This is a genomic window from Brachyspira suanatina (assembly GCF_001049755.1).
GTDB classification, from domain to species: domain Bacteria; phylum Spirochaetota; class Brachyspiria; order Brachyspirales; family Brachyspiraceae; genus Brachyspira; species Brachyspira suanatina.
This window is the reverse complement of the sequence record NZ_CVLB01000003.1, coordinates 57,672-173,014: the sequence shown is the minus strand read 5'-3', so window position 1 is coordinate 173,014 and position 115,343 is coordinate 57,672. Positions and strand designations below refer to the sequence as shown.

Sequence of the window (115,343 nt, the reverse complement as noted above, 5' to 3'; positions counted from 1 at the left end):
AACTCCGCTGTCTATAAGTTTAATTATTTCATCAATAACAGTATCGGCTTCCTGTTTAGCACCGAATCCGGATATAAACTTTATTTTATCTTTATATTTTTTTATATCTTTATTTTCTCCAATTAAAGCCTTAGAAAAAATTGAAGTTTTATTTATTTCAAAATTATCAATGCCTTGATAGAATGATTTATAATTATTAAAATGTTTTTCCATATCATAAGGCATTACAACTTTTATATTTTTATTATAATGCTTTTTTAAAGATTCTAGAAATATCAAATGCAAAGGAGGAATTTTTTCAAAATTATAAATCGTTATAGATTTATAAGTATTTAAAAATTCTAATTCCTTATTTTCTATAGATTTTATAAAAAGCTCGAAAATATCAAATTCATCTAATAGATTATTTTCTTTATTGTATTCTTTATATAGATTTATTATTGCATTTATATCTTTAAGATTATTGTACTTTTCTAATTTAAATCCGTAAAATTTAGCCAATGTTATTTCTTCTATGAGTTTATATAAAGTATATGCTAGTTCATAAGTTGTATTTTGTTTTGATATTAATGCTTCTTTATTTTTTTCTTTATATTGAAATAATATATTGTGGATATTGATTATAGCTATTGATTCATCTATATCCTGAACATTATTTTCTATTTTGTAATTCTCAAAAAATCTTTCTTTGCTGCTTTTATAATATTGATGAAGTGTTTGATAATTAGTTATATCCAAAGTATATTTATTAAAATTATTTTTCAGATAACTATTTTTTGCTTTATAATTTGGAAATAAAAATAATTCTTGCATATATGTATATCTCTTTTTTTATTTAATTATACTAGAATGAATATATTTTGTCAAAATGAGTTTTTGAATTTGTTATTTGAATTTCATTAATCGCACGGTGAACTGATTTTAATTTATTATTTAAACTATTATTTTTAATTAGTATATATTTTAAATATTATTCTGCGTGCGTTGTATGCATTCTAAATTTAAAATAAGCTTGGGCGGGCAGCAAAAAATTCTAATTAGATAATAAGAAACTATAAGTGCAAATTTCAGATTTGAATAATAAGCCTAGAGGGCGGGCAAATGTAATGGAATTTATAAAACAAAAGACTCGAATCTAATTAAAGACTCAAGCCTTATATATTAATCACTTTAAAGAGATACAAAATGATAAAAGTTATGCCATTATTAATTGTCCGTTATTTTTTATTCTAATTTCTAAAGAATTAGTTAATCTTACTCTGTAGAACTCTATTCTTTTGCTGATTTCAAAAACATAAGCATTATTATATTTTTTCATTATGTTTTTAATTTTGCTAGCTATAGTTTTTGGAAGTATATTTTCAGATAATTTATCGTCGCTGCTTATATAGTTCCAACTTCCGTTTTTGTCAAAGTTGATATAAATACCATTGTTTAATTTAATTTCATATTGATCTTTTACTTTATCAATATAAACGATTTTAGCTTTGCTGTAATTAGAAGCGATAAATCTTCTAATATTCTCAGGTAATTGGCTAGGTGTAATTTTAATAAAAAGGTTTAAGCTATTAGTCATATTGTATCTCCTTACAGTGTATATTGTAAAATCTCTTTACATTTATAATTATAGCAGAATGTAAAAATTAAGCAATATTTATTTACGAATAATTTACAATAAATTTACAAAACTAAATAAAAAACACAGTATTACAATACGTATAATACATAAATAGGTAATATGGTAAGAATAAATGTAAAATATATTTACAAATACTATAAAATTGGCTGTAAATATAATATTTTGCTATGAAAATTAGAATAAAATTGGAAATTCTGGTTAAAAATTGTAATTTTTATAACATAGAATAATTTTTTAATATAAATATATTAGCTTTTACAGTTAAAAATTTTATTTACATACCCCGCCCTTTATTCTTTTGTATTTTACTGTGAAATTATTATTTTACTTTTCTTCAATGCCAATACAGAAATGTTAATACCCGCCCAAGTTTTTATTAGGTTTATAGCTAAATTCTCACTTGATTAATGCTTGATAATAAAAATCAAATGTAATATAATACTCTTTACTTTTTTGGGAAAATATTATGAATCAGAACGATAAGAAAATAGATATATTTGAAAATTATCCGGTATATAAAGCATTAATAACCTTGGCTCTTCCAACCATACTAGGAATGCTTGTTAACGTATTCTATAATATGGTAGATACTTTTTTTGTAGGTCAGACTAATGATCCTAATCAGGTAGCTGCCGTTTCTTTGACTATGCCTATTTATTTGGTTCTTATGTCATTTGGATCTATATACGGAATAGGTGGAGCTTCTTATATATCAAGAAGTTTAGGTGCAAGAAATTATGATAAGGCAAAGCAGGTTTCATCTTTTGCATTTTTTGCAAGTGTTATTACTGGATTTGTATGTATGATAGTTTTTTTGGTATTTTTAAATAAGATACTGAAATTATCAGGAGCAAGCCAAAATACATATAAATTTGCTAAAGACTATTTACTTATAGTGGCATTCGGAGCTGTATTTGTAGTTTGTCAAATGTCATTGGGGCAGATTGTACGTTCTGAAGGTTCTTCAAAAGAAGCTATGATAGGTATGATGCTTGGTACTATAATAAATATCATATTAGATCCAATAATGATTCTTTATATGAATATAGGTGTTGCTGGTGCTGCTCTTGCCACTATAATAGGTAATGCTTCTTCTACATTATATTATATTTGGCATATAGCTAAAAAAAGCAGTTTTCTTTCAATAAGATTTAAAGATTTTGCATTAACAAAAGATATACTAAATAATGTATTTTCAATAGGCTTTCCTGTGTTTATGAACAATGTATTAATAAGCATAGCAAATATTTTAATAAATAATTTTGCATCTAAATATAATGATAATGTAGTAGCAGGTCTTGGAGTTTCGCAAAGAATATTCATGCTTGTTCTTTTGGTATTCATAGGATTAGGGCAGGGAGTACAGCCTTTTATAGGATATAATTATGCTTCCAAAAACTATAAAAGAATGAATGCCTCAATAAAACTTTCATGCTTATTTAGTTTTGTGTCAGGAATAATATTTTTAATTTTTGCTTTTATATTCTCAAAAGAGCTTATAGCAATATTCATAAAGAATGATGAAGTTATAGAATATGGTTCTAAATTTTTAATAGCGGCATATTCAGTAGCTCCTATTATAGGATTTCAGTTCGTATTCATATCAACATTTCAGGCATTAGGAAAAGCATTGCCTTCTTTAATTTTATCAGTATGCAGACAGGGAATAGCATTTGTGCCTGCAATATATTTCGGTACAAAATTTTTTGGAATTAATGGTATAATATGGTCTCAGCCTATAGCAGATGTTGTTTCTATACTATTGTCAGCAATAATGTATATCTATATTTATAGAACAACAAAGAAGAAAAATATGATGGAAAATGAGATTAATTCATAATTGATTTTATAGCTTCATTCATCGCACGCAGAGTAAAATTTAAAATATAAATTAATTATGAATCATAATTTAAATAGTAAATAAAAATGCATTCACCGTACGTTAAATAAATTTTTAAATATAATAAATACTAGGGCGGGTGTTATAATTACAGATTAAATCTTTAAATATAAAAAAACTATAATTGCAAATTAATACATATAATAATAAAGGGTGGGGTATGTAATTAAGTTTTAAAACTTATTTTCATTCCCCACCCTCAAGGCTCATAGTTTTTATATATAATATAAACTTTTTAATTCTTTATTATCTCATTAGAATTTTTAGCTTCCCAGCCAAGAGTTTTTTAAATTTATGACTTTATACAACGCACTCTAAAATAAATTTTTAACATATATGCGTCCTGAATTATAATTTAAATAACAAATAAAAACGTATTCACCGTGCGGTAAAAAAGTTAAAATATATAAAAAATTTAAAGTCTTACCTTGATATTATTTTTTTGAAGATACTCTTTTAATTCTTTAATATCTATTTCTTTGAAGTGAAATATTGAAGCAGCAAGCCCAGCATCAACACCTTTAACCTGAAATACATCTTTGAAATGCTCCATGTTTCCTGCACCTCCTGAAGCGATTAAAGGTATAGAAACATTATCAGCTATTTCTTTAAGCAATTCTATATCAAAACCGTTTTTTACTCCGTCCGTATCAATACTATTTATTACAAGCTCTCCTGCTCCGTTTTTCTCGCCTTTTACAGCCCATTCAATTGCATCAATTCCAGTGTCTTCTCTTCCGCCTTTAGAAAATACAGAATATTTTCCATTAACTCTTTTTATATCTATAGAAAGAACTACACATTGATTTCCGTATTTTTCAGCGGCTTCCCTTATTAAATCAGGATTCTTTATAGCTCCGGAATTTACACTTACTTTATCAGCTCCGGATTTTAAAACCATGTCAAAATCTTTTATAGTGTTTATTCCGCCTCCCACTGTAAGAGGTATAAATATTTCATTGGCAACTTTCTCAAGTACGTTTACAAATAATTTTCTTCCCTCATAAGAAGCTGTAATATCATAAAATACGAGCTCATCAGCTAAAGAATTATTATAATATTTAGCAAGCTCCACAGGATCATCAACATCTTTTAATCCTTCAAAGTTAGTGCCCTTTACAACTCTTCCATCTCTTACATCTAAACATGGAATTATTCTTTTTGTTATCATATAAAAACACCCAATTAATTTTATAAAAATTATATAGTAAAAAATATATTTCGTAAAGCATAAAGAAAATTATTTATATATTCAATTTGAAAATTACATTATTGAAAAAACAGAAAAATAAAATATACTTAATAGAATTATTTTTATATAACGGATTTTATTTATGAATAATGATGTAGTTTCTAATCCTCTATACTATGAGAAACCATATAAACTTCTTTTTAAATATGCCACTCCAAGTATTATATCAATGCTTGTAGGTTCTTTATATAATATAGTAGATCAAATATTTATAGGCCAAGGAATAGGTATTAATGGAAACGCCGCCACTAATGTTGCTTTTCCTCTTACTATAATTTGTATGTCTATAGCATTGTTTCATGGATTTGGAAGTGCCTCAATGTACAGCATATTATTAGGACAAGGTAATAATAAAAGAGCTGCTACTTTTATAGGAAATGCTGTAGTATCTGCTTTGGCATTAGGTTTTATATTTACAGTGATAGTAAAACTGTTTAATAAAAATTTTATGGTTATGTTCGGCTCTACAAAAGAGGTTTTACCTTATGCAATAGAATATACAAATATAACAGCGTTCGGATTTATACCATTTATATTTTCTACGATGATGAGTCATATAATAAGAGCTGACGGAAGCCCTAAATATTCTATGATGTCAGTTCTTACAGGTGCCATTGTAAATACTATATTAGACCCTATTTTAATATTTAAATTTGATATGGGTATATCAGGTGCGGCACTTGCAACAATAATAGGACAGTTCATTTCATTTGCTATAGTTTTCAGATATTTATTCAGATTCAAACATATAACTTTTGAAAGAGATAATTTTAAAGTTGATCCTAAAAACATATTGAAAATATTTTCTTTAGGTTCATCATCAGGTTTTAATCAATTAGCAATGATGGCCGTTCAAATCACTATGAATAATGTACTCAGCTATTATGGTACTAATTCCATATACGGCGGAAATATTCCTTTGGCTGTGGCAGGCATTATTTCAAAAGTAAATATGCTTGTAATGGCTTTTATAATAGGTACATCTCAGGGAAGCCAGCCTATAATAGGTTTTAATTATGGGGCTCAGAATTATGACAGAGTTATAAAGACATATAAGCTTACTATAACAATAACAACTATTATGGCTTTTATAGCTTTTCTTCTATTTCAATTATTACCAAGACAGATTGTAGGAATATTCGGGGACGGAAGCGAATTGTATTTTCATTTTGCTGAAGAATACATGAGAATATATATGGCATTAATGGTGATAAATGGTATTCAGCCTGTAACAGGTACATTCTTTACTTCTTTAGGAAAAGCATTCAAAGGAGCATTTATATCTATGACAAGACAGATTATATTTTTACTTCCTCTTATAATAATACTTCCTAGAATATTAGGTATAGACGGAGTAATGTATGCAGGACCTGTTGCTGACGGAGCTGCTTTAATCGTTACTGTTATATTGGTAAGCAGAGAAATAAAAAATTTAAAAAATATGAAGAAAAATTATAATAATTAAATCCAATCTAAATATATATTTTTTATATTATTATATTCTATCAATTTTTTTATTTTATTTAGCCGTTCTTCTCCATTTTCGAAAAATCTTTCATGAGTTTCGACGAATATATAACCTACTTTTTTATAAATATTTTCATTTATTAGATCTTCCAAAACATTAAACTCTTCACCTTCTATATCAATTTTTATTAAGTATATAAAATCATGTTTTGTTAATATGTCATTTTTTATGAAATCAGAAAATTTTATCGAATCAACTTCAATATAATTATCTGTCATTTCATAGGACATAGTAAAAGCTTGATCATTAACATAATTATCACCAGATGTGAAAAATTTTACTTTTTCATTTTTATTAGATACAGCATTATTATATATATGTATATATTTAGAATCTTTATATCTTTTTGATAGATGATTATATAATGATGTATTTGGCTCAAAAGAATAGCATATTCCTTTTTGCACATCAACTAGCCTTGTAAAAAGCCCCATATTAGCACCGCAGTCTATACAAATGTCATTTTCATTTATATCTAATAAAATATTATAATATTCTTTTTTTATACCAAGTTTGTCCAGTATCAATTTAGACATTGCAATAGAATTGTTATATATAATAACATTTTCTAAACGTATGATATTATCATCAATATTGTATATTTTTAATAGAATAGCTCTAATTAAATTTCTGCAATTCTTAAAAGGTATCCACCAAACAATTTTATTTATAATTTTTTCTACTTCTTCACTATTAGGAATATGATACATTTATGCCTCCAAAAAAATAATTTCCAACTATGGTATTGGATATATAATTAAAGTATAATGATTTATTTGACTTAACTTGACTTGACTTGACTTGACTTGACTTGACTTGACTTGACTTGACTTGACTTGACTTGACTTGACTTGACTTGACTTGACTTGACTTGACTTTCATATTAATTAAATTATCCATATTATTTATTATATAATATATTATTATTTAAATCAAATATAGAATAAATAAAAATAGTTTATAATTATATTTTTATATATTAGTAAGCAGAGAAATAAAAAAATTAAAAATACTTGAAAAGAATAAAAGTAATTGAAATTGTTGAAAATGTAAGAAAAATAAATATACTTTATAATTATTGAGGTTATTTAATATATTTATTGGATTTATATATGTCAGTTTCATCAAACCCTTTGTATTATGAAAAGATACATAGGCTTCTTTTTAAATATGGAACTCCAAGTATTATATCAATGCTTGTGGGTTCTCTTTATAATATAGTAGATCAAATATTTATAGGACAAGGAGTGGGAATCAATGGGAATGCCGCAACTAATGTGGCTTTCCCTCTCACTATAATATGCATATTTATATCATTGTTTCTAGGTGTTGGAGGAGCTTCTCTTTACAGCATACTGCTAGGAAAAGGTGAAAATAAACATGCTTCTGTTATCATTGGAAACAGTATTACTTTATCATTTGTATTTGGTATTATATTATCAATAGTGGTAAAGATATTCAATACAAAATTGATGATAGCATTCGGATCAACAAAAGAGGTTTTGGATTATGCAGTAATATATACCGATATAACTTCTTTTGGATTTACAGCTTATATATTTTCTATGGTTATGAGTTATACCATAAGAGCAGACGGAAGTCCTAAATATTCTATGGCTTCAGTTTTAAGCGGTGCTATTGTTAATACTATTCTAGACCCTTTATTTATATTTGTATTTAAAATGGGTATTGCAGGTGCTGCACTTGCCACAGTTATAGGACAGTATGTATCTTTCTTTATAGCTTTTGCATACATATTCAAATTTAAAAATATTCAATTTGAAAAACAAAGCTTTATACCTGAATTCAAATCAATATTAAAAATATTTGCATTAGGTGCTTCTGCAGGATTCAGTAACTTATCTATGATGATTCTTCAAATTGTTATGAATAATGTACTTAGCTATTATGGAAGTAATTCTATATACGGCGGTAATATACCTTTAGCAGTTTCCGGAATAGTAGCGAAAGTTAACATGCTTGTAATGTCATTTGTTATAGGAGCTTCTCAAGGAAGTCAGCCTATAATAGGTTTTAATTATGGAGCTAAAAATTATGATAGGGTTATTGAAACATATAAATATACTATCATAATAACAAGTGCTATAACATTCATTGCATTTTTATTATTTCAATTCTTCCCTAGACAAATTGTTTCTATATTCGGTGACGGAAGCGAACTTTATTTTCAGTTCTCTGAAAAGTATATGAGAATATTTATGATGCTTATGATAATCAATGCGGCACAGCCTGTAACTGGTACATTCTTTAGTTCTTTAGGAAAAGCATTTAAGGGTGCATTCCTTGCTGTAACTAGACAGACTTTATTTCTTTTGCCTTTAATAATTATACTTCCTAGAATATTTGGTATAGACGGTGTAATGTATGCTGGTCCTATTGCTGACGGAGCTGCTTTGCTAGTTACTATTATAATGGTAGCTATAGAAATAAAGCATTTAAAAAGCCTTCAGGATAATACTAAATAAATTATAAATTTAATGAAAGCTAGGGCGGGTGTGCTTTTTTAATTAAGCAATAAAACAATTTAAATTATGATTAAAAAATAAATCAACAAAGAATAAAGGGCGGGGTATGTAAATTAAGTTTGAAAATTTAATTACATTTGCCCACCCTTTATATTTAAAGTATCACTTTGCAGTAGAAACTTTTAATTTCTCATTTACTTAATTAGAATTTTTTGCTGCCCACCCAAGCGGATTTTAAATTTATCGTGTATTCACCGCATCCAGAGCAAAGTTTTAAATATATGTTTGAATTATGAATTAAACAATAATAAAAATCAGCTTAACTAATTTTTGAAAGTTTTCCATTTGTTGTTGTATTATCAGTATTGTTGATTGTTAAATTCATGTAGGTGTCATAAAAAGCAAAAGAATATTTATTTCCATCTTTCTCTGCGGTATATGAAGCCTCATCAACTTTAGTTAATTCTTCTTTTGATATGGTTACTTTACTATAACGTATATTTCCACCTTCTATAATGATTTCTATTGAACTATCTTCATTAACAATTAAAGTGCCTTTGTTTGTTTCAAGCTGTCTAGTATTTTGTGTGGTCATTAAAGTTCCTTCATATCTAGCTGTTCCCTTTAAATTTTCTATAGGATCATTTTTATTTCCGCAGCTTAAAATAAATAATAATATAAAAGATAGACTTAGAATTTTAATACAATGTTTCATAATTTAGCCCCTAAATAATTTCATTATCTATAAATATTAATACTTTTTCTAATTTTGTAAATAGTATTTTAACAATTTAATTTTTTATCATTGTATTATCAATAATAATATATTCTGCTCTGTAATTAATAGTTCCATTTATATTACAGTTTGTGTTATTATTAATGAATACTCATTTGATTTTTTATTTTCACTGGAATTAGAACAGCTTTTCAATAATGTAATTACTAAAAAAGAAATAATTACTTTTATAATTTTTATATACAACTAATTTTATTATTTTTTTGAAAAACTATTTTCTTCGCCTTTGAGCATTCTTTTATAATTAGGTATATGTTTTATTACTATAAATATAGCAAGAAGTATAGCTATAGGAAGAAGAATAATATAGTTTATATTAAAAAATATTCTGTATAAAAAGTTAGCTTTGAAATATAAAAAACTTAAAACTATAGGAAAGGCAATAGCTCCAAAAGTTGATCCTATAGCAACAGTTTTTCTTGATGCAAATAAACCTATAAAGAAAAATACCATAGTAATAATTAAACTTACAGGTGCAAGCATAAACATAGAACCAGCACTAGTAGCAACACCTTTACCGCCTTTAAATCCTAAGAATATAGAAAATACATGCCCAAGTATAGAGGCAACAGCACATGCCACTAATATATAGCTATGAGTAGAAATAATACTTGATAATATGAATGCAGGTACAATAACAGCAACCATACCTTTACCTATATCGCAAATATAAGCAGCGATTCCAGCTTTTTTACCGCATACGCGAAGTACATTGCTGGCCCCAGGATTACCGCTTCCTTCTTTTCTAACATCATGTCCATTTATTTTTCCTATTATAAATGAAAATGGTATTGCTCCGATTATATATGAAACGAGTATGCTTACTATAATTTTTACTAACATATTTTTAACCTCCAAATTTTTTGCCTCTTTTTCTGAAATTAAGTATAATTGGTGTTCCTCTGAAGTCGAACATCTCTCTGAATCTATTTTCTAAATATCTTTTATAATGCGAATTCAATTTATGAGGATGATTACAAAATACAGCAAAAGCCGGAGGATTTACTCCTGTTTGAACTACATAGAAAATTTTGAAAGGATTTCCGCCTGCAGATATTGAATATTCTCTGGTTGCTCTTACCATAGTTTCTGTGAGTGCATGAGTTTCAAATCTTTGCATTCTAGTTTTTGCTACCCTTACTGCTAAAGATAAAAGTTTCTCAGCATCGTTTTTTCTATTGGCGCAAACTCTGGCATAAAAAGCATAATTAAGAACAGGGAAAGTATCTTTCATATATGCTTCATAATCATTCCAAGTAGTTCCTTTCTCTCTTATATCCCATTTGTTTGCTGCTATTACTATTCCTTTTCTTCTTTCTATTATAAGATTGGCAATAGTTTTATCCTGATCTGTAAGCCCTTCAAAAACATCAAGCATTAATATACAAACATCAGATGCTTCTATTGCCTTTATTGCTCTGTTTACACTGTAGTATTCAACATCAGTATTAACATTTTTTTTCTTTCTTATTCCGGCAGTATCTACAAGACAAATATCATCGCCTTTGAAATTAAATGTTTCATCTATGGCGTCTCTTGTAGTGCCTGCAATATTTGAAACTATGCTTCTATCTTTTCCTATTAATGTATTTAATAAAGTGGATTTTCCGGCATTTGGCTTTCCAACTATTGCTATATTGATTGTTTTCTTTTGTGCTATATATTCATCGAGTCTATATTGTTTTGATTTTTCTTTTTTATTATTGTAATTTTCTTCATCTTCTTCGTCTAAATCATCATCATAATATTCTTCTTCAAAATCTTCATCTATATCTTCAATTTCTATTGTATTATTATTTTCATCTGTTATATTAGGATTATTATTTTTATATATTTCTCTTTCAGCTTCTAAATCAAATCCGTTTCTTTCAAGAACTTCTAATATTTTTTCTCTTAAATCATCAATACCATTATTATGCTCGGCACTTATTATAGATACATCTTTTATTCCTAATGAATAGAATTCGCTTACTAAATTATTATGAGAATCAGCATCTACTTTATTTATAACAAGTATTATAGGTTTTCCGGATTTTCTTATTATATTAATGAAATGTCTGTCATCTGGGTGGCTTTGATGTGCATCTACTAAAAATAAAAGTATATCCGAATCTTCTAATGCAGTTTTTAATGCTTTTTCTCTTACCTTTTCATTTAAAGTGTCATCACTTACATCAAGTAGTCCGCCTGTATCAAAAACATTGAATGCAATATCATCAATATATGTTTTAGCTATACTTATATCCCTAGTAACTCCGGCCATAGGGTCAACTATAGATTTTCTTCTTCCTGCAAATCTGTTAAATAGTGTAGATTTGCCAACATTCGGTCTTCCAAGTATAGCGATATTTATCATTTATTTAAGCCTTTTATATTATTATGATGAAAATTAATCATATCATAATTTTTAATATATTGCTATTATATTTTTATTTTAGAATTATATGAAGAAGACAAAAATTGTATGTCTTATATTTTTTTAGTTATTACCGCTTTTCTTTAAATTATTTTGCAAGACCGCTGTAAATTCTATCAAATTCAGCAATAAATGTAATAATAACTTTTTGCGTAATATTATTTAATTTTGAAAAACAGTAATAAGGATCTTTTCCCTCATATTCTACATCTATTAAGGAAGAAGGCTCTATATCTGTTAATTTAGTTATATTATGCTTAGTTAAAAATTCTGATAAATATAAAATACTATGATTATGATTAATAGTAAGTATATTATTATCAAATGATAAGAATAAACCTATGAAAGTATATTCAGCATCATTTTTGAATTGAATACCTTTATTATTATAATAATAGTTAGTATTAAAATAATGTAAAAATCCCATTTTAAGCATAGTCTCATATACTATTTCATCTTTATATTCTTTGTTCAATTTAATGTATGTCATAATATTCCATCCTACTCCTAATAAAATTGTTAGATATATTATATCATAATTATATTTTTATTAAAACCAAATTTATAAAAAAATATTATGTTAATATGATAAATATATTAAAAAACTAATAAAAGCTTGGGCGGGTATGCTTTTTATTATTAAATTATTAAGATAAATTTGAATTATAATTTTAAAATTATGTATATAAGATAAAGGGGCAGGGTATGTAATTAAGGTTTTAAAGTTAAATTACATTTGCCCACCCTTTATACTTTTTAATTCATTATTATTGTAAATATAATATTTACTTCATAATAAGGTTTCAAATAAAATATATTTTTGCACTTTTGCTGCGGGAAAAGTTGATAAAAAATTTAAAATTTTATTTATATACACGCACTTTATGCTTTGTCACTATTTTTTGAATTTTAGTTTTAATTATATTTAAAGCTGAATCAGAAATTACGGCCCCCGCCCAAGTTTTTTAAAAAATTGTGAAGAATATACCGCACGAGTTAACTAGATTGAAAATATATGATTATGGATAATTGTAATTTTATATATTTAAGCCTATTTATATTATGATTACAGAATATTTACATAATATATGAATAAAATTTATCAAGGCTTTTTTTATTATTCCGAACATAAGGAAAGCGGAATTTTTATTCTTTAAAAGGCGGAAAATATATGTATAAATATGTGATAGAAGGTTCAAACAATATTGGGGGAGTATTAAAGGTATCAGGATCAAAAAATGCATCATTGCCTTTGCTTGTTGCATCCATTTTAACAGATGAGCCTGTTATACTTCATAATGTTCCTGATTTGGTAGATGTACATGTTCTTATAAATATATTAGAGCCTTTGGGTAAAAAAGTAGATTTTAAAAACAATACAACTGTAATAATATCTCATAACGGAAAAAGTGAGGAAGCTCCTTACAAATTAGTTAAAAAGATGAGAGGTTCTATAATAGTATTAGGACCATTACTAGCTAAAAGGAAACATTGTAGAGTATCATATCCAGGAGGATGTGCTTTTGGACCAAGACCGATAGATTTGCATTTGAAAGGGATGGAAGCATTGGGAGCTAAAATAGATATAACAGCAGGATATATAGATGCTAAAGTAGATGATAATTTAATAGGCGCTGATATGGACTTGTCAGGTAAATTCGGGCCTACAGTATTGGGTACTGATAATGTTATGATGGCTGCTACTTTGGCTAAAGGTACTACTATAATAAGAAATGCAGCAAAAGAACCTGAATGTACTAACTTGGTTGATTTGCTTAATGCTATGGGAGCGAAAATTACAGGCGGCGGTACTGATACTTTAACTATTGAAGGTGTTGACGGTCTTCATGGTGCTGAGTTTACTGTAATACCAGATAGAATAGAAACAGGTACTTTCTTGGCAATAGCTGCTGCCGGAAGAGGTAAACTGAAGCTTGAAAATGCAGAGCCTAAACATTTAACTTATGTATTAGATTTGCTTTCAGATATAGGATGTGATATAAAAACTACAGAAAATACTATAGAAATAGATGCTTCTGGTAAAGAGTTAAAGCCTTTTAAGGTTGAAACTTTGCCATATCCTGGCTTTCCTACAGACTTGCAGGCTATTTATACAACATTAGCATGCACTATAAAAGGTAAGAGTGAGCTTATAGAGGGTATTTATCCTGATAGATTCAGCCATGTACCGGAACTTGTTCGTATGGGTGCTGATATAGAGTTGAATACTTCAGATATAGTTGTAAACGGCGGTAAAGAGTTATCAGGTGCTGATGTACAGGCTAGCGATTTGCGTGCCGGTGCTGCTTTAGTTGCTGCCGGAGCTATAGCTAGAGGTACAACTAATGTTCATAGAATCTATCATATAGAAAGAGGATATGAAAATTTAGAAGAAAAATTAAAAAGTATTAATATAGAAACAAAAAAAGAAAAAGATGATATTTTATAATTAATAAGAAATAAAAATTAGGGGGATTATAGATGGTAAGAGGAGTTTATACAGGTGCCAGCGGTATGATGGCTGAACAGGCTAGACTAGATGTTGTAGCTAATAACTTGGCTAATGTTGATAAACCTGGATTTAAAAGAGATACAGTAAGTTTTAAGGCTTTCCCAGAAATGATGGCTGCAAGAACAGAAGATGACGGAGTAGTAATATTTCCGCTTGGTTCTACAGATGTAAGACCTTATGTAGGAAGAATGGGAACAGGTGTTGAAGTTAATGAAGTTTTCACAGAATGGGAGCAGGGTTCTTTAAGAGAAACAGGCAATCAGCTTGATATAGCTTTGGGAGATAAAGGATTCTTTGCTATAGAAACTCCTAATGGTGAAAGATACACAAGAAACGGAAGTTTTTTAATAGATAAAGATCATTATCTTGTAACTAAGCATGGTTATAAAGTTATGGGTGAGAATGGTTATATTCAGATAAAAACTAATAACTTCAATATAGATGAAGATGGCAGAGTAAGTATCAATAGAAGATATCAGGACGGCAATACATTTGTACAGTTTAATGATAATGAATGGGAAGATGAAGAGATACTTGATACATTAAAAATAGTAAGATTTGATAATGAAAGATATTTGAAAAAAGAAGGAGAATCTTTCTGGGTAGATACAGATATTAGCGGTACTGCTTATATAGCTCAGAAAGGCGTTGATAGACCTAAAGTATTATCAAGATTCTTAGAAATGAGCAATGTAAATCCTATAAACGAAATGGTTAGAATGATTGAAGTACAAAGAGCTTATGAACTAAATTCTAAAACTATATCTACTCATGATACTTTAGTTGGCAGAGTAATTAATGAGGTAGGAAGAGTATAATTTTTTAATATATGCTTCACTTTTTTATGAATAAATTTTGATAAAAAATAAACGATAATGTATAATATTATATTAATCGCATTTATTTAATAGAGGATATTATGGCTTCAGACAAGATAAAACAACATGTTATTAGAAAGCTAAAAATTTTAACTATTCCTATATATTTATTAGTGGATATTGTTATTTGGAATATAGCGTTATTCTTTATATATAAAGAAGTTCCGCCTATATATGGTTTGAAGATACTCTTTTCTGCAATTTCTTTTATATTCTTTTTCAAATATTTAAAGATGTGGAATAATAATTCTAGTATAAGGTTGGCAAGCAGAGTTATACTTACGTTTTTTATAATTTCTCTTGTAGGAAGTGTCGTAGAAATAATAGCATATTCTGTTATAAATGAAGTATTTTTACATACTATGACATTGGCTATATTTAATGCCACTATAAATGCTGTTTTATTATCATGCGTATTTATGCTGTTTTTCAAAATACTATCTAAGAATTTTGAATTAGATGAAAACATAGTAACCTTTTATATACCTCTCATTGCTAAATTAGGACTTATAGTATATTTGTTTTTCTCTACTATTATATTGGCTTTTTTAATGAACCATGTATCTGTAGAAGAAAATGTTTATTTAAACAACTATAGCAGTTTAGTATTAAATGAAATGACTTCTATATCTGATAATATGAGAAAATTTGATGATAATATTAAATCAGATATGATGTCTTATTCTGAAGCAGTTCTCAATATTTATTCTAATAAAAATATAATTTCAAGAGATGATATACAAACTCATTTTGTTAATAGATTATCATATATAAATGATACTTTAAAAAATAAGTATGATACAGTATCTGTTAATATTAATCAGGATTATTTAGATACTGATATTCCTTATTCTGTAACTATATCTAGGGATGCTTCCACAGACAGATATACAAGCAGAGCGTCAGATGCTTTAACTATTCATAACTTCTTAGAAAATGAAATAGAAAATAATTATGTAACTTTAGGTATGGATGTTTATGATAGAAATAATATATTTATATCTGCTTATACTCCATTAAAATTATTTGGAAGAGATATAGGATATATTATATCTGAATCTAGTGTAGCAAATATTGATAATATTATTAAAAATGATAATATACTTTCCAAATGGTCTTATATATATTATATAGCAGTAAAGAGAGATATAATACTTAGCTCAGACAGCAGATATATAGCTGAAAGTGCTTCTGAGATATTATCATCATCTCCAGAACTTGCAGAAAATATAGAGAATTTTGAAAAATCATTTGGGTCTAATAAAACATTTGAAATATTTTATCCTATTAATATTTTAGGTAAGAAATCTATAGCTGTAGTTTCATATATAGAAGAATTAAAAGTTATAGGTCTATATTATAAAGATGTAAACACAATAATAAAAGATTCAGATATAAATTTAACTATATTTAATTTTATATTCTTATTTATATCAATATTTATTTTATTCTTTGCTGTTTATTTAGTTATTTTGAAAATACTTTTATCTTCAATAAGCAGAGCAAATGAATCTACAAAAATGCTTTTGGGAGGAAATGGAGATTTAAGAAAAAGAATATTATCAAAGAATAATGATGAAATAGGAGTTTTAATTTATAATTTTAATTTATTCTTGTCTAGTTTGGATAACCTTATAGGAGATTTAAAAATAGAAAGTTATAAGGTATTTGAAGAGATAAAGGTAATAGAAAAAATTATTGATGAAAATACAAATAGAATAAATGATCAAAGTTCCAGCATCACTGAAAGTGTAGCAAGTGTTAATAATATTATTACTTCTATACAGAATGTTACTAATTCTACAGATCAGCAAAGGCATGCATTTTCATCAGCTTCCATTGCTGTAGAAGAATTGTTACAGACAATTTATAAGATCAATGATAATATGGAACGTCAGTCATCAGCTGTAGAACAGACATCAGCTTCTATAGAGGAGATGATATCCAACATTACTTCTGTGGCAAGAAGTGTTAATAAAGCGGATAGTTTCTCTAAAAAGCTTCTTGTTGATGCTCATGACGGAGGTGATACAGTAGATGAAGTTATTGAGGCGGTTAGAGGTATTGAAGAAAGCTCTGACCAGATTAAAGAGATAGTTAACGTTATTCAAGGTATTGCTGAACAAACTAACCTTTTGGCTATGAACGCAGCTATTGAGGCAGCGCATGCCGGAGAGCAAGGAAGAGGTTTCTCTGTAGTTGCTGACGAGATTAGATCTTTGGCAGAACACACAGCTGATAACACTAAATCTATCACTAACATCATTAAAGCTATTACTAAGAGAATAGAAGAAACAGTGGAATTAGCAAGTAATAGTGGTAAGTCTCTTGATAACATACTTGATATGTCAGAGAATACTGCTAGAGTTGTTTCTGAGATAAATACTGCCAACAGTGAATTAGAGGTTGGAGGAAGAGATATACTTGAAACTATAAGACACTTGAATAATATTACAACAGGTGTAAAAGACAGTGTAAAAGAGCAGATGAACAGTGGTGATGTGGTAGACAGCCAAATTACTTTGCTTGACCAGATTACTAGAGAGGTTTCTGATATAATTGAAGCTAATAGTTCAGGTGCTAAAGAAGTTATGCATGCTATGAGTTTCTTAAATGAATTATCTGTAAAAACAGTTGAGGGTAATAAAGAATTCTACACTGCTACATCTAAATTGAATGAAATATTTGTAAGATTTAATGAGCTTATGGGTAAGTTTATTACTAATGCTGATAGCTTAGAAGAAGCTAAGAATGATAATGTTATTAAGAAAAATCCGGAAAATTATTCTGTAGACGAAAGAATGGATATGGAGCTTAAGAGTCTTGAAGAAGAGTTCAAAAAAGATAATGATGAATTCAAAAAAGATGATGATGTATTAGAGATGCTTAAAGAAGACTTCAAAAATCCGGAAATGTTCAGCATGTAAATATTATATTTATGAATGTTAATGATGAGATATTATATCCGTAATATAATATCTCATTTTTTATATTTTTGACTTTATTACAAATTATAAGTTCTCTAATAATAAAGTTTTTAATTATTAAAAAATAAGTAGGTTAAGATTATGTCAAATTATACTATCGCTGAGATTGATTTATCTGTTTTGAATAAAAATATGCAGATTATACATTCTATAATAAAAGATGTTAAACTTCTTAATATAGTTAAGGCAAATGCTTATGGTCATGGTTTGATAGAGATATCAAAGGCTTCAGAGCAATTTGGAGCTGATGCTTTAGGTGTTGCTAATGTAGAAGAGGGGGTAAGAATAAGAGAAGCAGGAGTTAAACTTCCTATATTAGTTTTATTTCAGCATTTTAAAGATGAATCTGATTTGGTATGTAAATATAATTTAAGTCCTATTGTTAGTAATGATGAATGTTTGGAATATTATGATAAGTTTTTAAAAAAGAATGGCGGCAGTTTAAATTTATATATAAAAGTTGATACAGGCCTAAATAGAATGGGGGCAAAGCCTGAAGAAGTTTTACCTTTAGCAAAAAAAGTATTATCGTATAATACTTTAAATATAGAAGGCATCAATACTCATTATGCTGCTTCTGATATGGATGATGATTATTCTATAAGTTTTACTAATAAACAGATAGAAGTTTTTAATAATGTATTAAATAGTTTATATGAAAATGGAATAAAAATAAAGAATGCACATACATCTAATTCAGCTGCAATAATTTCATATAAAAGTACTTATTTTGATATGGTGCGTGCTGGAATTATATTATACGGATATAATGATGATTTTTTGGGTATTAAACCAATTTTAAATTTAAAATCTTATGTAGTTTTGGTAAGAAGTATAAAGAAAGGTGAAAGTATTTCTTATGGAATGACTTGGACAGCAAACAGAGATACTAAGGTTGCTGTAATACCTATAGGATATGCTGACGGAATACCAAGAAAATTATCTAACAATTGGGAAGTTAAAATTAATGGAAAATATTATCCTTTAAGAGGAAGAGTATGTATGGATTCTATTATTGCTGAAATAGGAAATGACAATATAAAAGTAGGTGATGAAGTATTGATATTTGGGAATGATGAAAGACTTAATGCTGATACTTTGGCGGCAAGAATAGATAGTATAAGTCATGAAGTGCTTGTTAATATAGGTGAAAGAGTAAAAAGGGTTTATATAAATAAAAATAATTGATTGAAATATCAAGGAGAGCATTATGATAGAGATGATAACTAAGATAAATAATGTGGTTAATGGTTTTGTATGGGGACCAATAATGCTTACATTATTAGTAGGAACAGGTATATATTTAAGTATAAGAACAGGTTTTTTACAGATAACAAGAATACCTTTATGGGTTAAGCATACATTTGGAGCATTGGCAAAAAAACATGATTTAGATGATAATATTACTCCTTTTCAGGCAGTAAGTACAGCATTGGCAAGTACTGTAGGTACAGGAAATATTGCAGGTGTTACAACAGCAATAGTAGCAGGAGGACCTGGTGCTTTATTTTGGATGTGGTTTGCTGCTTTTTTTGGAATGGTTACAAAATATTCTGAAGTTATTTTAGCAGTTCATTATAGGGTTAAAGATGATTTAGGACACCATCATGGCGGCCCTATGTATTATATATCTAAAGGTGCTAATATGCCTTGGCTTGGAAGTATATTCGCTGCTTTTGCTGCTTTAGCTTGTTTTGGTGCTGGAAATATGACCCAAACTAATGCTATGGCTGGAGTTGTTTATCAGAATTTTGGAGTGCCTCATATAGTTACAGGTGTAGTAGTTGTATTTTTAACAGCAATAATTATTATAGGCGGAATAAGAAGAATAGCCACTGTTACTGAAAAATTAGTACCTATTATGTGTGTTATATATATAGTTTCTGGAATAATAATATTATTTATGAACATGGAAAAGATACCTTATGCATTTCAGAGAATATTTGAGGAAGCATTTTCATTAAAGCAGGTTGGTGCCGGATTTATGGGATATACTATTATGATGGGTATGAAATTCGGATTTGCCCGCGGTGTATTTTCAAATGAGGCTGGTTTGGGTACTGCTCCTATGGCTCATGGTGCTAGCAATTCAAAAAATCCTATAGAGCAGGGATTATGGGGAATATTCGAAGTACTTATAGATACTTTCTTCGTATGTACTTTAACAGGTCTTATAGCCATAATATTTTTGGATGCAAATCAAGGTACTAAATTAAATGGTGCTGAGCTTATATCTGCTTCTTTCGGAAATAATTTAGGACATGCAGGTTCTGTAATACTTACTATATCTTTAATATTGTTTGCATTTTCTACATTTGTAGGATGGTCTCATTATGGTGTTGTTGCCTTAGGATATCTTACAAAAAGAAATAAAATAGCTTCATATTCATATAGAATAATATTTTTGATTATAGGTATAGTTGGTGCTGTAAGTCAATTAGATTTAATATGGGCTATAGCTGATACTTTAAATGGTCTTATGGCTATACCAAATTTGATTGGTCTTTTAATACTTTCTCCAAAAATAGCAAAACTTACTAATGATTATATAAAGGATCCTAATTCAACTACAATGAAAGATTAATACTCATATCAGTGCATTTTTAATGATAAAAATATAAAATATTTACGATTTTTTATTATTTAGTATTGATTTTTTATAGATATACTATATAATTAGTAATTATTATCAATAAGGATGCTGTGTATGGATACTTTTGCTTTGACTAAACTCTCTTATGGAATGTACATTTTGACAACTCTTGATGGTGATAAACCAGTAGGCTGTACTATAAACACTTCTACTCAAATAACAGCTACTCCTACTACCATTATGATTAGCGTTAATAGAAGTAATTATACTAATGAATGTATAAAAAAACATGGTAAATTTGCTTTATCTGTACTTTCAGAGAAGAGTGATCCTACATTAATAGGCGGATTTGGATTTAGAAGTTCAAGAGATAATAATAAATTTGAAAATGTTGCTTATGAGATTAAAGAAGGATTGCCTGTAATAAAGGCTGCAAATGCTTATTTACTTTGTAAGGTGACAGATAGTTTTGAAGTTCATACTCATACTATATTTATAGGTGAGCTAATAGATGCTGATATATTTGATAATGAAACTCCATCTATGACTTATGCTTATTATCATAATGTTATTAAGGGTAATACACCCGCAAATGCATCTACTGCTAATGCTTATAAAAAAGAAGATAATAAAGAAGAAGCTCAAAAAACTAAATCAGTATATAAATGTAAAACTTGCGGATTTGAATATAAAGGAGATATACCTTTTGAGGATTTACCAAGCGATTGGAAATGTCCTATATGCGGAGAGCCTAAAAGTAATTTTGAAAAAATCTCATAATAATAAATCAAACTAATTTTTACCCCAATTTTACGGCAGTGTGTAGCAATATGCACTGCCTTATATTTAAGGAAATTTATGATATATAATTTTTTTTATTATTCATATAATTTTATGGATGAAGAAGATTATAAAACTCTTATAGATGAATACAATAGTATTAAATATAACAGTTAATTTACGCACGGTAAATTCGTTTTATATATAGTTTAAATTATAATTTTCTATCGTTATATATTTAAATTCCATTCTACGTGCGGTGAAGTAGATTATAAATTAAAAAAATACTTGGGTGGGTTTTTAATAAATTTAAATTGGGTATTAGATGATTAAAAGTTTAAATTTTAAATTTAAATTATAATATTTAGGGGTGGGGAGTGAAAGTAAATTTTAAAACTTTATATATATACCCTGCCATTTATGTCTATTATTTTATTTATAATTATAGATTTATTTATATTTGAAGTTTAAAATTTTAAAGCATGCCCGCCCTAGTTTTTATTAGATTTTTTATCTATTTACCGCACGATTAGTTTATTTTAATAATATGATAAAAATTTGTATTATTAATTGATTTATATTTTTTGTTTAGCTTAACGTGCGTTAAAAATTTAAAAAAATTAAAAAATAAAATTATCTGTATTTTTGGATATATTATTTTTTAATATGTTTCTTTTTATTTTGATTTCTTTCAATATATCTGAAGCTAATTTAGCATCTTTAAGTGATTTTCTTATCTGCCAAAATCCGCTGTCCCATAAAGATATTTTGAATTTTTCTTTATTGATTTTTTCTATGTTTGAATAAAAATATTTATAAAGTTTTTCAGCATTATTGATTAGTTCAAATGCTTCATTTGATATGTATTGATTATTTTTTTCTAAATATTCAAAGCAGAATCTTTTTTCATTATCGTACTTAAATTGACTGCATCCGCAATACACTTTCTTATAATCGAAAGGATAAAAATGATTGATAATAGTATAATATTTTTCTTTATATAAGATATTATCCATAGCAGATGTTTGATTAGAAGTAGAAAATAAAGTCCATATTATGCAATCTAATATAAATTGTTTATCTAATTCCTTTTTAGGTATGCAAAATTGATCGCTTCCATTAAGCCAATCTACCTTAGTCGTTCTTCTAACGGCATGTATTATCATAGCTTTTTCAAAATTTTCTTTAGTGATTGAAAGAGATCCTGCAGAAGCCTGAGGCGCAGAAAATATTGCTGTAAGATTTTGTTTTTGTAAATCACTTCCGCAGCTCATAAGAGAACCTATAAATCCATCGCATACTTTATCCCTTATATCCTGACCTGAAGTTTTTACTTTTATAGCAGATGAAAGCGGTACAAATGTTGCTGAAGTTTTTATTCTTTTTATCCATTTATTAAGAAGATCATTACTATCTATTACATTATAATTTTTTTTATTTATTATATTGCAATCATTATCAAGTACATCGAGTATTATATTTTCAGTTTTTATATTATGGTTATTATTTATTTCCCAAACTATAAAACTTACAGGAAAAGGAGTGGTTTTTGAAGTATTGTCAAAATTAATTGAAGAAAAAATAAAACCGTTTATAAATTTATAATTGCATACCTTATTTCTAAATTTTTCATTGTTATTGTATTTGATATAATTAGTTTTAGAAAATATAGCAAGATAAACTTTATCATTATTTTTAAACTCTTTATGTATTCTAAACATAAACTGAGCATATAATTCTCTTGAAGCATCACCTAATTTTTCTTTATGCATCATATCTCTAATTTTGCTTATGCTTACATTTTTTTTGCTTTTAGAGTTTGTACCAGCAACCTGACTTGTGGCATATGGAGGATTAATTAGTATGATCCATTTCATATTTTTATTATTTAAATCATCTTGAAGTTTTTTAGGAAGTTTATTATATTCAAAATCATTATCTTTTATATCATCATTTAGATAATCATATTGAAACAGGCAGGCATTTTTAAATTTTTCTTTAGAATATTCTATATCATTTTGATCTATTGTGGACATATAAATATACTTATGATATTTTTCATCAATATAATATTCTAAATTTCCTGTTCCAGATGCCATGTCCCATATTCTATATTTACCATTTTCTAATTCTTCTTTATCAATTATATTAAAGATATAGGATAAAGATTTTTCAGCGAAATTTAAAGGAGTATAGAACTCTCCTAAATACCTTTTTTTAGAATCATGTTCATTCATATAATACTAGAGCAAAAAGATTTAATTATAAATTAGAACCTAGCACTCAAGTAAGGCATAGGATTTTTATGATCTCCTCCAACTCTAATTTCAAAATGGCAGTGTATTCCTGTAGTTCTTCCAGTATTTCCTATTAGAGCTATTTTTTCGCCTCTTTTTACCTTCTGACCATAATCAACAAGAAGTTTAGAATTATGTCCGTAAGCAGTTTGATATCCATTAGCATGAGTGATTAGAACGAACCAACCATATCCATTTCTCCATCCTGCAAATGTAACAGTACCATCAGCAACAGCAAGTATAGGAGTACCATAAGGACCAGCTATATCAACACCATAGTGATAACTTTTTTCCTGATTGAAAGGAGATAATCTTGCTCCGAATCCGCTTGAGATTCTTCCGCCGCCTGCAACAGGCCAGCCTAAAGGAATTTCTTTATGTATTTTTGGAGATACTTCCATAAATGAAAGGATATTTTTTTGGTATGTATTTAATTCACTAAGCATTTTCTCAATATTTACGGATTCATTATTATTTAAATTATTGTTATTATTGAATGTACCCAAATCATTGTAATCTATAGTATATGATATAGATTTTATAGTATTATTATATTCTGTTAATGCTTTTGAAAATCTATTTAAAGACTTTTTATAATCTTCTATTAAGGTATAAGTTTTAGCTTCTCTGGCTGATAGAGTATTATAAAATTCTTTGGCTTCTTTTTGTCTATTATAGGCATCATATCCTGTATAAATCAAAGCAGAAAATACTAAGATAAGAAATAAAATCATAAAGTTATTGATAGGAAGTCTTATTCCATGCTCATCATCATCATAAAATATTAGTATGCTTCTTTCATGATTTCCTTTTCTTTTGATTGCATCTATAACTAATTTAAATACATGTCTTATTCCGTATGTAGCATTATATAATTTATTTAGAACTTTTTTTGTTCTATTAAATTTTATTTTTGCTTTTGGGGCTTTATATCTTGAAGTAGGTTTTAACTGAACATTTTTTTTATAATTTATATCGAATCTTGAATTTGGATTATCAGCAGACTTATTAGCATCTTTAAAATTGCCTACAAATTTTTTAGCTAGATTTTTTACATCTTTTGAGGTTTCTTCCAAATAGTATTTATCCAACTGAGCATTGGACTTTTTTTCTTTTGTTGAAGTATCGTCTGTAATTAAAATAGTAAACTCCTTAAAAATCAAATAATCCTCTTTCTTCGTTATTATAATTATCGTCATACTTTGAAGAAAGATTTAAATAACCATAAGCCTTATTTGTAGCAACTCTGCCTTTCGGTGTTCTTTTTATAAAGCCGCATTGTATAAGATAAGGCTCTATTACATCTTCTATAGTTTCTATCTGCTCGGATAAAGATACAGATAAAGTATCTACTCCTACAGGGCCTCCATTATAATGTTTAATGATAGTATTTAAATAAAGTTTGTCAAGTGCTTCAAATCCGTTTTTATCTATTCCCAATTTTTCAAGAGAATCACAGGCAAACTTCCCGTCTATTTTTAAAACATCATGTACTGTAGCAAAGTCAAAAACTCTTCTCAAAAGTCTATTAACTATTCTAGGAGTTCCTCTTGATCTTGAAGCTATTGAAATAGCAGCCTCATCTGTGATATTTATATTAAGAAATTCAGAACTTCTCTTTACTATATTAGCCAAATCTTCGTTTGTATAAAATTCAAGCCTTTCAACTATTCCGAATCTATCATATAAAGGTGTACTTAATAAACCACTTCTTGTAGTGGCTCCTATCAAAGTGAAATGCGGTAATTTAACTCTGAAACTTTTAGCAGATGTTCCTTCTCCTACCTTTATATCCACAAAGAAATCCTCCATAGCTGAATAAAGTACCTCTTCAACTACAGTTCTAAGTCTATGTATTTCATCTATAAAAAGTATATCTTTTTCACCCAAAGTAGTAAGAATAGAAGCCAAATCTCCTGGACGCTCTATTATGGGGGCTGATGTAGCTTTTATATTGCTTCCCATTTCATTTGCTATTATTTGGGCTAATGTTGTTTTTCCAAGTCCTGGAGGACCGTAAAATAGTATATGATCTAAAGAAACATCTCTTTTTTTAGCACTATCTATAAATACTTTAAGTTTTGATTTTATATTTTTCTGTCCCAAAAAATCATCAAAACCTTGAGGCCTTATATTGTTATTGGGCTTATCATAAGAGTTTTCTTCAGCATTTGTTATGCTTTCTTTATCCATAGTTTTTGTAATTATATATTAAAATTCATTAAATAACAAATTTCTTAAACACGCGGTTAGGCGATACTATATTTAAAAATAGTTATTGTTATAGTATTATTCTATCATATACAGTCAACTAAACGCGTGCTGAATTAATTATTAATCTAATAAAATCTTGGGCGGGTGCTATATTTCTAATAAGGCAAAAATATAAAATAAAGTAAAAATTACATATTGTATAATGAAGGATAAAGGGTGGGGGTTGTAAATAACTTTTTTTGTAAATCTAATTATAAAAATTGTGAACCTCTGTCAAGTTTTACTTTGCAGAGCCTTTGCTATAGGCACACACAGCGGGTGAACAATTTTTATTAGCAACAATTGTATATAAATACATATTATTGTATAATAATGTAAATATAATTTATAATATATTTTGGGAGATACCTTAATGAAGATCTTTAACAGCCTGCAATTTAAAATAAGTATGGTTATAGTTGTACCTTTTATTATCATGCTTATTATATCAAATTTATTTAACATATTTTCTGTTAATAATGTTACTAAAAAACTTTCATACAAAGTACTAGAAGAAAGTGCAAAAGGAGAGGCAGCTAAAGTAGAATCTCTTGTTCAGGAAGCATTTGATAGTTTAAATACATTTGAATATACAATAAATAATTTATACCAATCCGGAGAAAGAAATAGAGAAGTATATAAAAATACAACTAAAAATTTTTTTGAAACTTTACCTGAAGGTACAGGAGCATTATTTCTAATATTTAAACCTAATGTAATGGGAAATGATGTTGATTATATAAATGATCCTAATTATTCAGAAGCAGGAGGAATGTTTTCTGATTATGTATATAGAAACAATGGTACTTCTGCAGATAGAGGTATGACAAGCGAAGAATTAAAAAGCGATTACTATTCAGTACCTGTAACTACAGGAAATATTAATATTACATCTATATATGATTTTGAAGTTGGCGGTAAAATGGTAAAAATGAATACCTGGTCAATACCTTTAAAAAATAAAGGAGAAATTATAGGTGTTGCAGGTGTTGATATATTTATTGAATCATTAGCTCCTATAATGGATAATATCAATCCTTTTGAGAATACTCTTACCTCTTTATTTGATCATAATGGAACTTTACTTTATAACAAGGAAAATGAATCCTATATAGGTAAAAATGTTTATGAAGCTTATCCTTATTATAGGGATAATAATGTATTAGAAAGTATAAAAGCAGGTCAAACTGTGATATTTGAGGATTTCAGCACATCATTAAATACCAAATCTGCATATATATTTGTACCTATAAAACTTGAAACAGGTCAGAATTGGGGTATGAAAATATTAGTTCCTAATTATGTAATACTTGAAGACAGTAATAATATAAGAAATATTATGATTATAATTTTAGCTGTAATATTAGTAATAGTATTTATTATTACACCTCTAATAATAAAAAAGAAAGTTGTATTTATCATTAAATTACTTGCTCAGGATTTAACTAAATTATCTAAAGGAGATATATCTTGGGATACTCCTCCAGGATTTACAGAACTTAAAGATGAATGGGGAGATATAGCAAGAGCAATAAAAAGCATATTAGATAATTTAAATAATGTTATGAATACTGTTAAAGAATCATCGGAACAAGTTGAAAGTGCTGCCAATGAAGTTCTTTCAGGAAATAATGATTTATCTAATAGAACAGAAATGCAGGCTTCCAGCTTGGAGGAAACAGCATCAACTATGAATGAAATGGCTTCCAATGTAAAATTTGCTGTTTCTGATATATATGATAGTACAAATATGGTTGTTGAGGCAAAAGATTATGTAGGAAAAGCAGGTAGAATAATAGAAGAAAGTGTTAATAAAATGGATGCTGTTTATGAGGCTAGTTCTAAAATAATGGATATAACTAAAATGATAGAATCTATTGCTTTTCAAACTAATATACTTGCACTTAATGCTTCCGTTGAAGCAGCACGTGCCGGAGAACAGGGAAGAGGTTTTGCTGTTGTGGCAAGCGAAGTTAGAAACTTGGCCCAAAATACGCAGGAATCAGTAAAAAATATTACTTCTCTTATAGTTGATAGTAATGATAAAATAAATTTAGCGGCGGCAAGTGTTAATGAGTCTAAAGATATTTTCAATGATATAGCAGATAGAATGGATAAAGTTTCTGATTTGATGCAGAAAGTTAATATAGCTGCGAAAGAGCAGGAAAATGGTATAGGGCAGATTAATATCGCCATAAATGAAATGGATTCTTCAGTTCAGCAAAATGCAGCTTTGGTTGAAGAGGCTAGTTCATCATCTCAATTACTTCTTAATGAAGCTAAGAATTTGAATAAATTAATTGATTTCTTTAAATTAAGATAATCTTTTATTGTTTATATATCAGTATAAATTAAATACAATATATTGTTTTAAGTGTTTTATTATTAAACAAATATAATAAAACACTTTTTATTTTTTGTATAAAAATATTTTATCTTAATTTTTTATTAATATATGTATATATCTAGCTATATATTATTTCTTTTATTGATTTTTTTATTAAAAAATAATCATATATTATATAAAAATAATGATATATTTTGAACAAAAAATATTTTAAGTTCATTTTATATATAAAATATTAAAAAAATATTATAGATTGGCATAATTATTGCATAGTATACTTAATATGATTTTATTTGACTTATAAGTATATTTTATATTATACTATACAATATTATTAGGAGTTTTTTAATGGCAAAAGAAAAAAACAAATTAGATAATAATAAAAATATCGATAATAATAAAAATAAAAAAGAGGATAATATAGTTGCTATAGTGGAAGATAAGTTACCTTCTAGATTGATAATTATACCTGTTATGGGGAAGCCTTTATTTCCCGGGCTTTATGCTCCATTTCCGATACCGGCCCATCATGCAGATGCTGTAAATAAGGCTATAGCCGAAAATGACGGATTTTTAGGACTTAATTTATATATTTCTGATACTCCGTCTGAAAAGAAAACACCTTCTGTTGATGAAATATACAAGGTTGGTGTTGTTGTAAAAGTATTCAAAAAATTGAACTTGCCTGACGGCGGACTTAATCTTCTTATAAATTCAATACGAAGATATAAGGTTATAAAATTTGTAACTACAGATCCAGTAATAAGAGCAGAGCCTCTTTATATACCTGATATAGATCCTTTCAGAAATGAGAAAGAAGCCAAAGAAATAAAAGCATATACTAGAGCTTTACTTTCAGATATAAAAGCCATAAGTGAGAATAATCCGCTTTTCACTGAAGAAATGCGTCTTACTATGGTGAATGTAGATGATCCCGGAAGATTGGCTGATTTTGTTACATCTATGCTTAATGTAGAGCGTGCAAGTCAGCAGGAAATACTTGAAACTTTTGATATTCAGGAAAGACTTGAAAAAGTACATCTTCTTCTTCAGAAAGAGAGAGAAATATCTGAAATACAGCAGAAGATTCAAGGCAGCATCAATTCAAAAGTACAAAAGCAGCAAAGAGAATATTTCTTAAAAGAACAGTTAAAAGAAATAAAAAAAGAATTAGGATACGATACAGATCCTAAACAAAGAGATATAGAGAAGTATAAAAAAACTCTTGAAGAGTTAAATGTTATAGATGAAGTAAAAGAGAGAATGGAGCAGGAGATAGAAAAAATTTCTACAATAGATACTCATTCTCCGGAATATACAGTTTCTAAAAATTATTTGGATACTTTATTTGCTTTGCCTTGGAATAAGGAAAATAAAGAAAGAGAAGATATATCAAAAAGCAAAAAGATATTAGACAGAGATCATTACGGACTTGAAGATGTTAAAGAGAGAATATACGAATTTTTAGCAGTGAGAAAATTAAATCCTGAGAAAAAATCTTCTATACTATGTTTTGTAGGCCCTCCGGGGGTTGGTAAAACTTCTATAGGTAAGAGTATTGCTGAGGCATTAGACAGACCTTTCTTTAGATTTTCTTTAGGCGGTATGAGAGATGAAGCTGAAATTAAAGGACATAGAAGAACTTATATAGGAGCTATGCCTGGTAAAATTATTGAGGCTTTGAAGATAGTAAAAGTTAAAAATCCTGTTCTTATGCTTGATGAAATTGATAAATTGGGAACAAGTTTTCAGGGCGATCCTTCAAGTGCATTACTGGAAGTTTTAGATCCGGAACAGAATGCATCATTTAGAGATCATTATTTGGATTTGCCTTTCGATTTATCAAATGTTTTATTTATTACTACTGCAAATACACTTGATACAATTCCTAGACCTTTGCTTGACAGAATGGAAGTTATAAGACTTTCAGGATACATTATGGAAGAGAAATTAAAAATAGCTTCTAAATATATTATACCTAGACAGGTTAAAGCTCATGGACTTGATATAAAAAATATAAAATTTACTAATAAGGCTATAAGTACGATAATAGATGGATATGCGAGAGAGGCTGGGGTTAGAAATTTTGAAAGAAGAATAGAGAGAATATGCAGAAAAATAGCTGCTGATATTGTAGAGCATAATAAAAAGACTTACAGCTATACAATAGATGGAAAAGATTTAGAGAAGTACCTTAAAAAGCCAATATTCACAGAAGACTTCACAGAGAAGGATTTAAAGCCGGGAAACTCTATAGGCTTAGCTTGGACATCTTTAGGCGGTGCAACTCTTACTATAGAATCAATAAAGGTATCAGAGAAAAAAGATTCCGGAAATATACAGGTAACAGGACAGCTTGGAGATGTTATGAGCGAGAGTGTAGAGATAGCTTATAGTTATGTAAAAAGCGTTGCCAAAGATTATGGTGTTGCTGAAAATTATTTTAATGATGCTATGATTCACTTGCATATTCCTGAAGGAGCTACTCCTAAAGACGGCCCTTCAGCAGGTATTACTATGGCTACTGCTTTGCTTTCACTTTCTATGAATAAAGTTATAAGAAATGATACTGCTATGACAGGCGAGCTTTCATTGAATGGAAAAGTTTTGCCTATAGGCGGACTTAAAGAAAAAACTATAGCGGCAAAAAGGCTTGGATTCATTAAGCATATAATAATACCTCATGAGAATATTAGGGATTTAGATGAGATTCCTGAAAATGTTAAAAAGGGTTTAACTTTCCATCCTGTAAAAGATGTTAAAGAGGTGTTTGACTTTATGTTTAAATTGAATAAGCTAAATAAAGCAAATAAATCAGAAAACCAAAAATCAGCTAAAAAAACAAACAAAAAAAGTAAATAACAATATTATATTAGAAAATAATAAAAGGTGCAGGATTAATTATTCTGCATCTTTTTTATTATTATTGATTTCATTTATTATTAAAATCTAATTTTATATAATTAAAAACATCTATTCCAGTATAATATCTCAATTCTATTTGATTAAAACCTACAGCGGTAAATTTAGTACCATCGCTGTAAGTATTATCTTATACAGCTACTTGTATAGTTATAACTACTCTCAAATTGTTATTCAAAATATTGAATACTAATGTTGGAGTATGTACCTGTACATATTGATCTATGTAAGTGAAGTTATATCATACTCTTATGCCAAATATATAAGAAGTTTACCCCAAACCTGCAGATAAAGTATGATTAAAATTAACCTGATTATTTCAGTCAGGAGTTAGTATAGATCCAATATATCTGTCGTTAGTTTTGAAGCCTAATGTACATTTGATTGTACCATTTCCTAAAGTGAATCCCAAATGTTACATTCTTGCTCTAAGTTGATTACCATTAGTAAGGAAATTAATCCAGTCATTACCGTCAGCACTATACATACCAAATGCTGAAACTGATGTTATTAATAAAGAACCTGTTACATAAATTAGAAACTTTATTTTTTTGTTAACTTTCTGTATCATAAAGTTATCTCCTATAAATACTTTTTATACTATTACTATTTCTGAGTATAAGCATCAATAGTATGCTGAACCAATTTCTTGGTTCAGCAAAGAGAAAAAAGTTTTATTAACTATTAGTGTTGTAAAAAAACAATATGAAAATATATTTTTTCAGAAAAATATATTTTCATTCAAGAAATATTGATGTTATTTATCTTCTATATAAAATATAATATACGATATTATATAATATAGAATATATAGTTGTGTATGCTTATTGAGAAAATAAAATCTATATGCTTATTTATTAGCATAATATATAACATATAAGTGATTTTGCGTATATATTTGTTAATAATTGTTAAATAAATTTTTTATGATATTACAGTACTTATCCATCTGGAAAGCTCATCAGGAGTAATAGCAGCAACTTTAGCTCCTATTTTTGCTAATTGCTTTGCCGCCTCTTTATCATAACTAGCATCGGCATTATAGTCTAAAGCAGGAAGCACGAAAAGTTTAGATCTTGCTTCTATTATGTCTCTTGCACTTTTATACATATGTTTGTAATCATTGCTGTCATATAAATCGCTTATAAGAAGTACTATAGTTTTGTCAGGTGCAGTTGTAATCTTTTTAGCATATTCCAAAGCCATAACAATATCAGTACCTCCTCCTAACTGAACTTTAAATAATACATCTATTGGATCTTTCACGCTGTCGCTTAGATCAACTATGGAAGTATCGAATATTACAAGTTTTATTGATAAATAGGGAAGATTTGAAAATATAGATGCCATTATTGCAGAATATATTACAGAGTCTATCATAGAGCCGCTTTCATCTATCAGTATTATTATATGCCAAGGATTATACTTTTTTATGTTTTGATTGAAATATAATTTATCTACAAATATAGTTTTATCTTCAATGTTATAGTTTTTTAAATTATTTCTTATTGTTTTTTTTATATCAAGGTTTTTGAATATTTTATTTTGAGTAGTGGAGTTTGGAAGTTTTTTACCATAGAAAACTTTTTTTATATCGCTTTCCATTTTCTTTTTTATATCATCAACAACTTTTCTTACTATATCATAAGCAAGCTTTTTAACGCTGCCATTCATCATATCTTTAAATGTGAGAATATTTTTTAAAAGCTCCATATTAGGCTCCATCTCTTTTAAAATATTCTCATCAGTGATCATCTCAGTAAGATTATATTTTTCTAATGCATGAGTTTGCATAATTTCAACTGTTTTTTTAGGAAATAACTTTTTTACCTTAGCAACCCAAGTAGGTACAGTTAAAGCGCTTTTATTTTTTCCGCCTCTCTGTTTATCATTATTTTCAAAATCAGCATATCCTGCTTCTCTGCTGTATTCCCTATCATATAAAAAACCTAATGATTGATCCATTTCAGAATACTCTCCGTCAAGCTCTAAATTATTTTCAGCGAAACTTCCGAGTATTAAACGCCATCTTGATGCATTTTTATAATCTATATTATCTTTATCCATTCTCTAATAATAAGATAAATAAATAAAAAATCAAATATTTTTATGCTTTAAAAATATTATTCTAATTCCCAGCTCTCTATATTTTATGCTTTATTTTGAAATCTTAGTATTTATTTTCTTATTTAATTTAATAAGAAAATACAGCACCCACACAAGCTTTTTTTAAGTTTTTTAATCTTTACATATTTTAGATTGTTTTGTTTTTATAATACTAGAGAGAAAATATATAAAAAATAAAATAACATGCTTAAAAAATTTACAATTGCCAATTACAGATCTTTTTATAATGAGGTTGTCTTGGATTTAAGCGTTGATATTTCCGAAGAAAATGAATGCCGATTTATAAAAAAGATGAATGATGAATATATATCAAAATTATGTCTTTTATACGGTTATAATGGTTCAGGTAAAAGTAATTTAATCAATGCTTTAAAATTTATTCTTTATTCTAATAATGGATATATAACTTCAAGTGATGACAGTATAAAGAGACTTTTAGATCCTAATATGATTTATGGTAAAGATGATAAGAGCAGATTCTGTTTGGAGTTTTATTCAAATGATGAATGCATATTATATCTATATGAATTAGTATTGGATAATCAAAATAAAAGAATATATTCAGAAAAATTGATAAAAAATCATGATATTACGGTATTTGAAAGAGAATTGAATTATATAAAAAATGGTATGTTTAATTATAATAAATATATTCCAGATACAAATACTTTTCTGAGTTTTATAAATGATGAAAAGATAGATGAGTACAGAGAAGAAGTAAATTATTATCTTTCATTATTTAAAAATTTATGTTTTTTATTTCCATTTACAAATGAAGCGGACTTCTCATCATATGCTATAGTAGAGGCTTTCGATTATTTTAATAAATATAATATTTGGTATATATATAAAAAACTACTTTCATTTATTGATATAGATGATTTGAATATAGAAGATGGTATGTCTGCTAATGAATTCTCTTTTATCATAGATAATAAAAGATTAGTATCCAAACATGATAGTTATAAGAATGATTTTGATGAGGTTGAATCAGAAGGAAGTAAAATTTACGCTATTAATTTGATTTATATATTAGTTTCTCTTCTTAATGGTACATTATCTATAGTTGATGAATTTAATGGGATACAATCAGAATTATTAGAATTTGTTGTAAATTTATTCGGCAGAAATTTTTTTAATAAAATTCACCCAATAGAAACAGATACTTCCCAGCTTATACTTTCAACCCATGATTCATCTCTTATGAGTATTGAAGGTACTATGCTTTATAATTATTTCATCACAAATAAAGAAAATAATATGAGCAGTATTTATAGAATAGATTATTTCAGTAAAATGAATAATAATTTAAATATTGGCAATTTAGAAAAAGAATATAGAAAAAATAGACTTGGACTTACAAAGAAAAAAATAAATATATTTTAATAATTAATATTTATATATGTATAATGATCCTCTGTTATCATAAAGAGCTTCAGCAGAATTAATTTTGAAAGCAGTATTACAATCTTCTATAGATTTGTCAAAATATTTTTTATCTCCAGAATTTTTATATTTGGTAAAATATAAAGCACTTCTATTGTTGAGAGCATATATATTATTATAATCAATTTTTATAAGCTCATCATAATCATTTATAGATCTTGCAAATATATTTTCATCTCCGCTTATTTTATATTTCACAGCATATAATGTGGCTCTGTTATTAAGAAGTTCAACATCTAAATGATTAGCAGATAAAGTATCATTAAGTATAATTAAAGCTGTTTCATAATCCTCTTCTGATTTTTTTAATTCATATCTTATAGAATATAAGATCGCTCTATTATTTGAAACATTTTCATTATTAGTGTATAAAGATAGAGCATATTGATAATACTCATTGGCTTTTTTGAAATACTCATCTTTATTTTCTCTTCCGTACATTTTAGTATATAAAATTCCAGCACCATTTAAAGCTAAATAATTTCTATCATCTAATTGGAACATTTTTTCTATTATTTCTAATGCCTGTTCATCTCTGGAATTTTTCATTTCTTTTACTAAATTTTTATACATTTCCTCTATTTCAAGCCTTATAGACTCACTGGATGATGAATCAATCACACTTCCTATCGGATTAGAAGGTTTATCATTATTTTCTTTAATACTCATAACGGTATTATTGCTACTGCTAACATACGATGTATTAGTTATATTGTTATTTGTGAAATTAATTACTAAAGTTAGTATAAACATAAGTACCGCTATAAACAATAAAGCATAAGTAGTGGTCCTTACATTGTTTTTCATTGTATAATCTATGGAAAATTTAAGTGAATTGAAATGTGGAGTTATTCCTAATCTTACTTGTTCTTTAACTAGATTTGTAAATTCATTTGCTATGGCATAATTATTTAATTCTTCTTTGAAATACAATGTCATCATATCCATATACTTACTTTCCATTCTCAAGGAAAGTGAGTTTGTAAAGTTTTCTAATTCTCTTCTAATTCTGTTTTCTGTACCTACGCTATATATATTATATGTAATAGAGAATACTAAAAGCATAATAGGAAATAGTATTAATATAACTAAATTGAGTTTTTTTATAGTTTTTTCTTTCATTTTTTATAAAAAACCTTTTTTCTATTACATTATTTATATTTTAACATATTTATTCAAATAATCAATTTTTATTCGCGTCTGAGAGGAATCGAACCCCCAACCGGCGGAACCGAAATCCGCTGCTCTATCCAATTGAGCCACAGACGCTTTTAATATTGTTAAAATTATCGGAAACTATGAACTATAGTTTACGATTTAGTATCAAATTCAGTTCTAATTTGTGGGCTTATATATTTGTTATTACGACCAATATTAAAAGCTGTTTATTTCTGTAAAATACAAGGTATAGCTAATATTATTAAAAAAGTTTTCATAAATATATATTATAGTATATTAATATACAAAAAAATATCAAGTTATATTGAAATTAATATTTTTTTTATATTATAATTTAGAGGCAAATCTTAATCCCAATTGAATACCTACATCAAAACTATCAACTCTGTAATTTTCTTTTGAATCTGATTCTTTATATGATAGACCTATATCATACCCAAAATACGCACCTAAATTGAAAGCTAATTTATCAGTAAAAAAGAAAGAATAATCGAATGTAACTTTAATATATCCGATAACAGATGATAAATAATCAGAAGATTTATAATTTTTTTAATATTCTCTTCTGATTTTATTGAATTGCCAAATATATTTATAGTTTTTATTGCTCTACTTTCGCTTGTACCTGCAATTGGTATTTTTACTCCGCCTCCCATACCTAAAGAAAATGCGCCGAGATTAAATTTGGGAAGAAGTCCTATCTGAAAATTATGCATATACAAGCTATTATATATATTATATTCTTCACTTCCTCCAAATGCAGAAATACTATGATATAATGAATATTTAAAGCTGTCATAACTGTAGCCTAAATCACCTAAAATACTTAATCCGAATTTTCCGAAAGCAAACATATAACCAATCTGTATATTTATTCCGGCATTAAATCCTGCTTTAGTATTTATTTGAGGTTCGCTTCCTATTGACTCAACCTCGCCATTGAATATTCCTAAGGACACCCCTAAAGGCACATTTAATATAGCTTCAAAACTGCCTTTTGCAAATAATTTTATATTGAAAGTTGTAATGATGATAATAATTAATAATATTTTCTTCATAAATAAATAATAATAAAACTATAAAATAAAAGTCCGCTAATATAACAATCAGCAGACTTTTTATTTAGTAAATAAAATAAAATATTAATAGCCAACTCTAGGACCGAATTTGAATCCTAAATTGACACCTATATCAAAACTATCAAGTCTTGAATCGTCATTGAATAATGGCTGATTATTTTTATAAGCAAGTCCAAAATCATAGCCAAAATATGCTCCCAAAACAAAAGCCATACGATCATTAAAGAAGAAAGAGTAATCAAATGTAGCTTTTATATAAGGTATTACTCGAGTTTTAAAATCAGAAGATACATATTTAGTACTACCATTAAACTGTGAAAAATCTATTTGTTGACCATTGACATTTGCTTCAGTTTTAGCTTCTATTGTTCCAGCCATAGGAATCTTAACTCCTGCTCCTATACCTATAGCAAAGTTTCCAAAATTCAATTTAGGAAGAATACCTATTTGAAAATTATGCATATACATACTGTAATATGATTTCATATCAAAATTATTTCCTGGAACACTGCTTGATAAGGAGAATGACATTCTGTAACTGTCATAACTGTATCCTAAATCACCTAAAAGGCTAAGACCTACGGCACCAAAATCAATCATATATCCTATTTGAGCATGTACTCCAGCATCAAAGCCCACTTCTGAATTAATAGCAGGTGCAATGGTGGATAATCCTGGATATGTGAAAGTTGTTTCTCCTATAAATATACCAAAAGATGCTCCTAATGGTACATTTAAAGCGAATTCAAAACCGCTTGCTGCAAATACTTTAATATTAGCTTCTAATACTAAAGCAATCACTAATGATAATTTTGTGATTTTTTTCATTTTTTATTCTCCATAAAAATGATTTTTAATAGATTTAGATACAATTTTTTAAGCTGTATAAAAAATAATCTATATATTAAGTTATAGCTATTTTATCTTAATGTCAATATAATTTTTATAAATAAATTTTATTAGAGAAAGATTTTAAAAAAGAAATGGGCGAAAGACGGGACTTGAACCCGCGACATCCAGATCCACAATCTGGCGCTCTAACCAACTGAGCTACATTCGCCATTTAAACATTAAAAAGAGTTATTATTTTTTATCATATAATAAAAACCGCTGACAGACGGCTTATATGCGCGCCAGACAGGAATCGAACCTGTAACCTACTGCTTAGAAGGCAGTTGCTCTATCCAATTGAGCTACTAGCGCATTCGGGATGGTGAGACTCGAACTCACAACCCCCTGCTCCCAAAGCAGGTACGCTAACCAATTGCGCTACATCCCGTTAAATTGTGTTTGCTAATTATATACTAATTATATTTTTTGTCAACATTATTTTTTAATATAATCATTTTTACTATTATATGTAGATTATATATAGATTTGCAAATATTTTTGTATATAATATTTAACTATATACATAATATTATATTGGAGTTATTTTATGAGAGATAAAGATTATTTAGAATTATTATCTAAAAAATACCCTACAATAGATGATGCTTCGGTAGAAATAATAAATTTAAAGGCTATATCTCAATTACCTAAAGGTACAGAATATTTCCTTAGTGATATACATGGAGAATCTGACGGATTTGAATATTTGCTTGGCACTTCTTCGGGAGTAATAAGAGAAAAAATTGAACTTTTATTTAAAAATACTTTACCTGAACATGATAGAGTTGAACTCCAAATATTAATAGTAGATACTAAAAATTTGATTAATAAAAAAGCAAATGAAAATGATTTTGCTGATTGGTGCAAAATAACTATATACAGACTTATAAGAATATGCAAACTTGTAACTAGCAAATACACAAGATCAAAAATAAGAAAAAAAATGCCTGCTAATTTTGCATATATATTGGATGAACTGCTTCAAACTGATGCTGAAGAAAACAAAGAAAATTACTACTTCTCCATAATTGAATCTATAATAGAAATATCTACTGCAGATAAATTTATCATTGCATTATGCCAGCTTATTCGTCAATGCAGTGTTGATAGGCTTCATATAGTAGGCGACATTTATGACAGAGGGCCTCATCCTGATAAAGTTATGGACAGTATAATGACTTTCAATGAAGTTGATATTGCTTGGGGTAATCATGATATACATTGGCTAGGTGCTGCTAAAGGAAGTTTAATATGCGTTGCTAATGCTGTTCGTTTGGCTGTAAGATATAACAATTTTGACTTATTAGAATATAGCTATGGTATTAATTTAAGATCTTTATCATCATTTGCTAATGATATTTATAAAGATGATCCATGCGAAGTATTCAAACCAAATACTTTAGACAAAAATATTTATGATGAAGTTGATAAAGATTTAGCTGCTAAAATGCATAAGGCTATATCTATAATACAATTTAAATTGGAATGTCAGCTTATCAAAAGACATCCTAATTATGGAATGGACGACAGAATTCTTCTTGACAAAATAGATTATGACAAAGGAACTATAACATTAGAAGGAAAAACTTATGAGCTTAGAGATAAGAATTTTCCTACAATAGATAAAAATAATCCTTTTGAATTAAGCGAAGGAGAAAATACATTAATACAAACTTTAGCATTCTCTTTTATGAATAGTCCTACACTTCAAAGGCATATGAATTATATGTATGCTAAAGGCGGAATATACAAAATATTTAATGGAAATCTTCTTTATCATGGATGCATACCTACTAAAGAGGAAGGCGGTTTTGATGATGTTTATATAGACGGTAAATATTTATCAGGAAAGAAATATTTAAAACAAGTAGAAGATAAAGTGAGAAAAGCATTCTACTGTGAAGTAGGAAGCGAGGAACAGCTTAATGCTTTAGATTACTGTTGGTATTTATGGTGCGGCCCTAAATCGCCTTTATTCGGTAAAAATAAAATGACTACTTTTGAGAGATATTTCATAGAAGATAAAGATACTCATAAAGAAAAATACAACCCTTATTATTATCATATAGATAATAAAGAATACTGTCAGAATATATTAAGAGAATTTGAACTTGATATAAATAAATCACATATAATAAATGGTCATGTACCTGTAAAGACTCATAAAGGAGAAAGCCCTATTAAAGGAGGAGGACTTCTTCTAGTGATAGACGGAGGACTTTCAAAGGCTTATCATAAAAGCACAGGCATAGGCGGCTACACTTTGATATCAAATTCGAATATGATGGTTATTGCAGAGCATAGGCCATTTACTGAAGTTGTAGAATCCGGATTTAAATTGAGTCCTAAATCTATAATAGTAGAACGTTTTATAAAGAGAATTACAGTAGGGGAAACTGATATAGGAAAGCAGCTTTCAAAAAGAATAGATGATTTACTAGAGCTTTTATCTGCATACAGAAGCGGTATTGTTAAAGAAAAAGTTGATTAACTTTATCATCTTTCAAACGCACGGTGAGTGAAGCTTTATTCATTAGCTAATTTATAATTCAAAATAATCAGCATAATTTTGAATTAGCTATAGTGGCGGTGTATGCATTATAAATTTAAATAAAACTAGGGCGGGCAGCTATAAATTCTAATTACATTATTAAAAAAATTAAAAATTATAATGGCAAATTAAAACTATAAATCTAAATGGCTGGCAAATGTAATTAAGTTTTAAAACTTTATTCACATACCCCAGCCTTTATTCTTTTTGTACAAATTTGAAATTCTAACTTTATTCATTTTTATAGTTAAACAAGAAAAAGCATGCCCGCCCTAGTTTTTATTAAGTTTAAAATCTACTAAACGCACGTTTAACTAAATTTTTAATATAGCTAAAAATTGAATTATAAATAAATCTATATTTTTAGCTTTACTATTGAGGCGGATTAATGCATTTAAAATAAAAATATTTTAATGAACTATTTGATATACCTAAATAACTATATTTTGTCAAAATAAATTTAATTTTTGTTTTTATATTTTGGGATTTGCCGCGAATGGAGTTGCCTGTGGTATTGACACAGGAGAAGCCCCCTACAGTGAGAAGCAGGCACAGCCCGCCTATGGCGAAAGGCTATATTTGAGCTTAATATTACATGTAAAACAAAGTTAGTATGATTTAGTACTAATTTCATACTTGCACTTTCGCGAAGCGTATCCGAGTTTATCGAGGATATAAGGTTCTTTGACGAAGTCCGCAGAGCGTATGCGGCGGTAAAAAGAACAACCAAAAATTGACAAACTTAAAAATTTTCAGTATATACTAAATATATAAAAAGCTTACAAAATCTATTAATACAAAACTATACCCAAAACGGCAGATATTAATATTATAGCAAGAATCGGAACTTTTTTTATTTTTAAAAATATTGATAAAGCAAATATAAATATTCCTATAGGACTTACATATTTAAAAATGCTCTGAATAAAATCAATATTTCTTAAAATAGAAGTCTCAGTAAGTTTTACAAAAAAAGCATCTTTAGTGAAAGTTACAACAGCAGAAGCTATTAAAGCAACGGCACATACTCTCAAAGCATTCATTATATTATTAAACTGCTCATTGTTTTTAACGGCATAGAAAAATTTCGATACTATCATAGTAATAATGAATGCAGGTATAAATATACCGAATGTTGAAACTGCTGATCCTAAAACTCCGGCCACTTTATATCCTACAAATGTTGCCGCATTAATAGCAATAGGACCAGGTGTTATTTGAGATATTGCCACAAGATTAGAAAATTCTGAATCTGTAATCCAATTATATTCTTTTAATATACCTAGAAGAAGGGCAATTATAGCATATCCTCCTCCATAAGTAAAAAATCCTAGTTTTGCAAATACATAAAAAAGTCTAGCATATATCATAATATCAAATCCAAATTAAGATTGTTTTTTTATAACGTATTTATTAATAAGATAATAAAGCCATCCAATAAATGCCGCAAGAAGCAAAGCGTATATAACATTGAAATGTAAAAACACAACTAATACAAAACTCAATATAAAAAGTGCTGCTGTGAATTTATTTTTTATTACCTGTTTTCCCATACCAAAAGCAGATAAAAGTATAAGTCCTGCAATTGCCCCTTTAATACCTAAAAAAGCTTTATTAACATATTCAGTATTTTGAAACCTTTCAAATATAGGAGCTATAATAAGTATTATTATAAATGAAGGGGCCATAACTCCAATACCAGCCATTATGCCCCCAAATATACCGGCTACTTTAAACCCTGTAAGAAGAGAAGAGTTTACAGCAATAACGCCAGGTATACTTTGAGCAAGAGCAAATATATCTATGATCTCATCTTTAGTTATGAATTTTCTTTTATTAACGAATTCTTCTTCCATTATAGGAAGCATAGCAAGACCGCCTCCTATGGTAACAAGACCTATATAAAAGAAAGAAAAAAACATTGTATACCAAGTAGGTTTAATAGAATTTGAAGAATTATCAGAATTTGTATTTTTTTCAGAATTACTTTCCATATATCGTCCAATATTTTTTTATATAATAAATTATATCATATTTTGTTATTGTCAATAGAAAAATACAGTATTATCTAATTTTTTACATTAAAAACCTATGAAATTTAACTGATAAACAATATTGAAAAACTTTAAAAATTGTATATAATTTTCCTATATTAAAAAACTATGACTATTGGCATCATTTTATTTTTACATATTTTTATTTTATTTATTTTATATAATATATAAATAAAAGGGGAGGCATATAGATGGAATACGATGTAGAGTATTTAAAAAATCAAACTTCAATTAATTATGATAAAACTCTATGCTACTGTAAAAATGTTTCATATAGAGATGCATATAGAACCATAGCTGAAAATAAATTAACAACATTAGAAGATGTAGTTGCCAAAACTCAAGCTTCTACAGGCTGCGGCGGATGTAAAGACCGTATTTTGAGTTTAATAGAATATGCAAAAAAGAACAATTATGAACCGCTTAATGTTTGATTTGGATATAGTATGAATGAAAAAGTACTTAATGCTTTAAAAGAACTCGGTATAGAATACAAAGAATTTGAAGAGGCCGGAGTTACAAAAACCGTTGATGATGCAGCTAAAACTCTTAATATAGAAAGAGGGCAGGTTGCTAAATCAATACTTGTAAAACCTTCAAAAAAGAATTTCGCTATGATTATAGCTTCCGGAGATAAAAAAATATCTTCCAAAAAGATGCGTACATATTTCGATTGTAAAACCAGCTTTGCAAATGCAGAAGATACTTTCAAATTAACAGGCTTTACATTTGGAGGAGTATGTCCTTTTGGCATAGATAAAGATATTGATGTTTTAGTTGATAAAAGTATGAAGAGATTTGATGCACTTTATATAGCCTGCGGAAGCGACAGCTCTTTAGCAAAAATGACTTATGATGAAATACTAGAAAAAATATCTAATGTAGAAGTAGATCTCACAGAAGATTAATTTGCGGATACATAATAATGAATAAAACAAAAACATCAGATAAAAAAGTATCATCAAAAAATAATATAATAGAAAATGTTAAAATATCTAATTTTACCGTTTTTAAAAATGCTGAAATAAATTTTTCAAAAGGTTTAAGTGTTTTTATAGGTAAAAATGGCACAGGAAAAACACATTTATTAAAACTTATAAATTGTTTAGACTATAATTTTTATGACGATAAATTAAAAATAGAATATAAAAAATCATATCCTATATCATTTAATTTAAATAAAATCTTCTCAAAATATTCCTGTAAAAATATAAATGAAGAAATATATAAAATTTCAGAAATAATTGGAACGAAAAAAAATAAAGAGCTAAATAAAAATATATTTTTATCTTTTACTGAACCAAATATTTTTATAGAATTTAATAATAATATAAAATTAAACAGTACTATGACTGATTTTGAAGGTTCTGGTTATGATAATCTATACAATATAATATATCATTTAAATGAAAATTCAAAAAAGTATTTAAATAAAAAATCTACATTTATACCATGCAAAGATATACTCACTTCTTCAAATGGATTTGCAGCACTTTATGATAAAAGAGATATAAATTTTGAAGCAGTATACTATAATACTATAAAAAAAACAGAACTTCCCAAGTTAAGAGAATTAGATAATGATTTACTTGAAATAGCTAAAAAAATAGAAAATGCTATAGGCGGAAAAACTATTTATAAAAATAATAATTTCTTTATAGACTATAAAAATATAGGTGAAGTTTCTTTTGACATAGTAGCTGAAGGTCATAAAAAATTAGCTCTTATATATATTTTAATTGTGAATGGTGAAATTGATAAAAATACTATACTTCTTTTAGATGAGCCTGAATCAAATTTAAATCCTAGTCTTACTGATTTACTTGTTAATATACTTTTAAGTTTATCAAAATTAGGATTTCAAAATTTATAGCTACTCATAATAGCTTTATACTTGATGATATAGAATTACAAAGAACTGATAAAGATTCTATTATGTATCATTCTTTTTATTTTGATGAAGATGATTTTAGTAGCGGAGTGAAAATAGAAAGCAAAGAAATTTTATTGGATTTAGAAAATAATCCTATAAATGAAAAAATAATAAAACAGAATAATGAATATATTGAAGAAATGATTAAATAATCGGATACATATATATGAGTATTATTGAAAAAGATAATTTTAAAATACATTATAGTGATGATTTTGAAATTATAGATATTGAAGAGCTAAATAGCAATGGCAAAGAAAAAAGAAATCAATATTCACACTGTATGAGTAATGTTGATTTAATGATAAAAGAAAATGATAAAATAATATTTATAGAATTAAAAAATTTACAAATTGAAGATAAAAATCAATTAGAAAATGAAATAAAGATATTAAAAATAGAAGAACCTTTAAATAAAGATTCAATTATTTATGAATTAATACAAAAAGGAAGAGGCCCATTTCTTAAAGAATACAGCTCAGGGTATATTAATAATAATATAGATGTTTATTATTTTATAATATTTCATTTTCCATTTAAAATAAGAAATATGCGATTCAAAACAAATTAAATGAGCGTTTAGAAAAAAATTTACCCATAATAAAAAAGACTCTACATATAAAAAGTCATTTATGAAAAAAGTTTTATTTATGACAACAGAGCAATGGGAAACTATATCTATACCAATAAATACTAAAGAAATTTTATTTAAACCGATAAGCAAAAGCTAATGCATACCTAAGCCATAGATATGCATTAGCTTTTCCCATATACTCATTTTTTAGGAGTTATAAAATAGCTAAAGTGCTGAAGATTGCTTTTATTAATAAAATGATGAATTAACTATCAAATATCTGTCCTTACCTTTAGTATTAACATCAGGATTATAAACAATATAAATATCATCGCCAAGTTCTACATATCTTAATAGAGTATCATCAGACATAAAATCACCCTTAACATAAATAGCAGAACCCGGAGCCATAGGACAATTATATTGGGTAGTTATAATTTTTGGCTTTGTTTCTATATAGCCTTTATAACCATAAAGTCCGCTTTTATCATTTTTATAATTAGCTTCAAGCCAAGTAGCATAAAGCTCGCTCCAATCCTGAAACTGTTTTATGTTTTTGTTGGCTGCATATAGTATAGCTTTATAAGTGCCTCTATATTCTTCAGGGGCATTTGCTATATCTTTATAAATTTCAAAACCATTTTTAGAATGAAGTCCTAACCAATACATGAATAATGAAACAGTTGCATATTTATGAACAGTGTATCCTTGATTCCAATTGATAAAATAATCACCTTTAGTTATTAAATACATTGAATCAGTATTATAGTAATTAAGCCTGTTTGAAGGTACTTTTCCTCTATATGATATTACTGCCGCTTCTGATAATGCTTCATCAACCCATACATCAAATGCATTGCTGTTTTTATTTTGTAACTGACTATAATGTATAACATGATGAAGTTCATGGGCTATAGTATTTACAACAGACTCAGGATTTTCCCAGCCATTTATATAATCCAAAAATATTATATTTTGAGTATCATTTTTTATTTCATTAAGTCCATCTAATATGGAATATCCTTGCATATAAGGCTTGTCGCCTGTATGTCCTCCATTAATATCCATTATTAAAAGAGTTAATTTACCTTTTAATTTTCCATATAGATATTCTTCCATCTCATATATTTTAGATGTTTCTAATATAATATTTTCTAATTCTCTTTCATTGATTTCTAAGCCATTTTCTAAATACACATCTATTTTTGATGTTGAATATATATTCTTTGCTTTGAATGTTTCTTTTGAATAATTATTTTTTATATATCTTACAGCATTGAATGATTTTTCTGTATTATTACCTTTGTATATATTATAACTTACAGGAGTTTTTAATACTTCGTTTAAAGTGCTGTATTCTCTGGCATTTAAAATAAATATATTGAATAGAAATATAATCAGTATAAAATATTTTCTCATTATTACAGCTCCTTATAAAATTATAATATTTGTAATTAGTATCGGAAAAATAATGAAAAACAGTTTATAAAAATAAAGGCTTGCTTAAAAAAGCAAGCCTTTAATGATATATTGAATTAATTTTCTAATTAATTATTTTCTATATTAGCTGTAGTATTTCCAGAATCATCTATATTATTCCATATAGAATTTAATTTATCCTGCATTATAGCACCTGCTGCAACATAAACTAATAATCCTAATATTACTAATAGACTTGTACTATCCTCGCTATTATCCAAACCTGCTTTTGCAGTCATTTCTAAATAAACAATTTTACCATATTTGTAATACCAGTATAAACTATATATGTTACAAGTTACTACAACTAGTATAAGCTCCAAAGCAGGATTTATATCTTCTCTTTCCATAAAATTTTTAATTTCATCTGTAGTTTTATAAATCCAATAAAGATAATAAATACCGCATGTAACTATACTTAAAACTACTAGCATAGGAACGCTTCTAACAGTGCCTTTTTTCATTTTTAATCTCCATCATATATTTTTATAGGTATATATTGTATATTGATTTTTAAAAATATACAATATATTATAAAAAATATTTTATAAATTATTTTAGAGTTATTAAATAAATTTGAACTTACATAAAAAATGTAATTATAAATTTTGCTCTTCAAAGAATGTTTTATATATACTCTTTATAGCTTTATTTAAATCATCATCTTTTACGCCTATCATAATACTTACTTCGCTTATACCTTGGTTAAGCATTTCTATATTGATATTGCATTTCTCCATAGCATGCATAGCTCTTGCAGAAACACCTACACATTGCTGCATTCCTTCACCTACGAGCATTATCAAAGCAAGTCCATGCTCAAAGTAAATATTATCTACATGAAGCTCATCTCTTACCCTTTCATATATACGTTTTTCTTTTTCAGGAGTAATAGCAGAATTTCTAACTATTACAGAAATATTGTCTATTCCTGAAGGAGCATGCTGATAAGGTATATTTTCATTTTCTATTATCTCTAAAAGCTTTCTGCCGAATCCAACTTCTCTGTTCATCAAATATTTACTTACATAAAGACAAGAGAAATCATCTTCTCCGGAAACACCAACTACAGGATTAACATTTTTATTTCTGCTTGCAACTATTCTAGTACCTTTAGCAGAAGGGTTATTGGTATTAAGTATATGAACAGGTATATTAGCTTCATAAACCGGCTGTAAGGCTTCAGCATGAAGAACATTAAATCCGCCGTAACTTAATTCTCTCATTTCTCTATATGTAAACTCGTCTATCAATTTAGGATTATCTACTATATTTGGAGCTGCAGCAAATACTCCGTCTACATCAGTAAAGTTTTCATAAACTTCAGCATTAACTGCTTTTGCTAAAATAGCACCTGTGATATCGCTTCCTCCTCTAGGGAAAGTTACTACATCGCCTTTTTCAGTATATCCAAAAAATCCTGGAAATATTACCAAGGCAGATTCATCTTTTAATTTAGATAGATTAGAATAAGATTTTTCTAATACAGTGGCATTTCCGAATTCTTCGGAAAGTAAAAGTCCAGCATCTTTAGGATTAACATATTTAGCTTTAACTCCTATAGAATTAATATATGCAGCTATTACCTTAGCACTTAAATCCTCTCCTAATGCTTTTACTCCGTCTACAAATTTTGTAGGAAGCGATTTATCTTCAGCTATTCTCTTTAATATATCGTTTTGAATCTCTTTCAAAAGTTCATGCGAAAGAGAAAGTTCATCTATTATATTTTTAAATCTTTCTATAATGATTTTTAATTCTAATTTTCCGTCTTTACCGGCAATGATAGTTTCAGCAAGAGTGATAAGCAAATCGGTTACTTTGGTGTCTTCTTTGAGTCTTTTTCCAGGAGCAGATACTACTACTATTCTTCTATCTTTGTCTGATAGTACTATGTCCACAACTTTTTTTATTTGACTTGCATTTGCTACAGAAGAGCCACCAAATTTTGCTACTTTCATCTTACTTAAATCCTCCATAAATTTAGTAAAATTTATAAAATAAATTACTATACATAATAACATAAAATAATTTTTATTTCAATTATTTTATATGTATTTTTTAATAAACCATTAATTTTCGATAAATAATTGAATATATTAAGTAAAATATTCATTATTGTATTAATTGATAAAATTATATTCTATAATCATGTAAAAATATAAATTCTAATGAAATCTTTTGGGCATGCTTTTTTATTTAATTTATAAAAATAAATGAGATTATAATTTTTAATGAAAGTAAAAAATATAAAAGGGTGGGTATGTAAATAAGTTTTTTAATATAACATATATACATTTTATTTATTTTATATTTAATTAGATTTTTAAAAGCATTAAGTCTATTCTGAATTTGTAAAGATATTATTAAAATTTATATAAAATATATGTTCATGCATAAAAATTATTGCTTGATTAAATTTCATAATGTTTTATTATTAATAATATAAATAATAGAAATAATAAAGGATTAAATATGAACATATTTGCTTTTACAAATAAAGGCACAGATACAAAAATAAATACAGATACTATTCTTTTTAATAGCGAATCTGTATCAGGAAATCCTATTCTTATTAATGAACAAAATAATTATAGTCATTTTATAGATAATATTGAAGGAACAGCAGTTTCAATGATTGCTGATGGGCTTGGAGATATTTTTGCTTCAAAACTTGCTATAGATGTTTATAATGAAAATTTCCTTGATTTGCTTGAGCTTGTAGGAGAGCAGGAAATAATGAATTGGATAATGCATAACTTTATAAAACTTGAAGTTGTTGCAGCAAGAGATTCTGCTGATGATAAAGAAAAAGCTATGGCTGGAGCTTCTATTGCCGGAGTTTTATATCATAAGTTTGCAGGAGTATTTGTATTTAATGCAGGCGATAGTAAAGTTTATGCAGTTAATAGAAATAAGGTATTTCAAATAAGCAGAGATCATATGAAAGGCAATGCATTAGAAAATTGTGCATGTGCCGGAGGCGGACATTATATTACTATTGAGGGTGCTAGAAGAAATCAGAATTATAATTATTTTATAGCTTCTAATTCTATGGTTGAATTATTATTAAATAAGTATGGAAATATAGAGGAAGCTATTAATGATATAATGGGTTCATCAAATACTGAAGAGGCAATTACTAAATTAAAGAGTATAGCAGAAAACTCTAAAGACAATGTAAGTGCTTTAGGATTGTCAAATCTTTTTGAGTAAAAATTTTTATATATAATAATTAATTAAAGTTTTTAGTTATTTAAAATTTAGTTTATGACTATAAATACTAATGTCATAAACGAGCATCTGATGACTTTACTTACTAGCTATTTAAAAGCGAGTTTATGACAGTAAATAATAGGAGTTTAACATGAAAAAAGGAACAACAAGACCAATACCAATAATGCTTTTATTAAATATAGTAACTTGCGGAATATACTATATTTATTGGATTTATCAAACATCAGTTGAAATAAAGATATGCAGTGAAAGAGAAGATTTAAATCCTACAATTGAAATACTGCTTGGTATAATAACATGCGGGCTTTATTTTAAATTTTGGTATTATAAATATGGAAAAATAGTTTATAAAGAAATTCCAGCAAAAGCAGGAATGAATTATTCAGAAGATAAAACAGTAGCTTTAGTAGTAATAGATATAATTATTGCTTTAATGTGGTGGGGTGGAATTATATTTAGAGCATTATTGTTTGCTATCACTTATGATACATATACTTCAAATGAAGAATTAATTACTTCATTTATATATATTATTCCATCTGGATTAATATACTTAGTTAATATATCTTCACTTATTATGCAGGATAAACTTAATAACATTTGGAAGAATATGCAGTAATTATTTCATTATTTTCTTATTTTATAGTTATATAATAAAAAAAGTTAAACGAAAATTTAATAAATGGCAGAGTATATTATTTCTCTGCCATTTAATATAATTTTATTATTATAACTTTTTTAATATAATTTTCTCAAGTATAAAAAACTTTTATTATACCAATAATATTTTAATAAAAAATAAATAACTATTATTAACAAAATTATCTGCAATCTAAGTTTTATAACTTCAATTTTATTTTTTATTTCTTTACTGCTTAATTAGAATTTACATCATACATCCAAGTGTTTTTTAATTTAGAATTCACATAACGCACGCTTAACAAAATTTAAAATATAGATTAATTAATAATAGAATTTTATTAACCGTGCGGTAATTGAAACATAATAATTAAATTATGCACTTACATCTATAAAATTAAACTCTTTCACATCGAAAAGCCCATTTGTTGTAAGTTTAATTTCAGGTATAACAGGCAAAGCCATAAATGATAAAGTCATGAAAGGGTCTATTTCTCTGTTAACATTAAGTTCATTGTAGGCAAGCTCATGCATAGAATATATTTTCTTTACTATGTCATAAGGAGAATCATCAGACATAATGCCTGCTATTTTTAATTGTAATCTATCAAGAACTTTTCCATTTTTTACAACAGTTATTCCGCCTGAACATTTTTCTATTTCTTTTATTGCAAGTATTATATCTTCATCATTGTCGCCTACAGCTATTATATTATGAGAGTCATGAGAAACACTTGTGGCAATAGCACCATTTTTTAATTTATAATTTTCTATTAATCCTAAGCCTATTTTTCCAGTAGCTTTATGTCTTTCTACAACAACCAATTTCAATATATCAACACTCTTTCTGTATTTAAAATATCCGTTCTCAAAACCTACTATCCTTACACTTTTCTCTGTAACTAGATCTTTATTAACTATCCTTATAACATTAGCTTCATCGGATTTTAATTTTATCTGTATATCATCAACTGTAATAGGTGCAATATTTATTGTGCTGAATATATTATCATTATAATTATCTTTTTCTACTTTAAATAAAGCTTTTCCATTTTCTGCAGCTAATTTTCCGTCTATAAAAACTTTATTAGCTTTGAAATCTTTTAAATCATTAAATAAAACAATATCAGCCTTGTATCCTGAAGCAACTAAACCAATATTTTTAAGTCTGTAACATTCGGCAGCATTAATAGTAGCCATAGCAATAGCATTAAATACATCAAGTCCATGCTCAACTGCTATTTTTAAATTATGAGATATATGCCCGTTTTCTATAATATGATCCAAATGCTTATCATCGGTACACATTGCACATCTTCTTGCATTGCTTTGATTAACTCCCTGTAATAGTGAAGCTAAATTTTGTGCTGCAGAACCTTGCCTTAAAAGCACATACATTCCATTAGATATTCTAGACTTCAAATCTTTTGCAGATACGCATTCATGATCAGTATAAACTCCGGCAGCTCTATAAGCATTTACAGTTTTACCTCCAAGCATAACACCATGCCCGTCTATAATTTTATCAGCATTGATTGCTGCAAGTAATTTTTTAAGCACATCTTTATCACAAGATAATACACCCGGAGCATTCATCATCTCAGCAAGCCCAAATATATCATCATCATTTATAAACTCTTCTATTATATTAGAATCAAGTACGGCTCCAGAATCTTCAAAACTTACAGCAGGCACGCATGAAGAAAGCATAAACTTACATTTAAGAGGGCTTTTTTTGGCAGACTCTATCATAAATTTAATACCGTCAATACCGCATACATTAGCAATTTCATGAGGGTCTGTTACAATTAAAGTAGTACCGAAAGGAATAACCACTTCAGCAAAATTAACCGGAGTACATAAAGATGATTCTATATGAACATGTGAATCTATAAGTCCGCTTGTAGCATAAGAGCCTTTAGCGTCAATAACTTCTTTTCCATTATAAGAACCCACCCCTACAATATAATCATCAACAATGGCAATATCGGCATCCGTAATAGTTGCTGATATTGGGTCTACTACCTTACAGTTTCTTATAACTAAATCAGCCAAAACCTTTCCGCTTGATACTTCAATCATTTTTGATAATTTTTCTATAGTCATTAATAGTCCTTATAATTAATATATATTTTAAATATAGTAAATTATAAGCGGATTTTCAAATTTGATATATTTTTACATAATAATTTTTCATATTTATATATTCAAATATTTTTTTAATTCATCATATAAAGCTTTATAAAATTCGTCATTTTCTCCATATTTTTCTTTTATAATTTTATTTAGAATATAGATGAAATTATCATAATTAATTATCTCTTCACTTTTTATATTTTTATTGAAGTTATAAAATATATAAAAAATTATTTCTTTTATTGTTTTGCTGTATTTATTATCCTTAAATCTATTAAGAATAATTATTATAGTATTCATATTATGATATTTTCCAACTGATTTTGGCTGTTCATATAAATCTGGTTCATCATCTACATTAGAATTTCAATTGTTAATTTTATCAAAAATATCATCATCTATATTTTGTCCTTTTAAATGGCTATCTAATGCTATTAAATATGATATATAGTAATAAGGTCTATTAATACCAATTTTAATTAAATTATTTATTTCTGTTATATCCAATTTTCCAGTAAAATAAAAGCATATAAAAAATAAATTCCAATTTTTATCCATTATAGTTTTATCATCACTCATATTATTGTCATTACTTATAGCATTTTTATTAAGTTCATCTAATACATTTTTTATATTAGCTGCATATTTAAATAATGCTATAATCATTAATAAATCTAAATTATCAATGTAAAAATATGATTTTTTATATAAGATAATGTTATTTAAATACAAATCAATATATCCGTCATCTATCAAAAAATGATAATCTTTTAATATATTATCAAAAATATCAAAATTGGTTAATTTAAAAACATCATTGTAATTAAATTTTTTTATATATATTTTATCAATAAAGCGTACATATTCAAAAATTACTTTTTTATTATCTATATTCTTATACTGATCTTTACATACATATTCAATGCAATATTTTAATAACTCTCTTAATCTATTAATATATTTATTTTTATTATTAGAAAAAACAAAAAATTTAAATATATTTACTGTAAAATTATAATCAATATCATTATTATTTATTTTTATTGCTTTATCAAGTACCATATCTGTTAATACTATTTACAATTCTTTTAAACTTTTCTCTATTGCTTATTAATTTTAATAGCATATCTTCATTATTAAATATTTGTACAGATGAAACAAATAATGATGCAACAAAAAAAGAATACTTAGTTAATATTTGCTTATCTTCAGTTAAATTTATATAACTATAATAATTTATTTTAATTTGATTAACGAATTTTTTTATTAATCTAGGTGTGTAATAATATGATGTGATATATTGCGAACTATCCAGTATATTATTCTTAGAAAAATTTAATAATAATATAATATTATCAATGCCTCTTACTCTTTTTATATCATCATAATATTCTAATTCATTACTCAATAATTTTAAAAAGAAATTATTAACCATATCATTATTCATCTCTGGTATGCTTACTTCATAAGGACTTAATTTATCATAAAATGAAGTATCTACACTACTATTATTTTTACCTATACTTTTTTTATCAACAGCTAATATAAACCAAGTATTAATATTACAGTCCTTTTTCTGCATACATTCTATAAAAGTATATAATGATGAAATAAATTTTTCTTCCTCATCTTTTGAAAGTCTATCCATATTGTCTATCACAATAATAATATCTTTGTCAAAGAAGTTTGAATATAGACTATAAAATTTTTCTACAAATAGTTTAAATTGATAAGGAGTTAAATCTTTTCCTTCTTCATACTCAGAATAATTATCTGAAGAACCATATAAAAAAGGAAATAATATTTTTGTTAATTTTGATGGAAAAATAGACAAAAATAGAGTAGATATAATAAACAAAACAATTGTTATTGGTAAGGTTATTGAAAAATGTTATATAAAAAAAGTTATAATCTTATTTATATCAATAGATTTTATTTTATCAGATGTTAAAATAGGAATTAGTATAAATATAAAAGAATAAATTATTATTGTAAAACGGCTGATATTTGCAGTAGTTTCTTTTTTTATTGTATTTATAGCTTTTATATTATGATCTATTTCCTTTTGCAATTTTTTATTACCATTATTGCTTATTACTCTATATAAACATCTTAAAAATTATTTTTTTAAACATCTTCAGGAGCATTCCAGGCATTTATTGCTATAAATACTTTATTTTTTTCATTTTATTTTATAAGTTTTTGTATTATAGTAGTTTTTCCTGTTCCTCTCACTCCGCTTAATAATATTACATTTCTTGATACATTTTTATTATTATTAATGATATTTAAAATACTATTATATGTTTTCCCATGAGGTAATGAATCATTCAATTCTTCAGCAGGGGATTCATCTAATAATTTTATAGCATTTTCATCAGACATAAATAACTCTTACACTATTATATTTTTATTATATATCAAAATAAAAAAGAGTTCCATAAATTAATATGAAACTCTTTTTATAATATGTACTTATTATATTATAATTATTCGCTTAAAATTTTTCTTAAAACTTCATTAACAAGTTTAGGGTTGCCCTGACCTTTAGTAGCTTTCATTGTCTGACCTACTAAGAAGCCGAATGATTTTTCTTTACCCGCTTTGAAGTCTGCTACTGATTTAGGATTTTCTTCTAAAACTTTTCTTATTATAGTTTCAAGTTCTCCAGTATCGCTAACTTGTTTAATACCTTTTTTCTCAACTATAGCAGAAGGAGCCTCTCCTGTTTCGCACATATCTTCAAAAATCTCTTTAGCTATCTTACCACTTATAACGCCTTCATCTATAAGTTTGAAAATCTCACCTATATGCTCTGCTTTAGGTTTGAAATCTTTTATAGTTTGAAGTTTTTTGTTTAAGTAAGCATTAACTTCAACCATTATCCAGTTGCTTATTTTCTTAGGCTGTTTAGGATAAGCTTTTACTGCTGCTTCATAATAATCAGCTAATGCCGCATCTTCTGTAAGTACAACTATATCCTGATCTGGTAAGTCATAATCTTTTTTAAGTCTTTCACGTTTTTGCTGAGGAAGTTCTGGAAGCTCTTTTTTAGCCTGCTCAATCTCTTCATCTTTAAGAACTAAAAGAGGTATATCTGGATCTGGGAAATATCTGTAATCTGCTGCCCCCTCTTTTGAACGCATACCTTTAGTAGTGTTTTCTTTAGCATCATAAAGTCTAGTTTCTTGTAAGATTTTCTCACCATTATTTAAAGCTTTAATTTGTCTTTTGATCTCATAGTCAATAGCAAGTCTTACATTTCTAAAACTGTTCATGTTTTTTACTTCAGTTTTAGTACCAAGTTCTGTACTTCCTTTAGGACGTATAGAAACGTTAGCATCGCATCTTAAAGAACCTTCTTCCATATTACAATCAGAAACATCAATATATTTGAAGATTTTTTTAAGTTCTGTTAAATATTGATAAGCTTCTTCACCAGTAGAAATATCCGGCTCGCTTACGCATTCAATCAAACAGCAACCTGCACGGTTTAAGTCTACATAACTTAAAGGTCTTCCTGTATCATCATGCACAAGTTTACCAGCATCTTCTTCCATATGTATTCTGTTTATTCTTATGCTTTTATTATAAGAAGAACCATCATCATTAAGTACAGTAATATCAAGATGACCTTCTGTACAAATAGGCTCGTCCATTTGAGTAATCTGATAGTAAGAAGGCAAATCTGGGTAGAAATAATGTTTTCTAGCAAATCTGCTTTTCTTTTGAATAGTGCAGTTAGTAGCAAGTCCTGCTTTTATAGTTTTATGCACCATTTCTTTATTAACTATAGGTAAAGTACCAGGGTGAGCCTGACATCTTGGACAAGTAAGAGTGTTTGCAGGAGCACCGAAAGTGTTTGGGCATGAACAGAATGCTTTAGTTTTAGTATTAAGCTGAACATGCACTTCTAATCCTATGACTGCTTCATATTCCATATTTATTAATCCTAATTATTAAAGTAATTTTTAAAATATTATGTTTATTTTATATGAATTTGCTTTTTTTTTCAATAGAATGATATTTTTTTATTTGATTATATATTATTAATTGCTGTTATTGTAAAATAATTTTGAATAAAAAATAGAGTAATAACTTCTTATATTTAATAGTTAAATTAAACAAAAAAATCTTGACTTAATCGTTTATTTATGATAGCATAATAGGTGAATTTTATATGTTCGCGTATAGGATATTATTTTAATTTAGGAGTATATTTATGGCTGTAAAAGTAGCAATAAATGGTTTTGGACGTATCGGACGTCTAGTTTTTCAGGCATTGGTAGAACGCGGTTTATTAGGTAAAGAAATTGATGTAGTTGGTGTAGTAGATGTTAGTACTGATGCTGAGTATTTTGCTTATCAATTAAAATATGACTCTGTTCATGGTAAAATGAAAGCTGACATAACAACAGAAGGCGAAGATGTATTAGTAGTTAATGGCAACAAAATTAAATGTATAGGCGCTACTAAAGATTTAAAAGATCTTCCTTGGAAAGCTTTAGGTGTTGAGTATGTAATTGAATCTACAGGTCTTTTCACAGAAAAAGAAAAAGCTGAAGGTCATATAGCTGCAGGCGCTAAAAAAGTAATCATTTCAGCTCCTGGTAAAGGTGATTTAAGAACTTTTGTATATGGTGTAAACCATGAAGAATATGATCCTGCTAATCATCATGTAGTATCTAATGCTTCTTGTACTACTAACTGTTTAGCTCCTATAGTACATGTACTTCTTAAAGAAGGTATCGGTATAGAAACAGGTCTTATGACTACTATACACTCTTATACAGCTACTCAAAAAATAGTAGACGGTCCTTCTAAAAAAGACTGGAGAGGCGGACGTGCTGGTGCTATAAACACTATCCCTTCTACTACTGGTGCTGCTAAAGCAGTTGGTGAAGTTTTACCTGCTACTAAAGGTAAATTAACAGGTATGAGTTTCAGAGTTGCTACTCCTGACGTATCTGTTGTAGACTTAACTTTCAGAAGTGAAAAAGAAACTTCTATCAAAGAAATCGATGTATTAATGAAAAAAGCTTCTGAAACTTACTTAAAAGATGTTTTAGGTTATTGTAATGAAGAATTAGTATCTAGCGACTTTATACATGACTCTAGAAGCTCTATATATGACTCTCTAGCTACTACTCAAAACAACTTGAAAGATGAAAAAAGATTCTTCAAAATTGTTTCTTGGTATGATAATGAATGGGGTTATTCTAACAGAGTAATTGATTTATTATTATATATGTATAACAAAAAATAATATTAGTAATAATTATAATTGTTAAGCTATAATAAAAGGGTGTTATATTTCATTATAGCACCCTTTAAATTTTTATTAATAATAGCAATAATAAAAAAGCGAGCCAAAGCCGCCCATAGAGGCACATACAAGCAAATAAATTTATTTATTTGCTAATTATAGGCGGAGGCGAGCATAGCAATAATAAGGAGTTCATAATGAAAAAATCAGTAAAAGATATAGATATTAAAGGTAAAAAAGTCATAATGAGAGTTGACTTCAATGTACCTCTTGATAAAGAAACAAGTTCAAAAATTACAGACACTACAAGAGTAGATGCTGCTATGCCTACTATTGAATATATACTTTCTCAAGGTGCTTGCTTAATACTTATGAGCCATTTAGGAAGACCAAAAGGCGAAGCAAATCCTAAATACTCTTTAAAACCTGTATTTGATTATTTAAAAACTAAACTTCCTAATAATAAAGTTTCTTTTGCTAATGATTGTATAGGTGAAGAAGTAAAAAAACAGGCTGCTGAATTAAAAGCCGGAGATGTATTACTTCTTGAAAACTTGAGATATCATGCTGAAGAGGAGAAAAATGATGCAGCATTTTCTAAACAATTAGCTGATTTAGCTGATGTTTATGTTAATGATGCTTTCGGTACTGCTCACAGAGCACATGCTTCTACTGCTGGTATAGTATCTGCTAAAGCTGGTATGCCTGCTGTAGCTGGTTTCTTAATGGAAAAAGAAATTAAATACTTAGGTGATGCTGTTGCTAATCCTGAGCGTCCTTTTGTAGCTATAATTGGAGGAGCTAAAGTTTCTTCAAAAATTTCTGTACTTAAAAACTTACTTAACAAAGTAGATACTTTAATTGTTGTAGGCGGTATGGCTTATACTTTCTTCAAAGCTAAAGGATTTGAAATAGGTACTTCTTTATGCGAAGATGATTATATAGCTACTGCTAAAGAAATTATGGATAAAGCTAAAGAATTAAACAAAACTTTATATTTACCTGTTGATAATGTTATAGCTGATAAATTTGATAATGATGCTAATATTAAGACAGTAGATTCTAATGCTATACCTGCTGGTTGGATGGGTATGGACGTTGGACCTAAAACTTTGAAAGAACTTGAAGACATACTTAAAAATGCTAAAACAGTTGTTTGGAATGGACCATTAGGTGTATTTGAAATGGCTAATTTTGCTAAAGGTACTTTTGAAGTAGCTAAATTTATTGCTAACTCTGGTGCTGTAAGTATAATAGGCGGCGGCGACAGTGTATCTGCTGTTAATAAATCTGGTGTTGCTGATAAGATGACTCACGTATCTACAGGCGGCGGAGCTTCTTTAGAGTTCCTAGAAGGAATAGAACTTCCAGGTATCGCAGTATTGCAAGATAAGTAATTGTAATTAATTATATATAATTAAATCAAAATAGTGAGCCCGTAGTAACTTTAGTTGCTGCGGGTTTTTTATTAGTAAAAAATAATGAGCCTATGGAGCTTTAGCTGTCATAGATTTTTTAGAGAATTATTTTGATTGTATGATAAAAGGAATAGAATTATCTGTAATAGGAGTATTGCAAGATAAGTAATTGTAATTAATTATATATAATTAAATCAAAATAGTGAGCCTTTAGAACTTTAGTTTTTATGCAGGTTTCTAGTTAACTTTTTATAAGATAGCATACTATAAAACAAACTTTTATTAAAATATAATAATATAGTTTAATAAGTATGTAATTAATTATAGAATATATTCATTTAAAACAAAAATAGTTTTATATATTAGTATATTTTTATAAGAAATATACTTTATTATTAAATAAATCAAATATAATTGATTTATTCAAGTGTTTATATCAATTTAATTAGTATGAAATTATCAAAATACTATCAATTTCCTATATTAAATAATTTTTAAAAATTAAATATATTTATACTTGACAAAAAAAACTTATGTATTATTATAGCTTTAAAATTATGAATTATGGAGCAAATGATGGAAGAATTAGGATCTATCTATTTTTTAGACGAACTCAATATATTAAATAATGGCTATTTTGCAAAATTAGATGATGATGATTATGAAGATGATTACGATGATTATGATGATGACTATGATGATGAAGATGATTATGACGATGAAGGCGATTTCGATGATGATGACGACTTCGACGATGACGACTTCGACGATGATGATGATGATTTTGATGACGATTATGATGATGAAGATGATTATGATGATGACTATGACGACGACGATGACTATGATGACGATATAGATGATTTTGACGATGACTTCGATGATGATTTCGATGACGATTTTGATGATGATGATGACGACTATGATGATGATTACGATGATGAAGATGATTATGATGATGATTTTGATGAATAATTAATTGTTTTTTATATATATAAAGCAATACTTTTATCAGTGTTGCTTTATATAAAAAGGTTTATGGATGTCAGAGAAGAAATTCAAAAAATTTAATAACAATAAAGAAAATAATAAAAAATTCTACAATAATAAGAAGAATAAAAATAACTTTTATAAGAAAAAATATAATAATCAATATAAATATCAAGAGAAAAGCATAGAGGAACATGAAAAAAATTATCTTAAAAAACGTATGAAAGAAGACGTTGAAAGACCTATATGTCCTATATGTAATGAGCCAATTTATATAGTAGAAGAAGCTATAAGGCATAATGCCAGCGGAGAATTAGCTCATTTTGAATGTATATTAAATGAAATCAAAGAGAATAACATTTCTGATATGGAAGAAGAAGATAAAATAGTTTATCTTGGTTCTGGAACTTTTGGAATTATACAAGAAAGACAAAATGGTAAGAATACTAGATTTTTTGTACGAAAAAGAATAAATTATGAGAATAGGAAAGTAAAAAGAATAGAGGATGATGCTGATCCGGAAGAGGAGGATTTATTTAATGTATGATATGCCTCTGGGATTTTCTTCTGCTGCAATGAAGTCAGGGCTTAAAAATAATGATTATGATTTAGCAATAATAAAAAGCGATCCTCCAAGCGTTGTATCTGCTGTATATACTCAAAATAATTTCCAGGCTGCTCCTATTATATTTTCTAAAAAAAACGATAAAAATGATATAGAGCTATTAATAGTTAATAGTAAAATAGCCAATGCTTTAACTGGTAAAAAAGGCTATGATGATGTTTTAGATGTTGTGAAATATGCTTCTGAAACTTTTGATATAAAGAAAGATAATATATTAATGGCTTCTACAGGAATTGTTGGTGTACCGCTTGAAACAGAAAAAATTAAAAAAGCTATTGGTATATCAAATAAATATTTCAATAATAGTTTTGATAATATTTCTAAAGCAATTCAGACCAGAGATAAATTTGATAAAATATATACTACACAATTAGAAGTATCTGCCGGAAAAATTGCTAATTTTTATGCTGTTGCCAAGGGAAGTTCTATTATACACCCTAATATGGCAACTGTGCTTCTTTTTATATTCACAGATCTTAATATAGAAAAAGAAGCTTTAGATAAAGCGTTCAGAGAATCAATAGATAAAACTTTAAATAGAATATCTGTAGACGGAGAAACTTCTACAAATGATATGGCTCTTATTATGGCAAATGGAGCTTTAAATAATAAAATCCTTACAGAAAAAAATAAAAAATTATTTAAAGATTTAAAATATACATTAGATGAAATATGTGCATATCTTGCCAAAATGATAATACTTGATGGTGAAGGTATAACAAAAACTATAATAGTTTCTGTAAAAAGAGCAAAAACACAAAATGATGCTTTTGAAATAGCAAAGAAAATAGCAACTTCTAATCTAGTAAAAATTTTATTTCTTTCTAAGGATCCTAATTTCGAAAAAATATTATCTGTTTTAGGTAATTGTAATATCAATATAAATAATGTATCTCTATTCGTAAATGACGTAGAGATTTATAAAAATGGAATTATAAATAAATATAATGTTGACACAGAAAGAAAGGAAAATTATATAAATATAGATTTAGGATATAATACAAAATACGAAGATTATTATTATTTCACTGATTTAACTCAGGAATATATATCTATACATTCTTCATATAATATATAGTATAGAATCTTTTTTAATTCCCCGCCCTCTATATTTAGAATAGTGATTTTCAAATATAAACTTTCAATTTTTTATTATCAAATTAGAGTTTACAAAACCCACCCTAGATTAGAATAAATTTATTATTTTCACACCGCACGGTGAGTAAAACTATGAATATTGATAAAATTATAATTTCAAATAATTTTATAATTAAAGCTTTCTAACCGTGCGTTAAAGAAGTTATAAATTTAATCAATATTTGGGTGGGAATGCTTTTATAAGTAAAATAAAAAGAAAAGTTAAATTATTGATTTTAAAAATAAGTAAAAAATATAAAAGGGCGGGGTATATGAGTAAAGCATTATATTTGACTTATAATATTTTTTGTATATAATTAGAAATATCAATATCTATGAAAATAATAAAATTTGTCGCCGGATAAATTTTTTTAAAACGTTTGTATTCATACCGTAGGCCTTAGAAAGTATGAACGCAAACGTTTTTTTATTATGGGGTATTTTTTATGAATGTGTTGAATATGTTTATCAAATATGTATCATTAAACGTACTTGGTATGATAGGATTATCATGCTATATACTCGCTGATACTTTCTTTGTGGCAAGAGGAATAGGGGCTGACGGACTTACCGCTTTAAATATAGCTATACCAATTTTTAATTTTGTTAATGGACTTGGTTTAATGCTCGGTATGGGATCTGCTACTAAATACGCAATATTAAAAACTCAAAGTAAAAATAATGAAGCTAATATTATATTTACTAACTCTTTAATTTATATATTAATAATATCTATTTTGTTTATAGTTGTAACTATTTTCTTTACATCATATATAGCCTATATTCTAGGTGCTAAAGATAATATACATAGTATGACAAATATTTATATTAAGATGATACTTTTATTTTCGCCTATGTTTATGCTTAATAATGTACTTTTGGGATTCGTTAGAAATGATAATCATCCAAGGCTTGCTATGATTGCTATGCTTATGGGAAGTTTATTTAATATAGTTTTTGATTATATATTTATATTTCCTTTGAATATGGGAATATTCGGAGCTGTGCTTGCAACAGTTTTCTCTCCAATAGTGAGTATACTAATATTATCAACATTATTCATAAAAAAGAAAAATACATTTTTTATTGTTAAGCCTAATATTAGTTTTAAGAAGTTTTTTGAAATATCTTCTCTTGGAATATCTTTTCTTATAACAGAATTATCATCAGGTTTTGTAATGGTAGTTTTTAATATAATAATATTAAATATTGCCGGTAATGTAGGAGTTGCAGCTTATGGTATAACCGCTAATATCGCATTAGTAATCATAGCAATATTTACAGGAATGGGGCAGGGTGTGCAGCCTATTATAAGTATGAATTATAATAACACAGAAAATATTAATAAAATATATAAATATGCTTTGATTTTATCATCTAGTATTTCTATTTTTATTTATATAATTACTTATGTGTTTGCAAATGAAATAACTTCGCTTTTCAATAGAGATAATATAGAAGAGCTTCAAACAATATCAGTTAATGGACTTCGCATATATTTCACTGCCTTTATATTTGTAGGCTATAATATTATAACTTGCGTATATTTTTCAGCTATGGATAAAGCTAAACCTTCATTTATAATATCAATATTAAGAGGCTTTATATTTATTATGCCATCAATATTTATTTTATCATCGCTTTTTAATATGACAGGAGTATGGCTTTCTTTTCCAACAGCCGAAATTTTAACAAGTATTTTTTCTTTTATATTTTTTATGGAAAATGTTAAAAAAATTAGATATTAATTTTATTTATATTGTTTTAGTTGCTTATTTATTTGTATTGTTGTATAATCCTTAACATAATTATATAAATGGAGTCTTTATATTCTCATAAATAATGTAAGAATTGTTTATGAGAATTTTTAGTATAACAATGAAAATATCATTAATAATACATTGTTGTAATGAAAAAAATATTATAAATTCAAAGCGTTATATAGAAAAAGAAATTATTATAGTAGATGATTTTTAAGGATAATACTAGGGTTTTAATTCATTAATCTATAATCATTATATTACGGAGTTTCTATTTATGATAAATAAAAAAATTAATATATTGATAATCGCTTTAATATTAATATTAATTATTACGACTTATATATTAGGTATTAAAAATAGATCAGCAGTATTAGAAGATTTAAAATTAGATAATTATATTACTTTAGAATTAAATAATATCAATATTGAAGATATAAAAAAGTTATTTACTATTAATGGTATTGTAGATAGTATAGCTTTAGTTGATTATATATTTACGAATGAAAATATTACAAACTATTATTATAGTTTTGCATTAAGATGTCATGATAAAGTTTTTAAAAATAATCATGTTTATAAATTAAATATAGAAACAAATAAAATATTAGAAAATAATAATTTTATTAAAGAAATAAATTTTGATAATAAAGAAAGTCTTTATGGAAATTTGATATCGGATAAAAAAATAGAAGAAAATAAAATTGATAATATTAATTATACACTAAAATTAAGATTATATTTTTTTATAGGTATTATTTTGTTAATATCTGTATTTTTTATAATGCAAAGAAATTATAAAAATCCTCCTATTTTTCTTGCAGAAAATAATAAGCAAAAAATATCTGTTCTCATTTTTAAATATTTGTTTTTTATTTTTTATATAGCATTTATAGTTAATGCTATATATCATCATGAACCTTGGAGAGATGAGGGGCAGGCTTGGCTTATAGCAAGAGATTTATCTTTTTTGGATATATTTTTACAAACAGGCCCTGAAGGACATCCTTTCTTTTTCTTTTTTGTCATTAAGCCTTTTACTTTTCTCCCATTTTATCCTACTTTGCATATAATAAATGCTTTATTTATAGTAATAGGTGTATATTTATTATTATTTAAAAATATTAAATATGGCTGGCTTACACAGTTTTTTATAATTTTTAATGTTATGGTTATGTATGAATATAGTGCAGTTGCTAGAAATTACGGACTTGCTTTCATGCTTTATATTTTAATTTTATATATCTATGAATATAGGTATATAAAAACTACTAGATATGTTATTTTAGTAGGGCTTCTTATGAATACTACTGTAGTTGGTACTTCAATAGCTTTTGTAGAATCATTTTTCTTTATATATAAAATATTTTCTAAAAAAAATAATCTTTTCTTAAAGAAAAAGATGAAAGATATAATAATATTATATTTCTTTTTATCTTTAATATTATATCAAATATTAATAATGATGTATAATAGATCTAGTATGTTTTCTTTTATAAAAAATATAGAACATTTCTATTATTTATCATTGTTTGTGGTTATTCTTTCAGCTTGTTTCTTTGCTTTACTTATATATCTAAAAATGCATAATAAATTTTTACTTCCAAAAATAGGATCTAAAAAAGAATTTATATTGAAATTATTTTTAACATTAGTGTTTATATTTTCTATAAATGCATTTTATAAATTATCAGATAGACATGTATTTTTGTTTATTATTTACATAATGTTTTTAATAAATTTCTATAGTAAAAATCAATCTCCATCATTTAGATTAAATTTGAATATATTATTTGTTTGCATTATCTGTTATTTATATTATTTTGATATTAACAGATATGTTTATGATATAAAAAATGATTTTTCTGGAAGTAAAAATGCCGCACAATATATAAAAGATAATCATTATGATGATAAAGAAAAGTATATAATAATAGTTAATAGTTCGTCTCATCTGGCTTCTTCTATATCGCCATATTTTAAAGATAAAATAATATATGACACAGGGCTTGAAAGATATGCAACTTTCTCTGACTGGATAGTAAAAAGAAAACAAAATAAATATAATAATACAAATTTTATAACTAATATGAATAATAAAACTATTATATCTTTAGATTATGAAAATAATGGATTAAAATATAGAGAAATTACTAATTTTTATGGAAAAACAGAGAGTATAACATTATATATTGTAAGTAATAAATAAAATTATAAGGATTGATTTATGAGTATCAATAAAATTATTATTATAGGAGCAGGACCTGCAGGTCTTACAGCTGCTTATGGGTTATTAAAAAATAATAAAAATATTAAAGTTGAGATATATGAAGAAACAAATGTTATTGGAGGTATATCCCAAACTGTTAATAATAATGGAAATAGAATGGATATAGGAGGACATAGATTTTTTTCTAAAAGCGATAAAGTCATGAATTTTTGGCTTAATATTATGCCTGAAGAATCTAAAGATTTAAATCCTGAAAATACTGATAGAGTTATGCTTGTAAGAAATAGACTTTCAAGGATATTTTTCTTAAAGAAATTATTTAATTATCCTGTTACTTTAAGCAAGGATTTAATATTTAATTTAGGACTAATAAGATGCAGCAAAATAGGATTTAGCTACATTAATTCTTCTATTTTTCCATATAAAAAAGTAGACTCTCTCGAAAAATTTTATATTAATAGATTTGGAAGAGAATTATATAATTTATTTTTTAGAGATTATACAGAAAAAGTATGGGGTGTAAAACCTTCACAATTAAGCCCTGATTGGGGAGCACAAAGAGTTAAAGGGCTTTCTGTTTGGAAAACTATAATTAATGCTTTAAAACCAAAAAAGAAAAGTAATGATATAAAACAAAAAGGTGTAGAAACTAGTTTAATAGAGAAGTTTTTATATCCTAAATATGGTCCAGGACAATTATGGGAAACAGTGGCAAAAGAAATAGAAAATATGGGCGGCAAAATACATTTTAATAAAAAAATAGATAAAATAAGAATAGAAAATAATAAAGTTATTTCCATCACTTCTAATGATAATGAAACTATAGATAATATAGATTATCTTATTTCAACAATGCCTGTAAAAGATTTAATACATTCTATATCATCAATGAGTGCAGTTCCTGAAGATGTAATAGATATAGCATCTAAACTTCAGTATAGAGATTTCATCACTGTTGGATTATTATTAAAAGATATATCCTTACATAATAAAGATGGAGTTGTAAAAGATAATTGGATTTATATACAAGAGCCTTATGTAAAAGTTGCTAGACTTCAGCTATTTAATAATTGGAGCCCTTATATGGTTTCTGATAGAAATCTTTATTATGTTGGTATGGAGTATATGTGTTTTGAAAATGATGAATTATGGTCTATGAGTGATGATGAGTTTATCAAATTTGCTATATGTGAAATGAAATCATTGAAATTAATAAAAGATGAAGATATAGTTTCTTCAAATATTGTAAGAATAAAAAAGGCCTATCCATCCTATACAGGAGTTTACAATGAATTTTCTAAGATAAGAGAATATACTGAAAAAATAGATAATTTATTTTTAATAGGCAGAAATGGTATGCATAGATATAATAATATGGACCATTCTATGCTTACTGCCATGGAAGCTGTTAATTGTATAATTAACAATAGTATGGATAAAAGTAATATTTGGGATATTAATACAGAAGAAGAATATCATGAAATAAAAACAGATGATAAATAATATATATAATTTGTGATAAAAGTTTAATTTATTAAATAAAAATAGGGTTAAAACTTAATTGTTTTAACCCTTATAATTTATTAATTATAAATTACATTTCTACAACTAAAGAAGTACCCATACCGCCGCCTATACAAAGTGTAGCAAGTCCTTTTTTAGAACCGCGTTTTTTCATCTCGTATAGAAGTGTAGTAAGTATTCTAGCTCCGGAAGCTCCTATAGGGTGTCCTATAGCAATAGCTCCTCCATTAACATTAACTTTATCCATATCGAATTTTAATTCACGAGCAACAGCAATAGACTGTGCAGCGAAAGCCTCATTACTTTCTATTAAATCCATGTCTTCAACTGTAAGATTAGCCATTTTTAAAGCTTTTCTGCTAGCTTCTATAGGACCTATACCCATTATTCTAGGTTCAACACCATGAGTAGCATAACCTAAAACTTTAGCCATAGGTTTAATTCCAAGCTCATCGGCTTTTTCTTTAGACATAACAACCACAGCTGAAGCAGCATCGTTGATGCCTGAAGCATTACCAGCAGTAACAGTACCGTCTTTCTTAAATGCAGGCTTTAATCTAGCTAAAGTCTCCATAGTAGTACCGAATGTAGGATGTTCATCTGTATCTATTACTACTTCTCCTTTTTTTGTTTTAATTGTAACAGGTACTATTTCATCTTTAAATCTTCCACTTTTTACTGCAGCCTCAGCTCTGTTCTGACTTCTGCATGCAAACTCATCTTGCTCTTGTCTAGTAATTCCCCATTTTTCAGCAATATTCTCAGCAGTAACCCCCATATGATAATGCTCAAAAGCACAAATAAGAGCATCATTAAGTAAAGTATCCTGCATCTTAGTCTCAGCCATTCTAGCCCCCATTCTCATAGCTGAAGAAGTATAAGGAGCCATACTCATGTTTTCAGTACCGCCAGCAACTACTATATCAGCATCTCCAGCTCTAATCATTTGTGCAGCCATTGATACTGCTCTTAATCCTGAACCGCATAATATATTGATAGTTAATGCAGGCTTATCTACAGGTATTCCTGCATTAATGGAAATTTGCCTTGCTACATTTGGAAGAAGTGCTGATTGTATAACACAGCCAAAATAAGTTTCATCAACTTGTTCAGGTTTGATATTTGCTCTTTTTAAAGCCTCTTTTACTGCTATTGTACCTAATTCTACGGCAGATACATTGGAAAATGATCCCAAAAATTTGCCTACAGGTGTTCTAACAGCACTTGCTATTACTATTTCTCTCATATTTTCTCCTTAAAAATTTATTTTTATGATTATAAGATTATTTTCTGAAATGTGACCTATTATACTATAGTATAGTAATTTAAAATTGCTTTTACAAGTTTATTTACAATTTTTTTATTATTGATATGAGAAACACACGATAAATACATTTTTATATATTATTTAAATTAAAATTATTCATAAGTTTATATTTTTAATTATACTAAAGTTGCGGTTAGAATACTATAAATTTAAAAAACTCTTGAGTGTGGTTTAAAAAATCTGTTTTGGCTATAAAGAATTATAAATGAAAAGGGCGGGCATATATAAATAAATCAACAATGCACAAATCCTAATGAATCAAAATGTATTTCTTTATTATTTATATCTATGAATCTTATAAATGTATTTGAATATTCTTTAACTTTACCTATTTTTATTAAATTATTTTCTTCTGGTATATTATCTGAAGTTGTAAAAATAACAGCATAATCTTCTCCACCTGTAAGAATAGATTTGAATATTTCTTTATTGTTGTTTTTATTATCCTTATCAAAAAATCTATTAACTAGATCCCAATTAGAGGATTCATATATTTCTATAGTTTTATTTGATTTTTCAGCAATATGTGAAGCATCCTGTAAAAGTCCATCGCTTATATCTATAGATGAATTTATTCTGTATTTATTAATTATCTCCTTCCATTTATCATAAAAAAGTTTAGGTCTTAAATGAGTTTTAACACTATCATCATTATAATCATAATTTCCAGATAAAAGTTTTTTAAGTCCTAAATCACTTTCCCCAACAAATCCAAGCACATAAACATTATCATTGATTTTAGCATTGCTTCTTAATATTGATTTATTTTTTTCTATAGTGCCAATCAATGTTACAGAAATAAAAAAGAAGTCATTTGATGAAGTGGTATCTCCTCCTGATATTTCAATATTGTACGGCTTACAGGCATCTAAAAAACCTCTATACCATTCCAATATATTTTCATCATTAATTTTTTTTGGTATTGAAAGAGATATGAATGCATTTTTGGGATTTGCTCCTTTGCATATTATATCACTAATATTTGCTTGAGCAGATTTATATCCTACATCATAAAAAGAATAATAATTTAAAGAGAAATGTATATTCTCTACCAATATATCAGTTGTTACTAAAACATCTTTATCTGTGCTTATGTTTTTTATAACGGCACAGTCATCGCCTATATTTAAATTATCTGTATTATTAGATTTTGTTAATTCTTCTATTTTACCTATAAGTTTGAATTCCTGCATATTCATTACTTCCATAATATTTTTTATGATTATAACATATAGAATAAAACTTTTAAATAATTAAAAATTTTATTTTCATTCCCGCCCTTTAGGCTTTTTATTTAGTATAGACATTTTTGTACTATTTTTCTTTTTAATTTTATTATGTTATTTTTGCTGCCCACCCAAGATTTTTTTAAAATTTGAAGCGTTATTAACCGCACGCAGAATAAAATTTTGAGTACGAGTGAATTTTTAATTATAATTAAATTAATAAATAAAAATCTGCTTACCGTGCGTTAAATTGATTACTTCATAAATAAAAATAAAAAAGGCTTATAAAATGATTAACATTTATAAGCCTTTTATTATATTCTAATTATTTAATTAATTTATTGATTTTTGAATAAATTAACAGCCTCATCTTTAGCACTATTAACAGCATTAACAACAGAAGTAGAAGATATTGTAGCACCGCTTATAGCAGCAATTTGGGCATCACCTGCTTCTTCAGGTTTAATTCCTTTTACAACAGATAAAGAAACGATTGTGCTTTGACCTTTGAATTGATCTCTGAAAGCAGGCTCAGTAATTTTAGCACCAAGACCAGGAGTTTCAGCTTGTTCAGTAACTACAATAGCAGTTATCTTTTCAACATTGGCATCTAAACCAACAAGCACTTTATTTTCACCATTGTATCCGCCTGCAGAAGAAAGCATAGCATAACCAACTACAGTACCATCAGCTTTTTTACCTATGTAGTAAGGATAAGTAGAATTTTCAGTTAAAGGTCCTTCCAATTCATCAGCACCCTCAATAACAGTTTTAACACCATTAAGTACTGTTTTTTCATTGTTAGCTAAAATATCTTTTTCAAAAGAAGAATATACAAATGAAAGTAAAAAACCAGCCAACAATGCAGTAATAGTAACCGAAATAACGGCAGTATAACCAACCTCTTTTTTCATAATTATTTACCTCCTTCTTTCTGAGCATTAGCTTTATTAATAGCAAGAAGCTCTTTTTTACCAACAGGCATAGGACGAGTAAGCATAGCAATTAAAGGCATAAACATATTACCTATAAGTATTGAATACATCATATATTCTGGAGAAGAACCGAAAGCTCTTAATATAGCAAGTACAGCCCCTATTAAAAGAGCATAAATCCAAGCCCCTAAATGACTTGAAGGGCAAGTAACCATATCAGTAGCCATAAAGAAAGCACCTAAACCGAAACCGCCTGCTAATACTTGATATATAGGAGAAGGGAATTTTCCAGGCATTCCTAAACAAAGTAAAAGACTAACAAACATTAAAGATAAACACATACCCAAAGGTATTCTCCAATCTATAGTCTTAGTAACAAGCAAGTATATACCGCCTATTAAAAGAAGTAAGAATGAAGTTTCACCTATAGCACCTGAAGTACTTCCTAATAACATTTGAAGATAATAATGTGATTCAAAGCCTATTTGTTCAGCTAATGAAGTACTTATATTAGCATTGTAAGTAAATTTCATAAAAGTTAAAGGAGTAGACTGAGTCAAAGCATTCATCATATCTATAGACTGAGTACCGCCTGTAACAGTATTAACCAAATTATGAAGTCCTGGAGCGAATAAATCCAAGAAAGGCACTCTTGCAGGAGCAGCATATATAGTCATTTGAGCAGGGAAAGCTACTTGTAAGAAAGCTCTTCCCACTAAAGCAGGGTTGAATATGTTAGAACCCAAACCTCCGAAAACTTCCTTAGCAAATACTATAGCAACAGCACTTCCTATTACAACCATAGTTATAGTTGAAGAAGGAGGAAGAGTCATAACTAAAAGTATAGCAGTAACAATAACCGCATAATCAGGTAATAAAGGTTTTTTTCTTACCTTTTTAACAATTACAGTTGCAAGTATACAAGTAATAATAGCAGTCAAATATAAAACTATAACTTTAGCTCCAAAAAGCACTATACTATATATAACAGCAGGTAAAAGAGCTATAATAACTCTTAACATTATCTTATTGGTAGTATCTCCGTCTTTTATATGCGGAGATGATTCTGTGTAAAATTTCATCATTATCTCCTTAAACTATCTTCTTAATAAATCTTTACCAAATCTAATCCACTGAACCAAAGGAATTTTTGAAGGACATATATAAGTACAGCAGCCGCATTCAAAACAAGTTGCTATATCTAAATCATTCAATTTATCTTTGATTTTAGCTTTTGCAGTATGAGCAAGCTCAGTAGGAGATAAGTGAAGCGGACAAGCATTACCGCATCTTCCGCATTTAATACAAGGATATTCTACTTCTTTAGGTAATTTATCTTTATCTAAGAATAGAAGTGAGTTAGTACCTTTATTAACACATTGTTCAAGATTAGGTATAGCAGCACCCATCATAGGACCACCTGAAAGTATAAGTACATTTTCAGCAGTTATTCCGCCGCATTCTTCAACAACATGAGAAATAGGAGTACCTAAAGGAAGCCATACATTTTTATGTTCTTTTATGGCATCTCCTGATATTGTAACAAGTCTTTCTATAAGAGGCTTATTTTTAGCAACAGCTTCATATATAGCATATAAAGTAGCTATGTTAACAACTATAACACCTACATCCATAGGAAGTTTGCTTACAGGTACTATTCTTCCTGTAGTAGCTTCTATAAGCATTTTTTCAGCACCTTGAGGATAGCGAAGTCTTAAAGGCATAACTTCAACATTATGTTCTTTACCTATTTTAGCCATTTCCTCTATTGCTTTAGGCTTATTATTTTCTATACCGATAATAGTTCTTTTTACAGAAGGAATTATCTTTCTTAAGATCTCAATACCTTTAAAAAGATCCTGAGTATATTCGATCATAAGTCTGTAGTCACTAGTGATATAAGGTTCGCATTCAACACCATTAATGATTAGAGTGTCTGCATTTCCTTTAGCAGCACCATCAACTTTAACATGTGTAGGGAATGTAGCACCACCCATACCAACTATACCAGCTTGCTGTATTCTTTTAGACATTTCTTCTACTGGCATAGACATATAATCAGAACTCTCAAAATAAGCCAAATTGTCAGCATTGCTATCAACATTGATAAGCAAAGCATTAGCACCTCTACCTAAAGGAGGGGAAGCAATTTCCACAGATGCTGCAGTACCTGTAACAGAAGAATGAACATTTCCTGATACATAACCGCCTGCCTCTCCAATAAGTTCGCCTCTTTCGATTTTATCCCCTTTATTTTTTAACATTTTAGCCGGAGCACCAATATGCTGAGACATAGATATTAGGACGGTTTTAGGGGACTTGGATAAAACTGATGAAGAAATATCAGCTGTATCCTTGCTGTCATGCGGATGAACTCCGCCAAAACGAAATCTACCTAAGTTCATATTATCAATCCTTCACTCAATTAAAAATAAAACAATATTTTTTAATTTTTAATAATATTAATTTATAGAAATAACAGCTACAGATTTGGTATAACCACTTCCATAACTGCATATAGCTACCTTACTGTTTTTCTTTATAGAACCATCTTCTAAAGCCATAGATAATGCCACTCCAGATGAAGCACTCAAAGATGAATGAGCATTTTCCATTTTTGAGTATACGATATCTTTGCTGACAGATAAAGCATCAACAAAGGCATTGTATGCATTAGGGCTTGAATAAGAAGGTATATATAAATCAGGATTTATATTATTAGAAGATAAAATATCTTTTACATAAATTCCTGCTTTTTTTGCTTCTTCTTCAAAAATACTGCTGTCTTTTATAGAAATAAAATGTTCTTTATTGAGTACGCCTTCTTTAGTATAAGGTTTAGCTGTTCCGCCCATAGGAATATAACAATTTTCTAATGCATTTCCGTCTGTTACTGAATCTATGAAATCTATTTGAATATCTGATTTTTCATTTGTTACTAAAGCAGCAGCACTTGCATCATCAAATCGATTTTCATCATCACATATATAAAATGATTCTGTTGCAACTACTAAAATGTTTTTATATCTTCCGCTTTTCACAAAGGCATAAGCTAATCTTAATGCTGACAAGAAACCTGTGAAATCACTTTCTATATCAAAACAAAAAGCATTAGAAGCTTTTATTTTTCCTGCTAATATACAAGCAGTGGAAGGATAGACATAATCTTTGGTAACTGTAGCACATAGAATAGCATCTATATTATTGGGATCTATATCTTTGATTACTTCATTTATTGATAGTAAGGCTAAATCTGAGGCTGCCATATTAGTTTTATTATTTTTATAAGTGCCTTTACAAGATTTAATATATACCATTACAAAATTCCTTTAAAAAATTCTTCTTTTAGCTCCTGAGTCATAAAGTTCTTTAGCTATTTTTTCATTTATTTTGGCGTCTAAAAATCTGTACATATTTAATACAGCATTTTTCATACCAACACCGCTTGTTTTGCCATGTCCTACAAAAGCTCCGCCATTTAACCCTAATAATATAGCAGAACCATAAGAATCGGAACTCATTTTTGATTTTAAATTATTGAATACAGGTTTCATCATAAGTCCACCCATAACACTAACAGGATTCTTTTTTACTTCTTCTTTCAAGAGATTAACAACAAAAGAAGCTGTTCCTTCTATAGTTTTTAATACTATATTTCCATCGAATCCATCAGCTACAACAACATCAACAGAATCAGATTTTAACATATCATTAGGCTCTATATTGCCAATGAAATTAATTTTTTTCATTTTTTGAAGACGTTCAAATGACTTTTTAGTATTAGCGTTACCTTTAGAATCTTCTTCACCTATATTCAAAAGACCTACTCTAGGATTTTCTATTTTTAAATATCTTTTAGCAAATACTCTGCCCATAACGGCAAATTGAACTATATAATCTGTAGTACAGTCTACATTTGCTCCCATATCTAACATACAGAACTCGCCGTTTATTTTTGGAAGTGTGGATATAAGAGGCGGACGCATAACACCTTTTAAACGTCCTATCTCTGTAAGAGCTGCTGCTAAAGTAGCTCCTGTGTTTCCCGGCGAGAAGAAACCATCTGCTTCATTCTCTCTAACCAAACGTGCAGCCAATAAAACTGAAGCATTCTTCTTATGTTTTATACCATTAGCAGGGCTTTCATTCATATCTATTATTTCATCTGTATGTCTGATATCTATACGATTATGATCATATTTAGTTTTAGATATGGCTTTTGATATGTTTTTTTCATTGCCTACTAAAATTAAATTTATATCTTTATTTTCTTGTAGGGCACTAACAGCACCTGAAACTAATTCTTCGAGAGGTTTCTCTCCGCTGGCTACATCTATGGCTAAGTTCATAATAACTTCCTAAAATTATTTTATTTTTTATCCTGCATTTTGAGTTTTTGGAGCTTTTATTACTCTATCTTTATAAAAACCGCATTCAGGACAGATTCTATGAGGCATTCTTTCTGCTCCGCATTGAGGACAGATTGATAATGAACCTAAAAATCTTTTATCATTAGCTGCTTGTCTTGATCTTTTTTTAGCTTTCGATTTTCTATGCTTTGGTACTGCCATTTTTTTCTCCTTATAATTTATTAAAGATAATTATTAAAATTAGGATAATTATCGCTATTATACGATGCAAAGTTTAAACTATCATACTATGAAGAATGAAATTTGTCAAGCAGAATTAACATAATATATAATCTATTTTTTTATTAGCTGACCATCTTTGATTAATAATGAACTTTTATTCAGTATTTCTTCTGTAAATTTTATATTATATGTTTTGGCAATGTCTTCATTAATAAGAATTTTATATGAATCTGACAATTTTACAAAATTAAGTCCTTCTGTTTTGCCATTATTGTTTATTACATCATTAAGTAGTAATGCCAATTGCCTGCCCATATAATAATAATTAAAATCTAAAGAAAATAATATTGCAGTATTTACAGCATCTGATATGTCTGTATTTATTAATGGTATAGAATATTTATCGCATAAATGTGCTATAGAGTATATATTATTATTTATATAATCTTCATTTGCTAAAATTAAATAATCTATATCTTTTGATTTTGATGTATTTTCTATTTCAAAAGTATTCAAATCTTCATCTATTATTAAAGGATAATATGTTATGTTTTCATTACTGCAATACCTCATTATATACTTTGAAATATTAGCTGACATTTCTGAATTTTTTGTATATAAATAGGCTATACTATCAACATTCTTATCGGAAATCATTTTTATATATTTGGTAATGTCTAAATTTATATAAACACCTGTTATATTGTTATTTTGTATCCTATTTCTAACTATATTGCTTAAAGATAAATCGTCAAAGCATCCAGCAAATACTATAGTTTGAGGAACTATTATATTCATAGAAAGCAAAGTGGCATTTTCTCCTATAATGATAGCTATACTGGAATTATCATCACGTACATTATTGGCTGTTCTTATAATTGATAAATCATCATTATCTAATGTATAAAAATTAATCTGAACATCCATTTTATCTGAATTCATTTGATCTAATAGACCTTTTTCTATAGATTCATATCTTCTTGTATTTTTTTCTTTTATTATACTTACAATTGTTGTATTATTTGAATTCTCTTTATTGCGGCAGGAAATGGCAAAAATCATTAACAGTAACAATATAATTTTTAATTGATTAATCATCTTATATTTTTAGAATGGGCAAAAAAGTATATATTATGTCCAATTGCCCTCATTTTTTCCTCATAAAGTGTAACTCCATATCCTTCCAATTTATGAACATAATCTTCATCTAGAATATTTTTAAAATTATTGGCTTCCTTATATATAGGGTTCATTATTTCCAAGGCGTAGCTGTCATCATCAGTAACAGAATAGAATATGCCATCATCTTTAAGTAAAGGATACATTTTATTTAAAAAATCATTATTGAATATTCTTCTGTGTGCATGTTTTTTCTTTGGCCAAGGGTCAGGAAAGTTTAAATATATTTTATCAAAATGATATTTTTCATTTAAATATTTGGATATCACATTATTAGCTTCGCCAAATATAATAGTGAGATTTTTTATATCTCTTTTATATGCTTTTGATACGGCTTTTTTGGCTGCCTTATATGAATACTCAATTCCTATAAAGTATTTATCTTTATTATTCATAGCAAGTTCTACTATAAACTTACCATTTCCGCATCCTATTTCTAATTCTCTTGTTTCATAATCTGACAATCTATTTTGTAGTTCATTTGTTATTATAGAACTATCTTCAGTATTAAAATCATCTAATAGATATTTGCTTAATATTTCTTCATCAAGATTTAAATTTCTCAATTATTATTCCCCATTAATTATTTCCTAATATTTTATGAATGATATATTACTTAATTTTTATGTCAATACAGCATAAATATTTTTTAACGCACGGTAAGATAAATTTCAAATATAATAAAAATGCATTGATTATAAATTGTATATTTTTAGTTGATATCATTCGTGCGGTTTATACACTATAAATTTAAAAAATTCTTGGGGGGTGTTATAATAACAGTACATACAAAAAGAAAAATTTCATAAAAATGACAGAATAAAATAATAAATCTAGAGGGTGGGCAAATGAAAATAATTTTTTAAACTTTAATTACATACCCCGCCCTTTATTCTTTATAGCTTATTTAAAAAATTTAATTTAAATTATCTTTATTACTTAATTGGAAATGTTAACACCTGCCCAAGTATTATTTAATTTTAAAATTACATTAATGACGATTAACTCGCTTTTATTATTATGACAGATTTGTATTGATAATTGACTTAATAATAAAATTTTATTTACCGTGCGATTATTAATTAAAATACAGCCTTCATAGCAATATAATATCTTCCGTCTGTTGAACCTTGGAATCCGAAATAAATAGGATCAAATTTAACATAAGCCGAATATTCTAAACAGAATACATCTTTTTTAGGATCAAATCTGTATCTATGATCATCGTTATCTTCATATTCGATAGGTATATAGAATAAAGGACGTATAGCAATATTAATCATTTTCCATTCTAGACCAAGTTCAAGCCTTACATAATGAGCATCATTATCTCTCCAAGTATATTCACCAAGCAAATTAAGCCATAAAGTTTTATCAAGAAATGGAATTCTTCCCATACCAGATAACTGTACTAAATGATGAGTATAATATTCTTTTCCATTATAAATATTATTATCATTATTATATCTGCTTTTAAAATTGTCTGGAGAAAGAGAAGTTTTATTATTATATTGATAAAGGAATTGTGCTCTGAAATAATCCCCATTAATTTTGAAAACAGCTGCTAAAGGATTAGAATCTTTTGAAAAACCTTGGGAATAAGACAATTCATAATAAGAACCTATAAATCCTGCTCTAAATCCCATTTCATTATTAACTCTAGGTAAGTACCAATGTGGAGCAAAACTAGCAGATTCGCTGTCTATAACAGAAGGTAAAAGCATAAATGTAGAACCATTAATATCATTAACAGCTTTCATTCTAAAAGATAATAATATTCTAGTTAAAGTAACTGTCTCTATACCAGCATCATATAATCCGATACTTCCTGTGGCATAATCTTTATTGAACACATCAAATTTAGAACTCATAGTTACAAAAGGAGTAGCTGAGAATATCCAATCAAAGTGAAAGCTTTTTCCAAGAGATAGATACATATTAGGCATACTAAAATGACCATCTGTTAAATTAACACCTATTAAAGTATTCATGTGAACTTCTATAGTAGAAAGTTCGTATAAAATTCTTGAAGGAAATGAATTTTTTACTCTATTTTCTCTTTTATGACTTTCATGTATATAATCAAAAGGCATATAACTTTCTGTTGGTCTTTCATATTCTATACCTATAAATGGCCAAGCATCTATAGCCCCTTTTAATACCTTTTGATCTTTATCTGTATATGGCGATTGTCCATATATTATTGGACAGGCTATTAGTACCAAATTCAGCACAATTAATTTTAATATGTTCTTCATAAAAACCTGTTTTTATATTATGTTTTATAAATTATATTGTATCATAAAATAAAAAATTGACAATTGAATTTATATGTGATATAATTTTTAATATACGTTTTTTTTGGGGGGAAATTTGAAAGAATTTACAATTTTAGAAGAAAAATTGAAAGATTTTTTAGATGAATACCAATTAATTTCATTCGATAATAAAGAATTACATCAGGTTATAGAACAGCTTAAATCAGAAAAAGAAGAATTAATAAATACTTTGAAAAATGTCAAAGATAGTTTTAATCTTTTGAAAGAAGAAAAAACTATACTTGAAGCTGATAAAAGAAATGTTACTGATAATTATAATTCTATAAAAGAAGATAAAGATAACTTAATAAAACAATTAGAAGCTACTAGAATAGAAAGAGATACTCTTAAATCTAATTTGGAAAATACAGAAAAAGATTCTATGACTTTAATAGAAGAAAATGATAATCTTAAAAAAGAATTAGAAAAAGCAATAAGAGCTATAGATTCTCTAAGTAAAGAAAATAATGAGCTTAAAGAAAAATTAAGTATTCTTATAGAAAGAATAGACAGCGTAAGAAAGTCTAGTTTTGAGTCTAAAAAATCTCATCATTCTGCTATCATTCATAATACAGAAAATACTGTTCATAATGATGCTATTGATAATGCAGCTGAAGAAAATAATAATAAAGAATTAAAAGAATCTCATAAAGAAATTAAAGAAGAAGTAAAAAGCGCTGAAGATGAGTTTGAAAGCAATTTAGAAGAAATTGATGAAGATCCTTTCAGTAATGATAACTCATCGTCTGAAGAATATGAAGAGTATAAATCTGAAAATAATGTTAATAAAAGCGATGAAGTAAAAGAAATAAAAGAAGTGAAAGAAATTACAAATGTAAAAGTTACTGAAGACGAAGATCCTTTCAGTAATGCTTCTGATGCTAGTTGGGATAATGATATAAAAGACGAGCAGATAGTAAATAAAACTAATGAAGCTGTAGAAGAAAACATTATTGAAGAAACTGATGAAAAAAATAAAAAAGAAGACAATTATGAATTCGATATAAATGAAGATGATCAGTATATGTTCGGCGATGATGATGAGGAAGAGTTTTTCTTTGATAATGAATCGAAATAACAGGTAAATAAATATGGATAACGTTACTATTGTAGAAGTTACTATATACGGCAGAATGCTAAGCATAAAATCTCAAGAAGGTAATGCTGAATACTTGAAAGAGGTTGCCGAATTTGTTAATGAAAGTATGAATGATATAGCAGAGCATTATGGCCCTAATTATCCAAGAGATACTATAGCTATACTAGCATGTCTTAATATAGCAGATCTTTTGAAGAGAGAAATGGCAAATAATAAAGCTGGAAAAGATACATTATTAGCATTAAAAGAAAGTATAGCTTCAAGATCCAATGAACTTATAAGACTGATAGATGAGACTAAAGAATCTAATAATAAAGAAAGCGAATAAGTTAAATTGATATCGAGAAATAAAGAGCTGATAACATAAAGTTGTCAGCTCTTTTTATTATACTAATCTAAATATAATCATTATATTCTGCTGTCTCTAAGCATATAATTAAATTGGTTTCTAGTATAAACTTTAATTTTATCATTATGAGTAGCATAACTTCTTGCACTATTTGTAAGCTCAAGAGGCAAAACTAATATTCCATTTTTTGCTCCTGCCTCATTAATAAGCAGCATAAAATCTCTTATTACAAGTTCTCCTACTTCAGTATTTCTCCAGCGTTTGAAAGATATTAATGTTAAATTTTTTTTACTCTTATTTACAGCAAATGCTAAATAATTAACCTCATCACCATAATCATAATCTATTAATTTTTCATTATATTCCTGTACTGCTGAATATAGAAGTTTTTTCTGTATTATATCCTGACATATGCTTTTAAAAGATGATAAACTTATATCAAAAATTTTATCCACTTTCTTACTGCTTACATTTTCTATAGTAGCATTATTTTCATTGATATTGCATTCTAATAATACTTTTTCAATATCTACATTTCTTTCTATTTCTATCAAATTTAATATTGTATCTAAGCTATTAAATGAATCTTCCCATAATCTAACAGAGTTTTCCCAAGATTCTATATACTGAGAATTAACATATTTTTCATAATTCTCTTTTACATATTTATCTTTGTTATTAAGCTGCATATCTCCTCTCAATTTTTTTAATTGAACTTCAGCTTTAGCAATTTCAGATAAATAAGTAAATATACTATCTAAATCATATATATCAAATTCAGGATCATTAAATAATCTTATATGCTCAAAATAACTCATAGCACTGTTAATATCTTTTATGAAATAATTATAAAAAGCAAAATCCAAAATTATAATACTTTCTTCTTTTTTTATTTCATTTACTTTATATTGCCTTGAATATTGATTATATAAATTTATGAATGCTTCATTATCATCTGATTTATATAATATATACAAATATATTCTGTTTATAAAGAAATGGTATTTATGATCATTTTTAATCGCTCTTGATGATAATATTGATTCTGTAAAAGTTCTAGCACTATTAATCTCATCAGTAATGATATATAGTGATATTAATATCTTTTCCACCAATATAAGCTCATCATAATCGTCTTCTATATTACTTATATTTCTGCTTAATCTTTTATGAAGCTCTTCAAGCATAGAAATAACTTTTCTATACTCTTTATTCATAAAATAAGATATAGCTGATATTTTAAGTTCATATATTTCAAAATCATTTTTATTATTTAAGACTCTATTAAAATATTCAGCAGCTAATTTATAAGCTCCTTCTCTTCCAAGTTCTGTAGCTGCTTTTATAGAGTAATATGTATTATTAATATCTATTTGAGCTATTTTTAAAGTGTATTTTAAACTTTCTTCTTTATTTTCTAATTTGTTGTAAAGTTCTTCAAGTTTTTTATATATATTTAATTCTTCACCTTCAAAATATTTAATATTTAGTAATTTTTCATATTTCTCTAAAGCCTTTTCAGTCATATTATACTGTTCTTCTATTACAGCTAATTCATATATAGAATTATAATCTTTAGGATTTATCTCTATCTTTTTTTCAAGTTCTTCTATTTTCCTTTTTATGTTTTTTGGTTTATATGTACTGCTGCTTCCTGTTATAGTTTTGAAAAAGAGAATAATTCCAAATAGTATTATTATAGATATTGGAACAATAACTATGTAAGTATAAGAGTCAAGCATAATTTTTTCCTATTAATTTAATTTATAAAATTACTTTTCAAAAATGAATTAAATTGGCTTCTTGCATAAACAGTAATCTTCTCATTATGTTTAGCATAGCTTTTAGCACTATTAGATAATCTTACTGGAAGAATCAATATTCCATTTTTTGCTCCTGATTCATTTACCATAAGTAAAAAATCTCTAATTATAAGTTCTCCTACTTCGGTATTTTTCCATCTTTTTATAGAAATCAATGTTAAGTCTTTTCGGCTTTTACCAGTGGGATAAGCCAAATAGTTAACATCATCTCCATATTCATAATTAATTATATTGTCTGAATATTCCTGTAATATAGAATATGACAATTTATTTTGAATTATATTTTGACAAAGTTTTTTAAAGTTACTCATACTTAATGAATATATAGAATCTATATTAGTATTACGGTTATGCTTACTATCATCTTTAAGTTGCTTTTCCATATTATATTCATTCAGTATTTTATCAACATCAATTGTATTTTCTACTTCAACTAGAGAATTAATATAGTCAAAATTATAGAAATTTCCTTCCCATAACTTTAATACTTTTTCCCATATTTCTATTAATTCATTATCTATATATTTATCATATCTTTCATTTATATATTTTTCATCATTTAATTTCATAGTATTTCTTAATTTAGTTAATTGTACAAATGCTTTATTAACTTCATTAAGATACTGCAATATTTGTTCTAAATAATAAATACTATATTCTAATTTATGAAAAGAATTCAATTTTGTAAAGAATATTATTGAAGCATCTATATCTTTTAAAAAATATGAATAAAAAGCAAAATCAAGTATAAGGCTTGCATATTTATAATTAGCATCTTCTAAATTATATAGACTTTTTATATTATTATACATTTCTCTAAATCTGTTATTATCAGAAAGTTTATATAGTGTATACATATACATTTTGTTTATATATAATCTATGATCATCGCTTATACTTTTATTTGATAATATTTGCTCTAAAAATACTATTACTCTATTAAGCTCATCTGCTGATATATACATAGAGATCATCAATATTTCAAGATTATAGATTTCTAATGCATCTATTTCTTTATTATTTGATATTTTTTTATACAATTCTTCCAAAAATATTATAGACTTTTTATAATCTTTAATCATAAAAAAAGATAATGCGGCTACTTTTGCTTCTTCTATATCTATATTTTCTTTTGATACTATTACTTTGTTGAAATGTTCACAAGCAAGTTTGTATTTGCCTTCTTTTCCTAATATAGTACCCAATTTGAGAGCATAGTAAATATTATTAGGTTCAGCTTTTGCAATTAAAAGAGAATACTTAAAGCTTTTTTCTTTATCTCCTAATTGATAATATGCCGGCTCTAATTTTTTATATATTTCTACTTCACTAATATCATTATCCGTAAAATATCGATAATTTAGCAACTTTTCATATTTACTTAATGCCCTATTTAAGTCGCCATATTTCTCTTCTAACATAGCTAATTGATAAATAGAATCCAAATCATTTTCATTTTCTGATATATTTTTTTGTAATTCCTCCATCATTTTTCTTACATTTTTTTTAGGTGAATTTGTGGTTTTTGAGAACATGTTTTTTATCATTATAATTGTAGCTATTAATATTATAATGAATATAGCAGCTATTATGATATATAATGTACTATCGCTCATATATTTATCCAGTTTTATATTATTATCTTATTATACACAAAAACTAAAAAAGTTTAAATATATTCTGTTTATGAAAAACTATATTTAGTATTATTTTTAATTTTTCTTTATATAATATAAATAACTATATAAATATAAGAGTTGTAAATATAATTTTCTATATTAGTTTAATTTATGAAATTAGTTTTCAAAAATGAATTGAATTGGCTTCTTGTATAAACTGTAATTTTATCATTATGTTTTGCATAGCTTTTAGCACTATTTGATAATCTTACAGGCAGAATCAATATACCATTTTTTGCCCCTGATTCATTTACCATAAGTAGAAAATCTCTGATTATAAGTTCTCCTACCTCAGTATTTTTCCATCTTTTTACAGAAATTAATGTTAAGTCCTTTCTGCTCTTTGTTACATGATATGCTAAATAATTAACTTCATCTCCATAATTATAATTTATTACATTATCAGTATATTCTTGCAGTATAGAATATGATAATTTATTTTGAATCAAATTCTTACACAATTTTTTAAAATTAGTTAAATTTAAAGAATATATTTTATCTATTTCATTTAAATTAATATTTTTGGTACTATCATTTTCCCTAGATGCATTTAATTCAGATAATATTTTATCTATATCTATTTTATTTTCTGGATTCGGAGCATTTGAAGTTATATAATCAAATTTAATAAATGTACCCTGCCATAGACTTAACACTAATTCCCATATATCTATTAATTCAGAATCTATATATTTTTCATAATTTTCATTCTTATATTTTTCATTATTAAATTTCCCATCACCTCTTAATTTTATTAATTGGATAGATGCTTTATTAACTTCATTAAGATAGTCTAATATTTGATCTAGATAATAAACGCTATATTCAAGCATATGAAAAGAATTTAATTTTTTAAAATAATTTATAGAAGTATTTATATCTTTTAAGAAATAGGCGTAAAATGCAAAGTCAAATATTAATGGTGCATATTCTTTCTTTGCTTCATCTAATTTATAATAACTTCTTAATTCATTATATTTAGAAATGAACTTATCATTATCAGAAAGTTTGTATAGTATATACATGTATATTCTATTAACGTATAGTTTATGATCCTCACTTATATTCTTATTAGATAGTATTTGCTCTAAAAATGTAATTGCTATATTAAGTTCATCTGCTGATATATAAAGAGATGCAAGTAATATTTCAAGATTATAAATTTCTAATATATCCATTTCTTTATCATTTAATATTTTTTTATATAATTCCTCTAAAAATATTATAGATTTTTTATAGTCTTTAATCATAAAAAATGATAAAGCTGCTGTTCTAGCTTCCTCTATACTTAAATTTTCTTTTGATACTATCACTTTATTAAAATATTCGGCAGCTAATTTATATTTACCTTCCTGTCCTAAAACATTACCTATTTTTATAGCATAGTCAATATTATTAGGCTCTAATTTAGATATCATCATTGCATATTTAAAACTATTCTCTCTATCTTCAAGCTGATTGTATCCTGCCTCCATCTTTTTATATATTTCTATTTCATTTATATTATTGTCTTTAAAATATCTTTTACTTAATAGTAATTCAAATTTAGGCAATGCCCCTGTTAATTCCTGATATTCTTCTTCTATAAGTGCTAACTCATATAAAGAATCTAAATCTTTAGGATTTAATGAAACAATTTTTCTTAGTTCATGCATTTTTTTCTTTGTATTTTTTGAAGGTTTATGAACTTTTTTATTAAATATATTTCTTATCAATATAATTGTAGATATTAATATAATAATAAATATTATTGCTGTTATAGTGTATAATGTAGTATCATTCATATTATTTATCCGGTTTTTATACTATTTTTTATAATATAATAGTATATACAAAAACTATAAAGTTTAAATAAATTTTTTAATTTTGAGTATTAATTATCACATTATTATTTAATTTTTTATTAAATATTGGATTTTTTCTACAAATATATCCATTTCTTCATCTGTTCCTATAGTTACTCTTATATAATTATTTATAATATCAGAGTTAAAATATCTAACTAAAATACCTTTATCTTTTAATTTTAAATAAATATCTTTGGCAAATACATTTTTATGTGATATAAATATAAAATTAGATTTAGAATCAAGTACATTAAATCCCAATTCTTTTAATTTTATTTTTGTTTTTTCTCTTGTATTTATTACTTTATTTACAGTATCTTTAAAATAATCTTTATCTTTTATAGCCTCAATTCCGGCTATTATAGAAAGCCTATTAATAGTATAAGAATTGAAAGAGTATTTAATATTTTTTAGCCCCTGAATAAGATTTTCATTACCTATAGCAAAACCTAAACGAATTCCTGCTAATGACCTGGATTTTGAAAAAGTTTGTACAACAAGAAGATTATCATATTTTTTTGTAAGTTTATATGCACTTTCTATTCCAGCAAAATCAATATACGCTTCATCTATTATAACTATATTATTCTTGTTGTTTATGATAATTTCTTCTATCTGATCTAAAGTGAGTAATAATCCTGTAGGAGCATTAGGATTAGCTATAAATATTCCTGAATCTAAATTTTTATAATCATTAATATCTATACTGAAATCTTCTTTTAATGGTATTTTTACTTCGTTTAAATCAAAAAGAGAAGAATATACAGAATAAAAACTGTATGTAATATTAGGATAATAAATTTTATCACCTCTATTAAAGAAAGCCATAAAAGAAAAAGCTAATATTTCATCAGAGCCGTTTCCTATAAAAATATTATTTGTATTTACATTATATAACTCAGCAATTTCTTTTTTTAAATCTGATACATTAGGATCAGGATAAAGTCTTAGATCATCAAAATTACTTTCAATTAAAACTTTTTTTACATAAGGTGATGGCGGATATGGAGATTCATTCGTATTTAATTTTATATAATTTTTATCTTTAGGCTGTTCACCGGGAGTATAAGGTTCTATAGATTTAGCCTTATCACTTAAAAATTTACTCATAACAAATCCTTTCTTTTTTTAATTTCACTAGAATATTATATATGATATTTATATAAAATCTATAATAAAATAACTTATAAATTCAGCATAAAAAAAATTGACTTACAAAATTTAATTGTTATATTAAAAGACGGAATATAAATATTTTTTACAGAGGTTTTTATAAATGAAAAAAATACATAGTTTATCTTTTAAAGTTCCTGTTATAATAAGTTCTATCATATTTATGACAATAGCTTTATTAGCTTTTATTTCTATTTGGTCTTCTTCAAGAGCTATAAGAAAAGCAGCATTGGAAGGTTTTTCTTCTACAGTTTCCGGATATGCCAATATGACAGATATGGTGCTTCATGAACAATTACTTGCAATAGCAACATACTCTCAATCCGGAACATTAATAAATGGTATTCTAAATATAGATGATATAGCTGTAAAAAATGAAGCAGAAAAAAGATTAAAAGATTTTGCTTCAGTAAATGGATATGCTCTTAATATGGGACTTGCAGATGTCAATGGAAGGATAATAGTTGATAGTGATAATGCATCTCTTGAAGGCACATCTATAACTGATTCTGACACTGAATTATTTACAAGATTAAAAGCAAATAATTATAATGCTACTTATGCCAATACTATAGCAAAAGATTCTCAAGCTATACTTCTTTGCAAAGGACTATTTAATTCTCAAGGAAATTTAATAGGTATTATTTACATAAATATAGATTTAGGAAAAGTAAATAAAGATTTCATTGATAATATTAACTTTGACGGTGATATAACAATAGCAAATGATAAAGGTATTATTATGCTTTCATCCGATCATAACAGAATAGGCACTTTATTACCTCAAGTTTATGAGATAGCAAAGACTACATCGGAAGGTGTTATAGAATCTTATGTGTTTGGAAATAATAAAAGCAAACGTTCTGCCGCTTATAAAAATATTAGTATAATGCCTTGGTCTGTTATATTTGCAAATTACAATAGTCAAATTTATAAAGATATAAGAGGCATAATTTTTAGAACATCTACAATAGTACCGTTCTTCATAATATTAGCATGCTTTGTAGTTGCTCTTTATATAAAGACTATAACAAAACCATTAATTTCATTAGTATTATTTGCCAAAGAAATATCTCAAGGTAATTTGGTTTATGAACATCAAAATATTAATAGAGATGATGAATTAGGTATGCTTGCTAATTCTTTCTTTAATATGCGTGATGTACTGCTCGATATTATAATGAAAGTTAGAGTTTCTGCCGATGAAATAACTAGTAGTGCAAGAGCACTTTCAAAAGACAGTGAAGATTTATCAAGAAGAACAGATACTCAGGCATCTAGTTTGCAGGAAACAGCTTCATCAATGGAAGAGATGGCCTCTACTATTGTATCATCTACAAATAAATCAGTAGACGGAAATAAAATGATGATAAACTCAAAAGCATCTATTGAACATGCTGGAAGTATAATATTAGATACTGTTCAAAATATAGAAGAAGTTAATGAAGCTAGTACAAAAATAAAAAACATCACAAAAATAATAGAAGATATAGCATTCCAAACTAATATACTTGCTTTAAATGCAGCAGTAGAAGCAGCTCGTGCCGGAGATCAAGGTAAAGGTTTTGCGGTAGTAGCTTCTGAAGTTAGAAATTTGGCGCAGACTACTCAGTCATCAGTAAAAGATATCACTAGTCTAGTAGATAATGCCTATGAGAAAATTACTAAAGCCACAGAATCAGCAAGAGAATCACAAGAGATATTTAAAGATATTCAAGATAAAATAGATGTAACTTCAAAACTCATGGACGATATAAGCACAACAGCATTAGAACAGCAAGCAGGTGTGCAGCAGGTTAATAAAGCAATCACAGATATGGATGCAGTAACTCAACAAAATGCCGCTTTAGTAGAGCATACTTCTGCATCATCTAGTTCTTTGCTCAATCAGGCTGAAGAATTAGTTAATGCTATGAGCTTCTTTAAAGTATAAAATTTATAAAATATAAAAATTATAATAAAAAATAATAGGCTGTCTTTTTAAAAAGGCGGCCTATTATTTTTTAAAGCATTATAGAAATTATGAAGAAAAAAAGAATATTATCTTGGATAGAGTAAAAGTATAAAATAGCATCATAAATCTAATTATAAAAATTGTGGGCGTATGGCAAATTTATTTAACATACAAATACGGCGAACAATTTTTATTTATTAAATGAGGTAAATTTTATAATGGATAAAGTAATTAATAAATATGAACGTTTTATATCAAGCGAAGATGAAATGCAAGTTTATAATGCAAGAGATGCTTTTTTATACAGTCAAAAGGTTATGCTTAAAAGAGAGTAGGAAGAAGGCATAAAAGAAGGTAAAAAATCTGAAAAGATTGCCATAGCTAAAAAATTTAAAAGTTAGGGTATAGATATAAATATAATAAGTGAAAATACTGGTCTTAGCATAGAAGAAATAGAGAATCTCTAATAAATATAAAGCATATATATAATATTTTATTATTATGTTACCTTTTGTTACAATAATAATAAAAAAAATGTAATTATTTTTTTTATAAATACGATAATTCTAATAATTAATTAGAAGTAAATTATTATTTTTAAGGAGCATAATAATGTCTACAAGCTCATTTTTTGGTATAGAATTAGGTAAAAGATCACTACAAAACTTCAAAACGGCTTTGGAAGTTACAGGTCATAATATAAATAATGTTGCCACTAAAGGATACAGCAGACAAAGAGTGGTAATGCGTACATTTGATAAGCCTTTAGAAGCACCTAGCTTGAATAGAGCTGAACGTGCCGGTCAAATAGGACAGGGTGCTGAAATAACTACAGTAGAGAGAATAAGAGATCAATTTATTGACTCTAAAATAATGATGGAGCTTGGTACTGACGGTTATTGGAAAACAAAATCAGATTATTTAAAGCAATTAGAAGCTATATATAATGAGCCAGGCAATGCTAATTTAAGAAGCGATTTAGATGCTTTCTGGGATTCTTGGCAGGAAATGGCTGCTAATCCTACTGAAAGAGGCACTAGAATGGTGCTTGTAGAGAGAGCAGACAGAATAAATAATTCTATTAATCAAATGTTCAATCAAATGAACGGTATGCGTAATAATTTGAATAACTTAGTTGAAAATAAGGTTAAGAGAATTAATGATATAGCTAATTCTATAAAAGATTTAAACGTAGAAATAGTAAAACAGCAGGCATTGGGACAAAGCCCTAATGACTTATTAGATAGAAGAGATTTACTTGTTGATGAACTTTCTTCTCTTGCTAATGTTGATATAAAATCTATGGATCCTGATGAAACTATGATTTATATAGGCGGAAGAGCATTGATTCAAGGTAATGTTGTAAGCGAATTAAGTGCTGAGAAAAATATCAATAATGAAGGAATGTATGATATTTATTGGAAAAAAGATCATGTTCAGGTTCAGTTTGAAGGCGGAGAATTAAAGGCTTTATTAGAACTTAGAGATGTTGATACTGTTGATGCTATTAATGATTTAGATACTTTCGCTATGAATTTAGCAGACAGCGTAAACGAAGTTCATAGAAGCGGTTTCGGACTTAATCAGGAAACAGGTATTGATTTCTTTACAGTTACAAAAACTACTCCTTCCGTAATAGGTAATTTTGATATTAATAATGATGGACAGGAAGATTCTACTATAATGTTCAAAGTAAGCGGTATTAATTCAGTAGATTCTACTGCCAGCATAGGAAGCAGCGGAACTTTAGTATTCGGTAATAAATCAAGAGAAGGTGCTGATGTTGCTATAGATTATACTGCTCAAATGAAAGTGGGAGAATTGATAGATAAAATCAACTCAAGCGAAGCTAATGTTTCAGCTTATTTAGATGATAAAAATAGACTTGTTCTTAAAGCAAGAGGCTTTGATGATTATATGAAACCTTCATATTTCATTAAGCATATAGAAGATTCAGGAGATTTCCTTGTAGGAATTACAGGTGTATTGAATCAGTCTGGGGCAGCTGGTGCTTACAATTGGCAGACAATAGATCAGGTTAATCAATTAGCAGGTGATTTTAGAAACTTCACAGTCACACCTGACAGACATCCTGCTTCAGCAATTGCTGTTAATGATATTATCAGAAATGATATAAATTATATAGCAGCATCTAAAGGTATAGATACTACAGGTAACGGCTTTAATGATAAATGGAATGGAATAGGTGATGGTTCTAATGCTTTATCTATAGCTAATTTGAAAAATAAAGAAATAATGGTAGACAGCAAATCTACATTCAATGATTTTTATACAGGAAGTCTTGCCAAAATAGCTTCAAGAACAGAAACAGCTAATGCTGAAACAGAAAAACAAACTGTTGTTATGGAATATCTTGAAAAATTAAGACAATCAGTATCAGGTGTTAACTTGGATGAAGAAGTTGCTCAAATGGCTATGTATCAGCATGGTTATAATGCTTCTGCTAGGGTGGTAAGCGTTATGGATCAGCTTCTAGATGTTGTAATAAATAGAATGGGTGTGTAAGTAATATATAGATTTTTTGAGGCGGTATCTACATTTTTTGATATCGCCTATTTTTATATATAAAATTTAAAAGTACAATAAAAAATATTATACTTTTTTATGGATATCTCTTTACAGCTATCAGTTTTAAATATATTATAGATATAATTCTTTAAAATATATACTTCCAATGCCGATATTAATTACACAGGAGCATTTTGAAATGGGTATAAAGATTCGTATAATTTTAATAATAGTTGGAGTTATGGTTTTGGTGGCTTTCAGCACCAATTTCTTAAGTAATACTTTAAATACTGAAACTTTTTCTGCCATTATAGAAAGAAGTTTAGATTATAGATTTAAATTAATAGAAAAAGAATTTGAATATAATATAATTTCAGCAAGAGAAGAAGCTGCTAAAATATCTACAACGCTTTCAGTTGATTATAATAATTTAAAAAATTATCCAATTGATGAAAGAGATGAATACTTTAAAAATTTCCTATCAGCTACTGTAAATGAATCTCAGTTATATTTTAATAGAATAGTTAGTGTTTTATTCCATCCTGAAGTTATGGGTAATGGAAATGAACCTTTTACAATTTATAGATACTCTACTTTCAATAAAGAATTCACAAAAATAAATACTACAAATAAGATTATGTGGGATACTTTAACAAATAGTTATGGTGAAACATATAAAAGTATATTACGCAGACAAATATTAAAGCCTTATATGATTAGTGAAGGTCCTCATATAGGTATAACTTTCAATATTTCATCTACAATACCAGATATGCAAAATGAAGAGAAAATTGTAGGACTTGCAAATGTAGGAGTACTTTTTAATTATTCTACGGAAAATATAAAAGATATACTTGATATAGAAGGTGCAGATATAATGGTAATTGATAAAAAGAATGCAGCCATTATCAATTCTAAAAATCCTGATATCGTAAATGCAAGAATAGATGTTCTGTTTCCAGAGTATTATGAAATTTTTAATTATAATTTATCTTCAGGATATAGCAGAACAGATGATATAGAGATAGATAATAAATTGTATAAATCGTATGTTGCTAATATAGCAGGACTTATAAATATAGTAATGCTTATACCTAATTCATATTATACAGCTCAGATAAAAGATATGAATAATGCTATATTCTATACTATTATAATAGCATTCTTAATGGCTATAGTTACTATAATATTCTTCATTAAATTGTTATTTAGTTCAATAACAAGAATATCAGATGCCATAGGTAATTCTGTCGATAATAAAGACTTAACTGTTAAGATACCTGCTATTTCTGGAAGTGATGAAATAGGAGAGATGACTAAATGGGTTGGGCTTTTAAATAATTCATTGCAGTCAGTTCTTTCAAGTGTCAAAAGAACAATTTTAACTTCCAAAAAGCAGAGTGATACTCTTTCTCAAAAAATCAGCGATAACTTAGAAATAATATATGGAATCAATAATAATATAGAAGTTATTAAAAATAATGTTAATGATGAATTAAATCAGGTAGAGATAGTAGAAAGCAGTAACCAGAATATGCAGGAATATATATCTGCAAATACTAGTAATATTGATTTAGTTGAAAGAGATACTAGAGAACTTCAAAGCAAAATCATTGAAGAAGGTGAAAATATAGAACAGATAGCTGCTTCAGTAGAAGAAATGAGTAAAACTATTGAAAATATAGACTCTATTATTTCTAAAGCTACAAATAAAGCTAAAGATTTGTCATTAGCTTCTGTAAAAAGTAAAGAGAAGATGCAGGCAACTTCTATGGCTACAGGGGACTTGAGAAATGCTTTAGGATTTATTTCTAATTTCGTAAGTTCTATTAGAAATATAGCGCATCAAACAAACCTTTTGGCTATGAATGCTGCTATTGAGGCTGCTCATGCTGGAAAATATAGTTCAGGTTTCGCAGTAGTTGCTGAAGAGATACGTAAATTATCTGAGGTTTCAAATGAACAGGCTGATAATGCTAATAAAGTTCTTCAAAACATAGAAGAGAAAATCATTATCACTACTAACGACTTAACAGAATCTACAGAACAATTTGATATACTTACTAAAGACGTACAGGAAGTTACGGAGATTATGGATACAGTGCATGTATCTTCTGTAGAACAATTAAAAGCTATTAATGAAATAGTTGATTCTATTACTAAGATTTCTCAATCAAGTGATCATATTAAAACTCAGTATATTGATATGGCTGATAAACTCGGTAATATAAGAAATAGTCTTGAATCTCTTAATAATATTTCTATTTCTACATCTAAAACTATGAATAAACTCAAAACTATATCTGAGTCTATACATACAAGTGTAGTAAATATTTCTGATAGTTCAAATGATCTTTCTACTTCTGCAAACATAATGAATAAATTTGCTAATGATAATAATAAATTGTTATCAGAACTTGAAACAGAAATATCTCAATATAAAATAAGAGATATCAAAACTAAGAAAGATACAGTTACTCAAAGAGTAAGAGGTATAACATTAATCATATTAAAAGAATTTATAAAAACAAAATTTGGAGAAGAAGGATATCAAAAATGGGTTACAGCAATGGAGCCTTCTTCTGCTCTAATATATAAAAATGAAATATCAAGTAAGGAATGGTATCCTTATATGACTTCATTCCATAAACCTTATAAATTGGTATGTGATTTATTCTATTCAGGTGCTAATACAGGTATTAAAGAGATTTCAGAATATCACTATAGACAAATAATACCTAAATATTTGACACCTTTACTATTCTTTATACCTAAGCATTTTACTTTAAGCTATGCTGCTGAACATATATTCCCTGATCTATTTGATCCGGCAAAAATAGAATTAATCAAAGCTAGAAAAAAATTATTGGTAGTTCATCTTACAAACTTTAATGAAGATCCTGAGGTTATTGAGCTTGCTATACTTGCTTGGTCTAGCCTTTTACTTGAATCTATTACTCATATTAGATCTAGTATGGAAATTACAAAGTCAATTAAAGACGGTGAGATTTATACTGAATTTATACTTAAATGGTAATTTGATATTAAATTATTGTAGAATACAAAGAGTTGAAAATTTATATTTTCAGCTCTTTTTTATTTATTGTTTAATTATATTGTAAAATAAAATACAATTTTATTTTTTACAAACTTAAAAATTTTAAGTATATATAATATATACTATTAATGGAGATTACATAATGATAAAAAATTTTAATGAGATAACAAAGACTTTAGGTTTTAAAATACTTATAATAGTGATACTAGGGCTTTTGCTTTTGATACCTATGTCTTTTATAAATAGTGTTGTAAGAGATAGAATAAGTTATCAAAGAGAGGCCGTATCTTCTATAATTGAACCTGTTGGAAGCAGTGCCAATATACAAGGTATAGTTGTTGCAATACCTTATTTAACCAGGGTTATTGATAGTGAAACTAAAGATATAAGCTATATAAGAAAATATATTTTTTATATGCCTAATGAATATAATGTTACAGGAGATGTTGAAGTTTCAAGTTTAAGCAGGGGAATATTCAAAGCTCCTATATTCAATTCTAAATTAAATATTACAGGAAGATTCGATAAGTATAATGCTGAAATATATAATTTAGATGAAAATAATGATACTATACTTTATGATGAAGCTATGATTATATTAGGTATAGGAAATAAAAAGAATCTTATGAAGCTTCCTAGTATATTAGTTAATGAAAATGAAGAGCTTAAATATTATGAGAAAAATATTAGTATAGCTTTAAATATGTTTAATAATAAATTCTTCTATACAATTTCAAGAGATAGAATATTAAATGGTTTTGATTTTAATATAACAATGGACATTCAAGGAGGAAACTCTCTTATAATAACTCCATTAGCTTCTGAAAACACTTTTAAAATATCTTCAAAATGGAAAGATCCTAGTTTTACAGGCGGATTCTTACCTACAAAAAGAGAAGTTAATAATGACGGATTCAATGCCGAGTGGAATATAGCTAGTTTTAATACAGCCTTTACTAAGTATTGGACTAGTGATGAAAATGCTAATAGAGCAGATAATATTGATGATACTCAATACTTCACTGCAGATCAGAATGTTAATAGATCATCAAACAATGTTTTAATATCTTTTTTACTTCTTAATGACAATTATCAGAAAACATCAAGAAGTGTGAAGTATGCAATATTATTTATATTCATTCCGTTTTTTGTATTATTTTTATGCGAGGTACTTTCAAAGAAGCGTATACACCCCGTTCAATATATATTAATAGGTATAGCTAATGCAATATTCTACCTTCTGCTTTTAGCTATATCCGAACACATCAATTTTAATATTAGTTATTTTATAAGTGCATTGATGGTAACTGCTTTGACTTCAATATATATAGGATACATTATCAAATCTCCTAAATACACTATTTCAATGGCTATTGTAGAGGCTTTGATATACATATTCTTATTTGGAATACTTCAGCTTACTGATTATGCATTGCTTATGGGAACTTTAGGGTTATTTGCTGTTATTGCTCTTGCTATGTACTTCACTCGTAATGTGGATTGGTATGGAGAAAATAATTAAAAGAATTCCTCAAACATCTTACCGCACGGTGAACTAAATTTTTAATATAATAAAAATTATAATTATGATTTTTTTATAATATTTAAGTTTAGTTTACCGTGCGTTGTATATGCTATAAATTTAAATACAGCTTGGGTGGGGGCAATAAATTCTAATTTAGCAGCAAAAAAATAAAAATTTATATTTCAGATTAATATTCTAGATATAAATGGTGGGGTTTGTAATTAAATTTTAAAACTTAAATTACATACCCCGCCCTTTAAGTTTATTGTCAATTTTGTAATGTAAAATTTTATTTAAATTTTTTGCTTAATTAAGAAAAAAAGATACCCACCCAAGATTTTTTTTAAATTTATAGATTTACTTAATGCATGCTTTATACAATATTGTTTTTTCATTGAAAGTATAATTTTAATCTTGATTATATTTTTTGTTTTGCTTAGCATGCAAAATAATAAGGAATGAATCATACTTCTCTTTTTATATTAGGTGTATATATTATTCTTCTAAAATCGGTATCCTTATTGTCCATATCCCCTAAAAATATTCTTTCATGTTCAGGAACTTTTTCATAAGCCTCTTTTAATAATTCTCTGTTATAATCTGAAGGATATACAAGATAATTATGATAGCATTTTATTGCATAATCAGAAGCAGTCTCTTTTCCAGAAATCTCTTTTATATTTTCTTCTATCTCTTTTAATTTTTCTTTTTTATTTGTGTATTTTATAGCTGCTTTTAATTTAAGCTTGGCAAGATTTTCTATTATTATAGTATCATCTTCTTTAGGATATAAAAGCAGTTCATTTCTCTCAAACATATTTTTTATATCATTAAAATTATACATATTATTATCATTATATATAGATATTGTTTCATCATCATAAATGCTGTAGCAAGTTAAAAATATTTCTTTGCTGGATGGATAATTAGAAGATTTTCTAAATATAAAATAACTTTTACCATCGGATAAATCATAGCTGAATTGTTCTTTAATTTTAAAATCAATAGGATTTGCCATAAATGACACTTTTAAACTTTCCCATTTTTCTATTTCTCTTTGAGTAGTTTTATAAATATTCTGCATTTCAGGATTCATTTCTTTTAATATGCTTTTAATATATTCATAATAATCATCTTTATGAAACCACTGTGATTCTAAAATTTTAAAATCCCCTATACCATGAATATTTAATTTTTCATTATCTTCTATAAATGATACAACCCATTTTCTCTCCAATGCTTTTGCAAACTGATAAATGTCAAATGTCATCCAAGCACTAACTATACCATCTTCATAAATTGCTAAATTAGAAAGAAAATAAGAACTATTTTTAATAATACCGAAAAAACTTCTGCCTTCTATTTTTGCATTTCTGTATACATTATTTTTGTTCATAAAGATATTCCTTTATAATTGACAAATATATTATTATTTTATTTTTATTACAAGTCATTTGCATTTATCATTTTTAATTTAATTATAAAAACTACTTTTCAAATTTTATATAACTTCATTATGTATATCTTTGCTATTAATTAGAATTCAATCTGTATTTATAAATAAAAAAATATTGCAAAAATTATAATCTCATATATAGTATAGCTTTCATAATTAAAAATAGTTATGAATAAAAAAACTGTTATAAGGAATATATTTTATGGAAAAATTTTTCAAGCTAAAAGAGTATGGTACTAATGTAAAAACAGAAGTAATAGCAGGCTTTACCACTTTTATGACAATGGCTTATATATTAGCAGTAAACCCTAGCATACTTAGTGCAACAGGTATGGATAAGGGCGCAGTATTTACAGCTACAGTAGTATCTGCAATAATAGCAACTTTGATAATGTCTTTACTTGCTAATCTTCCTTTTGCTTTAGCACCTGGTATGGGACTTAATGCTTTCTTTGCTTATACTGTAGTATTGGGTATGGGCTATAGCTGGGAGACAGCTTTAACAGCCGTATTTATAGAAGGTATTATATTCGTTGTTCTTACTATTTTTAATGTAAGAGAGGCGATAGTTAATAGTATACCTGTTAATATGAAAAGAGCTATTTCAGTAGGTATAGGATTATTTATCGCTTTTATAGGACTTCAAAATTCTAAGATTATAGTTAATAATGATGCTACTTTACTTGGACTTGGTAATATCACTTCAGGAAGTGCATTACTTGCTATTATAGGTCTTCTTATAACAGCAATTTTATTAGCATATAATGTAAAAGGTGCAATACTTTTAGGTATATTTATCACAGCAATAATAGGTATTCCTATGGGACTTACAAAAATGTCTCCTGATGCTAGTCTTATACCTCCTTCATTAGAACCTATAGCTTTCAAACTTGATTTCAGCAATGTATTTACTCCTAATATGTTTATAGTATTATTTACTTTCCTTTTTGTTGATATGTTTGATACAGTAGGTACATTGGTTGGGGTATGTACTAAAGCAGATATGCTTACAAAAAATGGAGAGGTTCCTAGATGTAAACAGGCTTTATTTGCCGATGCTGTTGGAACAGTTGTAGGTGCATGTTTAGGTACTTCTACTGTTACTACTTATGTAGAAAGTGCATCAGGTGTTGCTGAAGGCGGTAAAACAGGATTAACTTCGCTTGTTGTTGCTATATTATTTGCCGTTTCATTATTCTTATCACATATATTTTTAGCTATACCTTCTGCTGCTACTGCACCAGCTTTGATTATAGTTGGATTATTCATGATGACCCCTATATTAGAGATTAATTTCAATGATTATACAGAGGCTATTCCTGCTTTTATATGTATAATATTTATGCCTTTTGCTTATAGTATAGCTGAAGGTATAACTTTCGGAGTATTATCATTTACTATATTAAAGTTTGTTTCTGGTAAAAATAAAGATATATCATTATTAACTTGGATATTATCAGCACTTCTTTTAATTAAAATACTTATGCCTATAATACAAGGATTCTTAGGATAATTTATTTTAATTAATTTATTATTTTGAAATATTAAAACAGAGGGATTAAAAAATCTCTCTGTTTTTTATATACCTAAACAAATATGTTTTGTCAAAAATAAAATTATATTTTATTTTTAATATATGGGGCTTTCCCCACTGTGCGTACCTTCTGCTAAAGGCTACATTTTAGCTTAAATTTAATAAATTGTCTTATATATAATACTAATTTTATAATTGCACTTTCGCAAAGCGTGCCTGTGGAAGCAAGTTTGACGAAGTCCGCCTCGCGAAGCATGTGTGTTGCAGGAAAAAGTTGAATAAAAAAGACAAACTTAAAAAATTTTAGTATAATTCAATATAAAAAGTATGTATATCAAAAATGAAGAAATTAATTTATTGCAATTAAAAAGAGGCTCTGTAAATATACAGAACCTCTTATTTATATTTTACTTAAATTATTATTTTTTTGTTGATTTTCTTACACATGGTTTTCTAGCATGTTTCTTTTCTGTTGTTTTCTTTTCTGCAGAATTATCATCAGATTTTTTTTCTAATTCAGGTAAAAGAAGTTCAGCTATTTGTACAGCATTTGTAGCAGCACCTTTTCTTATTTGGTCTCCAGCACACCAAAATACTAATGAATTTTTAGCACTGATATCTTCTCTTAATCTTCCAACATATATATTGTCCTGATTAGAAGTATCTAAAGGCATAGGATATTTAAACTTAGCAGGATCATCAACCACTTTTACACCTTTTGCTTTAGATAATAATTCTTTGGCTTTTTTAACAGTAATTTTTTTCTCAGTTTCAACAGTAATAGATTCACTATGACTTCTTATAACAGGAACTCTTACACAAGTACAGCTTATTTGCATATCAGGTGCATGAAGAATTTTTCTTCCCTCATTAGTCATTTTTAATTCTTCTTTAGTATATCCGTTTTTATCGAAAGCATCGATATGAGGAATTAAATTGTGAAGTATCTGATATTTGAAAGTACTATTTTTAAGTTTTTTTCCAGCAACATAATCTTGTATCTGCTGCTCTAGCTCTTCCATACCTTCTTTACCAGCACCGGAAACAGCCTGATAAGTAGATGCTATTATTCTTTTTATTTTTCCGAATTTATGAAGCGGAGCTAATGCAACTAAAGCTATTATTGTAGAGCAGTTAGGGTTAGCTATTATACCTTTATGAAGCTTAACATCTTCAGGATTAACTTCAGGAACTACTAAAGGAACATTTTTATCCATTCTAAAAGCACTGCTGTTATCTACTACTATACTTCCAGCCTTAACTGCCTCAGGACTTAGTTTTTTGCTTAAATCAGCTCCTACAGCAACCAATGTTATATCCATATCTTTGAATGAATCTTTAGTTGTCTTTTCGATTGTGTATTCTTTTCCGTTAAATTTTACTTTTTTTCCTGCTTCTCTATTTCCAAGAAGTCTTAACTCATTAATTGGGAATTTTCTCTCTTCCAATACTTTAAGCATCTCCTGGCCTACAGCACCGGAAGCCCCTAATAAACATAAATTTACTTTTTTCATAATTGTGTACCATTAATTATTTTTTTATTTTTTGTTGCCTGCAATTATATATTAATAATATATTAAAAGCAAGAATTTTTATATGTAGAAATATTTCTTTTTTAATTTGATTGATATGATTAAATTATATAATCAATAAATAAATGTCTGTAATTAGACTATTGGTTTAAAGTTTTTTAATATTGAATAATTTTTTAAAAATAAAAACTTTGTATATCTTTCAAAATTAAGTTAATGAATATTTATGTATTTTTATTATTAATTTTGATTTAGCAGTAAGCAATAATTTATTTACGATTAAAAGTACATAAGTTTATATAAGAAAAAAGATTTTTATACATTAAAAATCATTCTTTATAAAACTTATAATGACTCATTTTTATAATTTAATATTAAAACAATTCTGAACATTATTTTTATCAAATATTTTTAAAACATTTCTAACATAATATGATAAAAAAATGTAAATTTTTAGTAAAAAGCTAGTAAAATTAATTGACATAATTATAAAATTATACTATAATACTAAATGTAAAGATAATTTACCTGTTACTAAATTGTCTTTACAAAATAAAAAACAGGAGAATTTTTATGACTATAAAAAAAGCTTTATTTATACTTTTTGTTTCAGCAATGCTTACAGGTTCATTGTTTGCTCAATATGATGGATATTATGATAATAATAATCAAGGCGGCGGACAAGGTGGATACCAAGACCCTTATGGACAGCAAGGCGGTCAAGGTGGATATCAGGATCCTTATGGACAGCAAGGTGGTTATCAAGATCCTTATTCTCAGCCTCCTGCACAGGATCCTTATGCTCAGCAAGGTGGTCAGCAGCAATATGGATATGGAGTTCAATTATCTTCTATACCTCAGAATGCTCAGAACTTTATAAAACAGCATTTCCCTAATATAAAAGTTACTTTCATTGAAAGAGATTGGGAAGATATAGAAGTATATTTAGAAAATGGAACTCAAATAGATTTCTTCCCTAATGGTGATTGGAAAGAAGTTAAATGCTATGGAAATATGCCTGCTACTATATTGCCTGCTAATGTTATGAATACAATAAAAAGAACTTATCCTAATGCTGCTATAGTGAAAATAGAAAAACAGTTCACTATATTTGAAATAAAATTAAACAACATGATGGAATTATATGTTGATAATAACGGTCAGTTGTTAGGTCAAAAATGGGACGACTAATTAAATAATTATAATAAAAAATAAAATATTAATTAAAAGGAGAAAATATGAAAAAAATACTTTGTTTATTAGTAGCTTTGACAGTTTTAAGTACTTCAGCTTTATTTGCTGATTGGTATGTGCCTCTTAATCAAGTTCCTCAGGCTGTAATAGCAACAGCTAAAAGAACTTATCCTCAAGCTGAGATTTGGGCAGTAGAGATGGAGCATTATAATGTATATAAAGTAAAAATGAATAATATGATGGAATTATACATTGATAAATCAGGTCAGTTATTAGGTCAGGAATGGGACGATTAATATAAATAAACTTTGATATAAAACTCGAACAAGGGATACATAAAAATCCCTTGTTCTTTTTTTAAATTTAATATTTTAATTATTGACATTACTTCCGTAATTATGTAAACTATAATATGTTTACTAAATTACGGAAGGTATTTGTATAATGGTTATAGTGAAAGTAAATGATTTAATGCAAAAAGTATATGATAAATTCAAAGCAGCAGGCGTATCAAATGAACAGGCTGCTATAGTAACAGATTTATTAATTTATGCTGATCTAAGCGGTATACATTCTCATGGAGTTTTAAGAGTTGAACATTATATAGAAAGAATAAAAGCGGGCGGAATAAATTTAAATTCAAAATTCAATATAGAAGAAAAAAGACCTTCTTTTGCATTAATGGATGCTGACGGCGGATTTGGACATGTTGCAACGCAGTATGCTATGGAATGGGCTTTAGAAACAGTTGAAAAACAGGGTATTGCTTTAATAGGAATAAAAAATAATAGTCATGCAGGTGCTTTAGGATATTATAATAAAATGGCTATACATCAAAATAAGGTTTCTTTAATAATGGTTAATACTGATCCTTGTGTTATACCTTTTGGAGGAAAGAGACCATTTTTCGGAACTAATCCTATAAGTTATGGTTTTCCAGCAAAAAAAGATTTTATACTTGGAGATATGGCAACAAGCGAGGTATCACTAGGACGCATATTTACTGCTCGTGAAAATAATGAAACAGTGCCTATGCATTGGGGTGTTGATGAGAATGGTAATCCTAGTTCAAATCCTAATGAGATAAAATATGTTGTGCCTTTCGGAGGAGTTAAGGGATATTTAATAATGACTATGGTTGAGGCATTTACGGGGCTTTTAATAGGACAGGCATATTGCAATAATTTAGTAAAAATGTATGGTGATATGGACAAGAAAAGAAATCTTTCTACATTTATGCTTGTTGTTGATCCTGCTGTTTATAATGATTTAGATACTTATTTAAATACTGTCCAATCATTCATTGATGATATAAGAAAAGAGCCTGCATTAAAAAAAGGAGAAACTATATCAATTCCTGGTGAGAGAAAAGAGGCTTGTTCTGCCGACTACTTAAAAAATGGAATACCTTTGTCTGAACATGTTTATAAATATATTTTTGATAAATAAAATTTTAGGTATCATTAAATGAGAGAGTTATAGAATATTCTTTTAATAGAATTTGAAAAATTAAAAAATGAGAAAGAAGCTGTTTTCATGGCTAAATACATGAAAAACAATTTTGAGTTTTTAGGTATTCATTCAAAAGAGAGAAAAGAAGCTCAGAAAAAAGTATTCAAAACTATTCCAAAAGATGAAAAAGAGTTTATTGATTTTAACTTTACAGATAAATGCTATGAGAATAAATATAGAGAATTTCAATATGCTTCTTTAGACTATTTAAATTCAAAAAAGAAATATTTAAATAAAAATCATATAGAAAAATTAAAAGAATATGCTCTTACAAAATCTTGGTGGGATAGCATAGATTGTTTAGACAGGATAATTGGCAGCATTGCTTTAAGAGATGAGTCTGTCAATAACATACTTTTAGAATGGTCTTTATCTAATAATATTTGGCTTAGGAGAATAGCTATAGATCATCAGCTTTTAAGAAAAGATAAAACCAACACTCAATTATTAGAAAAAATTATAATAAACAATTTAAACAATAAAGAGTTTTTCATTAATAAATCAATAGGCTGGTCTTTAAGAGATTACAGCAAGACTAATCCTGATTGGGTGAGAAACTTTATAGAAAGGCATAAAGAAAACATGGCTAATCTAAGCATTAAGGAAGCTAGCAAGTATATTTAATTTTATTATTGTTGCACTAAGAAATAGCTGACAACTTCCTTAGTCAGTTATCAGCTGCTCGTTTATCACTTTAAAACTCATAATTATAAATTTCAGTATCCGTCCAAGTGTTGATTAGATTTAAAAATTATTTAACGCACGGTAAACAAAATTAACAATATAATAAAATTTAAATTTCAAATGAATCTATATATTTAGCTTTATTCTGCGTGCGGTTAATGCATTATAAATTTAAAAAATCTTGGGTGGGCGTTAACAATTTCTTTTAAACATCAAAGAAATAAAAAGTCATAATTTCAAATAAAAATAATAAGCATAGAGGGTAGGATTTTTAATAATATTAACTTGAAAATACTAAAAAACGAAATATATTATTTTTATAATAAAAAATTATTTGAGGTAAAATATGTCATCATCAGAAAAATATTATAAAGAAGGTTTAAATTATTTTAAAGAGAGAAAATACAAAGAAGCTATAGAATCTTTTGATAAAACAATAGAGTTAGACCCTAATAATAGTAATACTTATTATAACAGAGGAATTACTAAAGTAAATTTAGGACAGTATGAAGAAGCTATAAAAGACTATGATAAAGCTATAGAGTTAAACCCTAATGATAGTGATACTTATAATAACAGAGGAATTGCCAAATATAATCTAGGACAGTATGAAGAAGCTATTAAAGACTATGATAAAGTAATAGAGTTATCCCCTAATGATAGTGATGCTTATAATAACAGAGGAATTGCTAAAAAAAATTTAGGACAATATGAAGAAGCTATTAAAGACTATGACAAAGCAATAGACTTAGACCATAATTATAGTTCTGCTTATAGCAATAGAGGAATTGCTAAAAAAATTTTAGGACAGTATGAAGAAGCTATTAAAGACTATGATAAAGCGATAGAGTTAGACCCTAATGATAGTAATGCTTATAATAACAGGGGACTTGCTAAAAGAAATTTAGGACAATATAAAGAAGCTATTAAAGATTTTGATAAATCTATAGAATTAAACCCTAGTTATAGCGATGTTTATAATAACAGAGGAGTATCTAAAGAAAATTTAGGACAGTATAAAGATGCATTAAAAGATTATAAAAAGGCTTTGAAATTAGATTCTAATAATAACATAGCTAAAAATAATATAAAAAATCTTCAAAATAAATATGGTTTGAAATGACTTTACGCACGGTAAGTTAAATTAATAATATAATAAAAATTGAATTGCAAATGAATCTATATATTTAGCTTTACTCTGCGTGCGGTGAATGCATTATAAATTTAAAAAAACTTGGGTTGGTGTTAACAATTATGTTTAAACTTTAAAAAATAAAAAATCATAAATGTAAATTAAAATAATAAGTATAGAGGGTGGGCAAATGTAATTAAGCTTTAAAACTTTATTTACATAGCCCGCCCTTTAAAGTTTATTGCTTTATTTTGAATTTTAATATTGATTATCTTTATAGCTTAATTAGAAATTATAGCACCCGCACAAGCTTTATTTAAATTTTTTGCTTTACTCAGCGCACGATTAATATTTAATTTTTTATTATCAAAATTTGATTATTAATGAATGTATATTTATAATCCTATTCTGCGTGCGTTTAAATATAAAAAAGGTATAATCAATAATGAAATATTTTGAAAAAAAAGAAGGCAATATATTTTTTATTCCTTTGTTTTTACCAAATGATATAAAAGATAATATTAAAAACTATTCAAAAACAAATTTTATTTCTGAAGGAAATTATGCTTTTGGAAGACTAATTGAAATTGATAAATCCGGAGGTGATTTAATTGAAATATTTAATTATATAGGCAATATTCCTAATGATAAATATGATATAATTAAATCAAGACTTATGTTTGAGCCGATGCATATATCAATGGCATTCACTAAAAAAAGATGGAGATTCATTTTTGAAGAATTGAATTATGATAGAGAAAGAGATTCCAATTATTCAAAAATAATTTTTTATTAGGTGATGAATATGATCCGAAATTGTGTATAGGCGGTAAAATAAAAACAATAAAAAAATATGATACAAATAAATATAATGAGTGGATTATTTATACTCCTACAGAGATAGAGACAATGATAAAAAAATATATAATCAGTAATAAATAAAATCAAGTTTGCTGATGTAACATTGTAGTAATATTACAATCAGTACAGATTTCTATAAATAAAGTACCTTCTGCCATAGATTCAATAGTATGCCAATGAATCTGCATTAAGTATTTCATTTTCTTTCCGCAGATTGGGCATTTCATATATTCCCAGTCCTGAACCCAATTAGCAAATCCTCCTATTGTATTTAAAGTATCATCGAATGCACCATAAAACAAAGGAACTTCATTTTTTGAAAGTATATAATTATTATTATGCATTGAATTTAATTCTTCTTCCTCTATATAATTTTCTTCAGAAGCATAGTAGTTTTCTGACTCTTTATTGAAAGGAAGTATCTCGCTTCCTCCTTTTAAATCATATTTAGAATAAGTTATATTGTATGTTACGCAATTAGGACAGCATGAAGCTTTTATTATTCCATCAACACCTATAAATTTAAGTCTTTCATCTCTGCCGTCAATAATAGCCATATCAATATTTCTGCATCCGCATTCAGGACAATTATCATCTCTTAATGAAGCTATTATAATAGGGCTTTTTTCTTTTTCTTCTTTGCTTTGAGTCTTATCTAAATAATAGCATTTATCAAAATTAAGTATTTGTCTTTTTTTATCCTTATCAAAAGTCCAGCCTGCACATTCAGCATAGACTGAAGGATCAACATAAAGTTTCTTTCTCCATTCTCTTGGATTCATTTCAAAATCGTATAAACAGTCAAGTGCAACATCATCTCCCTGCATAGCTAAACATGATAATAAATTAGCTCCTTCAGAATAATCTTTAGTTGCTCTTATTCTTTTTATAAGTTCATCTCTTATTTCTTCGCTTGCCTTATAATAAAATACTTCAGGATAATAAATTTTTTTCTCTAATGCTTTTTTTGCTATATATTTTAAATCTATATTTCTATATGCAATTAAATCATAAATGTAAATGCCATTTAATAATTCTTTATCAACATTTTTTTCTTTTAAATCTTTTACATATTTATTTATAATCTCCTTTATTTCATCATCAGTTAAAGCAAGAGTTTTATTTCTTTCTTCTTCTGCCTTACATTTAAAGCATAAACCTTTATAACCTAATTCTGTTCCGCATTTATCACATTTATATTCAAGCATAGTTTTACCTCTTTTAAAATAAAGCTACTAATTTATAACAATTCATTTTTATAATTGTTAAAGTATACGCACGGTAAACTAAATTCTTAATATAATAAAATTCAAATTGACAATAAATCTATATATATGGCTTTGCTATGCGTGCGGTGAATGCATTACAAATTTAAATACAACTTGGGTGGGCAGCAAAAATAACAGATAAAATAAAAAAGAAATAAAATATTATAATTGCAAATAAAAATAATAAGTCTAAAGGGTGGGCAAATGTAATTAAATTTTTAAACTTAAATATTAAAATTCACTGCTTCATTTTTAATTTTTATATTAATTAAATTTATAGATAATCAGAAATTTTAGCACTAGATCAAATATTTATTAAATTTAAGAATGATTTATAAAATTTTATATTATAAAAAATTAGCACTTTTGCAACTTTGACTAAGTCCGGGAAAAGTTGATAAAAAATAAGTTTTCAAATTTATTTAAAAGCCCTCCCTTTAAAGTTTGTTGCTTTATTTTGAATTTTAATATTGATTTCTTTATAGCCTAATTATAATTTATTAGCACCCGCCCAAGCTGTAATTAAATTTTTTACTCATTAATATTTTTATTATGCAAGTTGACTTTATAATAATTTAATATTAAAATAAGAAAAAATTATTTATGAAATACTAAAATGTTATGCATTAAAAAATATATTATTAGAATTATATTAAAAATAGCTTTTTTTCTGTATTTATTTAATTCTGCATTATTTGCTGAAATAGACTTCAATATTATAATCCCTATAAGTTCCAGCTATACTTTTTCTGACATGAAATTAACAACATTAGGAATGTCTGATTCTTTAGTAAATACACGAACTTTAAAAGATAATATAGGTATTGAAATCGGGATTCTTTCACAAATTGGATATAATTTTAATACAAAAAATAGTATTTTCAAAAGTATAGGCATAATGGCTGAAATAGGATACATATTATCTCCTATATATACGTCTTATGAATTTTATGATAATAGCTATACATTGAATGTAAATCACAATATATTATTTCATACATTGAATATAGGTGCTATTCAAAAATTTTATATTATAGATAAATTATCATTGGGAATAGGTGGAGGAATAAGAATACCTTTTTCTGCAAATTTATATGGACAAAATGATGGTAGCCCTCTGCCATTTAACAATGGGAAATATGACTATAACTATATAAAATCATTATTTAAAAGAAGTATTATACCTTATATAAAATTTTCTTTGGAAGGATATTATTTCTTCAATGATTTTGTTTCATTAGTAATAGGAGCACATTTTACATATAGTATGGGTATGGAATATAATGCTGATAAACTAAATGAATATATTTCTTATATTGGTACAGGTATGAAATGGTATCATAGCTATTCTTATTCTTCTATTGAAACAGGATTAACTATAGGTGTTTCCATTGGAAGAAAAGGAAGCAATGATATAAAAAGAATTGAATGATTAACTTAAGGTTATTATTTTATGAGAAAATATTTAAAATACATTATACTTATTTTGATTTTTTATAATAATGTTTTTGCTGGAATAGACTTTTCTTTATTTGTACCAATTTACGAAACTATATCAATAGTAAATAAAAAAATATATAGTCAAAATTATTTCAATGAAATTTCTACAGATATATATTTTAGCACAGGTGTAATTTCTGAAATAGGATATAATTTTAAATTTGATAATAAATATATTAACAGCATAAGTATATTAGGCAGTATAGGATATATGCAAGTTAATTTACCAATGAAGTATGATAATTATACATTAGGAAGATTCTATGAAGTTACATTTCTTCATACTCTTAATACAGGAGCCTCAGTAAAAATAATCAATAATTTAACTAATTATAATTTATCTTATTCCATAGGTATAGGCGGAGGAATAAAAACTCCTTTCGGAGGATATATTATAAATCAGCTTGCTGCTACTGACGAATCAGTTCTAACAGGAAAAGAAGAATATAATTTTAATGATATAAAAAATGTATTTAAAAGTGTTGTTATACCGTATATAAAAATTGATATTAATCTATATTATCATCTAACTAAAAATGTATCATTTATGGCGGGGCTTTATTTTAATTATGACTTTGCTTTCAAATACAATACTGATTATATCAATGATTATTTTACAAGTATAAGCGGAATTAATTCTAAAGTTATCGATAGATTGGAAGTTTCTAGTTTTTCTGTTGGTGTATCTTTAGGTTTTGCTATAAGGGATAATGGGTATTAATTTATGAGAATTATAAAAAATATTATTATTATTTTAATTATAAAGGTTTTTTCTTTATTTGCTGTTGATTTTATAGATTTCAATTTATCTATTCCTATAGGAGGAAGTTATAACTTTTTGAATGCCTCTATTAATGAAAATAATTTTGTACAAACACCTTCGCTTTTGATACCAATATCATCATTAAAATCAGGCATTTCATTTGAAATAGGAGTTTTAGCTCAGCTTGGATATAATTTTAAATTGGAAAATAGCGTATTAAAAAGCACAAGCACTATGATAGATTTCGGCTATTATATGTATCCTATGGCTATTAATTATAATCAAAATATATTTGGAAATGATGAAGTAAAATCTACTATAATATTTCATACTATTAATATAGGCGGTATTCAGAAATTTTATTTGGGTAATAATTTTGCTATAGGATTGGGAGGAGGAGTAAAAATACCTATATCATATACATTTGATAATATAGAATCAAAATTAAACAATCCACTTACTCAAAATAATAAAGGAAATCTTAATTATATAAAAGCACTTTATGACAGCAGAGTCATACCTTATATTAAACTTACATTGGAAAGTTTTTTCTTTGTACATGATAACATAGCTCTTAATATAGGAATGTATATATCTTATAGTATAGGTATGAATTATAATGTATATAAATTGAATGAGGAAGTTTCATCTGCTAATAATGTTCAGTATACAGAATATTATAATAAGCTTAATTCTTCATCTTTGGGTGTTGGTGTTGTATTAGGGGCTTCTTTTGGAAGAGTTAATCCTAAACTGCAAAATTAATAATAAAAAATGGATAAATAAAAATGAAAAGAGTTTTTTTATATATTTTATTATTTGCCTTATCTTTTTTTAATAGTAATAAACTTTTTGCTGGTGTGGAATTTAATGTATATATTCCATTTGGCGTTAGTTTAACTTATATTAACAGCACAGTAAAAAATAAAGATTATGTAGAAAATTCATTTAAAAAATTCTATGATAGATCTGCAGCAGAAACAGGTATTTTAATTGGAGGCGGTTATAATTTTGAATTTAAAAATCCTATAATAGAAAGTTTAAGTTTAATGCTTGATATAGGCTATTATATGGCTCCTGTATCAATATCTTATGTACACTCAGTTATGGGAATAACATCTGAAACAACTCTGCTTCATACATTAAATACAGGACTTGCATTAAAATTATATTTTTATTCATCATTAATAAACCTTTACTACTCTGTTACATTAGCAGGAGGCGTAAAAACTCCTTTCGGAGGAAATGTTTTAAATAATAGTGCTTTTACAGATGAATCTATACTATACGGCAAAGATGCATACGGATACGGAGATATAAGAAATTTATTCAAAACTCCTGTTATAGGTTATTTAAAATATAGTATAGACTTCTATTATATGCTTACGGAAAAAGTATCTATTATGTACGGACTTTATGCTTCTTATGATTTTGGTATGAATTATAATACAGAATATCTTAACAGCAGTAAGTATTTAAAAGATTATGCTAATGCTAGCTTTACACAGGCTCCCGTATTCGGATCTCTAAGCTATAATAATGTAAGTGCTGGTATTATATTTGGTCTTTCTTTCGGAAAAACTCATGCTAAAGTGAAATACGGTTACTAATTTATAATAGAAATATAATTGTAGGAATTTTTTATGATTAGAAATATATTATTAATAGCATTTTTAATGCTCTTTATGACTTCTTGCAGTAATATAAAAATACTAGAGCCTAATAATAGTTCTATTTATAATAATAGAAGTGTTAGTAAATTTAATTTATGCCAATATGAAGAGGTAATTAAAGATTATAAAAAATCTTTAGAATTGAAGAATAATAGCATAGTTTAGAAAATATAAAAATATTATAACATATTTTTAAAATGTATTTTAAATTGTAAAATGTGTTTTTGCAACTTTTGCCACTGGAAAAGTTGATAAAAATTAATTACATACCCCGCCATTTAAAATTTACTGATTCATTTTTAATTTTTATATTAATTATATTTATAGCTTAATTATAAATTTTAGCCCACCAAGCGGTAATTAAATTTTTTTTGCTTTACTCAACGCACAATTAACTAAATTATTGATGTAATAAAAATTTGAATAATAAATTAATTAATATTTTAGTTTATCTCTCCGTACGTACCATTAAAATCAATAAATATCATATAATATAACTAATTTATAGACTATATTATATAGATTTTTTGAAAATTACACAAAAATTAAATTTTTTTTTATTTTTCTTCTAAAAAATTTTGTATTTTTTTAAATATTTTTTAAAATCTTTTTTATATTTAACCTTGTAAAAATATAATAAAAGTAAATTGTGGAGAAATTAATGAAAAGAGGATTAATGTTCAAGTTTTTGAGTATTTTTTCTGTATTTCTTTTTGCAGCATTTTTAGCAATATTATTTATATACAAACCAATATATAAATCAAAATTCCTAAAAGAAAAATACTTTCAAACTTTAAACTCAAAAAATGAAACAGAAGCTTATGTAAAGGAAATAAAAAACACAGTTAATTTAATAGTTAATAATTTAGAAGCTAATCCAGATTTAGAAACATTCGGAAATTTTATAACCAATGTTCAAAAAACAGGATCAGGTTATTTAAACATGTATTTTGGTGATACTGTACCATATTCAGAAGGCGGAGTATATATAAATACTTTAGAAGAATATCCGCGTACATATAATCAAACTTCAAGACCATGGTATAAAGATGCCGTAGCTACAAATGATATAGCAATAAGCGATCCATACATAGACTTTGCTGTTAATGAACTTACAGTTACATTTAGTAAGGCTATATATACAAATGGAAAATTAAAAGGAGTATTTGCTATAGACTTTGCTGATATGAATAGCATCATGAAAGATATAAAAGAAAATTTTGATGAAAGTTTTTATATAGTATCGCCTAACGGAATATATATGACTCATGAAAATAGCGATTATGTTTTAGAGGAAAATAAGAATTTATTTACAGATCCTCTTTTTACTTCTTTCAAAGGCAATCTAATATCGCATATAGGAGAAGTGAAAATTGTAGGCAATCAATGGTATGCTATACAAAAAACGGATAATGCTCCATGGATATTAATATTCAAAGGAGATGCCAGCGAATTAAATAATCAATTTATGATTTTAATGCTTGTGGTATTTGTTGTGATGGTTATTCTTTTATTCCTTGAAGGATTTCTAGTTTATAAAATAGTAAAGCCGTTAAAGAATACAATAAAGATTATAGACTTAATGAAAGAAGGTAATTTTAATAGCGTATTTAATAAAGAAGATTTAGCATTAAAAGATGAGTCCGGACATTTAGTTAATTCTGTTAATGATATGCAAAACAAAATATCATCTATAGTATCAGAAATAAAAATGAATATAGCTTCTATTAATAATTCAAGCGGGCAAATATCAAATGGTATAGATAATTTATCGGATAGAACATCTTCGCAGGCAGCAGCTATAGAACAAGTAAGCGGTGCTATAGAAAATTTGTTTTCTTCTATATCGGAAACATCAAAGCATACTAATGATGTAAAAGAGATGAGTAATAAAGTAGCGGATTCTACAAAGCTTGGAGTTGAGGCAGTAACACAAATTTCAAATAATATGATTGATATATCAGAATCTAGTAAAGAGATATCGGATATAATAAAGCTTATACAGTCTATAGCATTTCAGACAAATATACTTGCTTTAAATGCAGCTGTAGAAGCGGCTAGGGCAGGGGATCAAGGAAAAGGTTTTGCAGTTGTTGCTACAGAAATACGTTCGCTTGCTCAAAATGTTAATGATGCTGCTGGAAAAATTACTACTATAATAGAAAATACAGTTGCTAAAATAGAAACAGGAGATGAATCTGTTAAACATTCTTTAGAAATACTTTTAAATATAGAATCTTCAGCAAATGAAGTTTCAGAAGTTTTAACTAATCTATATAATGCTGTTTCAGAAGAAGAAGGAAGCGTAAAAGAAATTGCACTTGCTATGAATGAATTAAATAATATCACTCAGGAAAATGCTAATCTAGTACATAACAGTGCTATTTTAGGAAGAGAAGTTTCTAATAATACAGAAAGCGTTTATTCAGAATTAGAATATTTTAAATTACATAAAATAGGATAACAGCAAAACAAATAATCATATAGTGCATATAAGAAATGCATTATATGATTATAATATACCTAAACAACTATAACAACTATATTTGTCAATTTTTGCTTTTTTATGAATATAAACTATTATTTTTTATAATATCAAATATTATCTAATATTGGTAAATATGTTTTATCTGTAATATAGCTTATTAATTTTTGTACAATAATGAGTAATCAGCTGCACCTACAGTTGACTATTTGTGATATTAAGAAATACAGTGCGGGTTGCCTCCGCGAAGCGTACCCAATGGGTATAGGCGAATAGTTGACAAACTTAAAAATTTTTAGTATATACTAGTGCTGTCATCATCATCCATATTTCTTCTATGATCTTTATTATCTCTATCGTCCATATTAAGACTTAATATTCTAAGCCCTTCAGTACCAAGTACGGATTTTAATGCTATTAAAAATGCTGTATCTCTGCTTGATGCAATATTGCTTTTATATAGTTTCATAGCATATCTAGCCATATTAATACCATCTCTTACAGAAAAAGAAGCATTATTAATATGTGATTTTTGTAAGAATCCTACAGTGATTTTTAATATCTCATCATCAGCAAAAGGAAGATTCATTTTCAATATATCATACTCTTCTTTAACATCAGGAAATGGAAGTTCTATTGTAGGCTGTAAACGTGAATGAATATATTCAGGAAGCTCAAAAGTGCTGGCATCATCATTCATAGTTACTATTACTCTGAAATCAGGATGAGCTTTAATTTTTATTCCAGCTATTACGCTTTCTACATATCTTCTGTCATCAAGAAGCGGAGCAAGCGAAGCCCAAGTTTTCTCACTCATTCTGTTTCCTTCATCTAATATAGCTACACCACCTTTTATCATAGCAGTAACCAAACTAGAAGCATGATAGCTTATTTTATTGTTTTCAGATATTACAGGAATAATTATAAGGTCTTCCGGTCTTGTATCTACAGTGCATTGAAAAATATAAACATCTCTATTAAGAAGCTCTTTTCCTACATAATATGAAAGAGTAGTTTTTCCAGCCCCCGGTTTTCCTACGATTCTAGGGTTTAGAGGTATATCATCTTCTGAAATTAAATGCCAAGAAGCCATTATCTGTCTTACTAAATCATTCTGTCCTGTCCATTTTATATTCAAATTATCCGGATGTGATAATGTAAGTTCAACATTTTCTATTTGCACTTTTTCCATATTTAAGCCTCTTTTTTAAGAAATTTATAGTTAATCAATGATATTATTAATTTTATAAAAAGTCAATTATTTATAATAATTTT

At 26.9% G+C, this 115,343-nt stretch carries 92 protein-coding genes, 4 tRNA genes and 2 pseudogenes (1 of these 98 only partly in view); 48 read left to right on the top strand and 50 right to left on the bottom strand.

Annotation, left to right across the window (positions count from 1 at the left end):
- Positions 1–813, bottom strand: the 5' end (the start) of a protein-coding gene (locus BRSU_RS12470) for a PD-(D/E)XK nuclease family protein (RefSeq protein WP_048595906.1). The gene continues 2,274 nt to the left of window position 1, outside the view; the window shows 813 of its 3,087 coding nt (coding positions 1–813); it begins with the start codon at positions 811–813; its stop codon lies off the left edge, out of view.
- A 382-nt stretch (positions 814–1,195) separates the two neighbouring features.
- Positions 1,196–1,576 carry a PepSY-like domain-containing protein gene (locus BRSU_RS12465; RefSeq protein WP_048595905.1) on the bottom strand — a complete coding sequence of 127 codons (381 nt, stop codon included), beginning with the start codon at positions 1,574–1,576 and terminating at the stop codon, positions 1,196–1,198.
- A 529-nt stretch (positions 1,577–2,105) separates the two neighbouring features.
- Here BRSU_RS12465 and BRSU_RS12460 point away from each other — a divergent pair.
- Positions 2,106–3,479, top strand: a complete 1,374-nt coding sequence (locus tag BRSU_RS12460) for an MATE family efflux transporter (protein WP_048595903.1) — start codon at positions 2,106–2,108, stop codon at positions 3,477–3,479.
- A gap of 475 nt (positions 3,480–3,954) precedes the next feature.
- Here BRSU_RS12460 and hisF read toward each other — a convergent pair whose 3' ends face one another.
- Complete coding sequence (hisF, locus tag BRSU_RS12455; protein WP_048595901.1) at positions 3,955–4,710, bottom strand: imidazole glycerol phosphate synthase subunit HisF; 756 nt, start codon at positions 4,708–4,710, stop codon at positions 3,955–3,957.
- A gap of 163 nt (positions 4,711–4,873) precedes the next feature.
- On the opposite strand from hisF, the gene BRSU_RS12450 reads away from it, so the two are divergent.
- Positions 4,874–6,256, top strand: coding sequence for an MATE family efflux transporter (locus tag BRSU_RS12450; RefSeq protein WP_048595899.1), 1,383 nt, complete (start codon positions 4,874–4,876; stop codon positions 6,254–6,256).
- Here the strand turns inward: BRSU_RS12450 and BRSU_RS12445 are convergent.
- Positions 6,253–7,029, bottom strand: coding sequence for an FkbM family methyltransferase (locus tag BRSU_RS12445; RefSeq protein WP_048595897.1), 777 nt, complete (start codon positions 7,027–7,029; stop codon positions 6,253–6,255). The two genes, BRSU_RS12450 and BRSU_RS12445, sit on opposite strands and share 4 nt — an antisense overlap.
- A 402-nt stretch (positions 7,030–7,431) precedes the next feature.
- On the opposite strand from BRSU_RS12445, the gene BRSU_RS12440 reads away from it, so the two are divergent.
- A complete protein-coding gene (locus BRSU_RS12440; RefSeq protein WP_048595895.1) occupies positions 7,432–8,805 on the top strand; it encodes an MATE family efflux transporter in 1,374 nt (457 codons plus the stop codon).
- A gap of 319 nt (positions 8,806–9,124) precedes the next feature.
- On the opposite strand, the gene BRSU_RS12435 is transcribed toward BRSU_RS12440, so the two are convergent.
- From BRSU_RS12435 to BRSU_RS12420, 4 genes are all read right to left on the bottom strand, one after another.
- On the bottom strand, positions 9,125–9,520 hold the full coding sequence (locus BRSU_RS12435; protein ID WP_048595893.1) for a hypothetical protein: 396 nt from the start codon (positions 9,518–9,520) through the stop codon (positions 9,125–9,127).
- A 276-nt stretch (positions 9,521–9,796) separates the two neighbouring features.
- A complete protein-coding gene (gene plsY, locus BRSU_RS12430) occupies positions 9,797–10,444 on the bottom strand; it encodes a glycerol-3-phosphate 1-O-acyltransferase PlsY (protein WP_012671240.1) in 648 nt (215 codons plus the stop codon).
- 4 nt (positions 10,445–10,448) lie between these two features.
- Positions 10,449–11,957: a ribosome biogenesis GTPase Der gene (gene der, locus BRSU_RS12425; protein WP_048595891.1), complete on the bottom strand. Its 1,509-nt coding sequence runs from the start codon at positions 11,955–11,957 to the stop codon at positions 10,449–10,451.
- Positions 11,958–12,105: 148 nt separating this feature from the next.
- Positions 12,106–12,507 carry a hypothetical protein gene (locus BRSU_RS12420; protein WP_048595889.1) on the bottom strand — a complete coding sequence of 134 codons (402 nt, stop codon included), beginning with the start codon at positions 12,505–12,507 and terminating at the stop codon, positions 12,106–12,108.
- A gap of 681 nt (positions 12,508–13,188) precedes the next feature.
- Here BRSU_RS12420 and murA point away from each other — a divergent pair.
- The 6 genes from murA to BRSU_RS12390 all read left to right on the top strand — a co-directional run bounded on the left by murA (position 13,189) and on the right by BRSU_RS12390 (position 21,767).
- On the top strand, positions 13,189–14,466 hold the full coding sequence (gene murA, locus BRSU_RS12415; RefSeq protein WP_048595887.1) for a UDP-N-acetylglucosamine 1-carboxyvinyltransferase: 1,278 nt from the start codon (positions 13,189–13,191) through the stop codon (positions 14,464–14,466).
- 32 nt (positions 14,467–14,498) lie between these two features.
- Entirely contained in the window at positions 14,499–15,347 is an 849-nt protein-coding gene (gene flgF, locus BRSU_RS12410; RefSeq protein WP_048595885.1) for a flagellar basal-body rod protein FlgF, read from the top strand.
- A 101-nt stretch (positions 15,348–15,448) separates the two neighbouring features.
- On the top strand, positions 15,449–18,334 hold the full coding sequence (locus BRSU_RS12405) for a methyl-accepting chemotaxis protein (protein ID WP_048595883.1): 2,886 nt from the start codon (positions 15,449–15,451) through the stop codon (positions 18,332–18,334).
- 141 nt (positions 18,335–18,475) lie between these two features.
- Positions 18,476–19,582, top strand: a complete 1,107-nt coding sequence (gene alr / locus BRSU_RS12400; protein WP_048595881.1) for an alanine racemase — start codon at positions 18,476–18,478, stop codon at positions 19,580–19,582.
- 22 nt (positions 19,583–19,604) lie between these two features.
- Positions 19,605–20,978, top strand: coding sequence for an alanine/glycine:cation symporter family protein (locus BRSU_RS12395; RefSeq protein ID WP_048595879.1), 1,374 nt, complete (start codon positions 19,605–19,607; stop codon positions 20,976–20,978).
- 123 nt (positions 20,979–21,101) lie between these two features.
- Positions 21,102–21,767: a flavin reductase gene (locus tag BRSU_RS12390; RefSeq protein ID WP_048595877.1), complete on the top strand. Its 666-nt coding sequence runs from the start codon at positions 21,102–21,104 to the stop codon at positions 21,765–21,767.
- A 620-nt stretch (positions 21,768–22,387) separates the two neighbouring features.
- On the opposite strand, the gene BRSU_RS12385 is transcribed toward BRSU_RS12390, so the two are convergent.
- From BRSU_RS12385 to ruvB, 3 genes are read right to left on the bottom strand one after another with little or no spacing between them, the layout of a single operon-like run.
- Positions 22,388–24,004: a hypothetical protein gene (locus BRSU_RS12385; protein ID WP_048595875.1), complete on the bottom strand. Its 1,617-nt coding sequence runs from the start codon at positions 24,002–24,004 to the stop codon at positions 22,388–22,390.
- Between the two features lie 32 nt (positions 24,005–24,036).
- Positions 24,037–25,227 (bottom strand): M23 family metallopeptidase, encoded by a 1,191-nt coding sequence (locus BRSU_RS12380; protein ID WP_048595873.1) that lies wholly within the window; start codon positions 25,225–25,227, stop codon positions 24,037–24,039.
- The gene (gene ruvB, locus BRSU_RS12375; RefSeq protein ID WP_048595870.1) at positions 25,217–26,257 is read right to left on the bottom strand and encodes a Holliday junction branch migration DNA helicase RuvB; all 1,041 of its coding nucleotides are present in this window, start codon (positions 26,255–26,257) and stop codon (positions 25,217–25,219) included. The genes BRSU_RS12380 and ruvB overlap by 11 nt, the downstream gene beginning before the upstream one ends.
- Positions 26,258–26,690: 433 nt before the next feature.
- Here ruvB and BRSU_RS12370 point away from each other — a divergent pair, with 433 nt between their 5' ends.
- Together BRSU_RS12370 and lon are read left to right on the top strand one after the other, a co-directional pair.
- Positions 26,691–28,640, top strand: a complete 1,950-nt coding sequence (locus BRSU_RS12370) for a methyl-accepting chemotaxis protein (protein ID WP_048595869.1) — start codon at positions 26,691–26,693, stop codon at positions 28,638–28,640.
- A 372-nt stretch (positions 28,641–29,012) separates the two neighbouring features.
- Positions 29,013–31,526 carry an endopeptidase La gene (gene lon / locus BRSU_RS12365; protein WP_048595867.1) on the top strand — a complete coding sequence of 838 codons (2,514 nt, stop codon included), beginning with the start codon at positions 29,013–29,015 and terminating at the stop codon, positions 31,524–31,526.
- Between the two features lie 475 nt (positions 31,527–32,001).
- Here lon and BRSU_RS14525 read toward each other — a convergent pair whose 3' ends face one another.
- Complete coding sequence (locus tag BRSU_RS14525; RefSeq protein ID WP_157031492.1) at positions 32,002–32,157, bottom strand: hypothetical protein; 156 nt, start codon at positions 32,155–32,157, stop codon at positions 32,002–32,004.
- A 353-nt stretch (positions 32,158–32,510) separates the two neighbouring features.
- Positions 32,511–33,653, bottom strand: a complete 1,143-nt coding sequence (locus BRSU_RS12355; protein ID WP_048595865.1) for a VWA domain-containing protein — start codon at positions 33,651–33,653, stop codon at positions 32,511–32,513.
- Positions 33,654–33,950: 297 nt separating this feature from the next.
- Between BRSU_RS12355 and BRSU_RS12350 the strand changes: the two genes are divergently transcribed.
- Complete coding sequence (locus BRSU_RS12350) at positions 33,951–35,099, top strand: AAA family ATPase (protein WP_245158109.1); 1,149 nt, start codon at positions 33,951–33,953, stop codon at positions 35,097–35,099.
- Between the two features lie 3 nt (positions 35,100–35,102).
- Here BRSU_RS12350 and BRSU_RS12345 read toward each other — a convergent pair whose 3' ends face one another.
- The 7 genes and pseudogenes from BRSU_RS12345 to BRSU_RS12315 form a co-directional block, all read right to left on the bottom strand.
- The gene (locus tag BRSU_RS12345; RefSeq protein ID WP_048595861.1) at positions 35,103–36,281 is read right to left on the bottom strand and encodes a tetratricopeptide repeat protein; all 1,179 of its coding nucleotides are present in this window, start codon (positions 36,279–36,281) and stop codon (positions 35,103–35,105) included.
- A 73-nt stretch (positions 36,282–36,354) separates the two neighbouring features.
- Positions 36,355–36,428, bottom strand: a tRNA-Arg gene (locus BRSU_RS12340).
- Positions 36,429–36,665: 237 nt separating this feature from the next.
- A pseudogene (locus BRSU_RS12335) lies at positions 36,666–37,396 on the bottom strand (hypothetical protein).
- A gap of 84 nt (positions 37,397–37,480) precedes the next feature.
- Positions 37,481–38,245 (bottom strand): hypothetical protein, encoded by a 765-nt coding sequence (locus BRSU_RS12330; RefSeq protein ID WP_048595858.1) that lies wholly within the window; start codon positions 38,243–38,245, stop codon positions 37,481–37,483.
- Between the two features lie 157 nt (positions 38,246–38,402).
- Positions 38,403–38,478, bottom strand: a tRNA-His gene (locus BRSU_RS12325).
- A 68-nt stretch (positions 38,479–38,546) separates the two neighbouring features.
- Positions 38,547–38,620: transfer RNA gene (locus BRSU_RS12320), tRNA-Arg, on the bottom strand.
- Positions 38,621–38,622: 2 nt separating this feature from the next.
- Positions 38,623–38,696, bottom strand: a tRNA-Pro gene (locus tag BRSU_RS12315).
- Between the two features lie 159 nt (positions 38,697–38,855).
- Here BRSU_RS12315 and BRSU_RS12310 point away from each other — a divergent pair.
- Complete coding sequence (locus BRSU_RS12310) at positions 38,856–40,799, top strand: fructose-bisphosphatase class III (protein WP_048595856.1); 1,944 nt, start codon at positions 38,856–38,858, stop codon at positions 40,797–40,799.
- Between the two features lie 851 nt (positions 40,800–41,650).
- Here BRSU_RS12310 and BRSU_RS12305 read toward each other — a convergent pair.
- Both BRSU_RS12305 and BRSU_RS12300 read right to left on the bottom strand, forming a co-directional pair.
- On the bottom strand, positions 41,651–42,229 hold the full coding sequence (locus BRSU_RS12305) for a chromate transporter (RefSeq protein ID WP_048595853.1): 579 nt from the start codon (positions 42,227–42,229) through the stop codon (positions 41,651–41,653).
- Positions 42,230–42,244: 15 nt separating this feature from the next.
- Entirely contained in the window at positions 42,245–42,853 is a 609-nt protein-coding gene (locus tag BRSU_RS12300; protein ID WP_048595851.1) for a chromate transporter, read from the bottom strand.
- Positions 42,854–43,104: 251 nt separating this feature from the next.
- On the opposite strand from BRSU_RS12300, the gene BRSU_RS12295 reads away from it, so the two are divergent.
- The 5 genes from BRSU_RS12295 (at position 43,105) to BRSU_RS12280 (ending at position 45,417) form a co-directional block, all read left to right on the top strand.
- The gene (locus tag BRSU_RS12295) at positions 43,105–43,347 is read left to right on the top strand and encodes a (2Fe-2S)-binding protein (RefSeq protein WP_048595849.1); all 243 of its coding nucleotides are present in this window, start codon (positions 43,105–43,107) and stop codon (positions 43,345–43,347) included.
- Between the two features lie 12 nt (positions 43,348–43,359).
- Entirely contained in the window at positions 43,360–43,821 is a 462-nt protein-coding gene (locus tag BRSU_RS12290; protein WP_014489235.1) for a YbaK/EbsC family protein, read from the top strand.
- Positions 43,822–43,838: 17 nt separating this feature from the next.
- Positions 43,839–44,786: an AAA family ATPase gene (locus tag BRSU_RS12285; protein ID WP_245158108.1), complete on the top strand. Its 948-nt coding sequence runs from the start codon at positions 43,839–43,841 to the stop codon at positions 44,784–44,786.
- 62 nt (positions 44,787–44,848) lie between these two features.
- Positions 44,849–44,998: a hypothetical protein gene (locus tag BRSU_RS14905; RefSeq protein WP_245158107.1), complete on the top strand. Its 150-nt coding sequence runs from the start codon at positions 44,849–44,851 to the stop codon at positions 44,996–44,998.
- Between the two features lie 14 nt (positions 44,999–45,012).
- Positions 45,013–45,417, top strand: coding sequence for a DNA-binding protein (locus BRSU_RS12280; RefSeq protein WP_245158106.1), 405 nt, complete (start codon positions 45,013–45,015; stop codon positions 45,415–45,417).
- Positions 45,418–45,669: 252 nt separating this feature from the next.
- On the opposite strand, the gene BRSU_RS12275 is transcribed toward BRSU_RS12280, so the two are convergent.
- From BRSU_RS12275 to BRSU_RS12265, 3 genes are all read right to left on the bottom strand, one after another.
- Positions 45,670–46,839 carry a DUF2268 domain-containing putative Zn-dependent protease gene (locus BRSU_RS12275; RefSeq protein ID WP_048595847.1) on the bottom strand — a complete coding sequence of 390 codons (1,170 nt, stop codon included), beginning with the start codon at positions 46,837–46,839 and terminating at the stop codon, positions 45,670–45,672.
- A 128-nt stretch (positions 46,840–46,967) separates the two neighbouring features.
- Positions 46,968–47,363 carry a DUF4234 domain-containing protein gene (locus tag BRSU_RS12270; RefSeq protein WP_048595844.1) on the bottom strand — a complete coding sequence of 132 codons (396 nt, stop codon included), beginning with the start codon at positions 47,361–47,363 and terminating at the stop codon, positions 46,968–46,970.
- Between the two features lie 135 nt (positions 47,364–47,498).
- Positions 47,499–48,860, bottom strand: coding sequence for an aspartate kinase (locus BRSU_RS12265; RefSeq protein ID WP_048595842.1), 1,362 nt, complete (start codon positions 48,858–48,860; stop codon positions 47,499–47,501).
- 514 nt (positions 48,861–49,374) lie between these two features.
- Between BRSU_RS12265 and BRSU_RS12260 the strand changes: the two genes are divergently transcribed.
- Together BRSU_RS12260 and BRSU_RS12255 are read left to right on the top strand one after the other, a co-directional pair.
- A complete protein-coding gene (locus BRSU_RS12260; protein ID WP_048595840.1) occupies positions 49,375–50,115 on the top strand; it encodes a PP2C family serine/threonine-protein phosphatase in 741 nt (246 codons plus the stop codon).
- A 151-nt stretch (positions 50,116–50,266) separates the two neighbouring features.
- A complete protein-coding gene (locus BRSU_RS12255; RefSeq protein WP_048595838.1) occupies positions 50,267–50,755 on the top strand; it encodes a DUF4234 domain-containing protein in 489 nt (162 codons plus the stop codon).
- Between the two features lie 395 nt (positions 50,756–51,150).
- Here the strand turns inward: BRSU_RS12255 and ade are convergent, their stop codons facing one another.
- From ade to gatB, 6 genes are all read right to left on the bottom strand, one after another.
- Entirely contained in the window at positions 51,151–52,881 is a 1,731-nt protein-coding gene (gene ade / locus BRSU_RS12250) for an adenine deaminase (RefSeq protein WP_048595837.1), read from the bottom strand.
- A gap of 93 nt (positions 52,882–52,974) precedes the next feature.
- Complete coding sequence (locus BRSU_RS12245) at positions 52,975–53,211, bottom strand: hypothetical protein (protein ID WP_048595835.1); 237 nt, start codon at positions 53,209–53,211, stop codon at positions 52,975–52,977.
- 66 nt (positions 53,212–53,277) lie between these two features.
- Complete coding sequence (locus BRSU_RS12240) at positions 53,278–53,973, bottom strand: hypothetical protein (protein ID WP_048595833.1); 696 nt, start codon at positions 53,971–53,973, stop codon at positions 53,278–53,280.
- Positions 53,963–54,769, bottom strand: a complete 807-nt coding sequence (locus BRSU_RS14900) for a P-loop NTPase fold protein (RefSeq protein ID WP_245158105.1) — start codon at positions 54,767–54,769, stop codon at positions 53,963–53,965. Before BRSU_RS14900 ends, BRSU_RS12240 begins: the two co-directional genes overlap by 11 nt.
- A gap of 329 nt (positions 54,770–55,098) precedes the next feature.
- Positions 55,099–55,296 (bottom strand): hypothetical protein, encoded by a 198-nt coding sequence (locus tag BRSU_RS14895; protein ID WP_245158104.1) that lies wholly within the window; start codon positions 55,294–55,296, stop codon positions 55,099–55,101.
- 104 nt (positions 55,297–55,400) lie between these two features.
- Complete coding sequence (gene gatB / locus BRSU_RS12230; RefSeq protein WP_028328848.1) at positions 55,401–56,852, bottom strand: Asp-tRNA(Asn)/Glu-tRNA(Gln) amidotransferase subunit GatB; 1,452 nt, start codon at positions 56,850–56,852, stop codon at positions 55,401–55,403.
- 281 nt (positions 56,853–57,133) lie between these two features.
- Here gatB and gap point away from each other — a divergent pair, with 281 nt between their 5' ends.
- The 8 genes from gap to BRSU_RS12190 all read left to right on the top strand — a co-directional run bounded on the left by gap (position 57,134) and on the right by BRSU_RS12190 (position 67,840).
- The gene (gene gap / locus BRSU_RS12225) at positions 57,134–58,177 is read left to right on the top strand and encodes a type I glyceraldehyde-3-phosphate dehydrogenase (protein ID WP_048595831.1); all 1,044 of its coding nucleotides are present in this window, start codon (positions 57,134–57,136) and stop codon (positions 58,175–58,177) included.
- A 197-nt stretch (positions 58,178–58,374) separates the two neighbouring features.
- Positions 58,375–59,574, top strand: a complete 1,200-nt coding sequence (locus tag BRSU_RS12220; protein ID WP_048595829.1) for a phosphoglycerate kinase — start codon at positions 58,375–58,377, stop codon at positions 59,572–59,574.
- 597 nt (positions 59,575–60,171) lie between these two features.
- Positions 60,172–60,570, top strand: coding sequence for a DNA primase (locus tag BRSU_RS14680; RefSeq protein WP_245158103.1), 399 nt, complete (start codon positions 60,172–60,174; stop codon positions 60,568–60,570).
- A gap of 67 nt (positions 60,571–60,637) precedes the next feature.
- On the top strand, positions 60,638–61,132 hold the full coding sequence (locus tag BRSU_RS12210) for a hypothetical protein (RefSeq protein WP_048595825.1): 495 nt from the start codon (positions 60,638–60,640) through the stop codon (positions 61,130–61,132).
- A complete protein-coding gene (argJ, locus tag BRSU_RS12205) occupies positions 61,125–62,288 on the top strand; it encodes a bifunctional ornithine acetyltransferase/N-acetylglutamate synthase (RefSeq protein ID WP_048595823.1) in 1,164 nt (387 codons plus the stop codon). Before BRSU_RS12210 ends, argJ begins: the two co-directional genes overlap by 8 nt.
- A 505-nt stretch (positions 62,289–62,793) precedes the next feature.
- Positions 62,794–64,095, top strand: a complete 1,302-nt coding sequence (locus BRSU_RS12200) for an MATE family efflux transporter (RefSeq protein ID WP_048595820.1) — start codon at positions 62,794–62,796, stop codon at positions 64,093–64,095.
- A 289-nt stretch (positions 64,096–64,384) separates the two neighbouring features.
- Positions 64,385–66,316, top strand: a complete 1,932-nt coding sequence (locus BRSU_RS12195; protein ID WP_048595818.1) for a hypothetical protein — start codon at positions 64,385–64,387, stop codon at positions 66,314–66,316.
- Positions 66,317–66,334: 18 nt separating this feature from the next.
- Positions 66,335–67,840 (top strand): NAD(P)/FAD-dependent oxidoreductase, encoded by a 1,506-nt coding sequence (locus BRSU_RS12190; RefSeq protein WP_048595817.1) that lies wholly within the window; start codon positions 66,335–66,337, stop codon positions 67,838–67,840.
- A gap of 91 nt (positions 67,841–67,931) precedes the next feature.
- Here BRSU_RS12190 and BRSU_RS12185 read toward each other — a convergent pair whose 3' ends face one another.
- From BRSU_RS12185 to BRSU_RS12135, 11 genes are all read right to left on the bottom strand, one after another.
- Complete coding sequence (locus tag BRSU_RS12185) at positions 67,932–69,107, bottom strand: acetyl-CoA C-acetyltransferase (RefSeq protein WP_048595816.1); 1,176 nt, start codon at positions 69,105–69,107, stop codon at positions 67,932–67,934.
- A gap of 314 nt (positions 69,108–69,421) precedes the next feature.
- Entirely contained in the window at positions 69,422–70,381 is a 960-nt protein-coding gene (gene thiL / locus BRSU_RS12180) for a thiamine-phosphate kinase (RefSeq protein ID WP_048595814.1), read from the bottom strand.
- 371 nt (positions 70,382–70,752) lie between these two features.
- Positions 70,753–71,328 (bottom strand): RnfABCDGE type electron transport complex subunit G, encoded by a 576-nt coding sequence (locus tag BRSU_RS12175; RefSeq protein WP_014489256.1) that lies wholly within the window; start codon positions 71,326–71,328, stop codon positions 70,753–70,755.
- A 2-nt stretch (positions 71,329–71,330) separates the two neighbouring features.
- Positions 71,331–72,431, bottom strand: coding sequence for an RnfABCDGE type electron transport complex subunit D (locus BRSU_RS12170; RefSeq protein WP_048595812.1), 1,101 nt, complete (start codon positions 72,429–72,431; stop codon positions 71,331–71,333).
- 15 nt (positions 72,432–72,446) lie between these two features.
- Positions 72,447–73,754 (bottom strand): electron transport complex subunit RsxC, encoded by a 1,308-nt coding sequence (gene rsxC, locus BRSU_RS12165; RefSeq protein WP_048595810.1) that lies wholly within the window; start codon positions 73,752–73,754, stop codon positions 72,447–72,449.
- 57 nt (positions 73,755–73,811) lie between these two features.
- A complete protein-coding gene (locus tag BRSU_RS12160; protein ID WP_048595809.1) occupies positions 73,812–74,666 on the bottom strand; it encodes a 3-oxoacyl-ACP synthase III family protein in 855 nt (284 codons plus the stop codon).
- Between the two features lie 12 nt (positions 74,667–74,678).
- Positions 74,679–75,698, bottom strand: coding sequence for a phosphate acyltransferase PlsX (gene plsX / locus BRSU_RS12155; RefSeq protein ID WP_048595807.1), 1,020 nt, complete (start codon positions 75,696–75,698; stop codon positions 74,679–74,681).
- Positions 75,699–75,725: 27 nt separating this feature from the next.
- Complete coding sequence (gene rpmF, locus BRSU_RS12150) at positions 75,726–75,920, bottom strand: 50S ribosomal protein L32 (protein ID WP_008721874.1); 195 nt, start codon at positions 75,918–75,920, stop codon at positions 75,726–75,728.
- A 132-nt stretch (positions 75,921–76,052) separates the two neighbouring features.
- A complete protein-coding gene (locus BRSU_RS12145; RefSeq protein ID WP_245158102.1) occupies positions 76,053–77,003 on the bottom strand; it encodes an ABC transporter substrate-binding protein in 951 nt (316 codons plus the stop codon).
- Between the two features lie 32 nt (positions 77,004–77,035).
- Positions 77,036–77,686 (bottom strand): tRNA (guanosine(46)-N7)-methyltransferase TrmB, encoded by a 651-nt coding sequence (gene trmB / locus BRSU_RS12140; protein WP_048595802.1) that lies wholly within the window; start codon positions 77,684–77,686, stop codon positions 77,036–77,038.
- Positions 77,687–78,202: 516 nt separating this feature from the next.
- On the bottom strand, positions 78,203–79,378 hold the full coding sequence (locus BRSU_RS12135) for a hypothetical protein (protein WP_048595800.1): 1,176 nt from the start codon (positions 79,376–79,378) through the stop codon (positions 78,203–78,205).
- 115 nt (positions 79,379–79,493) lie between these two features.
- Here BRSU_RS12135 and BRSU_RS12130 point away from each other — a divergent pair, with 115 nt between their 5' ends.
- Positions 79,494–80,516 carry a coiled-coil domain-containing protein gene (locus BRSU_RS12130; protein WP_048595799.1) on the top strand — a complete coding sequence of 341 codons (1,023 nt, stop codon included), beginning with the start codon at positions 79,494–79,496 and terminating at the stop codon, positions 80,514–80,516.
- 13 nt (positions 80,517–80,529) lie between these two features.
- Entirely contained in the window at positions 80,530–80,865 is a 336-nt protein-coding gene (locus BRSU_RS12125; RefSeq protein WP_048595797.1) for a cell division protein ZapA, read from the top strand.
- Positions 80,866–80,945: 80 nt separating this feature from the next.
- Here BRSU_RS12125 and BRSU_RS12120 read toward each other — a convergent pair whose 3' ends face one another.
- The 4 genes from BRSU_RS12120 to hisC form a co-directional block, all read right to left on the bottom strand.
- On the bottom strand, positions 80,946–82,628 hold the full coding sequence (locus tag BRSU_RS12120) for a restriction endonuclease (protein ID WP_048595795.1): 1,683 nt from the start codon (positions 82,626–82,628) through the stop codon (positions 80,946–80,948).
- Between the two features lie 17 nt (positions 82,629–82,645).
- Positions 82,646–84,325, bottom strand: a complete 1,680-nt coding sequence (locus tag BRSU_RS12115; protein WP_048595794.1) for a restriction endonuclease — start codon at positions 84,323–84,325, stop codon at positions 82,646–82,648.
- A 167-nt stretch (positions 84,326–84,492) separates the two neighbouring features.
- The gene (locus BRSU_RS12110) at positions 84,493–86,172 is read right to left on the bottom strand and encodes a restriction endonuclease (RefSeq protein WP_048595793.1); all 1,680 of its coding nucleotides are present in this window, start codon (positions 86,170–86,172) and stop codon (positions 84,493–84,495) included.
- Between the two features lie 108 nt (positions 86,173–86,280).
- Complete coding sequence (gene hisC / locus BRSU_RS12105; RefSeq protein WP_048595791.1) at positions 86,281–87,345, bottom strand: histidinol-phosphate transaminase; 1,065 nt, start codon at positions 87,343–87,345, stop codon at positions 86,281–86,283.
- A gap of 166 nt (positions 87,346–87,511) precedes the next feature.
- Here hisC and BRSU_RS12100 point away from each other — a divergent pair, with 166 nt between their 5' ends.
- The 5 genes and pseudogenes from BRSU_RS12100 to creD all read left to right on the top strand — a co-directional run bounded on the left by BRSU_RS12100 (position 87,512) and on the right by creD (position 96,471).
- Positions 87,512–89,341 (top strand): methyl-accepting chemotaxis protein, encoded by a 1,830-nt coding sequence (locus tag BRSU_RS12100; RefSeq protein ID WP_048595789.1) that lies wholly within the window; start codon positions 87,512–87,514, stop codon positions 89,339–89,341.
- Between the two features lie 218 nt (positions 89,342–89,559).
- Positions 89,560–89,829: pseudogene (locus BRSU_RS14400) on the top strand (Rpn family recombination-promoting nuclease/putative transposase); the annotation flags it as partial.
- Positions 89,830–89,974: 145 nt separating this feature from the next.
- Positions 89,975–91,888 carry a flagellar hook-associated protein FlgK gene (flgK, locus tag BRSU_RS12090; RefSeq protein WP_048595787.1) on the top strand — a complete coding sequence of 638 codons (1,914 nt, stop codon included), beginning with the start codon at positions 89,975–89,977 and terminating at the stop codon, positions 91,886–91,888.
- A gap of 202 nt (positions 91,889–92,090) precedes the next feature.
- Positions 92,091–94,928, top strand: coding sequence for a methyl-accepting chemotaxis protein (locus BRSU_RS12085; protein ID WP_048595785.1), 2,838 nt, complete (start codon positions 92,091–92,093; stop codon positions 94,926–94,928).
- Positions 94,929–95,091: 163 nt separating this feature from the next.
- The gene (gene creD, locus BRSU_RS12080; protein ID WP_048595784.1) at positions 95,092–96,471 is read left to right on the top strand and encodes a cell envelope integrity protein CreD; all 1,380 of its coding nucleotides are present in this window, start codon (positions 95,092–95,094) and stop codon (positions 96,469–96,471) included.
- A 466-nt stretch (positions 96,472–96,937) separates the two neighbouring features.
- Here the strand turns inward: creD and BRSU_RS12075 are convergent, their stop codons facing one another.
- Complete coding sequence (locus BRSU_RS12075; RefSeq protein WP_048595782.1) at positions 96,938–97,870, bottom strand: DUF7638 domain-containing protein; 933 nt, start codon at positions 97,868–97,870, stop codon at positions 96,938–96,940.
- Between the two features lie 262 nt (positions 97,871–98,132).
- Here BRSU_RS12075 and BRSU_RS12070 point away from each other — a divergent pair, with 262 nt between their 5' ends.
- Entirely contained in the window at positions 98,133–99,443 is a 1,311-nt protein-coding gene (locus tag BRSU_RS12070; RefSeq protein ID WP_048595780.1) for an NCS2 family permease, read from the top strand.
- 440 nt (positions 99,444–99,883) lie between these two features.
- On the opposite strand, the gene BRSU_RS12065 is transcribed toward BRSU_RS12070, so the two are convergent.
- Entirely contained in the window at positions 99,884–100,978 is a 1,095-nt protein-coding gene (locus BRSU_RS12065; RefSeq protein WP_048595778.1) for an aspartate-semialdehyde dehydrogenase, read from the bottom strand.
- Positions 100,979–101,569: 591 nt separating this feature from the next.
- Between BRSU_RS12065 and BRSU_RS12060 the strand changes: the two genes are divergently transcribed.
- The 6 genes from BRSU_RS12060 (at position 101,570) to BRSU_RS12035 (ending at position 106,314) form a co-directional block, all read left to right on the top strand.
- The gene (locus BRSU_RS12060; protein ID WP_083997913.1) at positions 101,570–102,187 is read left to right on the top strand and encodes a PepSY-like domain-containing protein; all 618 of its coding nucleotides are present in this window, start codon (positions 101,570–101,572) and stop codon (positions 102,185–102,187) included.
- A gap of 47 nt (positions 102,188–102,234) precedes the next feature.
- Positions 102,235–102,486 (top strand): PepSY-like domain-containing protein, encoded by a 252-nt coding sequence (locus BRSU_RS12055; protein ID WP_014486665.1) that lies wholly within the window; start codon positions 102,235–102,237, stop codon positions 102,484–102,486.
- A 148-nt stretch (positions 102,487–102,634) separates the two neighbouring features.
- Entirely contained in the window at positions 102,635–103,639 is a 1,005-nt protein-coding gene (locus tag BRSU_RS12050) for an Ldh family oxidoreductase (protein WP_048595776.1), read from the top strand.
- Between the two features lie 36 nt (positions 103,640–103,675).
- Positions 103,676–104,326: a DNA alkylation repair protein gene (locus BRSU_RS12045; protein WP_048595774.1), complete on the top strand. Its 651-nt coding sequence runs from the start codon at positions 103,676–103,678 to the stop codon at positions 104,324–104,326.
- 406 nt (positions 104,327–104,732) lie between these two features.
- Positions 104,733–105,509 carry a tetratricopeptide repeat protein gene (locus tag BRSU_RS12040; RefSeq protein ID WP_048595772.1) on the top strand — a complete coding sequence of 259 codons (777 nt, stop codon included), beginning with the start codon at positions 104,733–104,735 and terminating at the stop codon, positions 105,507–105,509.
- Positions 105,510–105,963: 454 nt separating this feature from the next.
- The gene (locus BRSU_RS12035) at positions 105,964–106,314 is read left to right on the top strand and encodes an Imm26 family immunity protein (RefSeq protein WP_048595770.1); all 351 of its coding nucleotides are present in this window, start codon (positions 105,964–105,966) and stop codon (positions 106,312–106,314) included.
- Between the two features lie 148 nt (positions 106,315–106,462).
- On the opposite strand, the gene BRSU_RS12030 is transcribed toward BRSU_RS12035, so the two are convergent.
- Positions 106,463–107,587: a hypothetical protein gene (locus BRSU_RS12030; RefSeq protein WP_048595769.1), complete on the bottom strand. Its 1,125-nt coding sequence runs from the start codon at positions 107,585–107,587 to the stop codon at positions 106,463–106,465.
- A gap of 676 nt (positions 107,588–108,263) precedes the next feature.
- Here BRSU_RS12030 and BRSU_RS12025 point away from each other — a divergent pair.
- From BRSU_RS12025 to BRSU_RS12000, 6 genes are all read left to right on the top strand, one after another.
- Entirely contained in the window at positions 108,264–109,079 is an 816-nt protein-coding gene (locus BRSU_RS12025) for a hypothetical protein (RefSeq protein ID WP_048595767.1), read from the top strand.
- 21 nt (positions 109,080–109,100) lie between these two features.
- Positions 109,101–109,868: a hypothetical protein gene (locus tag BRSU_RS12020; RefSeq protein ID WP_048595765.1), complete on the top strand. Its 768-nt coding sequence runs from the start codon at positions 109,101–109,103 to the stop codon at positions 109,866–109,868.
- Between the two features lie 3 nt (positions 109,869–109,871).
- Positions 109,872–110,675 carry a hypothetical protein gene (locus tag BRSU_RS12015; protein WP_048595762.1) on the top strand — a complete coding sequence of 268 codons (804 nt, stop codon included), beginning with the start codon at positions 109,872–109,874 and terminating at the stop codon, positions 110,673–110,675.
- Between the two features lie 23 nt (positions 110,676–110,698).
- A complete protein-coding gene (locus tag BRSU_RS12010; protein WP_048595760.1) occupies positions 110,699–111,520 on the top strand; it encodes a hypothetical protein in 822 nt (273 codons plus the stop codon).
- 33 nt (positions 111,521–111,553) lie between these two features.
- Positions 111,554–111,748 (top strand): hypothetical protein, encoded by a 195-nt coding sequence (locus BRSU_RS12005; RefSeq protein ID WP_048595759.1) that lies wholly within the window; start codon positions 111,554–111,556, stop codon positions 111,746–111,748.
- A gap of 496 nt (positions 111,749–112,244) precedes the next feature.
- Positions 112,245–114,047: a methyl-accepting chemotaxis protein gene (locus BRSU_RS12000; RefSeq protein ID WP_048595758.1), complete on the top strand. Its 1,803-nt coding sequence runs from the start codon at positions 112,245–112,247 to the stop codon at positions 114,045–114,047.
- Positions 114,048–114,363: 316 nt separating this feature from the next.
- Here the strand turns inward: BRSU_RS12000 and BRSU_RS11995 are convergent, their stop codons facing one another.
- Positions 114,364–115,260 (bottom strand): AAA family ATPase, encoded by an 897-nt coding sequence (locus tag BRSU_RS11995; RefSeq protein WP_048595757.1) that lies wholly within the window; start codon positions 115,258–115,260, stop codon positions 114,364–114,366.
- Positions 115,261–115,343: the final 83 nt, after the last annotated feature.

Excerpts from the sequence above, each read along its gene's own strand:
- BRSU_RS12465 (WP_048595905.1), bottom strand. The coding sequence starts at position 1,576 with ATGACTAATAGCTTAAACCTTTTTATTAAAATTACACCTAGCCAATTA.
- BRSU_RS12460 (WP_048595903.1), top strand. The coding sequence starts at position 2,106 with ATGAATCAGAACGATAAGAAAATAGATATATTTGAAAATTATCCGGTA.
- hisF (WP_048595901.1), bottom strand. The coding sequence starts at position 4,710 with ATGATAACAAAAAGAATAATTCCATGTTTAGATGTAAGAGATGGAAGA.
- BRSU_RS12450 (WP_048595899.1), top strand. The coding sequence starts at position 4,874 with ATGAATAATGATGTAGTTTCTAATCCTCTATACTATGAGAAACCATAT.
- BRSU_RS12445 (WP_048595897.1), bottom strand. The coding sequence starts at position 7,029 with ATGTATCATATTCCTAATAGTGAAGAAGTAGAAAAAATTATAAATAAA.
- BRSU_RS12440 (WP_048595895.1), top strand. The coding sequence starts at position 7,432 with ATGTCAGTTTCATCAAACCCTTTGTATTATGAAAAGATACATAGGCTT.
- BRSU_RS12435 (WP_048595893.1), bottom strand. The coding sequence starts at position 9,520 with ATGAAACATTGTATTAAAATTCTAAGTCTATCTTTTATATTATTATTT.
- plsY (WP_012671240.1), bottom strand. The coding sequence starts at position 10,444 with ATGTTAGTAAAAATTATAGTAAGCATACTCGTTTCATATATAATCGGA.
- der (WP_048595891.1), bottom strand. The coding sequence starts at position 11,957 with ATGATAAATATCGCTATACTTGGAAGACCGAATGTTGGCAAATCTACA.
- BRSU_RS12420 (WP_048595889.1), bottom strand. The coding sequence starts at position 12,507 with ATGACATACATTAAATTGAACAAAGAATATAAAGATGAAATAGTATAT.
- murA (WP_048595887.1), top strand. The coding sequence starts at position 13,189 with ATGTATAAATATGTGATAGAAGGTTCAAACAATATTGGGGGAGTATTA.
- flgF (WP_048595885.1), top strand. The coding sequence starts at position 14,499 with ATGGTAAGAGGAGTTTATACAGGTGCCAGCGGTATGATGGCTGAACAG.
- BRSU_RS12405 (WP_048595883.1), top strand. The coding sequence starts at position 15,449 with ATGGCTTCAGACAAGATAAAACAACATGTTATTAGAAAGCTAAAAATT.
- alr (WP_048595881.1), top strand. The coding sequence starts at position 18,476 with ATGTCAAATTATACTATCGCTGAGATTGATTTATCTGTTTTGAATAAA.
- BRSU_RS12395 (WP_048595879.1), top strand. The coding sequence starts at position 19,605 with ATGATAGAGATGATAACTAAGATAAATAATGTGGTTAATGGTTTTGTA.
- BRSU_RS12390 (WP_048595877.1), top strand. The coding sequence starts at position 21,102 with ATGGATACTTTTGCTTTGACTAAACTCTCTTATGGAATGTACATTTTG.
- BRSU_RS12385 (WP_048595875.1), bottom strand. The coding sequence starts at position 24,004 with ATGAATGAACATGATTCTAAAAAAAGGTATTTAGGAGAGTTCTATACT.
- ruvB (WP_048595870.1), bottom strand. The coding sequence starts at position 26,257 with ATGGATAAAGAAAGCATAACAAATGCTGAAGAAAACTCTTATGATAAG.
- BRSU_RS12370 (WP_048595869.1), top strand. The coding sequence starts at position 26,691 with ATGAAGATCTTTAACAGCCTGCAATTTAAAATAAGTATGGTTATAGTT.
- lon (WP_048595867.1), top strand. The coding sequence starts at position 29,013 with ATGGCAAAAGAAAAAAACAAATTAGATAATAATAAAAATATCGATAAT.
- BRSU_RS14525 (WP_157031492.1), bottom strand. The coding sequence starts at position 32,157 with ATGATACAGAAAGTTAACAAAAAAATAAAGTTTCTAATTTATGTAACA.
- BRSU_RS12355 (WP_048595865.1), bottom strand. The coding sequence starts at position 33,653 with ATGGATAAAGATAATATAGATTATAAAAATGCATCAAGATGGCGTTTA.
- BRSU_RS12345 (WP_048595861.1), bottom strand. The coding sequence starts at position 36,281 with ATGAAAGAAAAAACTATAAAAAAACTCAATTTAGTTATATTAATACTA.
- BRSU_RS12330 (WP_048595858.1), bottom strand. The coding sequence starts at position 38,245 with ATGAAAAAAATCACAAAATTATCATTAGTGATTGCTTTAGTATTAGAA.
- BRSU_RS12310 (WP_048595856.1), top strand. The coding sequence starts at position 38,856 with ATGAGAGATAAAGATTATTTAGAATTATTATCTAAAAAATACCCTACA.
- BRSU_RS12305 (WP_048595853.1), bottom strand. The coding sequence starts at position 42,229 with ATGATATATGCTAGACTTTTTTATGTATTTGCAAAACTAGGATTTTTT.
- BRSU_RS12300 (WP_048595851.1), bottom strand. The coding sequence starts at position 42,853 with ATGGAAAGTAATTCTGAAAAAAATACAAATTCTGATAATTCTTCAAAT.
- BRSU_RS12295 (WP_048595849.1), top strand. The coding sequence starts at position 43,105 with ATGGAATACGATGTAGAGTATTTAAAAAATCAAACTTCAATTAATTAT.
- BRSU_RS12290 (WP_014489235.1), top strand. The coding sequence starts at position 43,360 with ATGAATGAAAAAGTACTTAATGCTTTAAAAGAACTCGGTATAGAATAC.
- BRSU_RS12285 (WP_245158108.1), top strand. The coding sequence starts at position 43,839 with ATGAATAAAACAAAAACATCAGATAAAAAAGTATCATCAAAAAATAAT.
- BRSU_RS14905 (WP_245158107.1), top strand. The coding sequence starts at position 44,849 with ATGTATCATTCTTTTTATTTTGATGAAGATGATTTTAGTAGCGGAGTG.
- BRSU_RS12280 (WP_245158106.1), top strand. The coding sequence starts at position 45,013 with ATGAGTATTATTGAAAAAGATAATTTTAAAATACATTATAGTGATGAT.
- BRSU_RS12275 (WP_048595847.1), bottom strand. The coding sequence starts at position 46,839 with ATGAGAAAATATTTTATACTGATTATATTTCTATTCAATATATTTATT.
- BRSU_RS12270 (WP_048595844.1), bottom strand. The coding sequence starts at position 47,363 with ATGAAAAAAGGCACTGTTAGAAGCGTTCCTATGCTAGTAGTTTTAAGT.
- BRSU_RS12265 (WP_048595842.1), bottom strand. The coding sequence starts at position 48,860 with ATGAAAGTAGCAAAATTTGGTGGCTCTTCTGTAGCAAATGCAAGTCAA.
- BRSU_RS12260 (WP_048595840.1), top strand. The coding sequence starts at position 49,375 with ATGAACATATTTGCTTTTACAAATAAAGGCACAGATACAAAAATAAAT.
- BRSU_RS12255 (WP_048595838.1), top strand. The coding sequence starts at position 50,267 with ATGAAAAAAGGAACAACAAGACCAATACCAATAATGCTTTTATTAAAT.
- ade (WP_048595837.1), bottom strand. The coding sequence starts at position 52,881 with ATGACTATAGAAAAATTATCAAAAATGATTGAAGTATCAAGCGGAAAG.
- BRSU_RS12245 (WP_048595835.1), bottom strand. The coding sequence starts at position 53,211 with ATGAATACTATAATAATTATTCTTAATAGATTTAAGGATAATAAATAC.
- BRSU_RS12240 (WP_048595833.1), bottom strand. The coding sequence starts at position 53,973 with ATGGTACTTGATAAAGCAATAAAAATAAATAATAATGATATTGATTAT.
- BRSU_RS14895 (WP_245158104.1), bottom strand. The coding sequence starts at position 55,296 with ATGTCTGATGAAAATGCTATAAAATTATTAGATGAATCCCCTGCTGAA.
- gatB (WP_028328848.1), bottom strand. The coding sequence starts at position 56,852 with ATGGAATATGAAGCAGTCATAGGATTAGAAGTGCATGTTCAGCTTAAT.
- gap (WP_048595831.1), top strand. The coding sequence starts at position 57,134 with ATGGCTGTAAAAGTAGCAATAAATGGTTTTGGACGTATCGGACGTCTA.
- BRSU_RS12220 (WP_048595829.1), top strand. The coding sequence starts at position 58,375 with ATGAAAAAATCAGTAAAAGATATAGATATTAAAGGTAAAAAAGTCATA.
- BRSU_RS14680 (WP_245158103.1), top strand. The coding sequence starts at position 60,172 with ATGGAAGAATTAGGATCTATCTATTTTTTAGACGAACTCAATATATTA.
- BRSU_RS12210 (WP_048595825.1), top strand. The coding sequence starts at position 60,638 with ATGTCAGAGAAGAAATTCAAAAAATTTAATAACAATAAAGAAAATAAT.
- argJ (WP_048595823.1), top strand. The coding sequence starts at position 61,125 with ATGTATGATATGCCTCTGGGATTTTCTTCTGCTGCAATGAAGTCAGGG.
- BRSU_RS12200 (WP_048595820.1), top strand. The coding sequence starts at position 62,794 with ATGAATGTGTTGAATATGTTTATCAAATATGTATCATTAAACGTACTT.
- BRSU_RS12195 (WP_048595818.1), top strand. The coding sequence starts at position 64,385 with ATGATAAATAAAAAAATTAATATATTGATAATCGCTTTAATATTAATA.
- BRSU_RS12190 (WP_048595817.1), top strand. The coding sequence starts at position 66,335 with ATGAGTATCAATAAAATTATTATTATAGGAGCAGGACCTGCAGGTCTT.
- BRSU_RS12185 (WP_048595816.1), bottom strand. The coding sequence starts at position 69,107 with ATGAGAGAAATAGTAATAGCAAGTGCTGTTAGAACACCTGTAGGCAAA.
- thiL (WP_048595814.1), bottom strand. The coding sequence starts at position 70,381 with ATGCAGGAATTCAAACTTATAGGTAAAATAGAAGAATTAACAAAATCT.
- BRSU_RS12175 (WP_014489256.1), bottom strand. The coding sequence starts at position 71,328 with ATGAAAAAAGAGGTTGGTTATACTGCCGTTATTTCGGTTACTATTACT.
- BRSU_RS12170 (WP_048595812.1), bottom strand. The coding sequence starts at position 72,431 with ATGAAATTTTACACAGAATCATCTCCGCATATAAAAGACGGAGATACT.
- rsxC (WP_048595810.1), bottom strand. The coding sequence starts at position 73,754 with ATGAACTTAGGTAGATTTCGTTTTGGCGGAGTTCATCCGCATGACAGC.
- BRSU_RS12160 (WP_048595809.1), bottom strand. The coding sequence starts at position 74,666 with ATGGTATATATTAAATCTTGTAAAGGCACTTATAAAAATAATAAAACT.
- plsX (WP_048595807.1), bottom strand. The coding sequence starts at position 75,698 with ATGAACTTAGCCATAGATGTAGCCAGCGGAGAGAAACCTCTCGAAGAA.
- rpmF (WP_008721874.1), bottom strand. The coding sequence starts at position 75,920 with ATGGCAGTACCAAAGCATAGAAAATCGAAAGCTAAAAAAAGATCAAGA.
- BRSU_RS12145 (WP_245158102.1), bottom strand. The coding sequence starts at position 77,003 with ATGATTTTTGCCATTTCCTGCCGCAATAAAGAGAATTCAAATAATACA.
- BRSU_RS12135 (WP_048595800.1), bottom strand. The coding sequence starts at position 79,378 with ATGAAGAACATATTAAAATTAATTGTGCTGAATTTGGTACTAATAGCC.
- BRSU_RS12125 (WP_048595797.1), top strand. The coding sequence starts at position 80,530 with ATGGATAACGTTACTATTGTAGAAGTTACTATATACGGCAGAATGCTA.
- BRSU_RS12120 (WP_048595795.1), bottom strand. The coding sequence starts at position 82,628 with ATGCTTGACTCTTATACTTACATAGTTATTGTTCCAATATCTATAATA.
- BRSU_RS12115 (WP_048595794.1), bottom strand. The coding sequence starts at position 84,325 with ATGAGCGATAGTACATTATATATCATAATAGCTGCTATATTCATTATA.
- BRSU_RS12110 (WP_048595793.1), bottom strand. The coding sequence starts at position 86,172 with ATGAATGATACTACATTATACACTATAACAGCAATAATATTTATTATT.
- hisC (WP_048595791.1), bottom strand. The coding sequence starts at position 87,345 with ATGAGTAAATTTTTAAGTGATAAGGCTAAATCTATAGAACCTTATACT.
- BRSU_RS12100 (WP_048595789.1), top strand. The coding sequence starts at position 87,512 with ATGAAAAAAATACATAGTTTATCTTTTAAAGTTCCTGTTATAATAAGT.
- flgK (WP_048595787.1), top strand. The coding sequence starts at position 89,975 with ATGTCTACAAGCTCATTTTTTGGTATAGAATTAGGTAAAAGATCACTA.
- BRSU_RS12085 (WP_048595785.1), top strand. The coding sequence starts at position 92,091 with ATGGGTATAAAGATTCGTATAATTTTAATAATAGTTGGAGTTATGGTT.
- creD (WP_048595784.1), top strand. The coding sequence starts at position 95,092 with ATGATAAAAAATTTTAATGAGATAACAAAGACTTTAGGTTTTAAAATA.
- BRSU_RS12075 (WP_048595782.1), bottom strand. The coding sequence starts at position 97,870 with ATGAACAAAAATAATGTATACAGAAATGCAAAAATAGAAGGCAGAAGT.
- BRSU_RS12070 (WP_048595780.1), top strand. The coding sequence starts at position 98,133 with ATGGAAAAATTTTTCAAGCTAAAAGAGTATGGTACTAATGTAAAAACA.
- BRSU_RS12065 (WP_048595778.1), bottom strand. The coding sequence starts at position 100,978 with ATGAAAAAAGTAAATTTATGTTTATTAGGGGCTTCCGGTGCTGTAGGC.
- BRSU_RS12060 (WP_083997913.1), top strand. The coding sequence starts at position 101,570 with ATGACTATAAAAAAAGCTTTATTTATACTTTTTGTTTCAGCAATGCTT.
- BRSU_RS12055 (WP_014486665.1), top strand. The coding sequence starts at position 102,235 with ATGAAAAAAATACTTTGTTTATTAGTAGCTTTGACAGTTTTAAGTACT.
- BRSU_RS12050 (WP_048595776.1), top strand. The coding sequence starts at position 102,635 with ATGGTTATAGTGAAAGTAAATGATTTAATGCAAAAAGTATATGATAAA.
- BRSU_RS12040 (WP_048595772.1), top strand. The coding sequence starts at position 104,733 with ATGTCATCATCAGAAAAATATTATAAAGAAGGTTTAAATTATTTTAAA.
- BRSU_RS12035 (WP_048595770.1), top strand. The coding sequence starts at position 105,964 with ATGAAATATTTTGAAAAAAAAGAAGGCAATATATTTTTTATTCCTTTG.
- BRSU_RS12030 (WP_048595769.1), bottom strand. The coding sequence starts at position 107,587 with ATGCTTGAATATAAATGTGATAAATGCGGAACAGAATTAGGTTATAAA.
- BRSU_RS12025 (WP_048595767.1), top strand. The coding sequence starts at position 108,264 with ATGTTATGCATTAAAAAATATATTATTAGAATTATATTAAAAATAGCT.
- BRSU_RS12020 (WP_048595765.1), top strand. The coding sequence starts at position 109,101 with ATGAGAAAATATTTAAAATACATTATACTTATTTTGATTTTTTATAAT.
- BRSU_RS12015 (WP_048595762.1), top strand. The coding sequence starts at position 109,872 with ATGAGAATTATAAAAAATATTATTATTATTTTAATTATAAAGGTTTTT.
- BRSU_RS12010 (WP_048595760.1), top strand. The coding sequence starts at position 110,699 with ATGAAAAGAGTTTTTTTATATATTTTATTATTTGCCTTATCTTTTTTT.
- BRSU_RS12005 (WP_048595759.1), top strand. The coding sequence starts at position 111,554 with ATGATTAGAAATATATTATTAATAGCATTTTTAATGCTCTTTATGACT.
- BRSU_RS12000 (WP_048595758.1), top strand. The coding sequence starts at position 112,245 with ATGAAAAGAGGATTAATGTTCAAGTTTTTGAGTATTTTTTCTGTATTT.
- BRSU_RS11995 (WP_048595757.1), bottom strand. The coding sequence starts at position 115,260 with ATGGAAAAAGTGCAAATAGAAAATGTTGAACTTACATTATCACATCCG.